101 protein-coding genes, 2 tRNA genes and 1 pseudogene (2 of these 104 cut by a window edge) are annotated in these 115,343 nt (G+C 65.2%); 45 read left to right on the top strand and 59 right to left on the bottom strand.

Features of this window, described 5'->3' with window-relative positions; translation table 11 throughout:
- Positions 1–131, bottom strand: the 5' end (the start) of a protein-coding gene (gene mrcB / locus G015_RS0110515; RefSeq protein WP_155987371.1) for a penicillin-binding protein 1B. Its footprint begins 2,212 nt before the window's first position; only the first 131 of its 2,343 coding nucleotides appear in the window; its start codon is at positions 129–131; its stop codon lies off the left edge, out of view.
- 152 nt (positions 132–283) lie between these two features.
- Between mrcB and G015_RS0110510 the strand changes: the two genes are divergently transcribed.
- From G015_RS0110510 to G015_RS0110495, 4 genes are read left to right on the top strand one after another with little or no spacing between them, the layout of a single operon-like run.
- Positions 284–1,846, top strand: coding sequence for a bifunctional aminoglycoside phosphotransferase/ATP-binding protein (locus tag G015_RS0110510; RefSeq protein WP_020146675.1), 1,563 nt, complete (start codon positions 284–286; stop codon positions 1,844–1,846).
- Positions 1,847–1,897: 51 nt separating this feature from the next.
- Positions 1,898–2,671: a hypothetical protein gene (locus G015_RS0110505; RefSeq protein WP_018174378.1), complete on the top strand. Its 774-nt coding sequence runs from the start codon at positions 1,898–1,900 to the stop codon at positions 2,669–2,671.
- Between the two features lie 46 nt (positions 2,672–2,717).
- Positions 2,718–3,248, top strand: coding sequence for a C40 family peptidase (locus G015_RS0110500; RefSeq protein ID WP_231362281.1), 531 nt, complete (start codon positions 2,718–2,720; stop codon positions 3,246–3,248).
- A 40-nt stretch (positions 3,249–3,288) separates the two neighbouring features.
- Positions 3,289–3,807, top strand: a complete 519-nt coding sequence (locus G015_RS0110495) for a DUF302 domain-containing protein (RefSeq protein WP_018993886.1) — start codon at positions 3,289–3,291, stop codon at positions 3,805–3,807.
- 81 nt (positions 3,808–3,888) lie between these two features.
- Here the strand turns inward: G015_RS0110495 and secF are convergent, their stop codons facing one another.
- From secF to queA, 5 genes are all read right to left on the bottom strand, one after another.
- Positions 3,889–4,836, bottom strand: a complete 948-nt coding sequence (gene secF, locus G015_RS0110490) for a protein translocase subunit SecF (protein ID WP_018139381.1) — start codon at positions 4,834–4,836, stop codon at positions 3,889–3,891.
- Positions 4,837–4,849: 13 nt separating this feature from the next.
- The gene (secD, locus tag G015_RS0110485; protein WP_018139380.1) at positions 4,850–6,718 is read right to left on the bottom strand and encodes a protein translocase subunit SecD; all 1,869 of its coding nucleotides are present in this window, start codon (positions 6,716–6,718) and stop codon (positions 4,850–4,852) included.
- A gap of 11 nt (positions 6,719–6,729) precedes the next feature.
- A complete protein-coding gene (gene yajC, locus G015_RS0110480; RefSeq protein ID WP_018139379.1) occupies positions 6,730–7,059 on the bottom strand; it encodes a preprotein translocase subunit YajC in 330 nt (109 codons plus the stop codon).
- Between the two features lie 98 nt (positions 7,060–7,157).
- The gene (tgt, locus tag G015_RS0110475; protein ID WP_018993884.1) at positions 7,158–8,273 is read right to left on the bottom strand and encodes a tRNA guanosine(34) transglycosylase Tgt; all 1,116 of its coding nucleotides are present in this window, start codon (positions 8,271–8,273) and stop codon (positions 7,158–7,160) included.
- Complete coding sequence (gene queA, locus G015_RS0110470) at positions 8,263–9,330, bottom strand: tRNA preQ1(34) S-adenosylmethionine ribosyltransferase-isomerase QueA (RefSeq protein ID WP_020146674.1); 1,068 nt, start codon at positions 9,328–9,330, stop codon at positions 8,263–8,265. The genes tgt and queA overlap by 11 nt, the downstream gene beginning before the upstream one ends.
- 102 nt (positions 9,331–9,432) lie before the next feature.
- Between queA and G015_RS0110465 the strand changes: the two genes are divergently transcribed.
- Positions 9,433–9,519, top strand: a tRNA-Leu gene (locus G015_RS0110465).
- Between the two features lie 45 nt (positions 9,520–9,564).
- Positions 9,565–9,640, top strand: a tRNA-Thr gene (locus G015_RS0110460).
- Positions 9,641–9,710: 70 nt separating this feature from the next.
- Here G015_RS0110460 and G015_RS0110455 read toward each other — a convergent pair.
- Complete coding sequence (locus G015_RS0110455; protein ID WP_026333021.1) at positions 9,711–11,099, bottom strand: TolC family outer membrane protein; 1,389 nt, start codon at positions 11,097–11,099, stop codon at positions 9,711–9,713.
- A 409-nt stretch (positions 11,100–11,508) separates the two neighbouring features.
- Between G015_RS0110455 and G015_RS0110450 the strand changes: the two genes are divergently transcribed.
- Entirely contained in the window at positions 11,509–12,186 is a 678-nt protein-coding gene (locus tag G015_RS0110450) for a transglutaminase-like cysteine peptidase (protein WP_020146673.1), read from the top strand.
- Between the two features lie 10 nt (positions 12,187–12,196).
- Positions 12,197–14,104 (top strand): LapD/MoxY N-terminal periplasmic domain-containing protein, encoded by a 1,908-nt coding sequence (locus G015_RS0110445; protein WP_020146672.1) that lies wholly within the window; start codon positions 12,197–12,199, stop codon positions 14,102–14,104.
- Positions 14,105–14,166: 62 nt separating this feature from the next.
- Here G015_RS0110445 and G015_RS13780 read toward each other — a convergent pair whose 3' ends face one another.
- The 13 genes from G015_RS13780 to G015_RS0110375 all read right to left on the bottom strand — a co-directional run bounded on the left by G015_RS13780 (position 14,167) and on the right by G015_RS0110375 (position 32,990).
- Complete coding sequence (locus G015_RS13780) at positions 14,167–15,825, bottom strand: retention module-containing protein (RefSeq protein WP_051089000.1); 1,659 nt, start codon at positions 15,823–15,825, stop codon at positions 14,167–14,169.
- Positions 15,826–16,034: 209 nt separating this feature from the next.
- Positions 16,035–17,897, bottom strand: coding sequence for a retention module-containing protein (locus tag G015_RS0110430; RefSeq protein WP_020146669.1), 1,863 nt, complete (start codon positions 17,895–17,897; stop codon positions 16,035–16,037).
- Between the two features lie 145 nt (positions 17,898–18,042).
- Positions 18,043–18,372 (bottom strand): hypothetical protein, encoded by a 330-nt coding sequence (locus G015_RS0110425; protein WP_012982708.1) that lies wholly within the window; start codon positions 18,370–18,372, stop codon positions 18,043–18,045.
- A 104-nt stretch (positions 18,373–18,476) separates the two neighbouring features.
- A complete protein-coding gene (locus G015_RS0110420) occupies positions 18,477–23,642 on the bottom strand; it encodes a retention module-containing protein (RefSeq protein ID WP_020146668.1) in 5,166 nt (1,721 codons plus the stop codon).
- Positions 23,643–23,951: 309 nt separating this feature from the next.
- A complete protein-coding gene (locus G015_RS0110415; RefSeq protein WP_012982710.1) occupies positions 23,952–24,566 on the bottom strand; it encodes a response regulator transcription factor in 615 nt (204 codons plus the stop codon).
- Positions 24,567–24,571: 5 nt separating this feature from the next.
- Complete coding sequence (locus G015_RS0110410; protein ID WP_012982711.1) at positions 24,572–25,996, bottom strand: HlyD family type I secretion periplasmic adaptor subunit; 1,425 nt, start codon at positions 25,994–25,996, stop codon at positions 24,572–24,574.
- A complete protein-coding gene (locus tag G015_RS0110405) occupies positions 25,993–28,164 on the bottom strand; it encodes a type I secretion system permease/ATPase (protein ID WP_012982712.1) in 2,172 nt (723 codons plus the stop codon). The genes G015_RS0110410 and G015_RS0110405 overlap by 4 nt, the downstream gene beginning before the upstream one ends.
- A gap of 215 nt (positions 28,165–28,379) precedes the next feature.
- A complete protein-coding gene (gene tadA, locus G015_RS0110400; protein WP_018994934.1) occupies positions 28,380–28,907 on the bottom strand; it encodes a tRNA adenosine(34) deaminase TadA in 528 nt (175 codons plus the stop codon).
- Positions 28,897–29,400, bottom strand: a complete 504-nt coding sequence (locus G015_RS0110395; RefSeq protein ID WP_020146667.1) for a glutathione peroxidase — start codon at positions 29,398–29,400, stop codon at positions 28,897–28,899. The genes tadA and G015_RS0110395 overlap by 11 nt, the downstream gene beginning before the upstream one ends.
- Positions 29,393–30,046: an ABC-type transport auxiliary lipoprotein family protein gene (locus G015_RS0110390; RefSeq protein WP_018139364.1), complete on the bottom strand. Its 654-nt coding sequence runs from the start codon at positions 30,044–30,046 to the stop codon at positions 29,393–29,395. Before G015_RS0110390 ends, G015_RS0110395 begins: the two co-directional genes overlap by 8 nt.
- Before the next feature lie 2 nt (positions 30,047–30,048).
- The gene (locus tag G015_RS0110385) at positions 30,049–31,062 is read right to left on the bottom strand and encodes an MlaD family protein (protein ID WP_020146666.1); all 1,014 of its coding nucleotides are present in this window, start codon (positions 31,060–31,062) and stop codon (positions 30,049–30,051) included.
- Positions 31,059–31,838: an ABC transporter ATP-binding protein gene (locus tag G015_RS0110380; RefSeq protein WP_020146665.1), complete on the bottom strand. Its 780-nt coding sequence runs from the start codon at positions 31,836–31,838 to the stop codon at positions 31,059–31,061. Before G015_RS0110380 ends, G015_RS0110385 begins: the two co-directional genes overlap by 4 nt.
- 3 nt (positions 31,839–31,841) lie before the next feature.
- Positions 31,842–32,990, bottom strand: coding sequence for an ABC transporter permease (locus tag G015_RS0110375; RefSeq protein ID WP_020146664.1), 1,149 nt, complete (start codon positions 32,988–32,990; stop codon positions 31,842–31,844).
- Between the two features lie 139 nt (positions 32,991–33,129).
- On the opposite strand from G015_RS0110375, the gene G015_RS0110370 reads away from it, so the two are divergent.
- Genes G015_RS0110370 through G015_RS0110360 form a run of 3 tightly spaced genes read left to right on the top strand, consistent with a single transcriptional unit; the run spans position 33,130 to position 37,111 of the window.
- Positions 33,130–34,056, top strand: a complete 927-nt coding sequence (locus G015_RS0110370) for a MoxR family ATPase (RefSeq protein WP_018139360.1) — start codon at positions 33,130–33,132, stop codon at positions 34,054–34,056.
- On the top strand, positions 34,038–35,072 hold the full coding sequence (locus G015_RS0110365) for a DUF58 domain-containing protein (protein WP_020146663.1): 1,035 nt from the start codon (positions 34,038–34,040) through the stop codon (positions 35,070–35,072). Before G015_RS0110370 ends, G015_RS0110365 begins: the two co-directional genes overlap by 19 nt.
- Entirely contained in the window at positions 35,069–37,111 is a 2,043-nt protein-coding gene (locus tag G015_RS0110360; RefSeq protein ID WP_020146662.1) for a DUF3488 and transglutaminase-like domain-containing protein, read from the top strand. The genes G015_RS0110365 and G015_RS0110360 overlap by 4 nt, the downstream gene beginning before the upstream one ends.
- Before the next feature lie 106 nt (positions 37,112–37,217).
- On the opposite strand, the gene iscR is transcribed toward G015_RS0110360, so the two are convergent.
- The 17 genes and pseudogenes from iscR to leuC form a co-directional block, all read right to left on the bottom strand.
- Positions 37,218–37,697, bottom strand: a complete 480-nt coding sequence (gene iscR / locus G015_RS0110355) for a Fe-S cluster assembly transcriptional regulator IscR (protein ID WP_018139357.1) — start codon at positions 37,695–37,697, stop codon at positions 37,218–37,220.
- Positions 37,698–37,995: 298 nt separating this feature from the next.
- Positions 37,996–38,589 carry a L,D-transpeptidase gene (locus G015_RS0110350; protein WP_018139356.1) on the bottom strand — a complete coding sequence of 198 codons (594 nt, stop codon included), beginning with the start codon at positions 38,587–38,589 and terminating at the stop codon, positions 37,996–37,998.
- Between the two features lie 10 nt (positions 38,590–38,599).
- Positions 38,600–40,108: an amidophosphoribosyltransferase gene (gene purF / locus G015_RS0110345; RefSeq protein WP_020146661.1), complete on the bottom strand. Its 1,509-nt coding sequence runs from the start codon at positions 40,106–40,108 to the stop codon at positions 38,600–38,602.
- 29 nt (positions 40,109–40,137) lie between these two features.
- Positions 40,138–40,716, bottom strand: a complete 579-nt coding sequence (locus G015_RS0110340) for a CvpA family protein (protein ID WP_018139354.1) — start codon at positions 40,714–40,716, stop codon at positions 40,138–40,140.
- Between the two features lie 94 nt (positions 40,717–40,810).
- Positions 40,811–41,392 carry an SPOR domain-containing protein gene (locus tag G015_RS0110335; RefSeq protein ID WP_018139353.1) on the bottom strand — a complete coding sequence of 194 codons (582 nt, stop codon included), beginning with the start codon at positions 41,390–41,392 and terminating at the stop codon, positions 40,811–40,813.
- Between the two features lie 102 nt (positions 41,393–41,494).
- Positions 41,495–42,817 carry a folylpolyglutamate synthase/dihydrofolate synthase family protein gene (locus G015_RS0110330; protein WP_018139352.1) on the bottom strand — a complete coding sequence of 441 codons (1,323 nt, stop codon included), beginning with the start codon at positions 42,815–42,817 and terminating at the stop codon, positions 41,495–41,497.
- A gap of 8 nt (positions 42,818–42,825) precedes the next feature.
- Complete coding sequence (gene accD, locus G015_RS0110325) at positions 42,826–43,782, bottom strand: acetyl-CoA carboxylase, carboxyltransferase subunit beta (RefSeq protein ID WP_018139351.1); 957 nt, start codon at positions 43,780–43,782, stop codon at positions 42,826–42,828.
- A 35-nt stretch (positions 43,783–43,817) separates the two neighbouring features.
- On the bottom strand, positions 43,818–44,651 hold the full coding sequence (gene trpA, locus G015_RS0110320) for a tryptophan synthase subunit alpha (protein ID WP_018139350.1): 834 nt from the start codon (positions 44,649–44,651) through the stop codon (positions 43,818–43,820).
- Positions 44,648–45,856, bottom strand: coding sequence for a tryptophan synthase subunit beta (gene trpB, locus G015_RS0110315; RefSeq protein WP_018139349.1), 1,209 nt, complete (start codon positions 45,854–45,856; stop codon positions 44,648–44,650). Before trpB (G015_RS0110315) ends, trpA begins: the two co-directional genes overlap by 4 nt.
- The gene (locus tag G015_RS0110310; RefSeq protein WP_018139348.1) at positions 45,853–46,482 is read right to left on the bottom strand and encodes a phosphoribosylanthranilate isomerase; all 630 of its coding nucleotides are present in this window, start codon (positions 46,480–46,482) and stop codon (positions 45,853–45,855) included. The genes trpB (G015_RS0110315) and G015_RS0110310 overlap by 4 nt, the downstream gene beginning before the upstream one ends.
- A 69-nt stretch (positions 46,483–46,551) precedes the next feature.
- Complete coding sequence (gene truA, locus G015_RS0110305; RefSeq protein WP_018139347.1) at positions 46,552–47,340, bottom strand: tRNA pseudouridine(38-40) synthase TruA; 789 nt, start codon at positions 47,338–47,340, stop codon at positions 46,552–46,554.
- A gap of 76 nt (positions 47,341–47,416) precedes the next feature.
- Complete coding sequence (locus G015_RS0110300) at positions 47,417–48,130, bottom strand: hypothetical protein (RefSeq protein WP_020146659.1); 714 nt, start codon at positions 48,128–48,130, stop codon at positions 47,417–47,419.
- Positions 48,131–48,166: 36 nt separating this feature from the next.
- Positions 48,167–50,564: pseudogene (locus G015_RS13705) on the bottom strand (FimV/HubP family polar landmark protein).
- Positions 50,565–50,745: 181 nt separating this feature from the next.
- Entirely contained in the window at positions 50,746–51,771 is a 1,026-nt protein-coding gene (locus G015_RS0110290) for an aspartate-semialdehyde dehydrogenase (protein ID WP_018174230.1), read from the bottom strand.
- 99 nt (positions 51,772–51,870) lie between these two features.
- On the bottom strand, positions 51,871–52,944 hold the full coding sequence (leuB, locus tag G015_RS0110285) for a 3-isopropylmalate dehydrogenase (protein WP_018875312.1): 1,074 nt from the start codon (positions 52,942–52,944) through the stop codon (positions 51,871–51,873).
- A gap of 462 nt (positions 52,945–53,406) precedes the next feature.
- Positions 53,407–54,051, bottom strand: coding sequence for a 3-isopropylmalate dehydratase small subunit (gene leuD / locus G015_RS0110280; RefSeq protein ID WP_020146658.1), 645 nt, complete (start codon positions 54,049–54,051; stop codon positions 53,407–53,409).
- Positions 54,052–54,054: 3 nt separating this feature from the next.
- Positions 54,055–55,467, bottom strand: coding sequence for a 3-isopropylmalate dehydratase large subunit (gene leuC, locus G015_RS0110275; protein WP_018174228.1), 1,413 nt, complete (start codon positions 55,465–55,467; stop codon positions 54,055–54,057).
- 285 nt (positions 55,468–55,752) lie between these two features.
- Here leuC and G015_RS0110270 point away from each other — a divergent pair, with 285 nt between their 5' ends.
- Positions 55,753–56,625 (top strand): LysR family transcriptional regulator, encoded by an 873-nt coding sequence (locus tag G015_RS0110270; RefSeq protein ID WP_019592555.1) that lies wholly within the window; start codon positions 55,753–55,755, stop codon positions 56,623–56,625.
- Between the two features lie 27 nt (positions 56,626–56,652).
- Here G015_RS0110270 and arsJ read toward each other — a convergent pair whose 3' ends face one another.
- The 3 genes from arsJ to G015_RS0110255 all read right to left on the bottom strand — a co-directional run bounded on the left by arsJ (position 56,653) and on the right by G015_RS0110255 (position 59,452).
- On the bottom strand, positions 56,653–57,882 hold the full coding sequence (gene arsJ / locus G015_RS0110265) for an organoarsenical effux MFS transporter ArsJ (RefSeq protein ID WP_019592556.1): 1,230 nt from the start codon (positions 57,880–57,882) through the stop codon (positions 56,653–56,655).
- Positions 57,883–57,887: 5 nt separating this feature from the next.
- The gene (locus G015_RS0110260) at positions 57,888–58,901 is read right to left on the bottom strand and encodes an ArsJ-associated glyceraldehyde-3-phosphate dehydrogenase (protein WP_018139338.1); all 1,014 of its coding nucleotides are present in this window, start codon (positions 58,899–58,901) and stop codon (positions 57,888–57,890) included.
- Positions 58,902–58,975: 74 nt separating this feature from the next.
- Positions 58,976–59,452, bottom strand: a complete 477-nt coding sequence (locus G015_RS0110255; protein ID WP_019592558.1) for a TspO/MBR family protein — start codon at positions 59,450–59,452, stop codon at positions 58,976–58,978.
- A gap of 161 nt (positions 59,453–59,613) precedes the next feature.
- Here G015_RS0110255 and G015_RS0110250 point away from each other — a divergent pair, with 161 nt between their 5' ends.
- From G015_RS0110250 to G015_RS0110240, 3 genes are read left to right on the top strand one after another with little or no spacing between them, the layout of a single operon-like run.
- Positions 59,614–60,843: an efflux RND transporter periplasmic adaptor subunit gene (locus G015_RS0110250; RefSeq protein ID WP_020146657.1), complete on the top strand. Its 1,230-nt coding sequence runs from the start codon at positions 59,614–59,616 to the stop codon at positions 60,841–60,843.
- Positions 60,840–63,914, top strand: a complete 3,075-nt coding sequence (locus G015_RS0110245; RefSeq protein ID WP_020146656.1) for an efflux RND transporter permease subunit — start codon at positions 60,840–60,842, stop codon at positions 63,912–63,914. The genes G015_RS0110250 and G015_RS0110245 overlap by 4 nt, the downstream gene beginning before the upstream one ends.
- Entirely contained in the window at positions 63,907–65,493 is a 1,587-nt protein-coding gene (locus tag G015_RS0110240) for a TolC family protein (protein ID WP_020146655.1), read from the top strand. The genes G015_RS0110245 and G015_RS0110240 overlap by 8 nt, the downstream gene beginning before the upstream one ends.
- A 27-nt stretch (positions 65,494–65,520) precedes the next feature.
- Here G015_RS0110240 and G015_RS0110235 read toward each other — a convergent pair whose 3' ends face one another.
- The 3 genes from G015_RS0110235 to G015_RS0110225 are packed head-to-tail and all read right to left on the bottom strand — an operon-like array spanning position 65,521 to position 67,760.
- A complete protein-coding gene (locus G015_RS0110235; protein ID WP_018139333.1) occupies positions 65,521–66,285 on the bottom strand; it encodes an ABC transporter permease in 765 nt (254 codons plus the stop codon).
- A complete protein-coding gene (locus G015_RS0110230) occupies positions 66,282–67,244 on the bottom strand; it encodes a daunorubicin resistance protein DrrA family ABC transporter ATP-binding protein (RefSeq protein WP_020146654.1) in 963 nt (320 codons plus the stop codon). The genes G015_RS0110235 and G015_RS0110230 overlap by 4 nt, the downstream gene beginning before the upstream one ends.
- A 45-nt stretch (positions 67,245–67,289) precedes the next feature.
- On the bottom strand, positions 67,290–67,760 hold the full coding sequence (locus tag G015_RS0110225) for an aminoacyl-tRNA deacylase (RefSeq protein WP_018139331.1): 471 nt from the start codon (positions 67,758–67,760) through the stop codon (positions 67,290–67,292).
- A 123-nt stretch (positions 67,761–67,883) separates the two neighbouring features.
- Here G015_RS0110225 and G015_RS0110220 point away from each other — a divergent pair, with 123 nt between their 5' ends.
- The 7 genes from G015_RS0110220 (at position 67,884) to G015_RS0110190 (ending at position 73,787) form a co-directional block, all read left to right on the top strand.
- On the top strand, positions 67,884–68,882 hold the full coding sequence (locus tag G015_RS0110220) for an LLM class flavin-dependent oxidoreductase (protein ID WP_020146653.1): 999 nt from the start codon (positions 67,884–67,886) through the stop codon (positions 68,880–68,882).
- A gap of 83 nt (positions 68,883–68,965) precedes the next feature.
- Positions 68,966–70,165 carry a tryptophan synthase subunit beta gene (gene trpB, locus G015_RS0110215; RefSeq protein ID WP_018139329.1) on the top strand — a complete coding sequence of 400 codons (1,200 nt, stop codon included), beginning with the start codon at positions 68,966–68,968 and terminating at the stop codon, positions 70,163–70,165.
- Between the two features lie 66 nt (positions 70,166–70,231).
- Positions 70,232–70,498, top strand: coding sequence for a DksA/TraR family C4-type zinc finger protein (locus G015_RS0110210; RefSeq protein ID WP_018139328.1), 267 nt, complete (start codon positions 70,232–70,234; stop codon positions 70,496–70,498).
- Between the two features lie 36 nt (positions 70,499–70,534).
- The gene (locus G015_RS0110205) at positions 70,535–71,464 is read left to right on the top strand and encodes a histone deacetylase family protein (RefSeq protein WP_018139327.1); all 930 of its coding nucleotides are present in this window, start codon (positions 70,535–70,537) and stop codon (positions 71,462–71,464) included.
- A 29-nt stretch (positions 71,465–71,493) separates the two neighbouring features.
- Positions 71,494–72,051 (top strand): CPBP family intramembrane glutamic endopeptidase, encoded by a 558-nt coding sequence (locus G015_RS0110200; RefSeq protein WP_026278829.1) that lies wholly within the window; start codon positions 71,494–71,496, stop codon positions 72,049–72,051.
- 67 nt (positions 72,052–72,118) lie between these two features.
- Positions 72,119–73,411 carry a ferric reductase-like transmembrane domain-containing protein gene (locus tag G015_RS0110195; protein WP_018174216.1) on the top strand — a complete coding sequence of 431 codons (1,293 nt, stop codon included), beginning with the start codon at positions 72,119–72,121 and terminating at the stop codon, positions 73,409–73,411.
- A gap of 7 nt (positions 73,412–73,418) precedes the next feature.
- Positions 73,419–73,787 carry a cytochrome b5-like heme/steroid binding domain-containing protein gene (locus G015_RS0110190; protein WP_018139324.1) on the top strand — a complete coding sequence of 123 codons (369 nt, stop codon included), beginning with the start codon at positions 73,419–73,421 and terminating at the stop codon, positions 73,785–73,787.
- Positions 73,788–73,793: 6 nt separating this feature from the next.
- Here G015_RS0110190 and G015_RS0110185 read toward each other — a convergent pair whose 3' ends face one another.
- The 3 genes from G015_RS0110185 to G015_RS0110175 form a co-directional block, all read right to left on the bottom strand.
- Complete coding sequence (locus G015_RS0110185; RefSeq protein ID WP_020146652.1) at positions 73,794–76,166, bottom strand: HDOD domain-containing protein; 2,373 nt, start codon at positions 76,164–76,166, stop codon at positions 73,794–73,796.
- A 126-nt stretch (positions 76,167–76,292) separates the two neighbouring features.
- Positions 76,293–77,318, bottom strand: a complete 1,026-nt coding sequence (locus G015_RS0110180; RefSeq protein ID WP_028490921.1) for a DUF2235 domain-containing protein — start codon at positions 77,316–77,318, stop codon at positions 76,293–76,295.
- A gap of 86 nt (positions 77,319–77,404) precedes the next feature.
- Complete coding sequence (locus tag G015_RS0110175) at positions 77,405–77,935, bottom strand: Hsp20/alpha crystallin family protein (RefSeq protein ID WP_018139321.1); 531 nt, start codon at positions 77,933–77,935, stop codon at positions 77,405–77,407.
- A 141-nt stretch (positions 77,936–78,076) separates the two neighbouring features.
- Between G015_RS0110175 and G015_RS0110170 the strand changes: the two genes are divergently transcribed.
- The 4 genes from G015_RS0110170 to G015_RS0110155 all read left to right on the top strand — a co-directional run bounded on the left by G015_RS0110170 (position 78,077) and on the right by G015_RS0110155 (position 82,149).
- Positions 78,077–78,694: a rhomboid family intramembrane serine protease gene (locus G015_RS0110170; protein ID WP_018139320.1), complete on the top strand. Its 618-nt coding sequence runs from the start codon at positions 78,077–78,079 to the stop codon at positions 78,692–78,694.
- 81 nt (positions 78,695–78,775) lie between these two features.
- Entirely contained in the window at positions 78,776–80,143 is a 1,368-nt protein-coding gene (locus G015_RS0110165) for a sialidase family protein (protein ID WP_018139319.1), read from the top strand.
- Positions 80,143–81,066, top strand: a complete 924-nt coding sequence (locus G015_RS0110160; RefSeq protein WP_018994914.1) for an isoaspartyl peptidase/L-asparaginase family protein — start codon at positions 80,143–80,145, stop codon at positions 81,064–81,066. Before G015_RS0110165 ends, G015_RS0110160 begins: the two co-directional genes overlap by 1 nt.
- Before the next feature lie 75 nt (positions 81,067–81,141).
- On the top strand, positions 81,142–82,149 hold the full coding sequence (locus G015_RS0110155; RefSeq protein WP_020146650.1) for an adenosine deaminase: 1,008 nt from the start codon (positions 81,142–81,144) through the stop codon (positions 82,147–82,149).
- 26 nt (positions 82,150–82,175) lie between these two features.
- On the opposite strand, the gene G015_RS0110150 is transcribed toward G015_RS0110155, so the two are convergent.
- Entirely contained in the window at positions 82,176–83,705 is a 1,530-nt protein-coding gene (locus tag G015_RS0110150; RefSeq protein ID WP_051088999.1) for an amidase family protein, read from the bottom strand.
- Between the two features lie 216 nt (positions 83,706–83,921).
- On the opposite strand from G015_RS0110150, the gene G015_RS0110145 reads away from it, so the two are divergent.
- From G015_RS0110145 to G015_RS0110125, 5 genes are all read left to right on the top strand, one after another.
- Positions 83,922–85,232 (top strand): diguanylate cyclase, encoded by a 1,311-nt coding sequence (locus tag G015_RS0110145; protein ID WP_020146648.1) that lies wholly within the window; start codon positions 83,922–83,924, stop codon positions 85,230–85,232.
- 143 nt (positions 85,233–85,375) lie between these two features.
- Positions 85,376–86,125: a bifunctional 2-polyprenyl-6-hydroxyphenol methylase/3-demethylubiquinol 3-O-methyltransferase UbiG gene (locus tag G015_RS0110140; protein WP_018649471.1), complete on the top strand. Its 750-nt coding sequence runs from the start codon at positions 85,376–85,378 to the stop codon at positions 86,123–86,125.
- Positions 86,126–86,217: 92 nt separating this feature from the next.
- Positions 86,218–86,535 carry a hypothetical protein gene (locus tag G015_RS0110135; protein ID WP_012982770.1) on the top strand — a complete coding sequence of 106 codons (318 nt, stop codon included), beginning with the start codon at positions 86,218–86,220 and terminating at the stop codon, positions 86,533–86,535.
- A 56-nt stretch (positions 86,536–86,591) separates the two neighbouring features.
- Complete coding sequence (locus G015_RS0110130; RefSeq protein ID WP_020146647.1) at positions 86,592–87,851, top strand: GspE/PulE family protein; 1,260 nt, start codon at positions 86,592–86,594, stop codon at positions 87,849–87,851.
- 41 nt (positions 87,852–87,892) lie between these two features.
- Positions 87,893–88,900, top strand: a complete 1,008-nt coding sequence (locus G015_RS0110125; protein WP_018993839.1) for an MDR family oxidoreductase — start codon at positions 87,893–87,895, stop codon at positions 88,898–88,900.
- A 9-nt stretch (positions 88,901–88,909) separates the two neighbouring features.
- Here G015_RS0110125 and thiI read toward each other — a convergent pair whose 3' ends face one another.
- Together thiI and G015_RS0110115 are read right to left on the bottom strand one after the other, a co-directional pair.
- On the bottom strand, positions 88,910–90,391 hold the full coding sequence (thiI, locus tag G015_RS0110120; protein WP_020146646.1) for a tRNA uracil 4-sulfurtransferase ThiI: 1,482 nt from the start codon (positions 90,389–90,391) through the stop codon (positions 88,910–88,912).
- Positions 90,384–91,322: a DUF523 and DUF1722 domain-containing protein gene (locus G015_RS0110115; RefSeq protein WP_018862897.1), complete on the bottom strand. Its 939-nt coding sequence runs from the start codon at positions 91,320–91,322 to the stop codon at positions 90,384–90,386. The genes thiI and G015_RS0110115 overlap by 8 nt, the downstream gene beginning before the upstream one ends.
- A 97-nt stretch (positions 91,323–91,419) precedes the next feature.
- Between G015_RS0110115 and G015_RS0110110 the strand changes: the two genes are divergently transcribed.
- From G015_RS0110110 to G015_RS0110090, 5 genes are all read left to right on the top strand, one after another.
- On the top strand, positions 91,420–92,415 hold the full coding sequence (locus G015_RS0110110; protein ID WP_018174205.1) for a patatin-like phospholipase family protein: 996 nt from the start codon (positions 91,420–91,422) through the stop codon (positions 92,413–92,415).
- Positions 92,412–93,395, top strand: a complete 984-nt coding sequence (locus tag G015_RS0110105) for a pentapeptide repeat-containing protein (protein ID WP_020146645.1) — start codon at positions 92,412–92,414, stop codon at positions 93,393–93,395. The genes G015_RS0110110 and G015_RS0110105 overlap by 4 nt, the downstream gene beginning before the upstream one ends.
- 203 nt (positions 93,396–93,598) lie before the next feature.
- Positions 93,599–94,012: a hypothetical protein gene (locus tag G015_RS0110100; RefSeq protein ID WP_018139307.1), complete on the top strand. Its 414-nt coding sequence runs from the start codon at positions 93,599–93,601 to the stop codon at positions 94,010–94,012.
- Between the two features lie 312 nt (positions 94,013–94,324).
- Positions 94,325–95,893: an EAL domain-containing protein gene (locus G015_RS0110095; RefSeq protein WP_018174203.1), complete on the top strand. Its 1,569-nt coding sequence runs from the start codon at positions 94,325–94,327 to the stop codon at positions 95,891–95,893.
- Positions 95,890–96,591, top strand: a complete 702-nt coding sequence (locus G015_RS0110090; RefSeq protein ID WP_018993835.1) for an OmpA family protein — start codon at positions 95,890–95,892, stop codon at positions 96,589–96,591. Before G015_RS0110095 ends, G015_RS0110090 begins: the two co-directional genes overlap by 4 nt.
- 1 nt (position 96,592) lies before the next feature.
- Here G015_RS0110090 and G015_RS0110085 read toward each other — a convergent pair whose 3' ends face one another.
- Positions 96,593–97,390, bottom strand: a complete 798-nt coding sequence (locus G015_RS0110085) for a GGDEF domain-containing protein (protein ID WP_018993834.1) — start codon at positions 97,388–97,390, stop codon at positions 96,593–96,595.
- Positions 97,391–97,908: 518 nt separating this feature from the next.
- Between G015_RS0110085 and G015_RS0110080 the strand changes: the two genes are divergently transcribed.
- Both G015_RS0110080 and G015_RS0110075 read left to right on the top strand, forming a co-directional pair.
- A complete protein-coding gene (locus G015_RS0110080; protein ID WP_018994909.1) occupies positions 97,909–98,355 on the top strand; it encodes a PRC-barrel domain-containing protein in 447 nt (148 codons plus the stop codon).
- A 247-nt stretch (positions 98,356–98,602) separates the two neighbouring features.
- Positions 98,603–99,340 carry a Crp/Fnr family transcriptional regulator gene (locus G015_RS0110075; protein WP_018139302.1) on the top strand — a complete coding sequence of 246 codons (738 nt, stop codon included), beginning with the start codon at positions 98,603–98,605 and terminating at the stop codon, positions 99,338–99,340.
- A 46-nt stretch (positions 99,341–99,386) separates the two neighbouring features.
- Here the strand turns inward: G015_RS0110075 and G015_RS0110070 are convergent, their stop codons facing one another.
- The 3 genes from G015_RS0110070 to G015_RS0110055 form a co-directional block, all read right to left on the bottom strand.
- Positions 99,387–99,599 (bottom strand): CsbD family protein, encoded by a 213-nt coding sequence (locus G015_RS0110070; RefSeq protein WP_018139301.1) that lies wholly within the window; start codon positions 99,597–99,599, stop codon positions 99,387–99,389.
- Between the two features lie 244 nt (positions 99,600–99,843).
- Positions 99,844–101,379, bottom strand: a complete 1,536-nt coding sequence (locus G015_RS0110060) for an L-lactate permease (protein WP_018174199.1) — start codon at positions 101,377–101,379, stop codon at positions 99,844–99,846.
- 72 nt (positions 101,380–101,451) lie between these two features.
- Positions 101,452–102,075 (bottom strand): hypothetical protein, encoded by a 624-nt coding sequence (locus G015_RS0110055; RefSeq protein ID WP_018994908.1) that lies wholly within the window; start codon positions 102,073–102,075, stop codon positions 101,452–101,454.
- 130 nt (positions 102,076–102,205) lie between these two features.
- Here G015_RS0110055 and G015_RS0110050 point away from each other — a divergent pair, with 130 nt between their 5' ends.
- A complete protein-coding gene (locus tag G015_RS0110050) occupies positions 102,206–102,583 on the top strand; it encodes an MliC family protein (RefSeq protein WP_020146643.1) in 378 nt (125 codons plus the stop codon).
- Here the strand turns inward: G015_RS0110050 and G015_RS0110045 are convergent.
- Positions 102,525–103,202 carry a hypothetical protein gene (locus G015_RS0110045; protein ID WP_020146642.1) on the bottom strand — a complete coding sequence of 226 codons (678 nt, stop codon included), beginning with the start codon at positions 103,200–103,202 and terminating at the stop codon, positions 102,525–102,527. The two genes, G015_RS0110050 and G015_RS0110045, sit on opposite strands and share 59 nt — an antisense overlap.
- A 194-nt stretch (positions 103,203–103,396) precedes the next feature.
- On the opposite strand from G015_RS0110045, the gene G015_RS0110040 reads away from it, so the two are divergent.
- A complete protein-coding gene (locus G015_RS0110040) occupies positions 103,397–104,524 on the top strand; it encodes a flagellin (RefSeq protein ID WP_020146641.1) in 1,128 nt (375 codons plus the stop codon).
- A gap of 17 nt (positions 104,525–104,541) precedes the next feature.
- On the opposite strand, the gene G015_RS0110035 is transcribed toward G015_RS0110040, so the two are convergent.
- The gene (locus G015_RS0110035) at positions 104,542–105,300 is read right to left on the bottom strand and encodes a hypothetical protein (protein WP_018139295.1); all 759 of its coding nucleotides are present in this window, start codon (positions 105,298–105,300) and stop codon (positions 104,542–104,544) included.
- Between the two features lie 241 nt (positions 105,301–105,541).
- Here G015_RS0110035 and G015_RS0110030 point away from each other — a divergent pair, with 241 nt between their 5' ends.
- The 4 genes from G015_RS0110030 (at position 105,542) to G015_RS0110015 (ending at position 110,678) form a co-directional block, all read left to right on the top strand.
- Positions 105,542–106,849 carry a PAS domain-containing methyl-accepting chemotaxis protein gene (locus tag G015_RS0110030; protein WP_018993829.1) on the top strand — a complete coding sequence of 436 codons (1,308 nt, stop codon included), beginning with the start codon at positions 105,542–105,544 and terminating at the stop codon, positions 106,847–106,849.
- Positions 106,850–107,071: 222 nt separating this feature from the next.
- Entirely contained in the window at positions 107,072–108,214 is a 1,143-nt protein-coding gene (locus G015_RS0110025; RefSeq protein WP_018139293.1) for a hypothetical protein, read from the top strand.
- Between the two features lie 19 nt (positions 108,215–108,233).
- Positions 108,234–109,181 (top strand): hypothetical protein, encoded by a 948-nt coding sequence (locus tag G015_RS0110020; RefSeq protein ID WP_018139292.1) that lies wholly within the window; start codon positions 108,234–108,236, stop codon positions 109,179–109,181.
- A gap of 258 nt (positions 109,182–109,439) precedes the next feature.
- Complete coding sequence (locus G015_RS0110015; RefSeq protein ID WP_020146640.1) at positions 109,440–110,678, top strand: bifunctional diguanylate cyclase/phosphodiesterase; 1,239 nt, start codon at positions 109,440–109,442, stop codon at positions 110,676–110,678.
- A 65-nt stretch (positions 110,679–110,743) separates the two neighbouring features.
- On the opposite strand, the gene G015_RS0110010 is transcribed toward G015_RS0110015, so the two are convergent.
- Both G015_RS0110010 and G015_RS0110005 read right to left on the bottom strand, forming a co-directional pair.
- Positions 110,744–111,139, bottom strand: a complete 396-nt coding sequence (locus G015_RS0110010) for a DUF4168 domain-containing protein (RefSeq protein ID WP_018174192.1) — start codon at positions 111,137–111,139, stop codon at positions 110,744–110,746.
- Between the two features lie 332 nt (positions 111,140–111,471).
- On the bottom strand, positions 111,472–112,176 hold the full coding sequence (locus G015_RS0110005; protein WP_018139289.1) for a DUF4197 domain-containing protein: 705 nt from the start codon (positions 112,174–112,176) through the stop codon (positions 111,472–111,474).
- A 428-nt stretch (positions 112,177–112,604) separates the two neighbouring features.
- Between G015_RS0110005 and G015_RS0110000 the strand changes: the two genes are divergently transcribed.
- Positions 112,605–113,693, top strand: coding sequence for a lecithin--cholesterol acyltransferase (locus tag G015_RS0110000; RefSeq protein WP_018137593.1), 1,089 nt, complete (start codon positions 112,605–112,607; stop codon positions 113,691–113,693).
- A 19-nt stretch (positions 113,694–113,712) separates the two neighbouring features.
- Here the strand turns inward: G015_RS0110000 and G015_RS0109995 are convergent, their stop codons facing one another.
- Both G015_RS0109995 and G015_RS0109990 read right to left on the bottom strand, forming a co-directional pair.
- Positions 113,713–114,411, bottom strand: coding sequence for a transporter substrate-binding domain-containing protein (locus G015_RS0109995; protein WP_019592585.1), 699 nt, complete (start codon positions 114,409–114,411; stop codon positions 113,713–113,715).
- Positions 114,412–114,514: 103 nt separating this feature from the next.
- A protein-coding gene (locus G015_RS0109990; RefSeq protein ID WP_018649457.1) for an NAD(P)H-dependent oxidoreductase crosses the window boundary here: on the bottom strand, positions 114,515–115,343 show its 3' portion. It continues 695 nt past the right edge of the window; the window shows 829 of its 1,524 coding nt (coding positions 696–1,524); the start codon falls outside the window, past its right edge; it ends in the stop codon at positions 114,515–114,517.

Genomic DNA, 115,343 nt, shown 5'->3' with positions numbered 1-115,343 from the left:
ACATAGATCGCCCCAACCCCGACGCCGGCCAGCACCAGACCGGCGAACAGCCACACCCCGGCACCAAAGAAACGGCGCAGGCCTCCGGATCGGCCACCTCGGCGGGAACGGGTCGTACGTTTTCGGGGCATGAGGGCTTCTGGAAGCGGCACAAGGAAAGGGATCAGTCCCAATGTTAACCTGACCGGGAACAGCAGACATGCCGCAAATGCCGCGTTTCCGGGAACGAATCGGCACAAAACCCGTCCACCCGATCGCGATCTGCCAATCCCATGGAGGCGTGATGAGCGCGCTGGAACAACACCAACAACAACTGCAGACCCTGATTGCGACGCTGGGATTCCCGGAGCCCACACCAACGAAAGATCAGGTGCAGCGCATCGAGACCCACATCTCGACCGTCATTCTCGCCGGTGACTATGCCTACAAATTCAAGAAGCCACTCGCACTGGGATTCCTGGACTTCACCACGCTCGACGCGCGCCAGCACTTCTGTGAAACCGAGTTGAAGGTGAATCGCCGCCTCGCCCCGCAAATCTATCTCGATGTGGTGACCCTGAACGGAGATGCCTCGGCTCCCCGCATCAATGGCGAAGGCCCGATCCTCGACTACGCCGTATGCATGCGCCGATTCGATCGCCGCAAGCAACTGGATAACCTGCTGGAACAGGGCCAGTTGCCCACCGAGGCCATGGAGGCACTGGGCCACTACATCGCTGCCTTTCACGAGCGCACCGAGCGAGCCGGCGCCGACTCGCCCCATGGCACCCCGGAAGCGGCAACCCAGCCCATGCTCGACAACTTCCCGGCCCTGGGCGAAGCGATCCATGGCGAGGTCGACAGGGCCCGGCTCACGGCGCTGGAGCGCTGGACCCGGAACGAAATCGAGCGCCTGGGCCCGCTTCTCGAATCACGCCACCGCGAGGGCTTCATCCGCCACGGGCATGGCGACCTGCACCTGGGCAACATCGTGTATGTCGACGATCCGGAAAACGGCGAGACGCTGGCGGCGTTTGATGCGATCGAGTTCGATCCCGAGTTGCGCTGGATCGACGTGATCTCCGAGATCGCGTTCACCACCATGGACCTGCTGGCACGCAAGGCCCGGGCGCATGCCTGGCGCTTGCTGAATGCCTACCTGGACGGTCGTGACGACATCGCCGGGCTCCGCCTGCTGCCCCTTTATCAGGTCTATCGCGCTCTGATCCGCGCCAAGGTGCAGGGCATCCACGCGCAGGAGTCGCATCTCCCCTCGGACGAACAGGCGGCCCACCGCGCCGAAATGGGGCGCTATCTCGCACTCGCCGAACGCCTGACCGAGCCGTCTGCGCCGCGCCTGGTGCTGATGCATGGCGTATCCGGCAGCGGCAAGACCGTGATCAGCACACAGATCGTTGAGGCCCTCGGGGCGCTGCGGCTGCGCTCCGATATCGAGCGCAAGCGCATGGGCGACGCGGTCTCCTACAGCGAAGAGGCTCGCGGGCAGATCTACGACCACCTGCGCGCCCGCGCGGACACCCTGCTGGCGCTGGGGCACACCGTGATCGTCGACGCGACCTTCCTGACCCGTGCCCAGCGGGCACCCTTCCAGCAGCTCGCTACCCGGCACCAGGCGGGGTTTGCAGTCGTCGCCTGCCACGCCAGCGATCGCGTCCTGCAGGAACGCCTCGAGCAACGCTCTGCGGCCGGTAAGGATGCGTCCGATGCCGACTACCAGGTGATGCAGCAGCAACGCCCGCAGCAGGAATGGCCGACCGGAGCGGAGGGCGTCGTGGAGGTTGCCCCGGAACAGCCGCTGGATACCGATGCCCTGGCACGCCAGCTTCTGCAACCGGTTTCCGCCTAATTGTCCGCGTACGTGCCAAAATACAGCCTGACACAACATCTGCGAATGCCTATGTCCCGTACCCTCGCCCTACTCCCGGCTGCCTGTCTGATTGTCCTGGCGACCGCCCTGCCGGCCCAGGCTGACGCCCTTTTGCACTACATCGACGACGAAGGGCTCGAGAGCCAGATCCTCGTGCGCGATCACATGATCCGCATGGAGCTGAACGAGGCGATCAGCGGAACTTCCGGGTACATGCTGTTCGACGCGCGCAACGACCAGCTCACCGTCGTGGATGACGACGAGCAGACCTATCTGCCGTTGACGCGCGAGGTGATGGATCAACAGATCCAGGCGATGACCGACATGGTCAGCGACCTGCGCCGCCAGATGGAGCAGCTCCCCCCGGACGTTCGCGATCAGCTCAAACAGCAGCTTGGGATCGGCCCCGAGGGGTTCGAGGCCGAAATCAGTACCCGCGAGACCAATGAGCAACGCGAGATCGGGGACTTTGTCTGCAGCGAAATCGAAGTGCTGATCGATGACCGGCCCCAGAGCACCGTTTGCGTCGCCGACGCGCAATCCTTGGGCCTGGAGGCGTCCGATTTTCAGACCCTCGGGGCCTTGATGGATCGCCTCTATGAGCTGTCCTTGCGCGCCCTTGAGGCCGGAGGCCCCATGGCCTCCCAGATGGGGGCGTCGCTCCTTCCCCGTGTGGAGGGCATCCCTCTCGAGGTCCGCGAACACGATGGCGTCACGACCCGACTGGCAGGGCTGTCGACGGACGCCCTTAGCGAGGCCTTGTTCCAGGTACCGGAAAGCTATGAAGAAACCGAGATGTTCTAGTGCTCCGGGGCCAACGCCCTCCCCGGCCTACGGGTCCCAATCCGGCATACCATCCTCCCACAGCGTTCTCCCCTTGCTAGGGGCAGCGCTCGTACTGGCCGGGTGCGCAAGCAGCCCTGAACCACGCGGGCCGGCACCGGAGCCCCTCAAGGTCGATCCGGAACCCCGGGTAGCCGAAGGCCCGATGAGTTATGTTCCCGAGGCCGAGCTGAAGCGCTCCGAGGTCGTACTGGCGGCGCTCGGACACCTCGACACGCCCTACCGCTACGGCGGCACCGACGCCAACGGGCTCGACTGTTCCGCCCTGGTACAGCGCGCCTACCGCGAGGCGGGTCAAGATGTCCCTCGGACCACGGGCGAACAGGCCTCGGCAGCCGTAAAGCGCGATGGCGACCCGAGCCCCGGAGACGTCGTGTTCTTCGCGATCAACGGGAATCAAATTGACCACGTCGGGGTCTATGTCGGTGAAGGCCGATTTGTCCACGCGCCAAGCTCGCGCGGGCAGGTCCGAATTGAGGAACTCGACAATCCCTACTGGGCTCCACGCACCCGATTCGCGGGCCATTTCTTCGACTAATGGGCCTTGGGCCCCTGGAACCTACTACGAGGAAGGAACCATGAAGGCATTCCCTAATTTGTCCCAACTGCTGCGCCGTTCGGCGCTCGCCCTGACGCTGGGCGCCGGCCTGGCACTGGGTGCCACTGCCACCGCGTACGAAACCGTGATGGAAACCGACGAACGCGTGATCTTCAAGATCGAAGGCGAGTTCGATCACTACTTTGAAATGGTCGAGGAAGCCATCGCATCCGAGGGCCTGGTGATCAACAACGTCGGCTACATCGCCAACATGCTGGACCGCACCGCTGGCCAGGAGAGTGGCGAGGGCATTTATCTCAATGGCAAGTCCCTGGACTTCTGTAGCGCCAGCTATTCGCGCGCCACGATGGAGGCCGACCCGCACAACATGGTGTTCTGCCCCTACATCATCACGGTGTACGAGCTGACCGATGAGCCCGGCGTGGTGTACATGGGCTACACCCCTGTCCCCGAGATCGGTGAAGAAGACTCCAAGAAGAGCCTGCGCGACGTAAACGAACTGGTGGAGCGCATCATCAAGGAAGCGCTGTCGTTCTGACCACCGCCTGAACGCGAAAAGCCCGGCTAGCCTCGCAGGCTGCCGGGCTTTTTTGTGCCCACTGATTCCAGCGGATGTCCGCTAAGGCGTCTGATCTTCCTCGGCGCCTTCCTTCTTCACCGGGAGTAGCACCTGGCGGTCCACGCCTAGCAGCAATGCCGCGGTGGCCGCGATAAAGATCGACGAATAGGTACCCACAATCACCCCGATGATCAGCGCGATCGAGAAGTTCTGCAGCGCAGCGCCACCCAGGAACGCCAGCGCGAACAACACCAGCAGGGTCGTCGTACTGGTGACAATGGTACGCGCCAGGGTCTTGTTCACCGCGATGTTCATCACCTCTTCGGTGCCCTTCTTGCGCAATATTCGGAAATTCTCGCGTATTCGGTCATACACCACGATCGTGTCATTCAATGAATACCCGATCACCGCAAGCACCGCCGCCAGGACCCCCAAGTCAAACTCGAGCTGCAGCAGCGAGAAAATCCCGAGCGTGATCACCACATCGTGGATCAACGCAAGCACCGAACCGATCGAGAATCGCCACTCGAAGCGGACCGCGACGTAAATCAGGATCCCGGCCAGGGCGTAGATCATCGCCAGCCCCCCCTGCTCGCGCAGCTCCTCGCCCACGGCAGGCCCCACGAACTCCACACGCCGCAGATCCGGGTCATCCGGACCTCCATCCTGCAAGACATTGAGTACGCGGTTGGACAGCGTGGCCGGATCATCGTCGTCCTCGCTCGGGGGCAGACGAATCAGGACATCGCGTGAAGTACCAAAGGTCTGCACCTGGGCCCCGGCGAAGCCGCCATCGGCCAGCGTCTCGCGGATCGGATCGAGCTCGACCGCCTCGGGATATCCGACCTCGACCAGCGTGCCACCGGTAAAGTCGATCCCGAAATTCAGCCCGCGCGTGGCCAGAAGCGCCACAGAAATCAGGATCAGGATCAGGGAAACCGTGATCGTGATCTTGCGCTTGCCGAGAAAATCGAGATTCGATTCGGCGAAATTCAAATGCGGAAGCATGTCGTTCTCCGCCTCAGATAGCCAGACGGTTCAGCCGACGCTGCCGCCCGTAGGTGAGGTTGACGATGGCGCGGGTCACGATGATCGCCGTGAACATCGAGGCGATGATCCCGATCGACAGCGTGATCGCGAACCCCTTGATCGGGCCGGTGCCGAACAGGAACAGCACGAGCGCCGCGATCAGCGTGGTCACATTGGCATCCGCAATCGTGGTGAACGCGCGATCATAGCCCGAGGCGATCGCGGCCTGTGGTGACAACCCGTTTCGCAACTCTTCGCGTATTCGCTCGAAAATCAGCACGTTGGCATCGACGGCCATACCCACCGTCAGCACGATCCCCGCAATGCCCGGCAAGGTGAGTGTCGCCTGCAGCATCGACAACACCGAGACAATGAAGATCAGGTTCAACGCAAGCGCGACGTTCGCGATCACCCCGAACACCCGGTAGTACAGCACCATGAAGATCATCACGGCGATGAAGCCGATCACCACCGACTGCATACCGCGATCGATGTTCTCCTGACCGAGGCTCGGGCCCACCGTACGTTCTTCGACGATCGACATCGGCGCGGCGAGCGCCCCGGCGCGCAGCAAAAGCGCCAGGTTGCGGGCCTCGCGGCTGCTGTCGAGTCCGGAGATCTGGAAGCGACGCCCCAGCGGCTCGTTGATGCGTGCGACGTTGATTACCTCTTCGCTACGCGAGGTGCGCATCACCTGCTCACCGTCTTCCTCAACGGTCTCGGTCGAGGTCTCGATGAACACGGTGGCCATCAGCCGACCGACGTTGTCCGAGGTCACGCGGGAGAAAATCCGCGCACCCTGACCGTCCAGATTAATGAACACCGCCGGACCGCCCGTATCCTGGGCAATGCCCGAGGAGGCATCCGTGATGTAGTCACCGGTCAGCATGACCTGACGCTGCAGCAGCACCGGTGTCCCGTCGCGTTCGTGGTAAAGACGCGTGCCCGACGGCGCACGCCCGGTCTCGTCAGCCTCCCGCGCATCACCGCTCTCCGACACGAGGCGGAATTCCAGCGTCGCAGTCGCGCCCAGGACCTCCTTTGCCCGTGCCGTGTCCTGCACGCCCGGGAGCTGCACCACAATCCGGTTCTCGCCCTGCTGAGCGATGATCGGTTCCGCCACGCCCAGCTCGTCGACCCGCGAACGCAGCGTGGAGATGTTTTGCTGCAGGGCCTGACGACGCAGTTCCGTCAGGTGGTCGTCATCCAGCGTGGCTACCAGTCGGCTGGTGTCCCCGGACCCACGCGACTCCCAGACCAGTTCCTCGCGATACTGGCGCTGTAGCCAGCTCTCGGCCGCTTCGCGGTCCGCCTCGCTCTCGAACATCACGGTCAGATCGCGGGAGCCGCGTTCCACGGTGTCGAACGAAATACGCTCTTCCCGCAGGCGTCCGCGCAGCTCGTTCGAGTAACGCTCCATCGCGGTACCGATCACCGCGTCCAGGTCCACTTCCATCAGGAAGTGGACCCCGCCACGCAGGTCGAGGCCGAGAGCCATGGGCTGGCCATTGATGGCTCGCAACCAGCGCGGGGTGGCCGGGGCCATGTTCAGGGCGACGGTGTGATTGTCATCCAGCGCGTTGCGCAATATCTCGGCAGCGGTGGACTGCTCGTCTGTGGTCTCGAAGCGCAACAGGATCTGGCCGTCGTCCTGCTCCTCGACCGTGTGCGGCGTGACGCCCTGGGCGCCCAGGATGGTGCCCATCAGTTCACGGATGTTCTGATCGATCTCGCCGGTGGTCGGGTTCCCGATCTGGACCGACGGGTCCTCCGGGAACAGGTTGGGCGCGGCATAAAGCCCCGCGCCCAGGATGATGACGACGATCAGGGCGTACAGCCACGCCGGATAGGAATTGCGCATATTCGAAGACCCTAGAGGTCCTTGAGGGTGCCCTTGGGCATAACCTGTTGAACCGACTGCTTCTGCACGGCGATGTTCACGCCATTGGCGATGTCGACCTTGATGAAGTTCTCGCCTACCTCGGTAATCGTGCCGGCCACACCGCCATTGGTCACGATCTCGTCACCCTTGGACAGCGACTCCACCATCGACCGGTGTTCCTTCGCGCGCTTGCTCTGCGGGCGAATGATCAGGAAGTACATGATCGCGAAAAAGATCAGGATCATGATCAGGAATTCGATCATGCCACCACCGGCGCCACCACCGTCTTGGGCATGCGCTGCAGAAATCAGAAAATCCATTGGAACACTCCCGTCTAGCGAATCGGTTCAGGGCCGCCGGGCCTGGCGCCCGGCGCCCGCGAGACCCGTGACCGGGCTCGCGAAAATTGCCGCGCGGATTATGGCACAGGCGGCACTTCCATGCCGCGCCGACCATAGAAATCGGCGACGAACGCCTGAAGCGTGCCCGCCGCAATCGACTCGCGCAGGCCGCGCATCAGGTCCTGGTAGTAATGCAGGTTGTGGGTCGTCGCCAGGCGCGACCCGAGAATCTCGTTACATTTGTCGAGATGTTTCAGGTAAGCCCTTGAATAATTGCGGCAGGTGTAACAACCACACTCCGGATCGATCGGGCCCGTGTCGTCACGGAAGCGCGCATTACGGATACGCAGGACCCCTTCCCGGGTGTACAGAAATCCATTGCGTGCGTTGCGGGTAGGCATCACGCAGTCGAACATGTCCACGCCGCGGCGCACGGCTTCCACTATGTCCTCGGGCCGCCCCACGCCCATCAGGTAGCGCGGGCGGTCCTCCGGCAGTAGCGGCAGGGTCACATCCAGCGTGGCGAGCCGCTCATCTTCCGGCTCGCCCACCGACAGCCCGCCGATCGCATAGCCGTCAAAGCCAATCTCGCGCAGACCGGCGGCTGATTCCCGACGCAGCGCCGGGTACATGCCACCCTGCACAATACCGAACAGTGCCGCCGGATTGTCACCATGCGCCTCGCGCGATCGCGCGGCCCAGCGCAGCGACAGCTCCATCGACTTGCGCGCCTCGTCCTCGGTGGCCGGATAGGGCGTGCACTCGTCGAAGATCATCACGATGTCCGACCCCAGCTCGCGCTGGACCCGCATGGACGACTCCGGCGTCATCAGCACTTTCGAACCGTCCACGGGCGACTGGAAACGCACGCCCTCCTCGCTGATCTTGCGCATCTCGGCCAGCGAGAAAACCTGGAATCCACCGGAGTCGGTCAGGATCGGTCCTTCCCAGTGCATGAAGTCATGCAAGTCACCATGTGCCCGGATCACTTCGGTACCCGGCCGCAGCATCAGGTGGAAGGTGTTGCCCAGGATGATCTGTGCCCCCAGCTCGCGCAGCTCCTCCGGGGTCATAGCCTTCACGGTCCCGTAGGTCCCCACCGGCATAAAGGCGGGCGTCTCGACTTCACCACGCGGAAACCGCAGTCGGCCTCGGCGTGCCGCGCCATCCTGCCCCAGGTGTTCAAACTCCATCGTGTTCCTCCCGGACGCTCGGCGGCAGATCCGCGGGATCGCCCGGCGCCAACCACATGGCATCCCCGTAACTGAAAAAGCGATAGCGATTCGCGACCGCATGGGCATAGGCGTCCAGGATCCGCCGATATCCTGCAAAGGCGGCTACCAGCATCAGCAGCGTGCTCTGCGGCAGGTGGAAGTTCGTCACCATCCGGTCCACGACGCGAAAACGATATCCGGGCTGGATGAACAGTCGTGTTTCACCCTGAAAGGGCTTAAGCCCGCCCTCCGCCGCGGCCGTCTCGAGCGACCGTACACAGGTCGTGCCCACAGCCACCACGCGCCCGCCACGCGCTTTGCAGGCCGCCACGGCGGCACAGGCCTCCGGCCCCACCTCCAGCCACTCGGCGTGCATCTCGTGGCGCGAGGTGTCGTCCACCTTCACCGGCTGAAAAGTCCCCGCCCCGACATGCAGCGTCACCGTGGCCGTCTCGACCCCCTGCGCGCGCAGCCGGTCCAGCAGTGCATCGTCAAAATGGAGCCCAGCCGTCGGCGCCGCCACCGCGCCCTCCTTGCGGGCGAACACGGTCTGGTAGCGTTCGACATCGCTGCCCTCGTCCGCCCGCTCGATGTACGGCGGCAGCGGGATATGACCATGCTGCTTCAGCAGTGCGAGCATGTCGGCGCCGTCCACCAGACGCAGCCGGAAAAACGGCCCCTGACGATCCGTCACCTCCACCGTAAAGGCATCCGCCAGGTGGAGGCACGTGCCGGGCTTCGGTGCCCGACTGGCCCGCACCATCGCCAGCACCTGGGTCGGTGACTCGATCCGTTCCACGAGGACCTCGACCTGCCCACCGCTCGCCTTCTGCCCGAAGACCCGCGCCGGGATCACGCGCGTATCATTCAGCACCAACAGATCGCCCGGCCGCAGCAGTGACTCAATCGCGCCAAACGCGGCATCTTCCGCCCGTTGGTCTTCCAGCACGAGCAGGCGCGAGCTGGCTCGCTCGGGCAGCGGATACTGGGCGATCAGCTCCTGCGGGAGCTCGTAGTCGAAATCGGAAACACGCATGGCGCGCGATGCTACCACGCACCGGCGCCCTGAATGCGGATCAAGCGAAGGCGCAATCTCCCTTGCCACACCCTGCTCGTGCGCTACACTAGCGCCTCGAAAGCCGGGATGGCGGAACTGGTAGACGCGCCGGATTCAAAATCCGGTTCTGGCAACAGAGTGCGAGTTCGATTCTCGCTCCCGGCACCACCTCTTTATCTCGGGCCCTCCGCCAGGCTCGAAACCGCGCACCTGGCCGGTGTAGCTCAGTTGGTAGAGCATCTGATTTGTAATCAGAGGGTCGCAGGTTCGACTCCTGTCGCCGGCTCCATATCGCACACAGCAAAAGGGCCAGCCGAAATGGCTGGCCCTTTGCTTGTCTGCACTCCCGCGGGTCGGTCCTAGCGGAAGATGCTTTCGTGGCGGGCTTCGCTCATCTGCGGCGCATCCGCCGGGCAGACCGACTCCGGATCAATCCGGGCGGCATCATCCACGAGCCCCAGCTCGGCAGCAGTCGGCATGTCGCCACGCGAGATATCGAGATACTCGAGCAGTCGGCCCATGCCATTCAGCGCCCGCGCCTTGGCAATTTCCATGTCGTGCTGGGCGTTGATGTAGGCGCGGCTCGCCTCGAAGTGCTCGTTCTCGGTGTCGAGCAGATCCAGCAGGCTGCGCTGGCCAATGCCGAACTGCTGACGATAGGCGGTACGCACGCGGTCGGACGAGTCCCGATGCTGGCGCAGGAAGCGCAGCTGACTGTCCAGCGAACGCATGTCGTTGTAGGCCACCGACACCGTTTGGCGCACATTGCGGCAAACCGACTCTTGCTGATCGCGCGCCTGGTTGAACTCTTCGGTGAACTGGCGCACCCGCGCCTGGTCAGTGCCGCCGCGGAACAGGTTCCACGTCATCACCACCAGCGCCGAGGTGTCATGGATACGGATGTCCTCGCGTTCGAGCACATCATTCTCGTAGGCATGACGCAGCTGCAGGTCCAAACGCGGATGGAAGGCCGAACGGGCCACGTTGCGCTGTTCCTGCGCCGCTTCCATGTTGCGCAGCGAGGCGAACATGGCCGGATTCTTGGTGATGGCCTCGGTCAGAGCCTCCTGAACCGTGCCGGGAATCGGCTCGTCAGAGAAGGTGCCAACCAGGTCCACCCGGTCGTCCGCGGGCATCTGCCCCACGATCCGGTAGTACCGTGCATTCACGTCGTGCAGGTTCTGGCGCTCGGTCAGTAGATTCGACTCGGCCAGGGCCAGACGTCCCGAGGCCTGCTCGAGGTCAACGCCCCGGCCGACGCCACGATCGGTCTGGTCCACGATCTGGTCGTAAACCTCCTTGTGCGCGTCGTAGTTCTCCTGCGCCAGGTCGACCAGGGCGCGCTGACGCTGGACATCGGCGAAGGCACGCACGGCTTCCAGTGCAATCTCCTCGGTCGTCTCGCGCAGCTCGAAGTAACGCACCCGCTGAATCTCGCCCAGACGGCTCACTTCGCTTGCGGTCTCGAAGCCGTCGTAGAGCATCTGCGTCAACGTAATGTCCACGCCCCGCGGATTGCGCGAGAAAGAATCAAAATTGTCGTCGCTGGAGCGCTGGCGCTGATACCCGGCACGGGCGTTCAGGTCGATCTCCGGCAAAAAGCGCCCGCGCGCGCCGGTCTGCTCTTCCCCGGAGGCACGAAAGGCATGCCAGCGCGACTGCACATCGGGGTTGGAAAGTACCGCTTCCATCGCGGCGTCACGCAACGGCTCCGGTGCCTCGGCCTGCGCCGAACCACCCACTACCATCGCCACGGCCGCCGTCAGGGCCAGCAAACCACCTTTGCCAGCCACAGGCCTAATCCCGTTCATCATTTTTGTCCTCCCATAAAACCTGTTCGCCCACTCTTTTTGTCACCGAGCCAGCGCATACCGCTAACCGGAAGAAACGCTTATGTACGCCTCACACATTTGAACGATAGGCCTAAGCCCTTACCCGCGCAATCATTTTTGAAATGGTTCACATAACGGCAAACAAACGCCTGATAAGGCGAGAAACACCGCACAGCACTACGCTTGGGATTTATGTTTGTGGCTTTCCACAAAGGCGTAGCCCATCATTCGGGAAGTAGTGCTTTTTTCAGCCACCGGAGAGCGCGCCGACGTGCCTGGCATCTGGCCCCGCAACCCGTCCCGACTGATACGGCGCGCAAGCCTCGTGCTCGTGCTGGTCGCCGGGGCGTGGCTGCTGGGCTCCAGCCATGCAGGCCTCGACAGCTTCGCCCAGCTCGAGCAGGTTGCGGCCGACCGCTACGGGCCGGAAACCGCCGAGCGCGTACGGCGCTGGCGCGAGCTGCTGGAGGATCTCGCCGATGAAGACGAGCAAACTCAGATCATACGGGTAAACGAGTTTTTCAATCGTCAGCTGCGCTACCAGGACGACCAGGTCACCTGGGGCCAGGAAGACTTCTGGGCCACCCCCCTGGAGGCCCTGGACAAGGGTGCAGGCGACTGCGAGGACTATTCCATCGCCAAGTACGTCAGCCTGCGCAAACTGGGTATCCCCGATGAGCGCCTGCGCCTTTTCTACGTGCGAGCCCGGCTTGGCGGACCCGGAAGCAATCTCAGCCAGGCGCACATGGTTCTCGGCTATTTCACCGACCCGCGAGACGAGCCCAAGGTACTGGACAACCTGGTGACCCGAATTGAACGCGCATCCCAGCGCGACGACCTGACGCCGATCTTCTCGTTCAATAGCGAGGGACTCTGGCCCGACGGGCAGGCACAGTCCGCGGCCGACCCCACGGCCCGCCTGTCACGTTGGCGCCGCGTCCTGGAGCAGCTGGACGAATACGGCCTTGATCTCGACCGACCCATCAACTCGACCCCGGAATGAGGGCGCAGTCATGACGCTGAGAAAACAACTCTGGATCGCGGTAGCCATCATTATGCTGCTGGCGTTACTGGTCAGCATCGTGGTGAGCACCCTGTCCGCCCGCGACTACCTGGCGCAGCAGCTGCTGACCAAGAACATCGACAACGCCGCATCCCTGGCCTTGTCGCTTTCCCAGCTGCCCAAGGACGAGACCACCGTGGAGCTGCAAATCGCCTCGCAGTTCGACACCGGCCACTACCAGCACATCCGGCTGATCGATCCGACCGGCGACCTCATGATCGAACGCCGCAACCCCGAGCCACCCCAGGGCGTGCCCGAATGGTTTGTCGAGCGCCTGGCCTTCAACGTGCGCCCCGGGATCGCGCATGTGTCCGATGGCTGGTCTTCCTTCGGCACGCTGATCGTCGAGAGCCAGACGAATTACGCCTACGAGGCCCTGTGGGACGGCACCCTCCGCCTCACCGCGATCTTTGCCGGCGGTTTGTTGATCATCGGCCTGATTGGGTCGTTCCTGCTCGGCCGGCTGATTCGGCCTCTGAAGCAAGTGGTGGAACAGGCCGAGGCCGTCGGCGAAAGGCGGTTCGTGACCACCCCGGAACCCCGCACCTGGGAGTTCCAGGCACTGGTCCGCGCCATGAACCGGCTGACCGAGCACGTCCGGATGATGCTGCAGGAAGAATCCACGCGTTTAGAACGCCTGAAAACTCGCCTTCAACACGATGATGTAACGGGCCTTTTGAACCGCGAATCCTTCCTGGCCCGATTCCAGTCGACCCTCGAAAATCGGCACGCCGGATCTGCCGGGAGCTTTGTCGTCCTGCGCGTCGCCAGCCTGCCCGAGCTCAACCAGGCGATCGGACACGACAAGCTGGATGAGCTTCTGGCACGCATTGCCGAAGTCGCGGAACAACAAACCAGCGTGACCGATTACGGCGCCGCAGGGCGCCTCAAGGGTTCCGATATTGCCGTCTTTGGCGACGGCATAGGGGACAGCCGCCGTTTTGCCGAGTCCCTGCTGACGGCGATCCGCGCGGAGCTGGGCCCCAAAGCTCCCGAAGCCATGGCCTTGCATTTGGCCGGGACGCCCTACCACCCCGACGACACCACCGGAGAGGTGCTCAGCCGCGTCGACCAGGCGCTGGTCCGCGCGGAACTGGAGCCGGGCGATTCCATCGCCGAAGAACCGCATGCCGTGCTGCCACATGCCAATCAGAACGAATGGCGCACCGCGATCACCGTGGCCATGGCCACGCATGGCGTGAAGCTGGCGCGATTCCCGGTGATGGACGCCGACCACGAGCTGATGCACCACGAAGCGCCGATGCGCCTGCTGCTGGATGGCGAATCGCGCCCCGCGGGCTATTTCATGCCCTGGGCGGTGCGCCTGGACCTGATCCGGCAACTGGACGACGCCGTACTCGATGCCGCACTCGATCAGCTACGAGCAGGCAACGAGCGCCTCGCAATCAATTTGTCCGTCGACAGCCTGCAGGACACCGACTTTCGCCAGCGTCTGGAATCCCGCCTGGCCTCCGACCCCGAAGTGGCCGGTCGGCTGTGGCTGGAGTTCCCGGCCCGGGGCGCCCTGGCGCATCCGGCCGAACTGCGCGACCTGTGCCGTATCGCGCGTGTCACGGGCTTCGTGGTCGGTCTGGAGCACGCGGGGCCGGAGGCCTTCCGCTCACACGACCTTACCGCGTATGGGCTGCATTACGTGAAGCTGCAGTCCTCGCTGATCCAGGGTGTCCATCGATCCACGGAGACCCAGGCGCTGATTCGCGGGCTTTGCACCCTGGCGCACTCGATCGGCATTCTGGTAATCGCCGAAGGCTGCGACAGCGCCGACGATATCGAGCCCCTGATGGAGCTTGGAATCGACGGCGTGACCGGCCGAGCCGTTCAGTCCCTCAAGGCTTGATCAATACAAAAAAGCCCCGCCAACAATGGCGGGGCCTCGCGGATACCAACGAACCGCGCGTTCTACTGGTCGATCTTTAGCTGATCGTTAGTCAGCAACGCCTGGATGATGGCATCGGAACTGTCACCCAGATCAACGCCCTGCAGCGTGATGATCTGATCCGCATTGTCCTTGTCACCGTTGAGACCGCCGTTCGAGTGGACGTACAGCACAGTGTTTCCGTTTTCTGTTTGCGCGTACAGGTAATTGTCGAGGTTGTCCTCGCTTTCACCTTGCAACAGGTCCGAAAGATCCAGCACATCACCCGACGTCCCGTCCCCGGGCTTGAAGTCCGTGACGGTATCTTCGGCCGGCTGCCCCGCAACATTCGCCTGGTCTCCCGCATTCCAGACGAAGGTATTGTTGCCGCCTCCGCCCGTTAGCGTGTCGTTTCCGGCCCCACCGATCAACGTATCGTCGCCGCTGCCTCCGAACAGGACATCGTCCCCATCGCCGCCAATCAGCACATCATTGCCGATCGAGCCGATCAGAGTGTCGCTGTCTTCCGTCCCGACCAGAGTCACCCCCAGCGGTTTGACCGAATAAGCGCTCTGATTGGGCCCTTCCCGACCGCCAAAGAAGGCAATGTAGGCGAAGCTTTCGTCGTGCTCGATCGTCGCCACGCCGTCGACCACCACCAGATCTCCTGTCGCAATCCGGTCGCCCTGTTCGTCATACAGGGCGTAGGTCGCACCGGTAATCGGGCCTTCCACGGCGAACTGAACCCCATCGACCGGCTGCACTAGTTCGAACAAAAGCCCTTCGTTGTGCTCAATCGCGTTGGGATCATCCGCATTGCTTTGATGATCCACTGCATAGAAGCCATTTTCGCTGACGGAGACGGAGGCACTCTGGTGCCCAGTCTGTTTCAAGCCAGAAGCCGTTGCAGCGGTGCCTTGCGTCGAGCTACCGACCGTATGCGCCGTCACGTCACTATAGATTTCGCGCGGATCGGGATCGCCTGGATCCTCATCACCCGGGTCATCATCACCCGGGTCCTCATCACCCGGATCCTCATCACCCGGATCCTCATCACCCGGGTCCTCATCACCCGGATCCTCGTCGCCTGGATCCTCGTCGCCTGGATCCTCATCACCCGGGCCCTCATCACCCGGGCCCTCATCACCCGGATCCTGGTCGCCAGGCACGTCCTGCGGCGGTTGTTCATCGACAACGATCTCGTCCGCCGAGGCAACAGACCCGCCCGAGTCGGTACCCTCTCCGGGTTCCGGCTGGCCCAGTGCATTCACGGGAAAAACGTACTGCACCGGCGGCACTTCATCATTCACGCGGACGACCCGGACAAAGCTACCGCCTTCACCGGGTGCTCCACCTTCTACACCCGCAGCCGGCGCGTCCAGCAGATCATCCAGGCTCTCGCCCCGATCCAACGCCGCGATAACCTCCTCGACCGTGGCATCGCCTATTTGTGACGCCATCGGATCCGCGTCTGCGGACTGCACCAGGTACTCTGTGAGTGTCGCCGCTTCGCCCTCCGCCAGGGTGACGCTCGAACCATCCGCCAACGCGAGCTCCACCAAGCCGCCAGACTGGGTTGTAACCTCCTCTCCAGCATAAACCGGGTCACCCTGCTGAAGTACCCGCGAGTTGCCCTCGGCGTCACGAACAGTCACGGTCCCGATCACCGCCTGAACCGTTGCAACAATCATTTCCGGGCCCATGGCCTTATCCCTCATCATGCTCCCCCGCACTGGGGTGCTCATGATTGAATTGTTACGCCTAGCGTCAAAATTCCGTTAGCTGTACTGAAGTACAGGTCGTGGATTCGCCTCACGCAACCGTCAACACACTGGCGGTCTCGGTTGCGTATGAACAAAAAAGCCCGGGTCCGCGATGCGGCCCGGGCTTCTTCCATCAGGCAGACAGCCCCTTACTGATCGATTGTCAGGTGGCCGTTCTCGATCAGCGTCTGAATAAAATCATAGGACGAGTCGAAACCGTCCATGCTGACCCCTTCCAGCGTAATCGCGTAATCGGCCCCGCCCGTATCCGTCCCGAGCATGCCCCCGGAACTGATGTGCAGCACCGTATCTTCTCCCTGCGACTCGGCCATCAGGTACTGGTCGATGGTCTCCTGGCTCGCGCTCGACAGGAGCTCGCCGAGCGTAATCTGGGCGGCGCCGTTGTCGCTTTCCAGACTAAACCCCTGTATCACGAACCGAGCGGGGTCGTCCGTCGTGCCCTGCCCGCCTTCCGCAACCACGAAAATGTCCTGATCCGAGTCCACCGTCAGGAAGTTCGCGCCAAAGTCATCGGCCTCTTCGAGCGTCTCCACCGAATCGGCAACCAGGGCTTCATCGCCTCCGGCAGGATAGAAATCGGCATCATCGCCCTCGCCAACCTGGACCGACAAATCCACCGGTCGAACCGAGAACTCGCTTCGATCGCCGCTCCCTCCCGAGCCTGTGCTGCCGCCCTGGAACGCGATGTAGGAAAACGTCTCGCCGCTCAGCTCCAGGAAACCGTCTTCGTTCACATCCGCGGCAAGATCACGAGCCTCGCCGATGCGCACTCCATCGGCATCGTAAAGGTGATACGAGCCGCCATTGATCGCACCTTCAATCTGGAACACTGCTGTATCCGTGGGGCTGACCAACGTAAACAGCAGGGCCTCACCAAATTCGATCGCGTTCGGATCATCCGATGCCGACTGATGGTCGATCGCAAAGAACCCGTCCTGATGCGATACCGCGGCACTCTGCGCGCCCGTCGACTTCAGGTTGTTCGCGTTCGCCATCGTGCCCTGCACATCACTGGCGCCGACCACATGAGCCGAGGCAAACAGATCCGGCCCGGGTTCGGGGGGTTCTTCCCCGCCTGGTTCGGGAACCCGCGCAAAAGCGCTGTCGGTATCCACCAGACTGGGGAGATCCACCAGTTCGATCGTGCCCTCCACGATCACGTTCAACTGGTTACCGTCCACCACACCTGCCCGGATTGCGGCCGCCCCGGCCTCGGTCAGTACCACCACCCAGTTGCCCGCCCCATCCTGAGCGAGCGCAAGATACGCCGTATCGCCGCCGACAATGCTGTAGACGATTGCGCTGGCTAGAGCGGGGTCCAGCCCATCCAGATTCAGGGTATGGGAAACCTCGAAGACCACATCGCCCGCAGCCGCATCGTTCGCGTCGTCATAGCCGTATCCGGCCGCCACGGATACCGACACCGTTAGCGTCGGGTTGGCGGTCACCGGAGGGGGCGGCTCAACCGGTGGTTCTACTGGTGGCTGCCCGGGAGGCACAACCGTGTCCGCCGTTTCTCCTCCCGGCACCGCGACGGTCTCGCCCAGAGCATCGGGACGACCGAAGACGTTTTCCGGAAAAGTGTAGTTAATCGGCTCTACTGGCTCGTTAATGCGTGCGACACGCACGAAACCGCCTCCATCGCTATCACCACCTTCGAGACCGGCCGCCGGTGGCGCAATCAGCGCATCCAGTGACTCACCACGCTCCAGGGCCGCAATCACTTCTTCCGCCGTCGGAATCTCTGGATTGTCCGCACGGCCGCTATCCGCCAGAGCTTCGCCCACCAGGACCTGCTGACCCTCACCGAGCGACAAGACACCACCTTCCATCGCCTGCAGATCAACCGACGCCCCCTGCAGTGGGATCACCTCTTCCCCCGCATACACGGGATCGCCGACGGCGAGCACCCTGGAATTGCCGTCGACATCTCTCGCAATCACAGTCCCGGTCAATGCCTGGACGGTGGCCACTACCGTATTCACTGCCATCGAATCCCCCTCATGCGCCAGCCCTCAAGACCGGCTCAAACAGACGCCTTCGCGTCCATAATCGATCCAACCTCAGTGCCTGGTCTGGGTCCATCGCCACCGGCACACCGCTGTGCATGACACGTGATGTTCTAGCCAGCCTTTTCTAGAGAAGGCCTTCGTCGTCTTCCATCAAATTCAGTCGCCGAGCCGAAGCCCGAAGATCCTTGCGGCCCAGCAGCTTCTGCTGCGCCGCATCCGGAAGGTCCGTAAACCGGATCACACCCTTGTACGTGAGCACCTCCACCAGGTCCTCCAGCACACGAATCAGCTCCAGATCCGAGGCCTGCAACGCGGCGGGCGCAGGCTCAGCATTATTTCCAGCCAAGAAGCCCAGAAGTTCCGGCGACTCGGCCGCCATAAACTCCGCACACTCGGCATTCGCGTCCCGACTCACTAAGTCAATCCTGCCTTCTGCATCCCGTCTCACATACATAGGCCGCCTCCCGGCCGCTCGGTATTCCAGTACCCAGCCTACACCCTCAGACACGGGAAAGCCCCGCCGATTCGGACCGGCGGGGCTTCTTCCCGTTCGACCAGTTACTGGTCGATCTTCAGCTGGTCGTTATCCAACAATTGCTTGACGAATTCAGCCGAATCCCTGCCGTCCATGCTAACGCCCTCCAACACGATGGACTGATTGTGCGCCCATTCACCATTGCCGTTATTCGCGTTACCACTATTGCCCGGCGACGTGTCGCCCTCCGTTCGTACATACAGAACCGTGTTGCCTTCGCCATCCTCTGCCGCGAGGATGAACTCATCGACATTGTCGGAGTCCGCTCCGACCAGCAGGTCCGAAAGGTCCAGCCGGTCAGCATCCCCTTCGCCAGTAAAACCTTGTTCCCAATCGACCGTGAAATCTCGCACCCCATCCTGCGGCATTTCGTCGGGATCAAAGTCGTCTCCGGAGTTCCCTGGGCCGGTCGACGGGACGTCCCCGGCCACATCACCGGGCCAGATAAACGTATCGGCACCGTCACCACCGATCAGGATGTCATTGCCGGCACCAGCCGCGATCTGATCCGCACCCGAGGTGCCCACCAGGATCTCGTCTACCTCCGTACCCGCAATGGTTGCGCCCGGCTCGAGATCGTCACCCCAGATCACCTCCACATCCGGGCTGTCGATACGGATCGAAAGGGTCGCAACCGCTTCGTCACCGTTCGGATGCGTCAGCTTGTAATCGAAGGTCTCGATGTTCCCGGCGTTGGCAACATCATTGGATGCCGTATAGGTATACGTCCCGTCCTCCGCGAGGGTCAGTGAACCAAACTCCCCGGCCACCGTATGTTCGCCTTCGACTTCGACGAATCCATCGCCATCGAAGACGCTCAGGGTCGTCGAATCGCTTCCTGGCTCATCGGAATTGCCTTCGGCATCCTCATCCGTAATCACATTCCCAGTAACCGTGTTAGACGCCTGCTGGTCTACCACAATCTCCGAGAATCCGACCTCCCCGCCCCAAGAGATGGGACCAAAGCTCCCGCCGTTGGTTTGCTCCCCAACCAGTTCCAGTCGGTAAGACCCCGAACTCAGGTCCTCGGGTAGGTCCAGCGGCACGTTCAAGTCGGAACCATCTGAAGCCTTTCGCGTGATAACATCACTCGCAAGAAGTTGTTCACCTTCAACAATGTCGTCTTGGTAGAGCGCCCACGTGAATTCGGCTTCGCCCTGAGAAATGATCCCTGCCCAAAGGCTGAACTCCGCAGCCATAGAGACCGAACCCGTATAGCCCTCACTTATCGTGAACTCGCGAGTCTCTGTCCAATCCGTCGCTTTCTCACGACCGCTCAGGTGTTCTTCCAACGACTCGCCGACATAGGCCGTATTCAGATTATCGACCGCGCTCACTGCACTGGCGTAAACGACCTCCGTGCTGTCGACATCCACGTCGCTCCATACGCCATCCGTGGAAACTGCTTGCGCCGACACCTCGATCTCATCGGATCCAGCATCGGGACGTACCGTCAATCCATCGATATCGGCCGGGTTCACCGTATAAAGGCCATCGACCGCTGACTGTACGTTGCCGTTGACCAGGAGTTCGCCGCCCTGTACCTCCAGCTGGTAGTAGTCGATCTCGCCCGGGTCATCGATGCTGCCGTCGAGCGAAACCGTGTAGATAGTGGACGTGACATCCAGCTGCCCCTGGATGTTGCTGACATCGACGACTTCGTCCGGATGCGTAGAACGCACCTCGAACACAACCTCCGCTCGACCGTTCTCATCCAGCGTCACCGTCAGCGACTCGTCCTCGGCAGGGAACACGGTGCTATCCGAATTGGCCGGGTCGTACCACGAGGTCTCGTAGAGCTCCTCGCCGTTCACAAAGACCTTAAAGGTGTCCCGCGTACCGCCACGATTCTCCCAAGACGGAAGCCCATCCGGGTTTCCATCTTCCCAGCCACCTTTCGCTTGCTGCGTCCAGCTGAGGTTGAAGGTTTGCCCGGCATTGGCCTGGCCAAAGTCGAACATCAGTGTCTCGGTATCCGCCGGCGGATTGGGATCGTTAATATTCCCATCACCGGAACCGCCGACACCCAGGTCCGCGAAACCATCCTTGAGGACAGTCTCTTGGCCCTCCTCGGAATCGACCGAAACCGAAACCGTCGGAATCAACAGGGTCTCGACCTCAGGCAAATCGACCAGCGCAGGATCAAAGATAATCGGAATCTCATAGCTGGCGGCATCACCATCACCATCTTCCGCATGGAAGGTCACCGGAAGTTCAAAGCTCTCCGATGCATCCATGTAAGTCCCGGACATACCCTTGATGTTGTATTGGTTCCCGCCCGAGGCTCCCAGGAAACGGATCTCGTCAAACCCACCTGGCTCACTAATCGACAAGCTGTTACCGGACCCCACGAGGTCGCCATCGCGGTAGATCTCCCAGCTCGGCGTACCCTGGTTCCCCATCGTGAAGTCAAGATCCGTGACGTACTGATTAAAGCTTGCGGACAGGGTTTGACCGCCACTGATTAGGTTGTTCGCGACACCAATACCGCTTCCAGACCAATTGACGGCGCCATTATCCGACGCAAACTGGACTTCCAAACCGTTGTCGAAGACAAACAGGTCATCGTCGATTCCACCACCAGCGGTCAGGCTTTCTTCGTCGAAACTGCTCCGTGCCATCGGGTCGATCGGCGCCAGCACATTGATGTAATAGCCACCATCAATACCCGCCTGAATCGTGAAGACCGGGTCTCCATTTGAATTGAGAGCGGTCAGTGTCGCCGTATCGGCGTCAAAACTGGACGTTAGCTTGTCGCCTCGCGAGGTCAGAAGGACTTCATCCCCATCGAGCAGCGCCACGAGATACCCGTCGTTATCAACGGATAGTTCTATGTCCTGAATGAATGCCCCATCGACGTCCGCACCGATGTTGAGCCCGTTGTTGCCTTCTACCGGGCTGTCGGTTATCTCACCGGTAAGGGTGATTCCTTCACCGTCCTTGAATACGGGTGCATCGTCGCGGATCAACACGTCGATGGTGTCATCGGCAACCTGGCCGTTATCGTCGGTCAGCGTGACCGCGATCGAGTCCTTCCAGTCCAAGTTACGGCCCTGACCATCGGGATGCTCGATCGGCTCGCGGAACTCCAGATCGAAACTCACTTCCCCGGTATCGCTATCGAAACCATTGAGGGTCAGCAGGTTGCCATTGTCGGTTTCGATATCCACCGTATTGGATTCGCCAAGCGCTTCGAGTTGTTCGAGCGTCAAAAGCACAGAGCCATTTTCATCGGTGGCCCCGGTGGTGTTGCTCCCGCTCAAGGTTCCTGCGATTGCCAAGCTTGCGATCCCTGCGGGCGCATTGAGCGCGAAGCTGCCCGACTTCACCAACTGAGCGGGATCTGGATTCGTGCCGTTCTCGAGATGCTTCTCGTCGAAGAAGAAATCCTTCTCGCCCAATCCTGTGATTTCCGGCCCCGGGACCGGAACCACTGTGACTGCGGACGCCTGACCAGTCAGCTCGAACGGATTCACCCCGTCCTCTGCGATGGTCACCGAGCCTTCGACAGTAGCGTCGAGCTCGTTCCCCGAGACCTGGCCGTTACGGACGGCAGCAGCTCCGTCCTCGGTCAGGACCACATTGTTACCATCCAGCGCGAGGTAACCGTTGCTGTTCTCAATCAGTGACAGCACGATCTCGCCCGCCAGGCCGCCATCGATGCCGTCCAGATCCAGATCCGTGGTGACTTCGAACACCGCATCACCCGCGCCCGCCGACTGCGGCCAACCCTCGGTGGCACCATCCGCCAGGGCAAGATCAACCGTCAGCTCCGGATTCGGCACCGGCACCATGACACCACCTTCGGCACTGGCTTCAAGCGTGAAGGTGTTGACCAGGTTTTCCCCTATGATCAGCGTCCCCTCGATGGTGACATTGAGATCGTTACCGGAAACCCGCCCGTTCTGAATCGCTTCCGCGCCTGCCTCGGTGAGCACAACCGACCAGTCGCCCCAGTCACTCTGCGAAAGTTCGAGGTATTCGCTGTCACCGCCGACGATCTCGTAGGAGAACTCGCCAAGCGAAGGGTCGATCCCGTCAAAATCCGCCTGAGGTATAAGCGAAAACACCTGCATTCCCGCCTGAACTTCCGCCGATGGGAATCCATAGTCGCCAGGCAACGGGTTGTTTACGCCCTCATTCAAAGCTTGCGCCCCAGGCGTGGCGTCTCCAGGCAGCTGTTCCACCGGGGGCATCGGGAAGACTTCTCCCGGCCATAGCTGAAATTCAAATGTCGGTTCAGGCACCTCAACCGCGACCATTGAGCTCTCAGTGGCTGACACTGGACCGATCCCTTCGATCTCGACCGTTCCCTGAACGTCTACGGAGAATTCGTTGTTAGGAACCTGACCATTCTGAAGCGCCCATGCGCCTTGTTCGGTCAGGACGATGGCCGGATTCCCATCGGCATCCGCGCCAATTGCCAAATAGTCCGAGTCCCCACCAACGATTTCGTATTCGATCGGGCCAGCGGCGGAATCCGGCAGTCCATCGAGGTCCAGCGTGCTGTCGAGACTAAACACCACCATGCCCGTGCCAGGCTGTTCAGACGGCAGCATGTCGACCTGTTGGGGCAGGACGACCCCCGAGTCCTGCATCTGGGGACGAAGATCCGAGCCCATCCGTTCAATCAGCTCACTGAGCGGTGTAACGGAGATGACGAGACTGGGTTCCGGAACCACGTCTTCGGTGGTTTCGCCGCTGTCCGCGAACGTACCCCCACCATTGCCGGCGTCGCCGGGGCCGCCCAAGGTGTTGGGGTCATAGGCGTACTCGATCTGGCCGACCTCTTCGGAGCCACGAGCGATCCGGACGAAGCCGCCGCCTTCGCCGGCTGCGCCGCCGTCGGCACCGGCGGCCGGGGCTTCGATGATGTCGGTGATGTCTTCACCGCGATCCAGGGCGGCGATGATCTCTTCGACGGTGGCATCGGCGATCTCGCCTTCTTCCGGCGCGGGCTCGGCGGATTCCGCCAGGTCGTCGGTGATGGTGGCGGACTCGTTACCCGCCAGGGACATGGTGGAGCCATCCTCGAAGGCCATTTCGATGAAGGCGCCGTCTTCGGCGATGACTTCTTCGCCGTAGAAGATCTCGTCTCCGGGTTGCAGGACGCGGGTGTTGCCGTCCTCGTCTCGAGCAACAACGGTACCCACCACGGATTCGACGGTAGCTACGACGACTTCAGACATGACCTTCTCCTCGGACTCGGAAGTACTTCACAGTTTTCGATGGGTACGAGCCTAGGGGAGTCGGCGTGGGCACGACAGGTGTACCGAAGTACAGGGTTTGTGGGGTTATGGGAGAACCGATATGAGGATCGGTTGGATGAAAACGGATGGAAGCTGCGGGGCGCGGGGGGCTGGATTGATGCGATTCGCTGTGCTCATCGCATCCTACGACCCTCATCAAACGAGGGGGATGGCGTCACGTAGGATGCCGATAAGCGCAGCGAATCGCATCACCGCCGCTGGAGGCGAGCTACGCGTATCGCACCTGAATCAGACGGTCGGGTGCGATTCGCGCAGGCGGGTCAGGTGGAGCACAAGCTGAACGCGGTCATCCACGTTGAGCTTCTTGAAGACGGAGCCGAGGTGCATCTTGACGGTGCGTTCGGTCATGCCGAGCTGGCGCGCAATCTCCTTGTTGTGCGCCCCCGTGGTCACGGCCAGCGCAACTTCCCGCTCGCGGGGCGTAAGGTTCTCGAACCCCTCCGGCGGTGTTTCCGGATCGCGGGGCTGGGCGCTGCGGACTGTGCGAATCATCCGGGTCATCAGGTCGGGACCCACCCATAAGCCACCCCCGGTGACGGTGGCCGCGATCGTTCGCAGCTGGGCGACGTTGGCCAGTGTATGGCAGTAGCCGTGGGCCCCCGCGTCGAATGCACGGATGCCTTCTTCGTCATTCGGGTGTCGCGACTGCACAATCACCCGATGCACCAGAGTCCTTTGTTTGACGTACTCCTCCCAGTCGGCCAGATCCGTACCAATCCAGCAGGCTTCGGTGCCCTCCGGCAGGGTCGACGGAAATGGCGGGCGCAGCACCTGGGCATCCGGAAAGGCCTCTACCCAGCGCGACGACGGCCGCGACGCTCGGTCCATCATAAAGATCTGCATGTTGCTCAGCGCTCCGTAAAAGCCAGCTCGCCCGCGCGGAGGATCGGCTTCAGCAGGTACTGCAGGATGGTGCGACGCCCGGTGATGATATCCACCTGCGTGACCATCCCGGTCATGATCGGATGCTCCTCGTCGAACCCGGTTTCCTCAGTTCGTACGCGGACCTTGTAATAGGTGTTGCCGTCGTCGTCGGTAATCGTGTCCGGACTGATGTGCTCCACGGTGGCATCCAGGCCGCCGTAGATGGCGAAGTCATAGGCGGTAAACTTCACCTTGGCGTTAAGCCCCGGGCGCAGATAGGCAATATCACGGGGCGATACCCGCGCCTCGATCAGCAATTCGTCCTCCAGCGGCACCACCTCGGCCACCTCGCGCCCAGGCGAGATCACGCCACCGCGCGTGGTGATGAACATCCGCTGCACAATCCCCGCCATGGGTGATCGCACCTCGGACAGCCGCACGCGATCCTCCAGGCCCTCGGTGCCCTCGGCCAGCTCCTGCAGCCGCCCAAGGGTGTCGGCGAGCTCCGAACGCCACTGATTGCGGAAATTCAGCCGCACCTCGCGGATCTTCTCTTCCGCTTCCTCGATCGCGGCGTCCAGACGGGCAATCTGCGCCGTTGCCTGATCACGATCGCCGCGGGCGTTGGAGACCTCGCGGCGCAAGCGCAGGATCTCCACTTCGGATACCGCCCCGCTTTGCACCAGCGGTTCGGTCACCTCCAGCTCTCGACTGGCCAGCTCCAGGGCACGGATGGCCTGGCTGCGGCGCGCCCTTACCTCGTTCAGCTCCTCGCGCCTTTGCCGCATCTGCTCTTCGGCAATGCGAATTCGCGAGCGCAGCTCATCCAGGCTTTCTTCGTAAAGCTGCTGTTCCTGCTCGACGATGGCCTGCGGCCCTTCCTGCAGGTCTGGTGTGATCAGGAACGGGGTTTCCGTCAGCAGCGCCATAAGGCGCGCCCGGCGCGCCTTCAACGCGAACTCGCTCGCCCTCGCCTCGCCCAGGTCGGACAAAAACCGCGTCGGGTCCACACGCACGAGCACGTCGCCCTGTTCCACGACATCCCCCTCGCGCACCAGGACCTCGGAGACCACGCCCCCGTCCATCGACTGCAGCACCTGAAGGTTCTGCGACGGGATCACCCGCCCATCCGCGCGGGCCACCTCGTCAATCTCAGCAACGGAGGCCCAATAAACCAGCAGGCCCAGCGTAATCAGGATCCCGTAGAGGAGCGCGCGGGCGCGGATCGGACGCTCCTGTATCTGCGTCCAGTCGGCGTCCGATGCCCAGTTGCGGTGGTCGCCACCACCCTTGGTCAGCCACGGGCGAAAGATGCGGTCCACCATCGGTGCACCAACCTTTCCGGTCTGATCCATACCGCGGCCAAGCGCCTCGAATCCCTGGCCGTCCCTGCGCGTGCGCTTGCTCATGCCTGCGCCTTGCCCACGCGGCCTTCCCGCAGCGCCTGGATCACCTGCTCCTTCGGCCCGTCGGCCACCACACGGCCCTGATCCAGCACGATGATCCGGTCCACCAGCTCTAGCAGCGAGGTGCGGTGCGTGACGATCACGGTCGTCCGCCCCTGGATGAATTCCGCCAGACGGCGCTTCATGCCCTGCTCGGTGGAGTTATCCATGGAGCTTGTCGGCTCGTCCATCAACAGCATGCTGGGCTCGTGCAACACGGCCCGCGCCACACCAACACTCTGCTTCTGCCCTCCCGAAAGCCGGCCCCCGCGCTCCCCGACCTGCAGATCGACACCTTCTGGGTGGGTGTTAATCAGGTCCTCGATCCCGGAGATCGCGATCGCCTTGCGGATCGCCTCGTCGCTGGCCAGAGGATCGGCCGCCACCAGATTCTCGCGCAGGCTCCCGTAGAACAGCGTGACTTCCTGGCCCACATAGCCCAGCGACCGCCTCAGCTCAGCCGGGTCCAGCTGGCGTACGTCAATCCCGTCCACCAGTACCGCCCCGGAGGTCGGCTGATAAAGGCCCATGATCAGCTTGGCCAGCGTGCTCTTGCCCGAGCCCACGCGACCCAGCACGGCGACGTGTTCGCCCGCCTCGATCTTCAGCGAAACCCCCTGCAACGCCGGTGTGGCGGACTCGGGATAGGCGAAGCCGACATTGCGAAACTCGATCGCGCCCTCGAAGCGATCACGACTCAGGAAGTGCGAGTCCGCCGGGCGCTCGACCGGCAGCGCCATGATCTCGTTCAGCGAACCGAGCGCGGTCGAGGCCTGGTGATACTGCATCAGCAACCCGGCGGTCTGGCTGATGGGCGCCATCGCGCGCGAGGAGATCAGGTAGGCGGCAATCAGCCCACCCATGGAGAGATCTCCCTCCATCAGCAGGAACACACCGAGCACGATGATGGCAACGCCGACCGTGTGCTGCGCCCACATTGCCGTGTGCGTCACGCTTGCGGTCAGCAGTCGGTTCTGCGCATTGGTCCGGGCCAGGTGCGTCGTGGCGCGTTCCCAGGTCGCCTGCACCCGTCCCTCCGCCCCAAGGGCCTTGAGCGTCTCGGCACCGGTGAGGCTCTCGACCAGCGTCGAGTTGCGCTGCGCCGCCACGCGATAGCTCTCTTCGGCGAGTCCGTGCAGCTTGCGATGGATCGCGGTGGCATAAAACAGCAGCAGCAGCGCGCCAATGGCCACGGGGATCGCCAGCGGCCAGGCGATCAACGCGATGATGGCGATGAACATGAACGCAAACGGCAGATCCACGAAGGCGATGATCGTCGCCGACGATATGAAGCTGCGGACCGACTCGAACGCGCCAATGTTCGACGCAAACGAACCCACCGAGGCCGGCCGGTTCTCCATGCGCAGTCCCAGCACACGCTCCATGATGTGCGATGAGAGCTTTACGTCCGCGCGCATCGCCGCCTTGTCGACGAAGTGGCTGCGCATGGTGCGCAGGATCAGGTCCGCGATCAGCACGATCACAACACCCGCCGCGAACATGAACAGCGTCTCGGTCGCGTGGTTCGGGACCACGCGGTCGTACACGTTCAGCACGAACAGCGGCATCGCCAGCGCGAACAGGTTGATCATCACCGCTGCGATCAGCACATCGCGATACAGCGGCCGGTTCTCGCGAATCACCCGCCAGAACCAGTGCCCCTTGCTCTCCTTCGAGACCCGCGGTGCGCGGGCATCCATGCGAAACTCGGGCCGCACGTAGATGGCCCGCCCTACGTAGCGCTCTTTCAGCCGTTTCAGCGGCACATCGATGACCGCATCACCCAGCTCGGGATCGATTACTCGGGCCACGCTCTTGTCTTCGTTCCAGCCGACCAACACCCAGGCTTCGTTCTGGTCCAGCAGCAGCAGCGCGGGCAGCAGGTCGTCCTTCAGTCCGCGGGCGTCGCGGGTGACGGTGCGTGTGGTCAGTCCGGCACGCTGTGCCGCACGCGGGACCAGGGAGGGGCACAGCCGCCCGTCGTCCAGAGGAAGACCCGCAAGCGCGGAATCCGGCGTCAGACGCAGCCCGTGCATGCGGGCGATCAGGATCAATCCACCGAGAAGGCTGTCCGAACGGCCCTCCCCATCCACGATCGGGAACTCCGGCTCGCGGTCATCCACATCGCCCATGGACCCCGACTCGGGTGTGCCCGTGGCCGGGTCCAGTACGGGATCCCCGCGATCGTCATTGGAAGGAGGCTGGCTAATCGGTACACCCCTGTGGCCGGACACAGAATCTCGGCATCCGCGCGCACTGTTGATGTGCAGAACGTGAACGCCTTCTCATATTTGCTTGATTCTGCGCCCCAACGTACCGCCGGGCAACGCCTTTACATCACGGGGATCTAACGCTTTCGGCGTAGACGAAAGAAATTGCGCAACAGCTCGGCAGAACGCTTCGCCGCCACGCCTTCGATGCATTCCAGACGGTGGTTATGAGCGGGGTGATGAAGCAGGTCGATGGCGCCTCCGGCGGCCCCTGTGCGGGGGTCCGAAGCTGCAAACACCAGCCGCTCCACCCGGGCGTGGATCATCGCCCCCGCACACATCGAACACGGCTCGAGGGTTACGTAGAGCGTGGTACCGGTCAGCCGATAGTTGGAACACCGCTTTCCGGCTCTACGGAGGACTCTAATCTCGGCGTGCGCAGTGGCGTCATGCTCGCCGATCGGTGCGTTGTGGGCGACGGCCAGACAATAACCCTCCGCATCCACCAGAACAGCGCCCACCGGCACCTCGCCGACCTCCGCGGCCCGCTCGGCCTGCGCAAGGGCGACATCCATCCAGTAGGCATGCGCACCGGGTTCCGTGGGCGCCGGACCGCGCTCGCCGGGTTCCATGCTCCGCGCGTCGGACGCGACCTCAGCCGCCATCGCCCGGGCGCGGTGCGGCGAGTGCGCGCTCGATCACGTCGGCCAGGTCCTGCGGCTTGCGCTGGGGCGCAAAGCGGTCGAGTACGGAGCCATCACGACCGACCAGAAACTTGGTGAAGTTCCACTTGATCCCCTGCGTGCCCAATGCGCCGGGGGCCTGCTGCTTGAGGTGCTGGTACAACGGGTGCGCACCCTCGCCGTTCACCTCGATCTTGGCAAACACCGGAAACCCGACCCCGAAACGCGCACCACAGGCCTGTATGGCCTCCGCATCACCCGGCTCCTGCCCGCCAAACTGGTTGCAGGGAAAGCCGAGTACGCGAAAGCCGCGTCCGGCGAACTGTTCCTGCAGCGCCTGCAGCCCCTCGTACTGCGGGGTGAATCCGCACTCGCTGGCCACATTGACGATCAGCAGGACATCCCCGCGATACGCCCCTAGGGGCTGTTCGGTGCCATCCGCCGCCGGCACCGAGAAGTCGAAGACATCAGTCATCGCGCGTGGCCTCGACATCTTCCAGGATCGCATCCTCCAGATCCGCCAGGACCTCGGCCGTCGCGCGCGACAGAGCCCCCACCAGCTGCGAGGCCGAGCGCCGCTCCAGCGCCTGCTCGGATTCCAGATGCACCAGACGACTGCGATCGCCCTGGCTCAACTGGGCGCGCAGACCCATGTGCCCGGTCCCCGTCACGGCCAGCCCATTGGATTCGACGGCTTCAGCCCCTTCTAGATCACCGTACAGCGCGGTGATCAGGACATGGACCCGCACGGCAGGACGCCCCTGTTCGCGCACCGCCGATGCGTTGTCGACCAGCTCCAGCGCGGCACCATTGCGCGTCCAGCGTTCCCGCAGCAGCTGCTCAAGCTGCTCCGACGGCTTCAGGAACCATTCGTTGTAGTAATCCGACTCGTACTGGTGATTCCCCAGCCGGTATACCAGTCCATTGCCGGCATAGGCCGGCGCGACCCTGACCGACCCCAGTTCGACGGCCACCGGCTCCTCCGCCGTACGTGCGGGTGGCTCGTCCGGCAACTCCAGCAGATACCAGGAGCGATCGAGCGGCTCGCGGTCCGGCAACAGCGTGCACCCGCCCAGGACCAGCGCGGCGAGCATCAGGGTCGGTACTTTCCACCAGTTCATGCTTACTCCTCGTCCATGCGGCTGCGCGGTGGCGGGGCACCGAACAGCGCGCCACCGGGGTTGCGGCGTACATCATCCGACAGGCCGCGCAGGCCCGAGATCGCGCCTTGCAGCTCGTCCAGGGTCTCCAGCAGTTTCGACTCACTGACATCCATCCCACGATCAAGGCGTTCGACCATCGAATCCATGCGCTCGACCAGGCCCGCGACATCGGCGGCCTCGGCCGTACGGCGCAGCTCCTGGATCGCCTTGCGGGTCTCGGTCGGAAGTGCCTGTGTGTCCGGATGCTCGACCAGGCTCTCGACCGACTGCATCACCCGATCGGCCGTGCGCATGGTCTGCTCGAGTTCCGAGATCAGATCATCCGCGCGCTGGTTCAGCCCTCCGGTGTCCAGACTGGACACGGTGTCGTCAACGGTCACCAGCAAAGAGTTCAGGTTCTCGATCACGCCCTCGATGTCCAGTCCGTCGATGCGCATGAGCAGATTCTCGGCGTATTCCATGAACTGCACGGCGATACTCGGGGACGACGGGATGTAGATCGACCGTGGTTCCCAGTCGTGCTCCAGCGGTGGGTGTTCTTCCGGATCGGAGAAATCCGCCTCCAGATAGTTCATGCCCGTGATGCCCTGTGCCGCGATGCGCACACGCAATCCTGCATCCACCAGGTTTTTCAGGACTTCCGACTCAAAATCCTGCTCGCGGGCACTGGCCGCGAAGCGGTCTGGCCAGAGTCGGGCCTCGACCATCACATAGCGTTTGCGCTCGCGCGGATCCACGTCTTGCTGGTATTCCACCGAGGTAAAGCCCAGATTGGTGATCTCGCCAATCGTCACTCCGCGGAACTTCACCGGCGCACCGATCTCCAGCCCCTGCACGGAGGAATCGACGTAGGTCTCGATCGGGATCGATGCGCGAAAGATATTGCCCGCGGTCATGATGATCAGCGCGGTCACCAGCGCCACCAGGCCACCGACGATGAACAACCCCAGGCTAAAATGTTGTCGGGCACTCATGTAGATCTCTCTTTGGAGTCGGCCGAATCGGCCCGCTGCAGGAACCGCTGTACCCACGGGTGATCGGATGTGTCACGTAGAGTCACCGGATTCCCTTCGGCAACGATGCCCTTGCTTTCCTTGTCGAGCATAATGACCCGGTCGGCAATCGCAAAAATACTGGCCAGCTCGTGGCTGACGATCACGATGGTCATGTCCAGGCTGCGGGCCAGCCGCAGAATCAACTGGTCGAGCTCCGCCGAGGTGATCGGGTCCAGCCCGGCTGAAGGTTCGTCCAGGAACAGCACTTCCGGGTCCAGCACCATCGCACGCGCGATCGCCGCACGCTTCTGCATGCCACCACTGATCTCCGAGGGCATGAAGTCCGCGAACTCGCCCAGCCCGACTAGCTGCAGTCGCGCCTTGGCGATTGCGTCCATCGCCTCGCGTGGCAGGTCGGTATGGACCTCCAGCGGCAGCCGGACGTTCTCCAATAGTGTCATGGAGCCAAACAGCGCCCCCATTTGGTACATCACGCCCACCCGGCGCAGGATCGCCTCGCGCTCTTGGCCATCGGCCGTGGTGATGTCGGCACCGGCCACCCAGATGTTTCCCTTCTGTGGCGTGTACAGTCCGATCATGTGCTTGAGCAGCGTACTCTTGCCGCTCCCGGAGCCGCCGAGGATCACGAAGATCTCGCCGCGCTGGACGTCGAAGTCGAGGTCCCTCATCAGCACAAAATCACCGAACCCCATGGTGAGGTCGCGCACCCTGATGACCGGCTCTGCGTTCGCCACCCGTCAGACCCCCATGTGATAGAACAGGACGGCGAACAGGCCGTCGAACACCACAATCAGGATGATCGACGTCACCACCGCGCTGGTGGTGGAGATCCCTACGGCAGCCGCCCCGCTCGCCGTTTGCAGCCCGCGCAGGCAGCCCACACCCGCGATCAGCAGGCCGAAGATCACGGCCTTGAACAGCCCCGAGAACAGATCCGACAGGCTGAGTGCGACGGTCACCTGATTGAAGAACGCCGTCCAGGGGATCCCGAAGCCCTGCATCACCACTGCAGCGCCCAGCAGGCCAATCATGTTCGCGTACAGCGCCAGCAAAGGCGCGACCAGAATGCCGGCGAGCACCTTGGGCAACACCAGAAAACGAACCGGGTCGAGCCCCATCGTCTTCAGGGCGTTGACCTCCTCGTTCACCTTCATCGTGCCGATCTCGGCGGCGAACGCCGCCCCGGAGCGCCCGGCCAGCAGGATCGCCATCATCAACGGCCCCAGCTCGCGGAACAGCGAAACCGCCACCAGATTAGCGACAAAGATCTCGCCACCAAACTGCCGCATCGCGATCGCGGACTGGAATGCCAGGATCACGCCCAGCAGGAAGGCAATCAGGGAGACGATGGGCAGCGCCTGGAATCCGGCCGCCTCGGCGACCCGGAAGGTATCGCCCCAGCGAACCTGTCGGGGATGCACCAGCGCCGAACCCAGGGCCCGTGTCAGTTCGCCAATGAACCCGAACTGCGAATAGGCCGCCTGCCCGACCCGGGACACCGCCTCCAGCGACTGGGCCCACAGTCCCCCACGTGTTTCGTGACGTGCCGGTTCAACGGTTTCCAGCTCTCGGTACGGGGTTAGCTGCTCCTCCACCAGGCCCTGGACACCCACCAGCTCCACCTTGCGCCCCACCCGCTCGATATCGCGCTCCAGGGCATGGAGTAACGCCGCCCCGGCACCATCGCAATACTCGAGGTCCCCGACATCCAGCGTCACCGCAGCCTGCGTACCCTGGGCCAGCTCGCGGGCGCGGCGGCGCAGAGGCGACCAGGCCCGCTCCACTGCATGCACGTCCAGCCGACCGGCCAGGTGCAGGCGGGCATCCGGCGAGGCTGTGGCATCATAGTGAAACGTCTGGCCCGAATCGGCGGCCTGCTTGTCCATACTGTCGCTCGTGGGGCAATTGCGGCCATGGTAGCCGCAAACTCACCCGGCACGCGAAGCGGGGCTTAAATCTTTCCCACGCATCACGCTGATCGGTCTGCCCCTTTTCCGCCCGACACCATCCACCACGAGGAGCCCAATGCCCGCGGCCAACGAAGCTCTCCACCAGGTCGAAAGCGCGCTGAACGACATCCTGCTGGGCAAACCCGATCGGGTCCGGCTGGCGTTGACCTGCCTGCTCGCCAATGGCCACCTGCTGATTGAAGACCAGCCGGGCGTTGGCAAGACAACCCTCGCGCACGCACTGGCCGCAGCGATGAACCTCGATTACCGCCGCGTGCAATTCACCAGCGATCTCCTGCCCGGCGATGTCCTCGGGGTGTCGGTGTTCGAACAGAGCTCCGGCGAGTTCCGCTTTCACCCCGGCCCGATCTTTACCCAGGTTCTGCTGGCCGACGAGATCAATCGCGCACCCCCCAAGACCCAGAGCGCCCTGCTCGAGGCGATGGAAGAACGTCAGGCCAGTGTGGAGGGCGCAACCCGCCCCCTGCCCCAACCGTTCTTCGTAATCGCCACGCAGAACCCGGAAGAACAGGTCGGCACACATCCCCTGCCGGAATCCCAGATGGATCGCTTCCTGATGCGCATCGAACTGGGCTATCCCGATGCCCGTGCCGAGCGCGCGTTGCTCGAACGCGGCGGTGGCGCGGCGGCACCCGTTGCGCATCCTGCCCCGAGCGCGATCGTCACACCCGAGGACCTGCAGGGCTGGCAGTCCCGAATTAACCAGGTGCATGCCGAGCCAGTGGTGCTGGACTATCTGCAGGACCTGATACAGGCGAGCCGCGACCGCGCACGCTTTGCCCACGGGCTCTCGCCCCGCGCCGGGCTCGGCCTGCTGCGCGCCGCACGGGCCCATGCCTTTCTCGATGGGCGCGACTACGTCACTCCGGATGACCTGGCGGACGTCCTGCCGGCCGTGTCCGGCCATCGGATCCGAGCCCGCGAACCGGACACCCCCGCACGCACGGTGGAACGGCTGTTGGAATGCGTGCCGGTTCGTTAGCCCTGCACAAGCGCTTCCGATCGCAGGGGCAACGCCTGCGTGAAGGCGTGATACGCTGGATCACGCGGCGCCACCGCGACGATGGCTCGGAGGCGACGCTTGGCCGCGACCGCATCTACATCCTGCCGACCCGGGCCGGTTACACCCTCCTGGCGATCCTCGGGGTGATGCTGCTGGGGGCGATCAACTACTCCAACAACATGGCGTTCCTGCTGACTTTTCTCCTGGTCGGGATCGGCCATAACGCCATCTGGTATACCCATCGCAACCTGCTCGGGCTCAAGGTGTCGGCGCTGCCCACCACACCGGTTTTCGCCGGACAGCCGTTGTCCGTCTCCCTGCGCCTGGAGGATACGCGCGGCCGCGACCGGGAAGCCCTGCACCTGAGCATTGGCGAATACACAAGCGTGCCCGTTGCAGTACCGGCCCGCGGGCAGCAAGTGGTCAGCCTGCCCCTCCCGCCGCTCGGCCGCGGAGTCTACCGGCTACCCCGTCAACACCTGGGCACCCAGTATCCGCTCGGCATCCTGAATGCCTGGAGCTGGCTTGGGTTGGCCGCCGAAATCCTTGTGTACCCGCAACCCGTGGACCCGGGCGCCGCCCATACCGGTCTCGGAGACGAAGCCGGCCCCCAGCGGCGTCAGGAAGCCTCCACACCCGATCACATCCGCCCGTACCGCCCCGGAGACCCGCCCGGCCGGATCCTGTGGAAGGCCCTGGCCCGCACCGGCAAGCTGCACATCCGCGAAACGGTCGCAGGAGGCCGTGACACGCTCTGGATCGACTGGTCCTCCATGCCAGCCAGCGACACCGAGACGCGCCTCTCCATGCTCTGCCACCAGATCCTGGCCGCCGAGGCCGTAGGCCGCGCCTGGGGGCTGCGCCTGCCCGACCAGATCCTCCCGCCCGGACAAGGCCCGGCGCAGCGGGAGCGGGGTCTTCGCGCCCTCGCCGAATTCCGCTTCGAGCCGATCCCCTTGCCGATCCCAGAAACGCCCAGGAGAACGAAGGAGTGAACCGCGCAGGCCAGCACCGATCACCGGAACTACGAGGCCTGGAACTCGCCCTCCTGGCCCTGCCGGTGGCCGCGCTCCCGCATGCCTGGCACCAGCCACCGTGGGTGACGTTGCTCGTGGCGGCCGCCATCCTGCTGCGGACCTGGCTCCATCTGCGCGACCGCAGGCCGCCCGCCCTTGGTTTGATGGCTCTTCTGGCCGCGTTCGCGGGGGCAATGACCTTTCTGCAGTACGGGACCCTGTTCGGGCAGGAGGCGGGTACCGCGCTACTGCTGGTCATGATGGCCCTCAAACTGCTCGAGACCCGTAACCGGCGGGATATCGTGATCGGCCTGTTCCTTGGCTACTTCGTGGTCGTCACGACCTATTTCTTCGATCAGTCGCTGCTGATCGCTGCGTGGTCCCTGCTGTCCGCCTGGCTGCTGACCGCCGCCCTGGTCCAGGTACACGCCGGACGCGCCCTCGAACGGTGGCGCCTGGCGAAGCAGTCCGGCTGGATGATCGTCCATGCCCTCCCGTTCATGCTGATCCTGTTCCTCGCCTTCCCGCGCGTTCAGGGACCACTCTGGGGCGATCCGCAGCGTGACGAGGTGGCCACCACGGCCCTCTCGGGCGAGCTGAATCCCGGCGACATCGCGGAACTCCTGCAGGACCAAACCACCGCGATGCGCGTCCAGTTCCACGACACCGTGCCACCGCCCCCAGCCCAGTACTGGCGTGCACTGGTCATGACGGACTTTGACGGGCGGCGCTGGCAGGCCGAAGGCGGCCAGTCCAGCATCGAGGTCCCGGAAGCCGACGACCCGGACAACGTGGTGGCCTATACCGCCACGCTGGAACCCACCCGTGTGCGTTACCTGCCGGTGCTCGACTATCCCGTTTCGCTGCCGGATAACGCCGAGTACCGCGACAACCATCAGGTCATACGCGATCGACGCATCGTGAACCGCATCCAGTACGACGCCGAGGCCGACCTGTCGCGCCCACCGGGTGGCGAGGAAGCCCTAAGCAGCTCCGCCCGTGAACGCGCCCTTGAACTCCCACCCAGCGCAGCCCCTCGCTCCCGTGCCGAGGTCGCCCTCTGGCGCGCCACGCATGGCGATGATGACCGCGCGATCATCCAGGCCGCCCTGGATCGCTTCGCCGCCGCCCCCTATCGCTATACCCTGCAGCCCCCCACCCTCGCGGGGGATGTCACCGACCAGTTCCTGTTCGAAACCCAGGCCGGTTACTGCGAACACTATGCCTCCGCGTTCGCCGTGCTGATGCGCTCGGCGGGGATCCCGACCCGCGTGGTCACGGGCTACCAGGGCGGGGAATGGATGCAGCGGGGCGAATATCTGCGCCTGCGAAACGCCGACGCGCATGCCTGGAACGAGGTATGGCTGGATGGCGAGGGCTGGATTCGCGTCGACCCCACCGCGGCGATCGCTCCGGAGCGGATCGAGGCCGGTATTGGCGGCCTGACCGGTGGCGAGGGCGAATCCGTGCCCGATTTCCTGCGCCGTGACGGGCTGGGCTGGGTGCAACAGCTTCGGTTTGGGTTCGAAGACTGGCGCGATTTCGCCCGGTTCCGCTGGGAGAGCTGGGTGCTGGCATTCGATCCCGAGCGCCAGCGCGAGCTCTTCGCGCATTTCGGGCTCGACGCAACGGACTGGCGCGACGTCGTCACGGCACTGGGCGCGGGGTTTGGGCTGCTGGCGGTCGCGGCTTTGGCCTGGGCCGGCTGGCGCCGACCTCGTCGTCCCCTCGACGCAGCGGATCGACTCCTGCAACGCCTGTCCCGTCGCATCGAACGCCAACAGACGGGACTCGGCCGCCACGCACACGAGCCCGTCGTCACCTGGACCCGACGGATCAAGGCTGCACGGCCCGATCTCGCGCCCATCGTCGACGCCTTCGCCGAGCACTACAACCTGGCCCGCTTCGCGCCCGCGCGGCCCGACGACCGGGCCGGACATCTGATGGCCCTGCGCCGCCTGGCGGCATCCGACCTTCGGAAGCCACCCGTCGGCCAGCCTGCACCGCGGACGACATAGGATGCGCCAATGGAAAAGGCCCGGCCGGATTCAGCACCCGGTCGGGCCTTCAGGTCTTGCGCAGCGGCGCCGGGAGCCCCGGGGCCGCTGGGTCGTCCGGCCGCTATCAGGCCGCGTCGTTACGGAAGATGAAGTGGTGCCGCGCGCCGCGGCGCTCATCCTGACGACGAGCGACCTTCTGCACTTCCGGACGGTTGGCAAACTGCGCCAGCGTAATGCCGTCGAGGAAGTCGTACAGCTGCTGGCTCAGGTCATCCCACAGCTCGTGCGTCAGGCAGCGTTCGCCATGCTGGCAGTCCTTGTGACCCTTGCAACGGGTCACGTCGACTGATTCATCGACTGCCGTGATGATGTTGGCAATGCTGATCTGGTCCGCACGCTTGGCCAGGCGGTAACCGCCGCCGGGCCCCCGCACGCCTTCCACCAGGTCAGCCTTGCGCAGCTTTGCAAACAGTTGTTCCAGATAGGACAACGAGATGCCCTGGCACTGCGAGATGTCGGCCAGGGTCACCGGTCCGACCCGATCATGGATCGCGAGATCCATCATGGCGGTCACCGCGTAGCGGCCCTTGGTTGAGAGTTTCATGTCTTAAAGCCTCCGAGAAACCGTGATCGTGCGTGTCGAGGTCGACATCCATTCACAGATTCGAATCCGTTCACCTTTCCTGACAATCATAGTCAGGAATAATTCCCTTTTTACCTGACAGTTGTTGTCAGGAATAATTCCCTGATTGTATCAGGCGATTGCCGCGAATTCACGTACGCCAAACGCAGGTTATTGTGAGAGCCGTCTGATGCTGACGGAGTTCCCTCGGAAATTGTTAGAAAATTAGGGATTTCTGGATCACGCCGAACGCGAGCCGCGCTGGGCCGCCGGACGTGTGCTAAACCGGAAGGATACGACCGGTTTCGTAATCCGGGCCGTTCAGGATCACGACGAGGGTCCCCACCGGGAGGCGAGGAAACAGTTCGATGACCTCGTCGTTGCGCATACGTACGCACCCTACGGAGGCCGGCTGGCCAATCCGCCCCTCTTCATCCGTACCGTGGATGTAGATGTAGCGGTGGTAGGAATCGATGCTGCCCCCACGATTGAGGCCAGGCTCCAGGCCCTCGAGCCAGAGGATGCGCGAGGTGATGTTGTCGCGCTGGCTGCGCTCGCCTTCGCCGGTCAGGATCTCGGCAATCTCGCCAGTGTTCGCGCGCGCCCGGAACACCGTGCCGCGCTCGGCACCATCGCCGAAGCGCTCGGCAATGCGATGCAGCCCCAGCGGCGTCTTGTACGTGCCATCCTGGTTCCCGATGCCTCGCTCGGAGGTCGAGACATCGAAGATTTCCGTGACCTTGCCGTCTTCCCAGACGTACAGGCGCTGCTGGTCCACGCGTACCACCACCGCCGGCAAACCTTCGCCGCTTCCCGCCTGCGCCCGCGCCGCTTCCACGACCGGTTCGATCCACTGCAAACTCGGCAAGGTCACTACTCTCTCGTCACTTCTTGTTGGCCAGATCCAGCACCTCGCCCGCCACGGGCGTATTCACCAGTCCTTCGCCCCGCAGCGAGGCCAGATACTCGAGGTAATCAGGGGGCAATCCAGTCACGTACTCGCCGGTAAACACGGAGCAGTCGAAGGTCTCGATGTTTCGGTTCCCCCGCCGCACGGCCTTTTGCAGATCTTCCAGGTCCTGGTAGATCAGGCGGTCGGCGGCGATCGCCTCGCATACTTCCTGTTCGTCTCTGCCATGGGCAATGAGTTCATGCGCCGCGGGCATATCAATCCCGTAGACATTCGGATAACGCACCGGGGGCGCGGCGGAGGCGAAGTAGACCTTCCTGGCCCCGGCCTCGCGGGCCATCATGACGATCTCGCGCGAGGTGGTTCCGCGCACGATCGAGTCGTCCACCAGCATCACGTTCTTGCCCCGAAACTCCAGCGAAATCGCGTTGAGCTTCTGGCGTACCGATTTCCGCCGCTTCGTCTGGCCCGGCATGATGAACGTGCGGCCGATGTAGCGGTTCTTGATGAACCCCTCGCGATACTTGATGTTCAGTTCGTGCGCCATCTCCAGCGCCACGGTGCGGCCGGTATCGGGGATCGGCACGATCACGTCAATGTCATGATCCGGCCAGATGCGGCGGATCTTCTCGCCCAGCGCGGTGCCCATGCGCATGCGCGCGCGGTGCACAAACACGTTGTCGATCACCGAATCGGGCCGGGCAAAGTACACATGCTCGAAAATGCAGGGGTTGAGCTGGGTGTCCTCGGCGCAGACGCGCGTCGAGACCTCGCCCTCGGGGGTAATGAACACGGCCTCGCCGGGCGCCAGGTCGCGTTCCAGCTCGAAGCCCTGGGACTCCAGCGCGGCGCTCTCGGAGGCAACCATCCATTCTCGCCCGCCCTCCTCGGCTTCACGCGAGCCATAGACGATCGGACGGATACCGTTCGGGTCGCGAAAGGCCAACAGGCCGCGCCCGGCGATCATCGCGACCACGCCGTAAGCGCCCTTGGCGCGCTCGTGCACGCGTTCGACTGCGTTAAAAACGGAGTCGGAGGTCAGGCCGTTATCCAGATAGCGCAGGAGCTCCTGCGCGAAGACGTTCAGCAGAATCTCGGAGTCGGAATCCGTGTTGATATGCCGACGATCGGTCGCAAACAGGGCCTGTTTCAGTTCGCGGGCATTGGTCAGGTTGCCGTTATGTCCCAGCGTAATACCGAACGGGGAGTTCACGTAGAACGGCTGGGCCTCGGCAGAACTGGAGCTCCCGGCGGTCGGATAGCGCACATGACCAATGCCCATGTTGCCGATCAGCCCCTGCATGTGCTGGTCGTTGAATACATCCCGCACCAGGCCGTTGTCCTTGCGCAGGTGCAACCGACCCTCGTCGTCGCAGGTCACGATCCCGGCGGCATCCTGCCCGCGGTGCTGCAACACCAGCAAGGCATCATAAAGCGGCTGATTCACCGGGCCACGCCCGACGATTCCGACTACTCCACACATACGGCTCAGGGCTCCATCAAGGCGATCGACTAGAGATCTTCGGCGGGGGGTTCGGGTTGTGGTGCCGGCGCATCATCGGCAGGGGCATCCGGAGGCGGTTCTACAGGATCGGAGGCCAGCAGCTCACCAATCTGTTCCTGCCAGCCCTCCGGCAATTGCGCGATCATCCAGTCGACCAGACGCTCGAACTCGGGGATCAGGCGGCTGTTTTCCCACCAGCCCTCCTCGGGCATCAAGGTCAGGGACGCAGCGAAAACCAGCACGGCGACCAGTACCACCCCGCGCAGCAGACCAAAGATTACGCCGAGCGAGCGGTCGGTACCCGTCAGGCCACTCCCGCGTACGAGACGATTGGCCAGCACTCCGAGAATGCCGCCCACAATGAGGACCCCGATGAAGATCAGCGCGAACCCCACGCCCAAGCGCAAAGTGGCATCCGACAGCGCCTGCGGCAGGACTTCGGCAACCTCGGCGGCATGTCGAATACCCAGCCAGATGCCCACAATCCAGGTCGCGAGCGAGAACGACTCGCGCACGAAGCCACGAAACAGACTGATAAGCCCCGAGACAACGATCAGGGCAACAATGACCAGGTCGATCCAGTTCACGCGCGGCGGACTTCGGGTGCGAAAAGGCTGCGTAGTGTACCGCAGCGAATCGCAATTCGCAGGCGCTCGCCCGCGCTTGTGGAAGGCCCGGGCCTCACGGGAAGGTCACCACGATGCCGGTAATATCGAGCTCGTCCTTCAGCTGCTCGCCCAGCTTCTGGGCCTCGTCGCGCTGCGCCACCGGTCCAACCTTGACTCGATAGATGCTGCGCCCCTCAGCCTCCGACTCGTCGATGAACGCCGGCAAGCCGGCCTCGCGCAAGCGCGCCTCCTCCTCGCGCGCATTGTCTCCGTCCCGATAGCTGCCCACCTGGACAGCCCAGCCGGCCTCGATCGCCCTGGACTCCGGAGCGGCTTCCACTGGTTCGGGGATCGGCCCATTGTCCTTGTCAGCTGCGGTCTCGCGACCCTCCTCGCCGTTCTCCAGCGCATGCAGGTCAGCAATTCGGCTCTCCCCTTCCCCCTCACGCTCGGGTCGCGGAGGCGTTGCCTCGCGTTCGGAAGGAAGCGCGATATCGGGTGCGGCGAAGGTCGGGGCATCGGGGACCGGGTCATCGATACCACTCATGTGTTCATAGCCCGCGCCATCAAACAGCCACGGGAGAAAGATCACGGCGATCACGATCAGGATCACCGCGCCTGTGAGGCGAAAGCGAATGGGATTATCGGTGGTCATGCCATGTTCGCATTGGGGTCCCGTGCGTCGGGTCTTCCCAGCGACCTTACGCCGCACGCGCCCGCCCGGGCAAGGCGAATGATCCGCTTCAGCCTCGCCATGTCACACTCCCTCCGCTACCGCTGAGTCCGGGAGTGACTCTCTCAAGGCCGCAGCAGCCAGCTTCGGTGCCTGTTCAAGGACCGCAGCCACCGTGTGAAACGAGCCGAATACGACGCAACGACCCTGTGAACCTGCCGATTCGGCGGCCTGTTTCAAGGCCTGCTGGATATCGCCAGCCGGACGGACCCCGGACTGACCCACCTGTTCCAGCTCCCCGGCCAGATCGGAGGCAGGAAGGGCCCGAGGGAGATCGAGCGGTACCGGAATCCAGATATCGATTAGCCCATCCAGGTCGCGCCACATGGCACTGCGATCCTTGTCGGCCATCACCGCCACCAGCGCAACGGTCGGGCCTGCCGACGGGTTCTCGCGCAGCCAGCGGGCGAGCTCGGCGACGGCCTGGGCGTTGTGCGCCACATCCAGCAGCCAATCGGGCGGGCCATTCAGGCGCTGCAGACGGCCCGGCGGGCGCACCTTCAGAGCCCGCTCCATTGTGGCCGCACTCAGCCCGGCGTCCATGCCAAGCGACTCGACCACCGCCAGCGCGGTGGCGGTATTTGCCAGCGCCGCACCACTCAGCCCCCGCGCCAGCGGGACATTCCACTCGACCTGGGCCCCATTCCAGCGCCAGACGAGCCGCTCCTGTTCAACCAGCAGGTCGAAATCGCGGCCCAGGCGGACGGTACGACACGCAAGCGCCTGGGCATGGTCCAGCACACTCTGGGGAGGCGACAACTCGCCGAGCACCACGGGGCGCCCCGCACGCATGATGCCGGCCTTCTCGTGCCCGATCACCTCGCGCGAATCACCGAGCCAGGCCTGGTGGTCGAGATCGACGGCGGTAACCGCCGCCACATCCGCATCCCAGATGTTCACAGCATCCAGCCGTCCACCAAGCCCGACCTCCAGCACCTGCACGTCGACCCGAGCCTCACGGAAGAGCCAGGCCGCAGCCAGGGCTGCAAACTCGAAATAGGTCAGCGAATCGTGACCACGAGCCTGGTCAATCGCCTCGAATGCCCGGCACAGGTCTGAGTCCGAAGCCGGGCGGCCGTTCAAGCGGATGCGTTCGTTGTACTGGAGCAAATGAGGAGAGGTGAAAAGCCCGACATTCAGGCCCTGGGCCTGCAACAGCGCTGCCGTGCGCGTGGTGACCGTGCCCTTGCCGTTGGTCCCCGCGACAATGACCGTACGGGGCGTCCCCGGACCACGCAGCCCCAGCCGATCGGCGACCAGGGCGATGCGCTCCAGGGTGAGGTCCATCCCCACCGGGTGCAATCGCTCCTGGAAGGCCAGCCATTCAGCCAGTGTGGCGTAGCGCACGGATGGAATCAGGTAGAGCGCGGGGCATCCGTCGATTCGCCGGTGTCCTCCGCACGAATCACTTCCACCTCCGGCTCTTCTTCCTCGACCGGAGGCGCCTCGGGGGCCGGGGCCGGCCCGTGCGTCAGCATGCCGAGCACAGAGGCCAGACGACGGCGCATCTCGCCGCGTTCAATGATCATGTCGACCGCACCGTGCTCGAGCAGGAACTCGGACCGCTGAAAGCCCTCCGGCAACGTCTCGCGGACGGTCTGCTGGATCACGCGCGGACCGGCAAAACCGATCAGGGCGTTGGGTTCGGCGACGTTGATATCGCCGAGCATCGCAAGGCTCGCGGAGACGCCGCCCATGGTGGGGTCGGTCATCACCGAGACGAACGGGATACGTTCCTCGCGCATCCGCGCCAGCACCGCGCTGGTCTTGGACATCTGCAGCAGCGAGAACAAGGCCTCCTGCATCCGCGCCCCGCCAGACGCACTGAAGCAGACCAGCGGAATGCGCTGCTCCAGAGAACGGTTGGCACCGCGGACAAAGCGCTCGCCCACCGCAGAACCCATGGACCCGCCCATGAAGCGGAAATCAAAAGCGGAGGCCACCAGCGGGCGCCCCATCAGCTGGCCCTGCATGACGACCAGCGCGTCGCGTTCGCCGGTCGACTTCTGCGCGGCGACCAGACGGTCCTTGTATTTCTTGGAATCGCGGAACTTCAGGACGTCGGAAGATTCGATCTGAGCGGCGATTTCCTCGCGCCCCTCCTGATCGAGGAAGGTCTCCAGACGACGCCGCGCGCTCATGCGCCGGTGATGCCCGCATTTCGGGCAGACATCGAGATTGCGTTCCACCTCGGGGCGGTACAGCGTGGCGTCGCAGCCCTCGCAGCGCACCCACAGCCCCTCGGGCACGCCCCGCTTGCTGCTGTTGTCGGTACGGATGCGCGAAGGCATCAGTTTTTCAAACCAGCTCATCCTGAATCCCTTAGTCCTGCGAGCGCCGCATTCTACTACACCGACGCCTCGACGCCGGACGCGCGCACGCGGTCCATCTCCACGCGCATCCCCGCGACGACCTCGGACGCGGCATGAGCGAAACCGACCGGGTCACCGTCAAATTCCTCGGCGAGACGCACGATCGCGCTGCCCACGACCACGGCATCGGCCACGCGCGCGACCTGCCCGGCCGTCTCGGCGTCGCGAATTCCAAAACCCACACCCAGCGGGAGATTCGTATGCTGGCGAATGGCCTCAAGGCGCTCGGCCAGCGCGGAGGTATCCAGCGTCTGCGAACCAGTCACGCCCTTGAGCGACACGTAGTAGATGAACCCCCGCCCCGCGCGCGATACATGGGCAATGCGTTCGTCCGAGGTCGTGGGCGCCACCAGGAAAATCGGCGCGATCTGCGCGTTTTCCAGCAGCCCCGCGACGTCGTCGCATTCCTCGGGCGGCAGGTCCACCGTCAGCAGGCCGTCCAGCCCCGCCTCACGGGCCTTTTCGGCAAAAGTCTCGTAACCCATCCGCTCGACCGGGTTCAGATAGCCCATCAGCACCACCGGCGTCTCGGGATCGGTCTTGCGAAACTCGGCGACCATGCCCAGCACATCCCGCAGGCTCGTGCCGTAGCGCAGCGCCCGCTCGCAGGCCTTCTGGATCACCGGCCCATCCGCCATCGGATCGGAGAACGGAACCCCCAACTCGATCAGGTCCGCACCGGCCTTCACCAGCGCATGCATCAGCGGCACGGTGGCGGCCGGCTCCGGGTCTCCCGCGGTCACATAGGGCACCAGCGCAGCGCGGTTCTCCGACCGCAGCTTGGCAAAACGTTGCTCGATGCGAGTCATAGCGTGATTCCTTCGCGTTCCGCCACGGTGTTGAGGTCCTTGTCACCCCGGCCCGACAGGTTGACGATGATGCTCTGGTCCGGGCGCATGGTCGGGGCGAGCTCCAGGACATGCGCGATGGCGTGGGAGGTCTCGAGTGCCGGGATGATGCCCTCGGTACGGGTGAGCCGATGAAAGCCCTCCAGCGCCTGGTCGTCGGTCACGGCGACATAGCGCGCACGGCCCGTATCCTTCAGCCAGGCGTGCTCAGGTCCGACGCCCGGATAATCGAGCCCGGCGGAGACCGAGTGCGTCCCGACGATCTGCCCATGCTCGTCCTCCATCAGGTAGGTGCGGTTGCCATGCAGCACGCCCGGCTGCCCCGCACAGAGCGGAGCCGAATGCCGGCCGGACTCGATGCCCGCGCCCGCGGCCTCGACGCCGATCATTTCCACGGACTCGTCATCCAGAAACGGATGGAACAGGCCGATGGCGTTGGAGCCCCCACCTACGCAGGCCACCAGGGCATCCGGCAGCTTGCCGGTCATCTCCAGGTGCTGCTCCCGCGCCTCACGGCCAATCACGGCCTGAAAGTCCCGCACCATGGCCGGATACGGATGCGGACCCGCGACGGTACCGATGATGTAGAAGGTGTCGTCGACATTGGTGACCCAGTCGCGCATCGCCTCGTTCAAGGCGTCCTTCAGCGTGCGCGTGCCCGATTTCACCGCGACTACCTCGGCCCCTAACAGACGCATACGGAAAACGTTCGGAGTCTGGCGGCGCGTGTCCTCCTCGCCCATATAGATCACGCATTCCAGCCCCAGGCGCGCGGCCACGGTCGCGGTGGCCACGCCATGCTGGCCGGCACCGGTCTCCGCGATGATGCGGGTTTTGCCCAGGCGCTTGGCCAGCAGGGCCTGACCGATGGTGTTGTTCACCTTGTGCGCGCCGGTGTGGTTCAGGTCTTCGCGCTTGAAGTACACCTGCGCCCCGCCCAGCTCCTTCGACAGGCGCTCGGCGTGGTAAAGCGGATTGGGCCGCCCGACGAACTGCTTCAGATCATGGTCCAGCTCTGCCATGAAATCGGCATCGCCCATGTACTGCTCGTACGCCTTTTGCAGCTCGTCCAGCGCACCCATCAGCGTCTCGGACACAAAGCGCCCGCCATAGGGCCCGAAATGCCCGCGGGCATCCGGGAACGCCGCCCAGTCGATCTTGCTCATTCGTTCACCTCGCATTGGCGCACGGCCTTCACAAAGGCCTCCATGCGCCGTGCATCCTTGATTCCCGGGCCACTCTCGACCCCGGAGCTTACGTCGACCCCGTACGGGCGCAGGTGTTCCAGCGCCTCGCGTACCGAATCCTCGTCCAGCCCCCCGGCCAGCAGCCAGGGCCGGTCCAGCCCATCGGGCACCGTGTCCCAGTCGAACCGGTGGCCGGAACCGCCACTACGTCCGGCTCCATGGCTGTCCAGCAGAAAGCCCTGCGCCTGGGGGTGGGCGTCCATCACCGGCCGCGGATCACCCGTCTCGTTCATCGACACCGCTTTGAGATAGGGGTACCCGAAACGCGCACATTCCGTTGCCGATTCATGACCGTGGAACTGCAGGCAGTCCAGGCGCACCCCGGAAAGGATCTCCTCGACGCGCGCCGGCTCCGGATCCACGAACAGCCCCACCGTCGTCACGAAGGGCGGCAGCGCCGCAGCGATCTCCGCCGCCTGGTCGGGCTCGACATAACGGCGGCTGGGCGGATGGAACACCAGGCCAATCGCGTCGGCCCCGGCACGCGCCGCGGCCACCGCCTGCTCCGGCGTCGTGATCCCGCAAATCTTTACCCGATAGCGCATCCCGCTCCGGCCTCATTCATCAAGCGCCAAAGCCTACCAGAACCGCGGCCCGCGACCCCTTTCCCGCAATCAGATCGCCCCATTGCCGGGGATCCCTTCCAGCATCGGCCCCTCGGCACTGGGGAGAGCGAACTCGGGCGGATAGTCGACGTGCACGAAATAAAGCCCCCCGGCCGGCGCCGTGATCCCCGAGACGCGCCGGTCGCGGGCCGCAAGAATCCGTGCAGCCCAGCCCGGCTCTTCGCGCCCGTCGCCGATCGCCAGAAGAACCCCGGCGATGTTGCGTACCATGTGATGCAGGAAGGCATTGGCATGGATATCCAGAATCACATACGAACCCCGCCGCTGGACCGCAATCAAGTGCACCTCCCGGATCGGCGACTTGGCCTGGCACCCGGCGGCGCGCAAGCTGGAAAAGTCGTGTTCGCCCACGAAGACCTGCGCCGCGTCGTGCATCCGCGCGGCATCCAGCGGACGGCGCCACCAGGCCACCCGCCCCGCTTCCAGTGCAGGCCGCACCGCTCGATTCGCGATCACATAGCGATAGCGGCGACCGAATGCCTTGAAACGCGCATGAAAGTCTTCAGCGACCGGCTCGGCCCAGCGCAGGGCAATCCCGTCCGGTAGGCGACTGTTTACACCCAGCACCCAGGAATGCCGCTCCCGCACCGCCGAAGTGTCAAAGTGCGCCACTTGAGCGGTCGCATGCACACCCGCGTCCGTGCGCCCCGCGCAGCTGAGCTCGATCCCGTGATTGGCCACGAAACTCAGCGCCGCTTCCAGATGCCCCTGCACGCTGGGGCCGTCTTTCTGGCGTTGCCAGCCCAGCAGCCCACGCCCGTCGTACTCGACCCCCAACGCCCAGCGCTGACAAACCGTTCCAGGCACCCGGTCTGCATCACGCATTGTCGAAGTCGTATTTGTCATCACCCGATCACCACCACCAGGCGATCCAGCCACCTGCAACCGCCACTATCCACAACCACACCACGGCCCCCGCGCCCTCTTTCCGAACCTCGTCCATGTCCTGGTGGGACTCGCGAGCCACTGGCGCTGGCACCTCCCCACTCAAGGCCCGATCCAGCCGAGCAATCAGCCAGTCGCGCGCCGCCTGCAGTCGTTCCCGCCATCCACCCCGGAGTTGCTCACGTTCGCGCTCGGTATTAACCCGATCCGACTCGAACAGCGCCAGAGCCAGAAAAAGCCGCTGCGCGAAGCGCGCGCCCCACGCGCCAAAGCAACCACGAGGACCCGCCAACAAGGTCGACAGCGCCCAGACCAGCTCGCCTCGCGAGAAACGCTCCGTCAGCCAGACCACCAGCACCACCACCAGCGCCAGCGCCCCGATCCGCCAGGCGGCCTCGCTCAGGCCGGCCAGCACCGAATCCCCGCCTGCTTCGACTGGCCATACGCCGAAGAACACCAGCAACGAGAGATAAAACCATTTCAGTCGCCAGAGCAGGCGCCCGCATCGCCGCCAGGCGAACGGCCCGACCCATACCAACCCGACCGCGCCAACCAGCACTGCCAGCACCACGGCCGGCTTCGCGGTCGCCAGCACCACCGACACCAGCAAAACGGCCGGGAGCGCCCACAGGGACGCCGACCCGGCCGTTTCTTGTTGCCTATCGAAACCCTGCCGCATCATCGCGACAGGATACTCTTCACAAGACAGATGGACGGCTCAGGAGCCGTCCAATTGCTGACGAATCGCCTCCGCCTGGGCCTTCTGGTCGTCCGACCCGGTGGCCACAATCTCGTCGATCAGTTCACGCGCGCCCTCGTCATCGCCCATGTCCGCATAGGCCTGCGCCAGGCTCAACCGTGTCTCATTGTCTTCGTCCGCCCCGATGGACGCAGAGGCATCGCCCTCCAGCGGCAAGTCCTTTTCCTGGCCGGCAGCCGGCAAATCGTCGCCTCCCATATCCAGTGCCGGGATGTCACTCCCAGCCGCGTCGCCCCGGGGCTCTTCATCCAGGTTCGGCAGATCGCTGTCGTCGATATCGAATGACAAGTCGTTCAGGTCATCGCTGCGCGCTTCGTCCGTTTCCGAAGACGTCTTCTCCGCAGGCGTCGAAGCCCCCTCATCGAAGGTCTCGTCGAAATCAAAGGCCAGCCCGGAATCGGTCTCTTCTTGTGGCTCGGCGGTGTCCCCGAGATCTTCGGTTTCGGATTCCACATCCGGGAGATCGAGGCCGGAGAAGTCGATTTCGTTCGGCGCTTCGCCGTCACCCGCCGCCTGCGGCTCCACCGCAGCACCCAGACCTCCGACACCCGCCGGTCCAGCGCTGTCATCACTGGCGCCACCGATACGCGATTCCAGCTCCGCCAGATGATTGCGGGTTTCAACATCGTCCGCCGGCAGGCGTTCGCGCAGGGCGGATGCCGCCTCGCGGGTGCCCTCTTCGTCGCCCAGCGCCACGCGCGCCTCGACCAGCTTCAGACGATACTGGGAATTATCCGGATCGCGCTCGATGGCCTGGGTCAGCGTCTCTTCGGCCTGATCATTCATCCCGTAGGCCAGGCAGACATCCACTTCCGCCAGCACGTCGTCCACCGAAGCATCGCCACTGGAGCTCACCACGACAGGCTCACTCACCGACTCCTCCGGCTCGTCCGACTGCTCGCGATCATCGTCCTTGCCCGCGACCGCTCCGGCCGCCAGGCCCGCTGCGGCCCCTCCGGCTACGGCTGCTGCACCGGCGCCGCTCGATCCCACGCCCGCACCATCGATCTCACGCGCTTCGTAGCCGACGGGATCCGCGGCCGCGGCCCGCACACCGCTGTTGTCCGCCCGCGCCGGCATGCCGGCGGTACGCTCTTCAACCACCACCTCGCGCCGACCACCGCGCGCAAAGGCCAACAGCACCAGCAGCAGCAGGATCACCAGTGCAATCGCCATCATCAGCAGCAGCGGATCGTTCATGATCCGCTCGTGCAGCGGCGCATTGCGTTCGGCATCGGCCCGATCGAGCCGTGCCATCAGTTCATTGCGTTCCGCCCGCAGCTGGCTCAGCTGCTCCTCCAGCTCGGCCATATTCTCGCTCGAAAGCTCCGCAAGACGGCCTCGCTCACCCAGTTCCTCGCGCAGTTCGGTGATCTGATCGCGCATCCCCTCCATCTCGGCGCGCTGGGACAGCATGGCTTCCTGGAGCAGATCGGGGGGACTCGGCCGCGGCAGCCGCGCCTTCATCCGTCTCCGGCAGGAGTTCTGTCACAATCTCCAGGCGGTCGTCAGCCGCGGCCGCTTCATCGTCCTCGTCCGTAGCGGCCACGGCGTCATCCGCGGCGGCCTCGTCGTCCTCGGACACCGCCTCATCGTCCTCCGCTACCGTCTCATCCTCTTCCGGGACCGCTTCGACTTCCGTCTCGACTTCCGCTGCTTCTTCAGGCTCGGGTTCTTCGCGGGCTGCCGTCACCGTTCCGTCGCGCCAGGCCTGAACCTGCCGCTGCACTTCCTGCCGCGCCTCGGCCGCACTGCGCGACTCGAGCTCCGAACGCGACGGGACGGTCAGTTCGGCACCCGCGCGCAGGCTGTTGATGTTCTGGTCAGAAAACGCGTCGGGGTTGGCCTCCAGGAACGCCACCATCGCCTGATCCGCCATACCGGCCAGACCCGCGCGCTCCACGATGCGATAGAGGGTATCGCCGCTACGCACGGTATAGGCCTCGCCTTCGCGCGGCATCGGCGTGTCTTGTCGACGCGGTGCCCCCCGAGCGGTGTCACGCGGGACCGGAGCGGCCGCTCCGGAAGGCATGGTGTCCGGCGGATCGAGCAACAGGGAGACTTCGCGCATCGAGCGCCCACCATCCCAGCGGGCCTCGAGGAGGATGCCCACATAGGGCTCGCGCACCGGCTGACGCGTGGTCAGTACCACCCGACGATCGGACCCCTCACCCTGAACCTGGATGTTCAGGTCACCCGGCACACTGCCGCGGCTCATGCCTGCGCGCCGGTATTCGTTTTCCGAAGCCTGGCGCACCTGCAGCGAATCACTGGCTGCGGCACCCCCTCGCAGCGGAATCTCCGCCCGCAAGGTCTGGTTCAGATGGGATTGCAGGTTGACCTCACCGAAACTCACCGAATTCGATGATGCCGGTGCAACCAGCAGCAAGAGCAGTAGCCCGAGTAGTAACTTGCGCACGAATCCCCCCTGAATGTGCCGCGCGGCCTGTCATCGCCTGGGGCCATCTTCCTGGCCCCAGCGCCCCCTGGCCGCGTGTTGCCGGGTATGAATTTTCCCGGACTTTTACCGGATTAAATCACAGGTAATCCCGGATCAAAACCTCGGCAATCTGGATTGTGTTCAACGCGGCCCCCTTGCGCACGTTGTCGGACACCACCCAGAGGTCCAGCCCGCGGGGATGCGAGATGTCCTCGCGGATGCGTCCGACGAACACCGCATCCTTGCCGGAACCCTCGGTCACGGCGGTCGGATAGCCCCCGTCCTCGTGCTTGTCCAGCACCGTCACGCCGGGTGCGGCGGACAGGATCTCGCGCGCTTTCTCGGCACTGATCTTCTCGCGGGTCTCGATGTGCAGGGCCTCGGAATGGCCGTAGAACACCGGGATGCGCACGGCGGTCGGGTTCACCAGGATGGACTCGTCACCCATGATCTTCCGGGTCTCCCAGACCATCTTCATCTCTTCCTTGGTGTAGCCATTGTCCTGGAAGACGTCGATGTGCGGGAGCGCGTTGAACGCGATCTGCTTGGGATAGACATTGCACTCCACCGGGCGGCCGTTCAGCAGCGCCGCCGTCTGGTGGGCCAGTTCCTCGATCGCATCCTTGCCGGTGCCGGAGACGGCCTGGTAGGTGGCGACGTTGATGCGCTCGACGCCGACCGCGTCATGCAGCGGCTTCAGCGCCACCAGCATCTGGATGGTGGAGCAGTTCGGGTTCGCGATGATCCCGTGCTTCTTGTAGCCGGCGACGGCCTCGGGATTGACCTCCGGCACCACCAGCGGGATCTCCGGGTCGTAGCGAAACTGCGAAGTGTTGTCGATCACCACGCAGCCGGCCGCGGCCGCCTTCGGGGCGTACTCCGCGGACACCGAGGCCCCCGGCGAGAACAGCCCGATCTGCACGGTGGAGAAATCGAAGGTGGCCAGATCCTCCACCTCCAGCTCGCGGCGGCCGAAGGCGACCGTCTTGCCGACCGAGCGCGAACTGGCCAGCGCATGCACACGGCCCAGCGGCAGGTCGCGCTCTGCCAGGATGGAGAGCAGGGTCTCGCCGACGGCGCCGGTTGCGCCCACCACGGCCACGTCAAACTTGCGGTCACTCATCGTTCATTCCCGGTTTAAGTTCTAACTGCAAAATATTGATCCGTTGAAACATTCGTAGGATGCGTTGAACGCAGCGAAACGCATCATTGGCTACAACGCCTAGCCCTCCAGCGCAGCCACCAGGGCATCACCCATCCCCTGGGTGCCCACCAGCGTCATGCCCTCACCAAAGATGTCCGGCGTGCGCAGCCCCTGATCCAGCACCCGCCCCACAGCCTGCTCGATGCGCTCGGCCAGGTCATTACGATTCAGGCTGTGGCGCAAGAGCATCGCGACCGACAGCACGGTCGCCATCGGATTGGCCTTGCCCTGCCCCGCGATATCCGGCGCGGAGCCGTGGATCGGCTCGTACAGACCGACCCCCTCGCTGTTCAGCGAAGCCGAGGGCAGCATCCCGATGGACCCGGTCAGCATGGCCGCGGCATCGGACAGGATGTCGCCGAACATGTTGCCAGTCACCATCACGTCGAACTGCTTGGGGTCACGCACCAGCTGCATGGCCGCGTTGTCCACATACATGTGAGACAGCTCGACCTCGGGGAATTCCTTCCCGACGCGCTCGACCACCTCGCGCCACAGCTCCGAGACCTCGAGCACATTGGCCTTGTCCACCGAGCACAGGCGCTTGCCGCGCTTCATCGCGGACTCGAAACCAACCCGCGCGATGCGTTCGATCTCCGATTCGCTGTAGGCGGCGGTATTGAAGCCATAGCGCTCGCCATTGCGCTCCTCGATCCCGCGCGGCTGGCCGAAGTAAATCCCGCCGGTCAGTTCGCGCACGATCAGGATATCCAGCCCGCTGACGACCTCCGGCTTCAGCGTGGAGGCCGAGGCCAGCTGCGGATACAGGATCGCCGGCCGCAGGTTCGCGAACAGGCCCAGATCCGAACGAATACCCAGGAGTCCGCGCTCGGGGCGCAGGTCGCGTTCCAGCGACTCGTACTGCGGGCCGCCGACCGCGCCGAGCAGGATCGCGTCGGCGCGGCGCGCCGCCTCGCGGGTGGCCTCCGGATACGGGTGACCTGCCGCATCGTGCGCCGCGCCCCCGATCAGCCCCTGCTCGATCTCCAGATCCAGGCCACCGATCTCGCCCACACGCTCCAGCACCTTCAGCGCCTCGGCCACGATCTCGGGCCCGATCCCGTCCCCGGGCAATACCAGAATTCGGCTCACAAACCTCTCCTAACCAACTGTTAGCTTTTACTTGTACGATTCCAATAGCACCGTCATTGCGAGGCCCCGCAAGGGGCCGTGGCAACCTCCGGACGGAACCACGACGTTCGTCCCGGCCGACGCCGGGGCCACCCACAGAGATCGCCACGTCGCTGCGCTCCTCGCGATGACGGTGCGCCCCGGCCCCGTCGTTGCGAGGCCCCGCCAGGGGCCGTGGCAACCTCCGGAAGCTGGCAGAGCGCCGGCACATGGATCCGGTGGTTGCGGACGGAGGTTGCTTCGTCGCAATGACGGCACCTCTACCTCGTCATTGCGAGGCCCGTAGGGGCCGTGGCAATCTCCGGGCGAAACCACCGGATCCCGCTACCTGCGCTCGGCCATTGTTTGGGAGATTGCTTCGTCGCAGCGCTCCTCGCAATGACGAGGCTCGGGTTCAAGCCACCCGCGCCATCTCTATCGTTTCTATCGTTGCTCCGCCATCCAGGGCCACTCGCGGCGCTGGCGCTCCTCATAGGCGCGGATGTCATCGGCGTACTGCAGCGTCAGCGCAATGTCATCCAGGCCGTTCAGCAGGCGGTGGCGGCGATCCTCATCGAGCGTGAAACGGAACACGGTACCGTCCGGTGCCGCTACGGTCATCTCTTCCAGGCTCACCTCGACCTGCGCGCCCGGGTTCGCCTCGACCTGATCGAACAGCGCCTGTACCTCGTCCTCGGCCAGCACCACCGGCAGCAGCCCGTTCTTGCAGCTGTTGGAGAAGAAGATATCCGCGAACGACGGCGCGATCACCGTACGAAAACCGAAGTCGGTCAGCGCCCACACCGCGTGCTCGCGCGAGGAGCCACAGCCGAAGTTCTTGCGCGCCAGCAGGATGCTTGCCTGGTCGAACGGCGCCTGGTTGAGCACAAAGTCCGGGTTGATGCGGCGCTGCGAGCTGTCCATACCGGGCTCGCCCGGGTCCAGGTAGCGCCAGTCGTCAAAGGCGTTGGGCCCGAAGCCCGTACGCTTGACCGACTTCAGGTACTGCTTCGGGATGATCGCGTCGGTGTCCACATTGGAGCGATCCAGCGGCGCGACAATCCCACGGTGTACGGTAAAGGCCTGCATCGCTTACGCCTCCTTCAGTGCCGACGGTTCGACAAAGTGTCCGGCCACGGCGGCCGCGGCGGCCAGCGCCGGGCTGACCAGATGGGTACGCCCGCCCTGCCCCTGACGGCCCTCGAAGTTGCGGTTCGAGGTCGAGGCGCAGCGCTCGCCCGGCTCCAGCCGGTCCGCGTTCATCGCCAGGCACATGGAACAACCCGGCTCGCGCCACTCGAAGCCGGCGTCCAGAAAGATCCGGTCCAGCCCTTCCTGCTCCGCCTGCTGCTTCACCAGCCCGGAGCCCGGCACCACCATCGCCAGCTTGATGTTGTCGGCTTTCTTGCGGCCCTTGACCACCTCGGCAGCCGCGCGCAGGTCCTCGATCCGCGAGTTCGTGCAGGAGCCGATGAAGACCTTGTCCGGACGAATCTCGGTCATCGGCGTGTTCGGCTGCAGGTCCATGTACTCCAGCGCGCGCTTCATACCCTCGGCGCGCACCGGATCGGACTCGGCCGCCGGGTCCGGCACGCGGCCGTCGATCGGCGCGACCATCTCCGGCGAGGTGCCCCAGCTCACCTGCGGGGCGATCTCGGCGGCATCCATCTCCACCACCGCGTCAAACTCGGCGTCGGGGTCGGAGACCAGCGTGCGCCAGTATTCTGCGGCCTGTTCGAACAACTCGCCGCTCGGCGCCTGCGGCTTGCCGCGCACGTACTCGATGGTCTTCTCGTCCACCGCGACCATGCCCGCGCGGGCCCCGGCCTCGATGGACATGTTGCAGATGCTCATGCGGCCCTCGACCGACAGGCTGCGGATCGCCGAGCCGGCGAACTCGATCGCATAGCCGGTGCCGCCGGCGGTGCCGATACGACCGATGATCGCCAGCACCACATCCTTGGCGGTCACGCCCGGGCGCAGCTCGCCCTCCACGCGGATCTGCATGGCCTTGGTCTTCTTCTGCCACAGGCACTGCGTGGCCAGCACGTGCTCGACCTCGGAGGTGCCGATGCCGAAGGCCAGCGCGCCCAGCGCGCCGTGGGTGGAGGTATGCGAGTCGCCGCAGACGACCGTCATCCCCGGCAGGGTCGCCCCCTGTTCGGGACCGATCACATGCACGATGCCCTGGCGCACATCGGCCATCGGGAAGAACTTCAGCCCCAGGCTCGTGACGTTGGTCTCCAGCGTCTCCACCTGGGTGCGCGAGACCGGATCCTCGATCCCACGGTCGCGATTGGCGGTGGGCACGTTGTGGTCCGGCACCGCCAGCACGGAATCCCCGCGCCAGGGCTTGCGCCCCGCCAGACGCAGGCCCTCGAAGGCCTGCGGGCTGGTCACCTCGTGCACCAGGTGGCGGTCGATGTAGAGCAGCGTCGAGCCATCCGGCTCCTCGCGCACCACATGCGCCTCCCACAGCTTGTCGTACAGTGTCTTGCCTGCCATTACCTGCTCCCGCGGCCACTCCGCGATATTCCAGCCATGTTTTCGATACGCCACCGCGGGCGCTAAAGCCCCTGTAGGAGGCCAGCCCTCTGGCCGATTGGCCCCGACGTCGAATCGGCCAGAGGGCTGGCCTCCTACAGACGAGCGGTACCACCGCATTGCCAGTCTGCGGCCGCCCTTATATTCTTTCAAATCCGATTTATTATCTTTACCATTCCCTCTGGTTATGGGTTGACGATTCGGCACCGCATCAGTCAGCCGGTCATTATCCCACGGAGGCGGCGGATGCGCCCGGAACAGCTAAGCATCGAGTCCCTGCAGGCCTTCGTGGCGGTGGTCGACACCGGTGCCTTCTCCGCCGCAGCCGAGCGGCTGCACCTGACCCAGCCGGCGATCAGCAAGCGCATACAGTCGCTGGAGGCGACGTTGCAACGCCCCCTGTTCGAGCGCCAGGGACGCCGCGTGAGGCCCACCGAGGTCGCCGCGCGCCTGCTGCCCGAGGCCCGCGAGATCCTGGCCCGCCTGCACGCGATCGAGCAGCAGGTGGCCGACCTCGACCAGGTCGTTCGTGGCCGCATCCGCCTGGCCACCTCGCACCACATCGCCCTGCACCGGCTGCCCACGCCGCTGGCCGCTCTGCGCACCCGCTACCCCGAGCTGGAGCTGGAACTCGCGTTCATGGATTCCGAGGCCGGCATCGAGGCGGTGATACACGGTGACGCCGATCTGGCCCTGGCCACCCTGCCCGACGACCTGCCGAAGGGCTCGGAGGCTAAACCCGTCTGGACCGACGACCTGGTCCCGATGATCGCCCGCGGCCGTGCCCAGGATGCCCCGCAGGACACTCTACAGCGCCTTCATGACTGGCCGGCGATCCTGCCGCCGGTGGGCTCCACCACCCGCCGCCAGATCGACCACGCGCTGGCCGCACAGGGCCAGCACCCCGCCGCGGCTCAGGAGAGCCCGTACCTGGAGGTCATCCGCATGATGATCGCCGCCGGCCTCGGGATCGGCTTCCTCCCCCGCACCATGGCCACCGATGACTTGGCCATCCTCGAATGGCCCGCCCCACCCATCACCCGCCAGCTCGGCTGGGTGCGCCACGCGGACCGCTACCGCTCGCGAACCCTAGCGGCGGTGATCGAGGAATTACAGTAATTTGATGACTGCCGTCGAACCACCGTCTCAGGCGCGTGCGGCCTCGCGGGGGAGCAGGGAGGAGATCATCCAGGTGGCGAAGATGAACAGGGTGGAGGCGATCAGCGCGCCCTCCAGGCCCCAGACCATGAAGATGGCGCCGGAGGCGACGGTGCCAACCAGACGCCCACCGGCGTTGGCCATGTAGTAGAAGCCGACCTTCATCGCGACCCGGTCGGCCTCCGCATAGTCGAGGATCAGGAACGAGTGCACGGCGGAGTTGATCGCAAACACCACGCCGAACACGCCCAGCCCGACCATCAGTACCCAGGCCGGGTCCAGCCCCGTCTCCAGGCCGATTACGATGCCGATGGGCAGCAGCATCAGGATGAAGGCCCACAACCGCGCGGTCAGCCCGGTTGGATGCAGCCCGCCCCGACCCAGCAGACGCGGCACCGACGCCTGCACGATCCCGTAACCGATCACCCACAGCGCCAGAAACGCCCCCACCTGCATGTGGTTCCAATCCAGCGTCGCGCTGAGGAATACCGGCAAGGCGACCACGAACCAGACATCGCGCGCGCCAAACAGGAAGAATCGCGCGGCCGAGAGCACATTGATCGCGGCAGAATTGGAGAACATCTGGGTGAATTTCGGCTTGCCCCCGACCTTCCCCAGCCCGCGCGGCAGGCCGACGATGGAGAACAGCATCACCACCGCCAGCATCCCGGCCAGGATCACCAGCGCCATCTGGAACCCGACCGAGTACAGCAGCGCGCCGCCAACGAAGAAGCCCACCCCCTTCAGCGCGTTCTTCGAGCCGGTGAGCACCGCGACCCAGCGAAACAGCCGCCCCTCTCCGTCGCCTGCGACCAGCTTCACCCCGGACTTCGCACTCATCTTGTTCAGGTCCTTGGCGATGCCCGACAGCGCCTGCGCGAACATCACGTAGGCCACGCCCAGCCAGGCCTCGGGCACCGTGAGCATCAGCAGTGCGGCGACCTGCAGCAGGGTCCCGGTGATCATCGTCGTGTTCACCCCCAGCCGCGCGGCCAGCCAGCCGCCGGTCAGGTTAGTGATCACCCCGAACAGCTCGTAGAACAGGAACAGGAACGCGATCTCCAGCGGGCTGTAGCCCAGCTGGTGGAAGAACAGCACGACCAGCATGCGGATCGCGCCGTCGGTGACGGTAAACGCCCAGTAGTTCGCGGTGATGCGCGCGTAGGCGCCCAGCCCCAGGGTGGGCGGTGCGTTCGGCGTTTCGGCCGGGCTGCCCATTCGTCCTACACGCCCTGCTCGGCCACGCGCGCGACCAGTTCGACCAGCCGGTTGGCATAGCCCCATTCGTTGTCGTACCAGGCCAGCACCTTCACCTGCGTCCCATCCACCACCATCGTCGACTGTGCATCGACAATGGACGAGCGCGGGTCGGTGCGGAAGTCGCTGGAGACCAGCGGGCGTTCCTCAAAGCCCAGGATGCCGGCGAGTTCGCCCTCGGCCGCCGAGCGCAGCAGTTCGTTCACCTCCTCCGCGGAGGTCTCGCGCGCCGCCTCGAAGGTGAAGTCCGTCAGCGAGGCATTCATCAGCGGCACGCGCACGGCATGGCCATTCAGCCGTCCGTTCAGTTCCGGGAAGATGTCACCAATCGCCTTCGCCGAGCCGGTGGTGGTCGGGATCAGGTTCAACCCGGCCGCACGGGCCCGGCGCAGATTGTCGCGCGGCAGATCCACGGCCGACTGCGTGGCGGTCATGTCATGCACCGTCAGGATCGACCCGTGGCGGATCTCCAGGGCCGGGTGCAGCACCTTGACCAGGGGCGCCAGACAGTTGGTGGTGCAGGAGGCAGCGGTGACGACGCGGTGCCGGGCCGGATCGTAGGCCGAATCGTTGACGCCCATCACTACGTTCAGCGCAAGCTCGTCCTTCACCGGCGCCGCGACGACCACACGCCGGGCCCCGCGATCGAAGTGCGGCTGCAGGGTCTGCATGGTGCGAAAGGCGCCGCTGGCATCGATCACGATATCTACACCGGACTCGGCCCAGGGCACCTGCCCCGGTTCGCCCAGCTGCGTGTGGCGCAGGCTGCGGCCGTCGATCTGCAGCGCATCCGGCTCGGCCCGGATGCCGCGATCCCAGCGCCCGTGCACCGAATCGAACTCCAGCAGGTGCCCGGTGACCGTGCCGTCCGCCGCGACCTCGTTCAGGTGCACGATCTCGAGGTCATCGCGATCCCAAGCCGCACGCAGCGCCAGGCGGCCGATCCGCCCCATCCCGTTGATGCCGACCCGTACGGCCATGACGCCCTCCCGCGAAAAATCGCGTCAGGATACCTCCCGATCATGACAACCGCATTACAGGCTGAGCAGTGCCCCTAGTTGAGAGCGACGATAGCCGCGTTCAGGTAGATCGCAAAACCTACCCACAGCAGGTACGGCACCAGCAGCGCGCTCGCGATTCGGTCGTGGCGCCAGAAGACGATCAGGGTCGCGAGGATCAGGGGCCAGAGGATCAGGATCTCGACCAGTGCCAGATCGGGCCGTTGCATGCCGAAGAACAGCACGGACCAGCCCAGGTTCAACACCAGCTGGGCGAGGAACAGCCCCATCGCGAGCGGTGCACCCGCGAAGCCGGTGCGACGCCATACCCGCCAGGCGGCCACGGCCATCAGCGCAAACAGGACGGTCCAGACCGGGCCGAATAGGGCATCGGGTGGATTCAGCTCGGGTCGCTCCAGCGTCTGGTACCAGTCCTGCACCGACAGGCTGGTGGCATACCCGCCCGCGGAGGCCACCAGGAACACCAGGGCCACCCAGCCCACCAGTCCGACCCCATCCCTTGTATTGGTCATCGACCCTCCTCTCTCGCGCGTCCCGTACCCTTGCTTGTAGACGCCGGCCCAGCGTATTTGAACCGAAATCAGCAAAATGAACGAGGTTCATGCGCGATTCAGCGGCTTGCGGCACACTCGCAGCATAACGTGATCCCGTTCACCCATTTCGAGCCGCGTGCATGCCCAAGCTGTCCACCGTGATCACCCTGGTCCTGTTCCTCCTGGCGGGCGGTGTGCTCGCCTGGCTCTTTTGGGGCCCGGATGACGAACAGGCCTCTTCCTCGCGCGCGGGTGGCGGCGAGACACGGCCCGTGGCCGTCGCGGTGGCCACCGTGCAACAACAGGATCTGGTGGAGCGCCGCCGATTCACCGGCAGCATCGAGGGCGCCGACCGTATCGTGATTACGCCGCGCGTCGGGGGCCGTGTGGCCGAAGTCTTCGTCAACCTGGGCGACCGAGTCGAACCGGGCGACCCCCTGCTGCAACTGGATACCGAGGAATTCGAGCAGGACGTCACGCAGGCCGAGGCCGAGCTGGAAGTGGCCGAAGCCAGCCTGGCGGAGGCCGTCGCCAGCCGTAACGCCGCCCAGCGCGACCTGCAGCGCACCCGCGAATTGCGCGACCAGGGGATCGCCTCGCGCTCGGAGCTGGAGGCCGCCGAAACCGAACTCGCCCTGGCACAGACCCGCGTGGCCCTTGCCGAGTCCCAGATTCGACAACGCCGCTCTGCCCTGCGCACCCGCGAAATCCAGCTAGGCTACACGCGTATCGACGCCGACCCGGGCAGCACCACCCGCTGGGTGGCCGAACGCCTGGTTGACCCCGGCTCGGTGATCAGCGCCAACGAACCCGCGCTGGCACTCGTCACACTGCAGCCGGTCCGCGCGATTCTGGCAGTCACCGAAGCGGACTATTCGCGGATCTCGCGCGGCCAGGAAGCGACCGTGCGCACCTCCTCGTACCCCGACGCGCTATTCGAAGGCACCATCACACGGATCTCCCCCGAGTTTCGCCCGGGTTCGCGCCAGGCACGAATCGAGGTCGAAGTACCGAACGACGATGAACGCCTGCGGCCCGGGATGTTTGTCGAAACCGCGATCACTCTCGGCCAGCGCTCGGACACGCTGGCGATACCGCGGGACGCCATCATCCAGCGCGAGGCGGGTCCCACCCTGTTCAGCGTAGACCGTAGCGGCGAACGGCCAGAGGCGCGCCGCCACATGGCCGTTACCGGCGTGCGTGACGGCAACTGGATCGAGCTGTTGGAACCCGAGTTGCCCGAGGGCACCGAGGTGGTGGTGCTGGGGCAACACCTGCTCGCCGATGGCACCCCGCTGCGCCTGACCGACCCGCGCAGTGTGCCCGGCGCGGACTTCGCCCCGGACCTGTCGGAGACCGAAGAGCCGTGAATCCGGCTCGACTTACCGTCCACCGCCCCGTGCTGACCAGCATGGTGGCCCTGATCGTGGTGATCCTGGGCCTGACCGCGCTGACCCGCCTCCCGGTCGACCTACTGCCCGACATCACCTATCCGGTGGTCACGGTGATGACCTCCTACCCCAACGCCGGGGCCGAGGAGGTCGAGCAACTGGTGACCCGCCCGGTGGAACAGGCAGCGGCCGCAATCACCGGGGCCCAGGAGATCCGGTCCACTTCGGCCGAAGGCAACAGCAATGTGCGCGTCAACTTTGCCTGGGGCACGGATATCCGCCAAGCCGTTGATGACCTGCGCGATCGTCTGGCGCGTATTGAAGGTCAGCTGCCGGATGGGGCGGATCGCCCCCTGGTGCGCCAGTTCGACACCCAGGACTCGCCCATCATGCGCCTGGGCGTCGGCTCGCAGCTCGATGCCATCCACCTGCGCACCCTGATTGACAACCGCATTGCGCCACGCCTGGAGCGCATCCCCGGCGTGGCTGCGGTGGATACGTTTGGCGGGCTCGAACGCGAGGTCCGCGTGGAGGTCGATCCAGACCGGATACAGGCGATCGACCTGGGGCTGGACGACCTGCGCAACCGCATCCGCGATGCCAACGTGATCACTCCGGGTGGCCCGATCATGGACGGTCGCCGCGAATACCGGCTGCGTACACCGGCCGAGTTCCGCTCGGTGGGCGAGATACGCGATACCGTGGTCCAGCGCAGCGAGGATGGGGTCACCTATCTGCATCAGGTCGCCGAGGTCCGCGATACCCACCAGCGCGTCACCCGCCGTTTCAGGGTCAACCAGGAAGAAGGCGTCCAGCTGGCCGTGCGCAAACTGGCGGACGCCAATACGGTCGAGGTCTCCGAGGCGGTCCACGCCGAACTGGTCCGTCTCAACCGCGACTTCCCGCAGATCGACATCCGCGCCGTCACGGACGAGGCGGGATTCATCCGCAGCTCCATTACCAATGTCGGGCAGTCCATCCTCTACGGGAGCGCGCTGGCCGTCCTGGTGCTGCTCGTCTTCCTGCGCAATATCCGTTACACGCTGGTGGCGGCCACCGCGATTCCTCTGGCGGTCATCTCAACCTTCGGGCTGGTCTACTTTGGTGGACACTCGCTCAACCTGATGACCATGGGCGGGATCGCATTGGGTGTGGGCCTGATGGTCGACAACGCGATCGTGGTGATCGAGAGCATCGCCCGAAGGCGAGAGGAACACGCGGAGCAAAGCGCGGTCGAGGCGGCTGTCAGTGGTACCGGGCGCGTGGCGCCCGCGATCATCGCCAGTACGCTGACCACCGTCGCCATCTTTCTGCCGTTGTTCTTCGCCCAGGAACTGGCCGGGCAGCTGTTCAAACCACTTGCCGCCGTAGTCGCCTTCGCGCTGGCCGCCTCGCTGATCGTGGCCCTCACCGTGGTGCCGATGCTGATGGCGCGTGCCCCGATGCCGAAGCGCGACACCAGCGCCCTCGCCCGCATGGAACAGCGCTATCAGGGGCTGCTGCGCGGCACCCTGGCGCATCCCTGGATGGTGATCGGGATCAGTGCCTTGATGATGGTCATCGCACTGGCCGGGCTGCGCGGCGTCGGCACCGAGTTTCTGCCAGCCACCGACGAAGGCGAACTGCGCGTGCATGTCTCCATGGAACCGGGGACACCACTCGACGAGCTGTATTCCACCATGGCCAGCCTGGAAGAGGTGATTCGCGACGAGGTGCCGGAGCTGCAGAACCTGGTGTCCAGCTCTGGCGCCTCTGCCTTCCGAGCGTCGTCGCCCGCGTCCGGCAACATGCGCGTAATGGTCGGTTCGCGCGACAGTCGCAGCCGTTCTTCCGAGGAGATTGCCGCTGCCCTGCGCGAGGCCCTGGGCACCCCGCCGGAAACGGAGATCCGTGTCCGCGCATCCAGTGGCATCTTCTTCCGCGGATTCGGGCGTGGCGATGACGAGGAACGCCTGTCGGTCGAGGTACGCGGCTTCGAGCTGTCGACCATGAATGCGGTGCTCGAACGGTTCGAGGAGGCGCTGGCCGATGTCCCCGGTATTACGGATACGCGGGTGGGGACCGATGGCGGCCAGCCCGAATTCGCCACCCGTATCCATCGTGACCGCGCCGCCGACCTCGGCGTGGATGTGCGTACTATTGCCCAGACGCTGGAGACCGCGCTGGGCGGCTCCAGCGCCGGGCAGTTGCGCGCGGGAGGCGACGAGACTCGCATCTGGGTGCAGCTGCGCGACGCGGACCAGAGCTCGCTGGACGACCTGCTCAACCTGACCGTGCGCAGCGAGGACGGCGAACGCGTCGCCTTGCGCAGCCTGATTTCCTTCGACACCGAGATCGGGCCCGACAGCATCGAACGACGTGAACAGGCCCGCGTACGGACGCTGTTCATCAATCTGGGCGACCGCTCGCTGGGTGAAGTCGCGGCCTCGGTCCGCGAGGCCCTGGCCGACATCCCGCTGCCCGAGGAGATCGACTACTCCGTCACGGGCGACATCGAAGAACAGGAAGCCGCCTTCTCGGAGCTGCTGCTGGGTACGATGCTGGCTACCTTGCTGGTGTACATGGTCATGGCCAGCCTGTACGAATCCCTGCGCGATCCCCTGATCGTGATGTTCTCGATCCCGCTCGCGATCATCGGGGTCACCGGGGCGCTGATCGTCACCGACACCACGCTCAACGTGCAGTCGTTGATCGGGGTCCTGCTGCTGGTCGGGATTGTGGTGAACAATGCGATTCTGCTGGTGGACCGCATGGCCCGGCGACACCGCGACGACGGCATGGACCTGCACGAGGCCGTCGTGGCCGCCGCCGGCGAGCGTCTGCGGCCCATCCTGATGACCACGCTGACCACGATACTGGCCCTCTCGCCTCTGGCCATCGGCATGGGCGACGGTGGCGAGGCCCAGGCGCCAATGGCGCGGGTAGTGATCGGCGGGCTGCTGTCGTCTACCCTGATCACCCTGGTGCTGATCCCGACGCTGTATCTGCTGTTCCACCGTCGCGGCGAGCACCCGCAGCCCGTCTACCGAGCCGGAACCGAAGATGCCTAGCCTGTACCGAGTCGCCCTGCCACTGCTCGCTTCGCTCGCCCTGGCCATTCCCGCCACGGCAGAGGATGACGAGCCGACCGGCAACGGGTTGCGCCTTTCACTGCCGGCCGAGCAGCTGATGGCAATCGATCCGTTCGCCCGCGAACCGGTCGGTGAGGAGACGCTCTCGCTGGAAGAAGCCGTCGCGCGGGCGCTGGAAGGCAACCGCGGCCTGCGCGCCGAACGCCTGCAGACCGCGATCGCGGGCACCTTCGAGGCACAGGAGCGCGCCGTATTCGACCCCGAGCTGTTCGCCGAGGTCGAGCTCAGTCGTGACCAGAGCGTGCGCCTCCTGGAGGAGGCCGAAGAAGATACCGACGAGGTCACATCGACCCAACGCTTCGGCGAGGCGGGCATTCGTCAGTCGCTCCCGACGGGTACCGACCTGAGCCTGTCCGTGCGCAGCCAGCGCGCCAGCAGTTCGCGCGTCGACCTGACCCAGTTCTCCTCGCGCGCCGGCCTGACGCTGACCCAGGCCCTTCTGCGCGGGGGCCGGATCGAGTCCAATCTCGTGCGCCTGCAGCAGGCCGGGCTGGACGTCGAGGCCACGGAGTACGAGGTGCGCGCCTTCGTCGAGCAGCTGATCACCGACGTCGAGACGGCCTACTGGGACCTGGTCCTCGCCGGCGAGCAGATCGAGATCTTCGAGGAGGCCCTGGCGGTCGCCAGCCAGCAGCTGGACGAGACGCAACGCCGCATCGATGCCGGTGATCGGCCGGAGACCGAGGCCGTATCCGCACGCGCCGAGGTCGCCCTGCGTCGCCAGGGGCTGATCGATGCCCGCAGCGAACGTGCCCGCGCCCAGGACACCCTGGCCCGCCTGCTCCAGGGCGACGGGGGCCTGTGGGATACGCGGCTCCTGACCAGCTCCGAACCGGCGCTGGATCGCTACGAAATCGAGCCGCTCGATACCTACGTCGCACTGGCACGCGATCACCGCGCGGATTTGAACGAAACCCGCCTGCGGGTCCAGCGCGACGAGCTGGAGGTCATCCGCACCCGCAACGGACTGCTCCCCCGGCTGGACTTCTTCGTCACACTGGGGCAATCGGGCTATGCGGACAGCTTCGGGCGTACCTTCCGCGACACCCAGGGCGACGGCTACGACCTCGCCGCAGGGCTGCGCTTCGAGATGCCGATCGGCAACCGTGCGGCGGAAGCCGAACACACCCGCGCCCGCCTTACCCGGCAGCAGATCGCCGAGACCCTGGCCAATCTGGAACAGCTGGCGATCGAAGACGTGCGCTCGGTCTGGTTCGACGCCGCCCGCGTGCGCGAGCAGATCCGCGCGCAGGAAGAGACCATCGAGTTGCAGGAGGAACTCCTGCGAGTCGAACAGACCCGATTCCGGGTCGGAGCCGGCACAGCACTGGCCGTGGCGCAGGCCCAGCGCGACCTGCTCGAGAGCCGCCTGCGCCTGACCGAGACCGTGGTGAGCTTTCGCCAGTTAACCACCGAACTCCTGAACGCGAGCGGCACGCTGCTGCTGCACCGCGGCATCGACGCGCCAGGCTCCGAACGCGTGGACCTGCGCATGTGATTCCGGGTTAGCGCTTTACCCGAGCCCCTATCCCCGGGCCAGACGCCGATTCAGGGCCCAGACCGACAGTGGTGCAAAGATCACCGCGATCGCTGCAGCCCAGACAAGGGTCCACAAAGCGGGCTCCAGCGCGTCGCCTCCGCTCAACAGGGCGCGCGAGGCGTCCGCGAGCAACGAGACGGGGTTGGCCTGCACGAAGGGCTGCAGCACGGTGGGCATGGTATCCAGCGGTACAAAGGCGGTGGAGACGAACGTCACCGGGAACAACGCCGTGAAACCGAACAGCTGTACATGTTCCGGGTCGCGGGACAGAACACCCACCAGGACCATGATCCACGATGCGGCCGAGGCGAAGACCAGCACCAGCGCGACCATCGCCAGCACCTCCCAGACCGAGGTCTCGACCCGGAACCCCAGCAACACCCCCACGATTAGTAACAGCGCGATACAAAGCGCCTGCTTCAAAAGATCGGCCAGGATGCGCCCGGCCAGCGGCGCCCAGCGCGGAATGGGCAGGGCCCGAAAACGGTCGAACACCCCGCGTGTGAGATCCGTATTCAGGCCGTGCCCGACATACACGGTGACAAACAGCATGTTCATCGCGATCACGCCCGGCAGCACGAACGGCAGATAGGCTTCGGTCGAGCCGGCCACTGCCCCGCCAAACACGTACAGGAACAGCACCAGAAACAGGATCGGCTGGATGGAATAATCCCCCAGCTCCCAGGGATTGCGACGTACCTGCACGAGACTGCGCCAGGCCAGCGCCAGCGTCTGGTCCAGTGCCTTCATGCGCCCTCCTCTGTCGTCTCGGACGTGACCTCGGCCGCATGCCCGGTCAGCGCCAGAAAGACATCGTCCAGGCTCGCAGTGCGCAGACCGAGTTCGACCACCTCGATCCCCGCCTGATCCAGGGCCCGCAGCACCTTCGGCACAACGCTACTGCTCGTCACGGCGACACTCAGGGTGTTGTCCCGCGCCTGCGGGCCCTCCCCGACGATACGTGTGATCTGCTCGGCCGCATCATCGAGCCGGGCCGAGTCGGCCACCACCACGAACAGCGAGCGGCCACCCACACGTTCCTTCAATTCCGCCGAGGTCCCCTCGGCAATGATCCGCCCACGGTCCAGCACCACGATCCGATCCGCCAGGGCGTCCGCTTCGTCCAGATACTGGGTCGTCAGCAGCACGGTGGTGCCTTGCTCCCGCAGTTCCGCCACCAGGCGCCACAGGTCGCGGCGTGCCCGCGGGTCCAGCCCCGTGGTCGGCTCGTCGAGAAAGAGGATGGCGGGGTTCCCGACCAGGCTGGCCGCCAGATCCAGTCGGCGCCGCATGCCGCCGGAATAGGTCTGTGCCGGACGGTTTGCCGCACCGCAAAGGTCAAACTGCCCCAGCAACTCGTCCGCGCGCCGGCGCGCATCGCGACGACCCAGACCCAGCAGCCGCGCGATGAGCAAAAGGTTCTCGCGTCCAGTCAACTTCTCGTCGACCGAGGCGTACTGCCCGGTCAGCCCGATGATCTCGCGCACGTGCGCCGCATCGCGGACGACATCGAAGCCGCCCACCTCGGCTGTTCCCGCATCCGGGGTGATCAGGGTGGACAGCATGCGCACGATGGTGGTCTTGCCGGCACCATTCGGCCCCAGAAGACCGAGGATGCTCCCGCTCGGGACTTCCAGATCAACACCATCGACCGCGCGGGTGCCGTTATAACCGCGCACCAGCCCCTGCAAACGAATCGCGATATCCATCGGCGCAGCATTCACCGCACACGCCGATGGTGCAACCGACAGCGGCTACAAATGCCGACTGAATAACCCGTGCCGGGCGGCACCCAGGAGGTCCCGCCAGGCAAGGGCCGGCAGCTTCACCAGGGTCTCGTGATCGCCACCCTCGAGATATACATCCCCCTCGGTGGGGGCATGTTCGTCCAGCATCGCCTCCAGGCCGTAGGGCTCGGCCAGCGCCGGGATCGCGCCCAGTGCACAATCCGGGAAGAGTTCCGCCACCTCCCTTTCGGTGGCCAGCCCGACGTGTTCGCCAATCAGGTGGTGGAGCTGCCCGAAGTGCAGGCGCCGCGACGACGGGAGGATCGCCAGCATGTAATGGCCGGCATCCTCCACCAGCACGGCCTTCGCCAGCCGATCACCGGGCACGTGCGCGGCCTCTGCCGTTCGGGTAGCACTGCTGGAATACGGGTGCCGAACCAGTTCATAAGCGACACCCTGTGCCGCCAGATAGTCACTCAGGGTTCTCGCGATGCCCATGCTGCGGCCCTCTTGCCGTCCCTACCCCGGACTATAGACCCACTCTGCCCGCACGGTGCCTCGATTCCCCGCTACCCCGTCAACCGACAATCGGCACAACACTCCCTGTCCTACAATGCCCCGATGACGGACTTCTCCATACTCGATCTCGCACCGATCACCGCGGGGTCGGACGCAGGGCAGGCCCTGCACAACACCCTCGACCTGGCCCGGCGGGCGGACGAACTGGGATTCACGCGATACTGGCTCGCCGAGCACCACAACATGCCGGGGATCGCCAGTGCGGCGACTGCTGTGGTGATCGGCCAGGTCGCGGCCGCCACTGCGCGCATCCGCGTGGGTGCAGGCGGCATCATGCTGCCCAACCACGCGCCGCTGATCGTCGCCGAGCAGTTCGGGACACTGGATGCCCTGTTTCCCGGTCGGATCGACCTCGGGCTTGGCCGTGCACCGGGGACAGACCCGGCCACGGCCCGCGCCCTGCGCCGCAGCGCGGAGAGCGACCCCAACCAGTTCCCACGCGATGTGGTGGAGCTGCAGGGCTACCTGGCGGACCCCGCTCCGGACCAGGCCATTCGGGCGATACCCGGCGCCCGTTCGCATGTTCCGGTCTGGATCCTCGGATCGAGCCTGTTCGGGGCCCAGCTTGCGGCGCACCTGGGGCTGCCCTACGCCTTTGCCTCGCATTTCGCCCCGGGTCAGCTGCATGACGCGATCGCGATCTACCGCCGCGAATTCCGACCCTCCCCGGACCTGGATGCGCCCTACGTGATGGCCGGCTACAACGTCTATGTGGCCGACACCGATACCGATGCGCAGACGCTGGCCAGTTCCATGGAGCAGGCCTTCATCAGCCTGCGCCGCGGCCGACCCGAACCGATCCAGCCCCCGATCCCGCACTACCGCGAACAGCTCGACCGGGCTGAACGGGCGATTGTCGAACAGACCATGGCCTGCTCCGCGATCGGGGCACCCGACACCGTCGAGCGGGAGATGCGCCGCTTCCTTGAAGCCACGCAGGTTGATGAGCTGATCCTGACCACCACGACCTTTGATCACGACGCCCGTCGTCGCTCCCTGGAGCTCACCGCCCAGGTCTGCGACCGCCTGTCACCCCCCTGAGGGCAGCGTTTGCGCGAACGGGCTTGGCAAGGGGCGCCTGGCACAGGATCATTCGCCCTTTCGAACATGCACGAGGGCGGGAGATGTCATACCTGAAGGATTTTCCGAACCAGGAAGGTTATTTCGGCGAGTTCGGGGGTGCGTTCCTGCCTCCCGAACTGGAACCGCATTTTGCCGAGATCAACCGCGCCTACCTGACGCTCGCCCGCTCGGCCGACTTCCTGAACGAGCTGCGCTACATCCGCAAGCACTACCAGGGCCGACCCACCCCGGTGTACTACGCGCACAATCTGAGCCGCGAGGCCGGCGCGCATATCTATCTCAAGCGCGAGGACCTGAACCATTCCGGTGCGCACAAGCTGAACCACTGCATGGGCGAGGCCCTGCTCGCCAAGCACATGGGCAAGCGCAAGCTGATCGCGGAGACCGGCGCCGGCCAGCACGGCGTCGCGCTGGCCACGGCAGCTGCGTACTTCGGCATGGACTGCGAGATCCACATGGGCGAGATCGACATCGCCAAGGAAGCGCCCAACGTCACCCGCATGAAGCTGATGGGCGCACAGGTCGTGCCGGTCTCCTTCGGCGGCCGTTCGCTCAAGGAGGCCGTGGACTCGGCCTTCCAGTCCTACCTGTCGCAGGCCGATGAGGCCCTGTTCGCGATCGGCTCCGTGGTAGGCCCGCACCCATTTCCGCTGATGGTGCGCAACTTCCAGTCCGTGGTTGGCATCGAGGCGCGCGAGCAGTTCATGGAGATGACCGGCGGCGAGCTGCCCGATCATGTGGTCGCCTGTGTTGGCGGCGGCTCCAATGCGATGGGCATGTTTGCCGGCTTCATCGAGGACGCCGGCGTCCAGCTGAACGGCGTCGAGCCACTCGGACGCGGCACGAAGCTGGGCGAGCACTCCGCTACGATGACCTACGGCAAGCCCGGCATGATCCACGGCTTCAAGTGCATGCTGCTGGCCGACGAGGAAGGCAATCCGGCCCCGGTCCACTCCATCGCCTCGGGGCTGGACTACCCCGGCGTGGGCCCGGAGCACTCCTACCTGAAGACCATCGAACGCGTGGCCTACCATGCGATCAGCGACGACGAGACGCTGGAGGCCTTCTACCGCCTGTCGCGTGCCGAGGGCATCATCCCGGCGCTGGAGAGCGCCCATGCCGTGGCCTGGGCGATGAAGTACGGCCGCGAGAACCCCGGCGTTACGATCCTCGCCAACCTGTCCGGCCGGGGCGACAAGGACATCGACTACGTCGCCCGCGAATTCGGCCACGGCGACTAACACCTCGGGAACTCCCTGCCAGGGCCTGGGTATCTAACACCCAACAGGCTTTGACGGAATGGTGTGATGGCGGGTGGCTGGTCCAAAGACGGCGCGGAACAGGAACAGATCGACGACACCGTCGAGGACGCACTGGCGCGCGTGCGCAGCCAACTCCCCGAGGGCGAGAGCCTGGAGGCGTGCGAGGAATGCGGGGCCACAATCCCCGAGGCCCGCCGCCTTGCCCTGCCCGGCGTACGCCTGTGCGTCCCCTGCCAGGAGGCGCATGACGAGACGGACGCGGCCTTCAGCCCCTACAACCGGCGCGCCTCCAAGGACAGCCAGTTGCGCTGAACCCTGCCGTACCCCGCGGCCACTACGCAGAGGTCGATGGCGATGGCCCGTACCCTGTACATCACCCACCCCGCCTGCCGGCTCCACGATGCCGGACCCGGACACCCGGAATGCCCGCAGCGACTGGCCGCGATCGATGCCGCGCTGCAAAACCTCAATGGACTGGAGCGCATCGAGGACCCGCCGGCGGCCACGGACGAGGACCTATTGCGCGCCCACTCCCGTACCCATGTAGACGCGATCCACGCGGCCCAACCCGACCCGGGCGTTCGCGTTGCCGTGGACCCCGACACGCACATCAACGAGCATTCCATTCGCGCCGCGCACCATGCGGCGGGAGCCACAATCGAGGGTACCCGCCGCGTCCTCGAGGGCGAGGCCCGTAATGTCTTCTGTGCAGTTCGGCCCCCGGGACACCACGCTGAGCGGGACCGGGCAATGGGCTTTTGCCTGTTCAACAACGTGGCAATCGCGGCACGCTGGGCCCTGGACGTACACGGCCTGAGCCGTGTCGCAATCGCGGACTTCGACGTCCATCACGGCAACGGGACCGAAGACATCGTTCGCGATGATCCCCGGGCGCTGTTCTGTTCCAGCTTCCAGCATCCGTTCTATCCGGACCGGCCGCTGTCCCGGCGCGAACACCTGGTCCATACCCCACTCGCGGCGGGTACAGACGGCCCCGCCTTTCGCGCGGCGATCGAGCGCGACTGGCTGCCCGCCCTGGAACGATTCCGGCCGGAGTTGATCCTGATATCAGCCGGGTTCGATGGCCACCGGGACGACCCGCTCGCCGGGCTCAATCTGCTCGAGAGCGACTTCGAGTGGGTCACGCGCCAGCTGATGGCGATTGCCGAGCGGCACGCGACCGGCCGTCTGGTCTCGGTGCTGGAGGGTGGCTACGATCTCGCGGCGCTGGCGCGCAGCGTACGCAGCCATGTGCATGCGCTGACGGAAAACACGTAACCACCCCATGGGTGCGCTACCCTGCGCCCATGAACCTGCGCAGCCACCCCCTCCTGGTCGGCCTGATGTTCCAGGCCGCCCTGATCCCCCTGGCATTCTTCCTGGCCGCAATCGCCGGGGTTCCGCTGGGCGAGCACCTGCACTGGGATCCGAATCATGCGCTGATCGGCGTGATCGCGGTGCTGCCGATGCTGGCGATGCTGGGGCTCATCGCGCATTTCGGCGGGTCCGCCTACGACACCCTTTCCGGACAGGTGCGCGATTTCATCGCGCGACTGTTCGGAAGCGCCTGGCCAGGGGCCATCCTGCTGATTTCGTTGCTGGCCGGACTCGGCGAAGAGCTCCTGGTTCGCGGTGTCCTGCAGACCTGGCTCGACACCCACCTGCCGGCGTTCCTGGCGATCCTGATCGCCGCGGTGGTCTTCGGCCTCGCCCATGCGATCACGCGGCTCTATTTCGTCTTTGCCACGGCCATCGGGCTTTATCTGGGGCTCGTCTATTACCTGACGGGCAACCTGCTGGTGGTCATCATCACCCACGCGCTGTACGACTGGATCGTGATCCACTGGTACCGGCGCAAGCTCTGACGCCCACTTGCGAAGCGCACGAGGCATTTCCATACTCGACGGATGGTCACCCTTCAGGGGCGCCGCCGTGAACCGACTCCACCGGGGCGATTTTCTGTTACTGCTGGCGCTGCTCGTCCCGCTCTGGGCCGGTGGCCACCTGGCGCCCATCATCTGGGAGCGCGACGAGGTCATCCGCTGGCTGACGCAGGTCTCCGGGGTACTCGCCCTCACCTGCATGCTGCTGGCCGGCATCCTAAGCATCCGGCTACCGCACAGCGACCGCCCGTTCGGCGGGCTGATCGACCTCTGGAGACGCCACCACGCCCTGGGCGCCGCCGCCCTGCTCCTCGCGATCGTGCACGTCTGGCTCGTCGCCGCCGGGGGGATGGGACACTCGGTGGCATCCGCCGTTCACCGCCTGTTCCCGGGCCCCGATCACTGGGCCATCCTGGCCGGATGGGGCGCACTGGTCGTGCTAGTCATCGTGCTGGCCCCGACCTTCAAGTTCTTTGGCGAGCCCGGGTACGCCCGCTGGAAACGCCTGCATGTGCTGTCCGGCCTCGCGCTTCTGCTGGGGGTTGTCCATGCCTGGCCGCTGGCGCAGGCGACCTGGCCCTGGTGGCTGCTCGGGATCCTGGCACTGGCCGCCTACCTGTGGCGCAAGCTGCTCTCGCCCCGCATCGGACGGCATGACTACCGGGTCGACGGAGTCGAGCGGCTGACCCCGACCATGGTCGAGCTGCGTCTGCGTCCCGAAGGAGAGCCGCTGGCGCATCAACCGGCCCAGTTTGTTTATCTGACGCCGCTCGACCCGGGACTGGCCAACGGCCAGGGCGAAGAACACCCCTTTACCATCGCCTCCGCACCCGGGGAGGAATACCTGAGGATTGGAATCAAGGGCCTGGGCGATGGATCGCGCGCGTTGCAGACGGTCGCCAAGGGTAGCCCGGTCCAGGTCGAGGGCCCGTACGGCACCTTCCTGCAGGGGCATGACCGCAAGCGGCCGGCCGTCTGGCTGGGCGCGGGAGTCGGCATTACCCCCTTTGTGTCTGCGGTACGCGCGCTGGCGCACGAAGGACGTTCGGCCAACCCTCCCGTGCACCTGTTCCAACTGGCCGATCGCCGGGAAGCAGCGGCCTACCATGACGAACTCGAGCGTCTCGCCAACACGATCGAGGATCTGGACCTGACATTGCACCTGCGCGAACGGGACGGCCTGCTCAGCGCCGATTTCCTGCGGCAGCACTGTGCGGATTTCGCATCCGCCGAGTTCTGGATCTGTGGTCCGGGGGTTGTCGATCGTTACGTCCGCGGACTCCTGCATGCCGAAGGCGTGCCGAACGCGCGCATCCACTCCGAGGCCTTCCATCTGCTGTGAGAACGCCATGACACGAACTGGCCAGACTCTCTACACGCTCCTAGTCGCGTTCATCGCGAGCCTGCTGACCCTCCTGGCCGTGCACCTGCTGGGCCCGGACACCACCCCACCGGTTGTGGAGGGTGACGAGGGCATCACGCACGAGGAACTGGCCCGCCACGCCAGCGAAGACGACTGCTGGATGGCGATCCATGGCGTGGTCTATGACTTCACTGAGTACCTGCCGCGCCATCCGACGCCGATCGAGGACGACTGCGGAACGGATGCCTCGCACGGATGGGATACGAAGGGTACCGGCCGCCCCCACAGCCGCCGTGCCCACGACATGCTCCCCGACTACCGCATCGGCGTACTCGCCGGGGAGGGGTCGCCTTGAATCACGTCAGGAACGCGCCTCGCAGATCGCCAGGGCCAGCTGATTCCGAACCGATTTCAGAGCGCGCAGCACCAGCGGGTCCAGTTCCGTACTGCCCGGCGCCAACTCCAGGCACAGCAGCCCCACGCAGCGCTCACGCACACCCAGAGGCAGCAAGAGAAAACTACGCGCATCCAGCACATCACGGAAATCCCCCGGAAGGTAGCGGCTGATCGCCGGGTCCGAACTGTCGCTGATCACCATATCCTTGCGCTGTGTCATGGCCAGCGAGAGGACATTGCCGGAGCCGGACAGAGACAAGCGCAAGCGCCCGGACAGGGATTCCGCCTCATGCCCGAACGCGGTATGGGCCACCAGCGTGCGGCGTTCCCGATCCGCCAGCATCAGCATCGCGCGGCGCAACCCCAGCACCTGGTAGATGTTTTCCAGCGCGGCCTGCACCAGCGGGTTCAGCTCGAATCCCTCGACCATCGCATCGAGCATGTCCGTCAGCGACTCCATCAGCGCCGCCGCCTGCTCGGCCGGTGACGCCGCCCCTGAGCCCGGGCCGTCGGCCGCCAGGCCACCATTGGCATCCAGCAGGGCCTGCTCGTCCGGAACATCGCCACCCTGCGCGGTCTCGCCAACCCCCAGATTCCGTCGCAGTTGCCGCAGATGTTCCTGCCCCTCGCGCGGCAGCTTGACCACGCTCAGAAACTGCTCGAGATGCACGCGCCCGTCCTGAATGGCCCGGCGCATACCCGTAGCTTCGACGTCCAGCGACGCCTTGTAGCGGCGCCGCAGTTCGGCCAGGGCGAGATCCTGCTCCGCCGGGTCCTGGTGGATAATCCGGCCCGCCATCTCGCTGGCCAGGGTCACGATCCGGTGCAGACGCTGGTCCAGGTCGCGTACCGCCGGCAACGTGCCCTCGGGCGCCCGTTCGACCGCCTGCACGATCTCGCGCGGGAAGTTCCAGTCCTCCAGCACGGCACGCGCCAGGGCCTCGTACGAGAGCCCGAGCACCTGGCGCGCCGCACTGCCCTCGGAAACGCCCTGTGTCTGCCGGATCTGAATCTCGTCGGCCTCCTCGGGGAGGTAGTAGAGCGCCAGCATGCGACCGATGTCGTGGAACAACGCGCAGACAAACGCCTGTTCGCTTTCGACTCCGCCGAGCTGCCGGGCCAGCGTGCGCGCCAGCATCGCGCTGAACAGCGTCTGCACCATCGCCTGCATCAGGCGAGCGGACTGGCTCCCGCCCTTGAGGTTTTCCAGCAGAACGAGGCCTAGCGCCGCCGTGCGCACCTGCTCGAATCCCAGCAGGACGACCGCACGGGACACCGTGCGGATGTTGCCGCCGAAGTTGCTGTAGAAAGGGGAATTGGCCAGCCGCAGAAGCTTCTGTGTCGTCGCGTAGTCCTTCAGCACCGCATTCGACAGTTCGGCGACCGAACGCTGCTGGCTGTCGCCCGAGCACTGGGTAATCTCGCGGATGTGGGCCGAGACCCCCGGGAAGTCCGGCTTGCGCCGGATCCTTCGAAGGATGAAGTCGCCCGGATCTCCCGCGTCGGACTCGCGGCCCTCGGTCACGGCGAGAAACGCCTCGCGCAGCGCCTGGGCCGTTGCGTAACGCTCGTGCGGATCGGGCCGCAGTGCCCTCAGGGCGATGGCATCCAGGCGTTCGTCGCCCTCGCCCGTGTGCTTCGACGGCGGTTCGAAGACGCCGGTTTCCATCGTATCCAGAACACCCTGGTCGGTGTCCCCGGGAAAGGCCCGACGCCCCGCCATGAGTTCGCAGAACAGCGCCCCCAGCGAGAACACGTCCCCTGCCAGTGCAGGCGTGCCGCCGCGCAGCTGCTCCGGGGCCAGGTAATGGCGCGTCTGTGTCTGATGCCCCGCGGCCTGTTCGCTACCCTGGGGCAACGCGAGCCCCAGACCGGTGACTCGCGCATGACCATCCGCGCCCACCGTGATGTTCGCGGGCTGCAGCGACCCATGAACAATCCCCTGCTCGTGCGCAGCGGCCAGGGCATCGACAATCTCGCGCATCAGCGCCAGGGCGCGGTCCAGCGGCAGCCGTCCCCTGGCGAGCAGGGCATCCAGCGTTTCGCCCTCGATGTACTCGCATACAAGGTAAAGACCCTCGTCCCAGGGCCCCGCTTCGAAGATCGCCGCGCTGTGGGGGTGCCGGAAACGGCTCACCGCGCGGGCCGCGCGCATCAGGTCATCACGCGCCTCGGCATCGCCCAGGGCCTGGTGCGTCAGCGTACGTACCATCACGCGCCGGTCCAGTACGCCGTCATGCGCGACATACAGGCCGTCGCGCGCACTCTCCCCCAGTGTCGCCAGCACACGAAACCGATCGATCCAGCGTTCCTGGCTCGCGTCACGCGACCTCGCCATGCCCCCTCCCCAAAGCCGTTGCCACTCTCTCGCCCCGAGCCCGGTACCCCCGCCAAAGCGGCGGTTATACCTCCAAACGCCCCCGTGCCGGTGCATTCATGATGACACGAGCCGGGGCCAGTGAGGTCACAGGTCGCGGGATCGCCTGTCGAGATAGGCCTTGAGGTTTGGAGGCCGGTAGTCGCGCGACTGCCGGTAGCGTTCTTCGACCGACGAGTGCAGCCGCGTCGGGGAATCCCCCTGGTCGAGATCCCGGACCAGTGTACGGCGCAAGCGATAGATGTGACGCCGCGACTGGTGGATCGCGGCGCGAGCGTCGGGGCGCAGGCTGGCCGGGAGGTGCGGCTCGAACTCCAGTCCTGCGGCGGATGCCTGCTCCAGCATCCAGTCCAGGGCAATATCGGCGACCCGCAGCCCCCGGGCATCGGGTGGATAGCCGCCCCCGATATCCGCGTGCACCCCGGCGAACCACTGCTGGTCCAGATCCAGCCCTTCGCGCGGCTCCCACAGGGTGGGTTCGAAGTCCGCGCGGCGCTCGTCGATGGCCAGTGCATGCCGGGCGATCCGGACATTCGGGCCGAGCTTGGTGTCGTAGAACTCGTCGGTGCGGTCGAACAGCCCGAGCACCGAAAACGGGATGCCCAGTGCCCCGACGGTATCCCAGACACCCACGAAACGGATCGTCCGAGAGGGATGGCTGTGGGTCTCGCGAAAGGCGCGCGAGTGCTTGCCCTCGGGCTTGTAAGCCGCCCCTGTGCGCTTGTACAGGCGAAAGGCCTCTTCGATCAGGCGTGCATCCGGGCGCCGGAGAACCCCGCAGTTGTTGATCAGGCCGCACAGGCTGCGCACGGTGTACGCGCCCCGGCTGAACCCGAACAGGAAGAGCTCCGTGCCGGAGGCGTAGTTCTGCACGATGTAGCGATAGGCATCGGTGATGTTTTTGTGGATGCCCCGCCCGGTTATTCCGCCACTGACCCGGGCGTGGTACGACCCCACACCCCAGTCATAGAACACCTGCTGGGTGTCGCCAGCGGCGTCGACCGGCGCCACCGCCCGAGCCAGGCGCAATACGTTCGTCGGGACGTCGGACTCGACGTCCTCTTCCGGACGGTTCCAGGTCCCGTCCGCGCAGATCACGATACGGCGCGTCATCATCGGCCTCCCTGCCGCTTACCTGTCCTTCAGCCTAGACTGCGCAGGGGCACTGTGCATGTCCGGAGCGATTCGCCCATGCAACGCTAGCGGCCAATCTCGATGCGCCGCACCCCGGGGCGCTCGCCATCCTTGCGACGGGGGACATGGACATCCAGAACCCCGTTCTTGAAGCGGGCGGATATGCCGTCCGTGTCGGCGTCGCCGGGCAGGCTCAGGACCCGGCGAAACCGCCCGTAACTGCGCTCGATTCGATGGTAGCCTTCCTCGTCCTCTTCGTGTTCCTGGCGCTTTTCGCCCGAGACGATCAGGTCGTCGCCATCGATCGAGAGGTCGATCTCCTCCTCCGCGATCCCGGGCACCTCCACCGAGATCCGGTAGGCCTTGCGTCCCTCGGCGATGTCCACGCTGGGCTTCAGCCACAGTGGGCCGGTACGCCCCGCGAGGGCACCGCCCCGGGCACGACCGAAGAACTGCTCGAACATCCGGTCCATCTCCTGGTGCATCCGCAGCAGCGGGTCGCCCGTGGCTTCGTCGCGCCGCGCGGGCAGGACCTCGGGCTGTTCCTGTTCCTCGCGCTTGAACCAGTTCCACGGCTTGAGCTTTTGCAGGTCCATGCGGTCACCTCCTCGTATCGTGTGTCGTACGCACTTGCATTCAGGGCTCCTACCCCGATACGTAGGAAGTCGAGCGAACTTTTCAATATCCAGGGCCGAACCCATCAGAAAAATCGGCCCCCCGACCGTGGCCGATCATCAATGGAACAGGACTTTTACATCACGCTGTTCATCATCGCGGGTACCGTGGCGACCTCCGTCTGGGCCTGGCAGCGACCGCGCGTGATGGAACGGATGATCTACTGGCCACCGGCGGTGGCCCGCGGGGAATACTGGCGGCTGATCACCCACGGGTTCATTCACGCGGACGGCACCCATCTCGCGTTCAACATGATCACGCTGTTCTTCTTCGGGATGGCCATGGAGCGCGTGCTGGTCCCGGAGATCGGCGTACTGGGCTTTGTGGCGTTCTATCTGGCCGGCATCGTGCTGGCGATCCTGCCCACCCACCTGCGCCATCGGGACAACCGCTTCTACCGCAGCCTGGGCGCCTCGGGAGCGGTCTCGGCCGTTCTGTTCGCCTATATCCTGCTGCAGCCCTGGTCGATGCTGTTCGTGTTCTTCATCCCGATGCCGGCGATCGTTTTTGCGGCGGCTTATGTGGCCTATTCCTTCTGGGCGCAGCGCCAGGCTCGCGACAATGTGAACCACAGCGCCCACCTGTGGGGCGGTGCCTGGGGCGTAAGCTTCATGCTCCTGCTGGAACCAGCGCTGTTCGGCCGTTTCGTCCAGGAACTGTTGTCTCCCCTTGGGGGATAGACGTGAATCCTTCCCGGCACCCGGTGGTCCCATAAAGCGCAGCCGCACGTAACCGGCCCGGATTTCATCCCAGGAGGTCGCATGGCTCGTACCGCACACGCACACGCCCGGCCGGCCATTGGCCTCGTGGCCGGCCTAGCTTTCGCTATTGCGCCCACACCGCCACTGGCGGACCACGAAGCCCAGAACCGGATTGTCTGGCAGGATCCCGGCGAAGTCGCCCGCGGCGAGGCCTACCGAGGCCCCTGGCGCATGAATGCCTCCGAGTTTCGCTATGTGGACGATGCCTCGGTGGCGATCAACGATCATGGCGAGGTGGTGGTCGTCTGGGTTGACCAGGTAGAACAGGCGATCTTGCTGCAACGCTACGACCGCGACGGCCAGGCCGTCCTGGATGAGCCCACCCGTATCGGCGGGGAACCGGACACCTTCTCCTGGCTGCCGCGCGTCGCGATCGAGCCGACACCGGATGACGAGGACGCATTCACCGTTCACCTGCTCTGGCAGGAGATCCTGTTTACCGGGGGCGACCACGGCGGGGAGATCCTCTATGCCCGCTCCCGGGACGGGGGACGCTCCTTCGAGGATCATCAGAATCTGTCCAACTCGCGGGACGGTGCCGGCAAGGGACGCATCACCGCCCATCGCTGGGACAATGGCAGCCTGGACCTGCTGCTGGCCGCCGAGGGTCAGGTCGTCGCGGCCTGGACCGAGTACCAGGGTCCGCTGCGCGTCACCTACTCGTCCGACAATGGCGAGAGCTTCGCGGAACCCGAGACGATCAACGAAGGGGCCTACAAACCGGCCCGCGCACCGAGTCTGGCTCAGGCCCCCTCGGGACGGATCCTGCTCGCCTGGTCGGAGGGTGACAGCCCGTATGCCGACATCCGCATCGCGACCTCGGATGAACTGGGCGAAGGCTTTGCCGCACCTGCGACGGCGGTTGAAACGCCAGGTCATGCCGACGCCCCTTCGCTAGTAGTGGATGACGGAGGTACCGTGCATCTGGCGTTCGGGGCCATCCCTGCGAACGACCTGGAGGACTACCGCCAGCCCTACCACCGCAGACTGCACATCACCCAGGCCGATGCCGACACCCTGGAGTTCGGCCCGGCGAATGAGCTCGACGCGGGTGACTGGCCGGGCGGCTTCCCCACGCTGGCGCGCTCCGCCGACCGGCTCTATCTCGTCTGGCAGCGCTATCAACACCCGACCGATCGCCCGTACGGTCTGGCGTTTACCCACGCCACGCTGGACACCCTGGCGTTCGCGCCCGTCGAGCCCGTCCCGGGCACCGTCGACCGGCCCTACAGCGGCGGGCTTCAGGGGCAGCTGAAACGGCGGATGGCGGTCAACGCGGCGGGCGAGATCGCGATCGCCCAGAGCCGCTTTGTCCCGGGCAGCCACAGCGACATCCTGTTCATCCGTGGCCAGGTGCAGGACCGCTGATGGCCTCGAAATCCTTCTCGCTGATGATCCACGGCGGTGCCGGGCGCATCCGCGAGGCGCAGGACCCGCTGGTTGCCGAGCAGTACCACGCCGCGATGCTGCGGGTACTGGAGGCCGGCCGCGAGAGCCTGGCCCGCGGCGAGCGGGCACTCGATACTGTTGAATACTGCGCGGCACTGCTTGAGGACGACCCGCTATTCAACGCCGGCATCGGAGCCGCGCTGACCCGCGAGGGCACGGTCGAGCTGGACGCCGCGATCATGGAAGGTGAAACCCTCGGTGTGGGGGCTGCGGGCGCCGTTCGCGGGATCGCCAATCCCATCCGCCTGGCCCGCGCAATCCTGGAGGACGGCGCGCATGTGCTGCTGGTTGCGGAGGGTGCCGCAAGCTTTGCTCGGCAGGCCGGGCTGCCCCTGATCGACGAAAGCCGACTGATCACGGCGCAACGGCGGGAGCAACTGGAACGAACACTGCGACGCGGCACAGTCACGCTGGACCATGACGAGCCCGCCCCGGGGACCATCGGCGCGGTCGCCCGCGATCAGCACGGCCACCTGGCCGCGGCAACCTCCACAGGCGGCATGAATGGCCAACGCCCCGGCCGCGTCGGGGACTCGCCCATCGCGGGTGCGGGCGTCTACGCCGACGATCACACCGCCGCCATCTCGGCGACCGGCCTCGGCGAGCATTTTCTACGCAGTGTCTTCGCCAAGGACCTGGCCGACCATATCGAGCTGCTGGGCCTCGGTGCCGCCGAGGCCCTCACCGCGAGCCTGCGACGGCTGCGCGAGCGACTGGACGGCTACGGCGGGGCGATCGTGATCGACCGCGAGGGGCGCTGTGCGGCCGGCACGACCACCCCACGCATGATCCGTGGCTGGATCGAGCACGGCGGCGCCAGCGAGACGCGTATCGACCCGTAATCGCGGCCCATCAAGCGCGATCCAGAACAAGCCGTTACCATTCCTCGCCCACGCACGAAACCACAGGCCGCCACCATGCAAGACGCCATCGCCCGCCTCCCCAAGGTAGAGCTGCACCTGCACATCGAGGGCGCCCTGGAACCGGAACTCCTGTTCCGGCTGGCCGAGCGCAACAACGTGGAACTGCCCTATGCCTCGATCGACGAGGTGCGCGCGGCCTACCAGTTCCAGGATCTGCAGTCGTTTCTGGACATCTATTACGCGGGGGCCTGCGTCCTGCTGACCGAGCAGGACTTCTACGACCTGACCTGGGCCTATCTGCAGCGCTGCCAGCAGGATCACGTACGCCACACCGAGATCTTCTTCGACCCCCAGACGCATACCGAACGCGGCGTGGCGTTCGCGACGGTGATCAATGGCATCACCCGCGCCCTGGACGACGGCAAACGCGAGCTGGAAATCTCCAGCCGGCTGATCCTGTGCTTTCTGCGCCACCTGAGCGCCGAGGCCGCGATGGAGACCTTCGAGGCGGCCCAGCCCTACCGTGACCGCATTGCGGCATTCGGTCTGGACTCGGCCGAACAGGGCAACCCGCCGGAGAAATTCCGGGCCGTCTTCGATCGCGTGCGCGACGCCGGCTTCCGCGTCGTCGCCCACGCCGGCGAGGAGGGCCCACCCGAATACATCCACCAGGCCCTGGACCTGCTGCAAGTCGATCGCATCGACCATGGCGTGCAGGCCGAACAGGACCCCGCCCTACTGCAACGGCTTGCGAAGGAACAGATCCCGCTGACCGTCTGCCCGCTGTCGAACATCAAGCTCTGCGTGTTCGACCAGCTCGAGGACCACAACCTCAAGCGCCTGCTCGCTGCCGGGCTGCGGGTCACCATCAACTCCGACGACCCCGCCTACTTCGGCGGCTACATCGGCGAAAACTTCCGCGCAACGACCGAAGCGCTAAGCCTGTCGCTCGACGACCTGGAGCAGCTCGCCCGCAACGCGGTCGAAGCCGCCTTCCTGGACGACCCGGCCCGCCAGCACCTGCACGCCGAAATCACGGGCTGGCGCCGCAGCGTCGCCTGACCCGAATCGGACGCAGGGACGATGCTTCAGCCCTGCCCTGTGCCCGGCAGGGGTGGCGGCACCCGGTGGAACCAGGGCTGCGCGGCCTCCAGCTGGGTCGCCAGTGAGAGCAGCCGTCCCTCTTCGCCCCAGGGCGCCATGAACTGCACACCCACGGGGAGTCCACCCCGATCCCAGTGCAGCGGCACCGACATCGCGGGGATTCCGGCCAGGTTGGCGGCCAGGGTAAACGGGGTGCGCTCCAGGTTCTCGAACGTCATCCGCTCCAGAAAGCGGCTGTTCAGCATCCAGCGGCCCACAGGCAGGTACAGGGCAAGCCGTTGCAGGGCGCGGACCAGGGGGGCTGGCTCCAGCTCGCCGATCCGCGGGGGCGGCATCGCCACGGTCGGCAGCAGCAGGACGTCATAGCGCTCGAACAGCGTCGCCAGCGCCAGACTCACGCGATTCCAGCCCTGCCGGGCGCGGGCGTATTCCCCCGCGGTCAACGCCCGCCCCAGCCGCGCCAGCGTACGCGTATCCAGCTCGAAGTCGTCCCAGCGCGCACCCCGTTCGCACGCCCGCGCCACAAACGCCGCCACCTGTCCGTACAACAACGCCAGTACCGACCGCGCCACATGCCGGCCATCCACTGGCCAGTCCGTTACCCGCTCGACGACGTGGCCCTGCGCTTCCAGCAAAGCGCCGGCCCGCTCCACCGCCTCCACACAATCGCGATCGACTCTTCCGCCAACGGGCGAATCGACGTTCCAGCCGATCCGCAGGCGTCCCGGCTCGCGTCGGGCGAGTTCCTCGAAGCTTGCCGAAGGTGGCTCCACCCGAAAGGGCGCGGAAGCACTCTGCCCCGAGGACAGGACATCGAGCATCCGGGCACTGTCACGCACACTGCGCGAAAGCACCCCCTCGCTCACGGCGCCCTCCCAGGCCTCGCCCGCCAGCGGCGTCACCGGCACCCGACCGCGCGAAGGCTTCAGTCCGAATAACCCGCAGTACGAGGCCGGTATGCGAATCGACCCGGCCCCGTCGTTGGCACCGGCCATGGGCACGATCCCGGCCGCCACGGCCGCCGCCGCCCCACCACTGGAACCACCGGGCGAGCGATCGATATCCCACGGGTTTCGCGTCGGCCCCCAGAGCGCGGACTCCGTAACCCCCTTGAGCCCGAATTCCGGCGTCGCGGTCTTGCCCAGAATCACCAACCCTGCATCTTCGGCTCGGTGGACGGTGTCAGCACTGGCCGGCGCAATCACCTGACGGCAGGACCGACTGCCCAGGGTCGAGGGAAGCCCCTGGACGTCCTGCAGGAGGTCCTTGACCAGGTACGGGACCCCGGCGAATGGTCCCTTAACGCCCTCGTCGATTCGCGCCTGGGCACGCGATCGGGCATCGATGCAAACCGCATTGAGCACGGGGTTCACCGCATCCAGGCGCTCCAGCGCGCACCGCAGCAGAGACCCGGGCGCGACCTCCCCGTCACGCACGGCTGCCGCACAGGCGCAGGCATCCCATTGGCGATAATCGCGCGCTCCCGGTGCCTTGCCAGCGTCGTCTCCTGTCATGACGGAACTGTACCGTGGGTTGGCTTATGCAGTCAGGCGACCCACGCTCCATTCATGCCCCGGCAACACAGCCGAGGTACCGCAGTTGTTGCAAACGCTGGCAGCGCGCACTATACGGAGCGGCAGCACGGACGCTGCGGTTTCCGGACGGAATGGGAGCAAGGACATGCACGGGCACAGGGGGCCACGGCAGGATCGCCCACAGGGGCCGGGATCATGAGGATCCTGGTCGTCGATCGCTCGCGCGTGTTCCGGGCCCTTTGGAGCCGCATGGTGGGCACCGCCGGACACGAAGCCAGCATGGCCGGCACCGGCGCCGAGGGGCTCGCACGCCTGGACATCTTCCGCGCAGAGCTGGCCTGCGTTTCGCTAAGCCTGCCCGACATGGATGGCCTGGAATTCTGCCGCGCGGCGCGCAAGAAGCGTTACGGCCGCGGGCTGCCACTGATCCTCCTTACGTCCAACCCCGATATGCGCATTCGCGAACGCGCCTTCGCCGCGGGCGCGACCGATGTCCACGACCGAACCAACATTGGGGAACTGTTCCAGCAGGCCGAACGGTACGCGCAGCCGCTGGAGAACCTCCACAGCGGACGGATTCTGTTTGTGGAGGACAGCCCCACCGCCGCACGCTACCTGCGCCGCGCCCTGGAGCCGATGGGCATCGATATCGTGCACTACGCCAGTGCCTCCGACGCCCTCGCGGCCTTCGACCCCTCGCAGTTCGACCTGGTCCTGAGCGACATCCTGGTTGAGGGCGAGCTGAGCGGGATGGGGCTTGTGGGGTGCATCCGTCAGCAATGCCCGGACATGACCGAGATGCCGATCGTCGCCATGTCTGGCCTGGATGATCAGCACCAACGCGCGGAGCTATTTCGCCTTGGCGTCAATGACTTCATCACCAAACCTTTCCAAGGGGATGAACTTCGGACGCGCCTGTGCAACCTGCTGAACAACAAACGCCTGATGGAAGAGGTCCGCCTTCAGCGTCAGAAGCACTACGAAATGGCAATGGTTGATCCACTGACCGGTCTGAGCAATCGCAATGCACTAACCGAGTTCGCCAGCCGTTTCTTCGATGAGCCCTGCAGCCGGGAACAACCGCTGGCCCTGATCCTGATGGATCTCGACCACTTCAAGGACATCAATGACCGTCACGGTCACTTGGTCGGCGACAAAGTCCTCGCGGCCATTGGCGAACTCCTGCGCGCCGTGGCCGCGCCCGGCGAAGTCCCTGTCCGCTTCGGCGGCGAGGAACTGCTGATCCTGATGCCAGGCAACGACCTGTTCGATGCCCATACCCGTGCCGAGGACCTGCGCCAGCGGATCCAGGACCTGCGCCCGGCGGGCCTGCCGCTCACCGCGTCCTTCGGAGTAACCAGCCGGGAACCCGGAAGCGATGTAGAAATCAACGACCTGTTCCGCGCGGCCGACGAGGCCGTCTATAACGCCAAGGCCCAAGGGCGGAACTGCGTGGTGTCGGTCCCCACGCGGTCACAGGAATCCACGGAACAACATTTCGGCTGATCGACATCGCCCCAGGTAAGCGCTCCCTTGCGTGGGCGGAACCCGGACGCCGTTCACAGCTTCCCACATGCGCCCCCCGGTCTCCGCCATGGAGCGTCACAGAATCCCTATACTCTTCACATATTCGCACCCCGGAAATCTGCTTGTCTGATCCTGCCTCCCCGCATACCGCCGATCACGATCGGCTGCTCGACACCAATCGCCGTTTCTACAATGACTTGTGGAAAGACTCGCAACTGGTGTCGCCCGACCAGTTCAATACCTGGCCGCTGGTCTGCCGACTCAATCGCGACGGCTGCGAGCGCCTTGAGGTCGGGCCCGGCATGCGGCCGCGGCTGCCCATCGCCGGTACCCACTTCGCCGACATCAGCGAGCCCGCCCTGCGCACGCTGCGCGCCGAAGGCGGTCACACGGAATCTGCGGTCATCAGCGACCTGCCCTACGAAGACGGCCGCTTCGACCTGATCTCTGCGCTCGACATCATCGAGCACGTCGAGGATGACGAGCAGGCCATGCGCGAACTGACGCGTGTCGCCGCCCCGGGGGCGCGCATCCTGCTCTCGACGCCCCTCCATCCGGAGTACTGGACCCGCTTCGACGAAATCGTGGGTCACTACCGCCGCTACACGCCCAACAGCCTGTTCGCGTTGCTGGAACGCCATGGTCTTACCATCGATCAGAGCGGCGTCTTCGGTATGAAGCCCCGCTCGTCACTCCTCACCCGTCTGGGCATGTGGTTCCTGCAGCATCACCGCGATACGGCCATGCATTACTACAACCGCTACTTCATGCCGCTGGCCCTGAAGCGTCAGAAGACGCTCCAGCTCTATCCGGGCATGATCCCCACAGAAGACGTCGGCGAGGTCTTTCTGGTCTGCCGCCGAGTGGCCTGAGACGCGCACTCGCGGCCGGAACATGGTTGCTTGAAGGAACCCGCTCCCGCGGGTATTGTCCATGGATCAAGACCCTTACCCAGGCTGCATCGATGTTCGATACCCGTCCGCTGCATACGGCCCAACAACAGCACCCGTTTATCCTGTCGCTGCTCGTGCTCGCGACCGGCTTCGTGCTGACGATGCAGAATCCGCAGGCCCAGGACGCCACTGCCGAGCTGGTCTCGAAGGTTGAGCTGCCCACCCTCGCGCAGGTCATGGAAATGCGGCCTCAAAGCCCGCCGCCCGGGGTCGAGGGTGACCAGATGGTCAGCGAGGAGACTGAGGAGACGCAGGCCCTGATCATGCTGGACCGCGAAGCACAGGTCACCCGTTCCGCGAGCGACCTGCGCGAACGCCCGCAGCGGTAGCTTTTGCCGGTTTCGACCGGTATCGCGACATCCCCAATCCTTTCACCGGGGGCTGAATGCCGGAATCGCTCCGACCAACGCCCGGTGACGGGCGCGCACTGAACCCCCATCTGGTCCCCGGCCTGCGCGAGTACCTCAACGAGGACGAGCACGCAGAAGGCCGGCTCGAGGCCCATGCCCTGATCGAGGACGCCGTCGCCGTACGCGCCTCCGACATCCATCTCGACCCCGAACCTCAGGGCTACCGCATTCGGCTGCGCATCGATGGCCTGATGGTCGACGCCACGACACTCGAGTCCGGCCTCGGCGAACTGCTGTCCAATCAGCTCAAGACGCTGGCCAGTCTCGACCCGATGCCCACCCTGAACTCCGCGGAAGGCAGCTTCGCCTGGCGCGGCGAGGACACAGGGCACCTGGATCTGCGCGTTACGACCGTACCCTGCGTCAATGGCGACAAGCTGTCCGTGCGCATCCTGGCCGAGCCCGATGCCTTCCAGGACCTGAGCGACCTGGGTCTTCCGGAACAGGAGGTCGAGGCCATTCGCCAATGGACGCAGACAGCCGGTGGCGTACTGCTGGTGACCGGTCCCACCGGCAGCGGCAAGACCACGACCCTGTACGCCCTGCTGCACGAAATCGGCCAAACATCGCAGCAGATCATCACGCTCGAGGACCCGGTCGAGTACGCCATCCCGGGCGTGAACCAGATCCAGATCAATACCGACCAGGGACTCGACTTCGAGCAAGGCACCCAGACCCTGCTTCGACTCGACCCGGATTACGTACTGGTCGGCGAGGTCCGCGACGAGCCATCCGCCCGCGGCGCGATCAACATCGCCACCAGCGGGCGTTCCCTGATGGCCACCCTGCACAGTCGTGATGCAGTCGGTACCGTCGCTTCCCTGCGCAACATGGGCCTTGAAGACTTCGAGATCGCACCGACACTCGAGCTTGTGATCGCACAGCGGCTCGTGCGACGTCTTTGCCCGCATTGCCACGAGCGCCGGGCACCGAACGACCGAGAGCAAAAGTGGCTCGGCATCGGCGGTCGCGAGCCCCCCGAGACGGTCTGGGCCGCGCGCGGCTGTTCCGTCTGCAACAATCTGGGCTACTACGGCCGCATCGGCATCTTCGAGGTCTGGCACCTGGACGAGTCCGACAGCGCGGCCATCCTCGACCACCACGACGACAGGGGCCTGCGCCAGCGCCTGGCCGACAAGGGCCAGCGCATGCTCCTTGATGACGGCATGGACAAGGCCGAACGCGGACTGACGACCTACGACGAGTTGTTCCGCGCCGGCCTGCTTTCCCCGTAGCGCAACCACACATCGTCAAACCTCGATTACGTTCCCCCCCCATGGCCCCAAACGACACATTCAACGCATTGCTGCTGCAAGAGGGCGATCCTCGACCGATCGCCGAGGTATCCACCCTGAACCCGGCCGACCTCCCGGCAGGGGAAGTACTGGTCGCCGTTGAACACTCGGGGCTGAACTACAAGGACGCAATGATCCTCAACGGACTGGGTCGCCTGGTGCGGGAGTATCCCCATGTGCCGGGCATCGACCTGGCGGGCACCGTGACGGAATCCAGCGATGCCCGCTACCGACCCGGGGATCACGTCCTGCTGACCGGCTGGCACGTCGGCGAACGCTACTGGGGCGGCTTCGCGGAATACGCCCGGGTCCACGGGGACTGGCTGACCCCGATGCCGGACACGCTGGATGCGCGTGGCGCGATGATCGTGGGCACGGCCGGGTTTACCGCCATGCTGGCGATCGAGGCCCTGGAACACGGCGAGATCACCCCCGGGACCGGAGAGATCCTGGTCACGGGCGCGTCCGGCGGCGTGGGCAATCTGGCGATCGCACTCCTTGCCGCGCTGGGCTATCGCGTTGTGGCCGCCACCGGCCGGCCGGAAAACGCCAGGCACCTGGAGGCCCTGGGCGCCCGGTCGATCGTGCCCCGAGGCGAGCTTGCCGAGCGGCCCGACCGCCCGCTGCTTTCCGAACGCTGGGCGGGCGTGATCGACAGCGTGGGTGGCGATACCCTGGCCCATGCACTCGCCGAGACCCAGGCCCGCGGCATCGTCGCCGCCTGCGGACTCGCGGGCGGGGCGGGGCTGACGACCACAGTCATCCCGTTCCTGCTGCGCGGCATTCGGCTGCAGGGCATCGATTCTGTGCAATATCCCGCGACCGACCGCGAACGGGTCTGGCAACGGATCGGCCGCCTCCTCTCGCCGGAGACGCTCAAGCGGTGCCTGGCGGAAGAGATCGGCCTGTCACAGCTCCCGGAGCGCGCGGAGGCGCTGCTGGCCGGTCAGATCCGCGGGCGTGTCCTCGTCACTCCAACAGACCACTGACGAGAGCGCTCAGGCATCCACCTCAGTCACGGGCTGCCTGTCCCACTGCCGGCGAAGCCTGCTCACATCGCCCGCGAAAGCCCGCGCATCATAGCCCGCAGCACGCATGCGCTCGGCCAGTACCGCGGACTGCGTACCACGAAAACAGTAGAGCACGTACGCGCGGTCGCGCGGGAACTGCTCGAAGCACGCCGCGAGTTCATCGGCCGGGTGATTCACCGCGCCCGGCAGGTGCCAGTGCCGATACAGATCGGGCGGCTGACAATCGATGATCTCCGCCGCCGCGGGGATATGCTCGACCAGTAGCGGGCTCGTGCGATCCGCGGATGGGGCCGGCGCCCCCAGGTCATGCATCCGGGCCTCGGCAACGGCGCGGTCCAGGCAGCCGTCACTGAGCGCGGCTTCCAGCCTTTCGATGTGTGCGCGCTTGCTGGTCACCATCGGCCGCTGATTCGCGATTGCGCAAAACTCGGGGACCTTCTCGCACACCTCGAACGTGCCGATCGCGCGCGCACGATTCATGATCTCGGTCTTGTCGAAGCCGATCAGTGGCCGCAATACAGGCAGATCGGTTACCGCATCGATGGTTTCCAGGTTGGACAGGGTCTGAGACGAGACCTGACTGAGCGCCTCGCCGGTCACCAGCGCCTCCGCGCCACGCTCACGCGCGATCGGCTCGGCGGCCCGATACATCAGCCGTTTCAGCACGATCTGCCAGGCATCGCCGGGCACCTTCGCGCGCAGGTCGTCGACCACGCCGGAAAAGTCGACACTGAACATCCTGGGGCGAATGCCCGCGCCCCAGTCGCTGACCAGACGGCGACAGACCGCGAGCACCATCTCCTCGTGCACGGACCCACCAACGTTGCAGAATACGAAATCCACGGCGGTCCCGCGGCGCATGATGTACCAGGCCGCCACTGCCGAATCGAACCCGCCCGAGATCAGGACCATGGCGCGCCCCTGCACGCCCAGGGGCAATCCCCCACCCCCCTGCTCGCGCCTGGAGTAAATCCAGGCCTGTTCGCGGTCGAGATCGATCCGGACGACGACCTCGGGGTTGTCCAGGTCGACGCGACCGGGCCCATCCAGGACTGCACCCACCCGGCGCTCGACCTCGGTCGCCGAGATATCCTTGCGGCCATGGCGCTTGCAGCGAACGGCATACCGGCGCCCGCGCACCGCCTCCGTGAAACGGGCGCCCACGACCTCGCAAAGGCGTTCCACCGAGACCTCTTTGAGCACCGCCTCGACCGGCGAAAAGGTGCTGACCCCGAAGGCCTTGCGCAGGATCGACTGGCCCGCCTCGGGCTTCGGTGTATAGAGCACCAGCCGGCCCTGCTGGGTACGCAGATCATGCGGGATGCCGATCAGAGCCCGCTTGAGGTTCCGCCGCAGGACCCGCGTGAAATGGCGCCGGGTGCTGGGCGACTTCAGATGAATCTCCGGGGCCAGGCGAACGATGATCGGGGTTGCAGCGACGTCAGTCATGAATGTCTTCGGTCAGGAGTTCCTGGGGAAACGGGTTGAGGATGCTTTGCTCGCGCACCCACTGGACATCCAGCTCTTCTGCCAGGGCACGGATTCGCGCGTAGACATGCCGTGGCGGACACTCGCCGCGGCGGCAGGCGTCGATCGCTTCATGCAGGGCCGTCGAGCGGGATGGGTCCAGGCGATCGCGAAAGTGCCCGGCCATATGCTGCAGCACATTCACATGTTGGCCGACCGACACGGGTCTTGCCAGCACCCCCATAAACCGCCGCGTGTATCCCGGCGCGACCTCGTCCCGCGGCTGCCCAGCGGCTTGTGCAACAAAACGCCCCAACTGATCGTAGCCGACCCGGTCATGGGCGAGCAGCAGCATCTTCTCGCGCGTATGGAAACGCATGAGGTCTCCCAGGGTCCACCGCGCGGCAAACAGCTCGCGAACCCGCGCATGCGCAAAGATGCGCTCGAGAAAGGCCTCGCGAGCATCCGGACCGGCCAGCCCGGCCTCCTCGACGACGGGCAGGTCGGGTAGCGCATCGGTCAGTGCGGTGGCGAACAGGCCCGCAGCGGGCTCGGCCTCGTTCGCCACCCGAACCTGCAGCCCGCAACTGGGTGATCGTGCCTTGAATATGTAGCCATCCAGTCCGGCCGCCGCGAGGACTGGCACACGGTCTTGAACAAAGTCCTGGACGGGGCCTGTGCAGTCCCCACCCGTTTCGTTCCCGCGCAGCGCCAGGCGTCCGCCTTCACGAACCAGGTGCATCGGCTCGCGCGGCGTGCCCAGCACCGCCTCCGGACAGACGGGTACCCAGGTGACATGGCGTGCCAGCCGTTCGACCACAAAGGCCTCCCGCCGATGTCCACCGTCGTAGCGAACGGGTTCGCCGAGCAAACACTGCGACACACCGAGATTGGGGGTTGGTTGCGGATTCATCTGCCATGCGGGTGGATGTGCAGGACATTCAGGGTAGCAAGCCGCGCCATGCGACACCGACCGCTATACTGCGAACAGTATCTGCCGGAGCATCCGCGTGTTCGCGATCAAGCCCCTCCAGCGTCGCATCTCGAAGACGCGTCCTGGCCCGCTCCTGCTGCTGGCCCTGACGCTGCTGCTGACGTGGGTGGCCATGCCGGCGAACGCCGGCGACGCGGAACCAACGAGCGATACGCGTCCCACCATTGGTCTGGCCCTGGGCTCCGGCGGTGCGGGTGGCCTGGCCCACATCGCGATACTGCAGGCCTTCGATGAGCTCGGCCTGCAGCCGGACTATATCGCGGGGACCAGTATTGGCGCGATCATCGGCGGCCTGTATGCCGCCGGCCTCAGCGCGGAGGAGATCCTCGACATCTTTGACGACTTCGCCGGTTCAGAGATGGACGCCCTCTCGCGCCTGGCCCGATCCGATCTCGAGCTGTTCGAACTGATCCCCCTGCGCCTGGGCCGCAACGCCCTGCTGGACGCCGATACCTTCCTGCGCTTTCTCGCAACGCACACCCCGACCCGCAGCTTCGACGAACTGCGCATCCCGCTGACGGTGGTAGCGACCGACTACTGGACCAGCCAGACGGTCACGCTCCAGGAAGGTGAGCTCTTTCCGGCGATTGCGGCCAGCATGGCGGTGCCCGGCCTGTTCGCACCCGTACCGTCGGACGACGGCCGGTTACTGATCGACGGCGGGGCCTCCAATCCATTGCCATACGACCTCCTCCGGGACAAGGTCGATATCGTGATCGCGGTCGACGTATCCGGCGCATGGAACGTCGCCAACCAGCCACTCCCCGGGCTGACCGACCTCCTGTTCAAGACCTTCAGCATCATGCAGAAATCGCTGATCCGCGAAATGATCCGGCGCGAACAACCGGACCTTTATCTGGCACCCGATACCGGTGGCGCGCAACTGCTCCATTTCAACCGCATTCACCTGATCCTGGAGGCTGCCCAGCCAAGCGCCGCCGAGCTGCGCCAGCACCTGAAGGACTGGCGACCCGGCGACGCCGTCACGCGTGATCAGGGGACCCGCCAGTGACCACGCAGCCTTCCGATCCATCGGAAACAACCCGCGAGGCGACGGACCCGCCCCCCTCCTCGTCCGAGGCCGTGCGCCACGAGCGCTGGTTTCTGCGCCGCCCGGATGGCGTCTGCGGGCCCTACCCGGCTCGCCAGATCGGCCGGTTCCTCATCCTTGGGCGCCTGAACGAACAGGACGAGATCAGCCAGGACCGGGAATTCTGGGTGCCGATCGCCGAACGTCCCCACCTGATTCCCGAGGAAGTGCGTCTGGCCAACACCCCGGGTGGCAAGGAACGCCTGGAGCGCGCCCGGCTGCGCGAGGACGAACGCCTGCGGGAACGTCGTTCGCATGCCTCGGATTCGTTCTACCGCGACCAGCGCAAGGGCGACCGCCGCTGTCCCGAGAACCTGGAGACGTTGAACCATCGCCAGCTATGGGCCGCCCTGCTCGACCGTACGCCATTTCCCTGGCGCCAATGGGTACAGGGTCCGCGCCCCTGGATCCTGTCTGGCGTTGCGCTTTTCCTTGCCACGGCCCTGCTGGTCTGGTTCGCACAGCAACAGGAAATCACGCCGGCACCGGATTGCGATGCGCCACCCGGACCCTCGGTGAACTGGAACTACTGCAACAAGTCCGGGGCTGCGCTGCGCGGAGCTGACCTGGCCGGTGCCAGCCTGTATGACACCCGCCTGAGCGCCGCACGGCTGGAGCGCGCGCAACTCGCGGATGCCGATTTGCGCTACGCAAACCTCGACCGAGCCCGCCTGGACGGGGCCGATCTCTCACGCGCCCAATTAACTGGTGCCGACCTGCGGAGCGCTCGACTCCGGAGCACCCGCCTGGAAGATGCGGATCTGCGCCACGCCGACCTTGCCGGCGCGGATCTGACCGACGCCCGGCTTGAAGGGGCTCGACTGGACCGCGCCATCTGGATTGATGGGCGCATTTGCGCGGCAGGCTCCGTTGGCCATTGCGAATCCAGCGCGACCGACTGACCATACCGGGAAATAGTTTGACCGAGGTTCGATTCCTCCCCTCGGCGCAGTGAAGGCGTTCGCACCTTCCCGTCCATTCCCTTTCGTCCCCCTGCCCGGGGGAGCTAGACCTGTACACGCAGACCGACACGAGCCGATGGCCGATCGGTCGGTCGCGAGGCACGGAATGACCGTTCCTCAATCCGAAACAGGAGGTTGTACTGATGTATAGCTATCGCAAGACTGCAATTGCCTTTGCCCTGGCCTCGATGTTCGCCCTGGGTGGTCTCGCCACCGCACAGGCGCAAAACCTGGGTGCGGCAGCCGAAGGTGCTGCCGAGACCGGTGCCGAAGCCAGCGGTGGAGCCGCCGGCGGCTCCGAAATGGGCGGCGAAGCCAGTGGCGGGACCGCCGGCGGTGCGGCGGCCGAAGGCCAGGCCCCGGGTGCCGAGGGTGGTGCTGGCGCGAGCGGCGATGCCGGCGCCAGCGGTGACGTCCGTCAGGACGACGATGCCCGTGGCGGCATGGGCGCCGATGCAGGTGCCGGGGCCGGTGCTGGCGGTGAAGCCGAAGGCGACGACGGCGGTGCCGAAGCCGGCGCCGAAGGTGGGGCCGAAGGCTCCGTCGAGGTCGAGTAATCACCTCCCGGCCGGGCGGCACTTGCCGCCCGGTCCGGCTTGTCCGACTGCGGATCGATCCCCATTTCCGCGGCAACCTCCCACCAATAGGGCTCCGCCTCGCAGGAGCAACAGTCGCAGGCCACCGACACCCCTTCGTGCTGGCTCAGTGATGACCCTGATTTTTCCCTCACAGTGACCTTTTCGTTCATCGTGATTCCTCACGGTGTGGCCATCCTTCTCACCATCCTCCCGGATGCGGCAGGATCCCAATAACCCCATGCTACACTCTTGAAATCCCGTCTATTCGGGAGTTACGGAGGATGGAACGCCATGGCTACACGGCGCGACAAGCTGCTGTTTGCCGTCTTTGGCGTAACCGTCCTGGGGCTCCTGCTGCCGCTGTTTCTCCTGGGCTGGTATCTCTGGCAAGGGTCCGTGGTCGCGGAGGAACAGCGTCTGGACGAACTCGCACAAAAGCTCGGCCAGCAAACCGAGCAGGCGATCCTCGACGCGCGCGACCTGCTCGACGAGCTCAATGCCCTCGATGTGACCCCCTGCTCGCCGCAGCACCTGAACCAGTTGCAGGAAGCCGCGATTTCGCGGCCGCATATTCGCGCCGTCGGTTACTGGCGGGCAGTGGAACGCGAATGCGGCGCCGGTTTTGTCCAGGGCGATGCCCTCACTCCCCCCCAGGCCAGCCGCATCTACGACAGCGGACTGGTGGCCTGGTGGCCCGGCCCCACGACGGCGATCGGCGGCGTAGAGCTCTTCCTGATGCGCTATGGCCAGCACGACGTGGCCATCGACCCGCGCCTGCTGGTAAACCCAGGCCTGCTGGAGGACCAGGAAGTCGGGCTCTGGGTCGAATCCATGCCCATGATCACCCATCCCCCGGGGGCCGATGTCCCGGATCCCGAGTTATTCGAACCCGGGCTCACGGTGGATCACGCCGAACAACGGCTGGTCAGCCGCTCGTCGCTCGATACCATCCTGCCGATCGACATCATCGCCGTGCAGCCGATGGCGCAATTCTGGCAGCGCTACCTCCCCACGCTGGCCGGGGCCGGGGCCTTTGGCCTGTTACTCGTTGGTTTGTGGCTGTTTCTGATCCTGCGGTACTTCCGCCACCAGCTCAGCCTGGCTCAGGAGCTGCGCGAGGCGATTGCGCATGACCAGCTGCAGGTGGTGTTCCAGCCCATCGTCGATCTGGAAACAGGCACCTGTCAGGGTGCCGAGGCCCTGGCGCGTTGGCGGCGCGATAACCGGGAAACTATTGGCCCGGATGTCTTCGTGCCTCTGGCCGAAGATACCGAACAGGGGACCGACTTGACCCTCGCGATCCTGCGCTGTGTCCTCCACGAGCTGGGGCCACAGCTCCGCGACCGGCCGGATTGCCCGATCAACCTGAACATCACCGGACAGGATCTGGCCTCCACCCGCTTTAGCGAAGCCCTCCAGCGCGAGCTTGAACAGGCCAAGGTTCCGGCCCACGCAATCAAGCTCGAGATCACCGAGCGCTCGCTGCTCAACACGGATGACGTTCGCAGGAGAATCCAGGATTTGCGCGCGCGCGGCCATCGCATCGCGATTGACGATTTTGGCACCGGTTACTCCAGCCTGGCTTATCTCGAGAGCTTCGAACTGGACACCCTCAAGATTGACAAAACATTTGCCGATGCCATTGGCCACGAAGCAGTGACCAGCAACATCATTAGCCATATCATCGTGATGGCACGCTCGCTGAAGCTGAACATCGTCGCCGAAGGCATCGAGTCCGGGCATCAGGTCGAGTGGCTGCGCCAGCAAGGGGTCGGATTCGGGCAAGGCTATCGCTTCAGCCGCCCCCTCTCGGCGCGCGCATTCCGTGATTGGTGCCAACAAGCCGGGGACTCGAAGTGAACGCCATTATTCGCCACAACACACTTGCCGCCATCGTCGCGGCACTGTTGTTGACCGGGTGTAACGCCATGCCCACTCAGGGAGAACGTTCACCAGATGCAGCCGCCAACGGCGAACAAGCCCGGGATACCCCCCATCAGGACGATGCTTACGGGACGAGCCGGAACGCGGTTTATCTGGCGCGCGATGACGACGCCGTCAACGCACGTCGTCAGCACCTGCTGGACGAGGGGCACGAATCCGTCGCCCTGGATCGGGTGGGCTTCTATATGGACGTGCTGACCGCACGGTTGCGCCAGGAGCTTTCGGGATACGATGTGCAAATGGAACGCGAGGGGCGAATCATCACCCTGATATTTCCGGGCGCCAAGGCCTTCGAGACCAACAGCGCGGAGATTCACCCGGACATGATACCCACCCTCGATGCCCTGGGGCAGGTGCTCGAGGAGTACGACGCCAGCCTGGTGACGATCGCCGGACATACCGACTCTGCGGGCGCACGCGGTTACAACCAGCACCTGTCGGAACAACGGGCCCTGTCGGTCGGTCGTCACCTGCACGACAATGGCGTCGGAGAGGCGCGCATCATTGCGATCGGCTACGGACCGGACCGCCCCATCGCCGAGAATGAAACGTCACATGGGCGCGCCCTGAACCGCCGCGTGGAGCTACGCGTGGAGCCACTAACGGCCACCTGACTCACAAAGCGTCTGGGGGGCCCTCCGCGCGGTGGACCTCGACACGATTTCGGCCACGCGCCTTGGCGCGATAGAGCGCCGCATCGGCCTTGCGCACGAGATCTTCCAGGGAATCTCCGGGTTCGCGAGACACCACCCCCAGGCTGATCGACATCGGCTGGCCATGGGCCGCCGGTGGGTCCGCAATGGCCTGGCGGAGTTTTTCCGCCAGCAACGCTGCACGGTCCGAGTCGGCGTGCGGCACGAGGATCAGGAACTCCTCGCCGCCCCACCGGCCGAGACGGTCCGAGTCGCGCAGGCACGCCTGCAACCGCTGGCACATCTCCCGCAGGATGGCATCCCCCATCGCGTGACCGTAGCGATCGTTGACCTCCTTGAAGTAGTCGAGATCGAGAAAAATCAACGAAAGCGGCAGGTTGTAACGCTCCGCACGAGCCACCTCGTGTTCCGCCTCGGTCTTGAACTTCTGGCGGTTCCAAACCCCGGTCAAGGCGTCCGTATTGGCCAGACGCACCAATTCCTCCTGCTGCTGGCGCAGTGTTGCCTCGACCTCCTTGCGCAGAGCGGCCTCCTGACGCAAACGGCGACTGACCCGCACGTAATGCAGCAGGAGCAGGCTAACCAGGAGCAAGGTAGCGCCTGCGATCAGCGCAATCCGGTACCACCATGCGTGGTCGACTGCGACGCGTACCGCCTGCCGGCGCGGCAGGTTTGGTCTGTCCCGGTTGACCCCACCGCGGCTGGCGCTCTGATCATCCGCCCGGTCCGACGAATTCCGGGCCGCCTGGGCCGGAAACAATTCCCTGCCCCACCGTTCCTCCGGTCCACCGGACCCCGATAACCGCCAGGGGGCCTGGCGAGCCTGGATATCACTGTCCTGCAGCAAGACCCCGGCGTGAGACGAAGGCGGCGGGCTGGCGCAGACGGGGACGGAGAGGAACAGCCACAACAGCCCCCCGAAGCCAAGCCGCAAGCCTTGGCTGCGAAAGCCACGGTTCTGGACGAGCGTCATCGGCATCCCTCGGATCGACTGGCGCTTGCGTGCCGGCCCTTCTGCTGAGCCTAGCACCCCGTCGGCGAAACAACCTGCGGGTCACACCGCGTCTGGTCGGGCCAGTCACGAATCATCCTGGCGAAAAACCAGCGTTCATCGCACTCCTGGCCGTTATTGCCTCGATTTGTGGGCCGCCGTACAGACCGACATTGCAGCCAGCCACATGATCGGGGACGCGTATACATCGTGCGGGTCGAGTGCCCGAACGATGAGCTTGACACTGACCGCCGGCGTTAACGCCGACCCCTTCAAGGAGCGGAATCATGAAGAAACTCACCTCACTCAAATTCGCCGCCGCGATGATCCCCGTTCTCGCCTTTGGCATGAGCACCGCCATGGCGGGCGAACACGAACTGAACGGCAATGACCGCAACGCAATGGAAGAGCGTGATGCCGACGAGCGCCATGATGCCCCCCATATCGACCGTATGCCGGCGCAGGGACTGCATGCCTCCGATCTGATGGACAAGAAGGTCCACAGCCGGACTGACGACGAGGAAGTCGGCGAGATCAATGACCTCGTCATCGATCAGGACGGTCGGATCATCGCCGTCGTAGTCGGCACCGGCGGTGTCCTGGGTATGGGCGAAAAGGAGATCGCAATCGCCTGGGACCGGATCGACCGCACGACCGAAGGCGACGAGGTCAAGCTGTACATCGATATGGATGAAGACACCCTGAAGGAAGCGCCCGAGTACGAACGCGACTAGGGCTCGCACTACCCGGCCCGAGGGATTGCTCTTCCCTCGGGCTCGGTCTTCCGCTACGCCGGCCTGGCCAGTGCAGAACGTTGGGCGTCGCTACGCCAACTGCCTTAACGCGAAAATGGTCCGCCAGTCTGGAAGATTTCAGTCGGGGATACGGGGTTTAGCCCACCGCGAAGGACTATCCTTAAACTATTAATTATCCGAATCTTTCCGACCGTCGAACGCTCCCGACCAACAAACGGACGCACCGGTGCCCTTAACCCGACCGACCGGGCGAACGCCCCTCGACAATGGACTGCTCGCGGCCCTGCCGGACAGTGAATACAAGCATCTCCAGCCACACCTGAATCCGGTGCTATTGCCACTCGGCACCAGCCTTTACGAGGGCCCGTCGGAGACCCACTACGTCTACTTCCCCACCGAAGCCATCATCGCCTTGATGTGTGTAATGGAAGACGGCAAGTGTGGCGAGATCGCGGTGGCCGGACGGGAGGGACTGGTCGGGATCTCGCTGTTGATGGGCGGCTACACGACCCCCACCCGGGCCTCGGTACGCATGGCCGGGCACGCCTATCGAATCCGCAGCGCCATCATCAGCGAGGCCTTCTCGCGCACAGGCGAACTGCAACGCCTGATGCTTCGCTACACGCAGGCCTTGTTCACGCAAATCGCACAGACCTCCGCCTGCAATCGACACCACTCGGTGGAGCAGCAGCTCTGCCGCTGGCTGTTGCTGAGCGACGATCGCTCACCACATCGCGAACTCAAAATGACCCATGAACTCATCGCGAGCATGCTGGGGGTTCGCCGAGAAGGCGTCACCGAGGCCGCCGGGCGGTTACAAAAGTCGGGCTTGATCACCTACCACCGAGGTCGCCTGGTCATTCTCGACCGTCCGGGGCTCGAGCAGCACAGCTGCGAGTGCTACGGGGTCGTATCTCGAGAATACGCCCGCCTCCTCGATGAACCGACGACGCCACAGTACTAGTCCCGGAACGCATCAGTCCCGGGGCGTCGCCAGCGGGCCGCTTCGCTCAGTGTTCGTCCCGGTCGATCTTCTTCTCGAACTCTGCCAGCTGCTGCTCCGCTTCGTCCTTCGTCACGCCATAGCGTTCCTGAATGCGGCCTGCCAACTCTTCCCGCTTGCCAGCCACGGCGTCGAGTTCGTCGTCCGTCAGCTTCCCCCAGCGCGCCTTGACCTTCCCCTTGAACTGCTTCCAGTTTCCTTTAACGATGTCCCAGTTCATTCCCCGTCCTCCTCCAGTCGCTGATCGGCGACATTGCCAATCAACACCCGAGCGTAAGCAGACCACCTGGCTGGCGTCTGTTCGGCGACGCACAGACGTTCCACCCCCGCGTGTGACTCACTGGTGTGCCCACCCAGCCAGTCAGGCCATCTACTCATGATGACCCACATCATCTGGCTCGTCGGCTTTGTCGTAATCGTGCTGGTGACCCTGAGCTTTCTCGGTTTCCCAGGGGGCCGGAGCTTCACCAGACGAGCGCCAGCAAGCCGGCCCCGAGACAGACCACCACCACGGGAACAATCGTCTCCCGTACCACCTGCCCTTCGCGCGCCTGGAGGCCGCAGGCCGCGGCCGCCATTGCGATGTTGTGCAACGAGATCATGTTGCCCACGCCTGAGCCGATCAGCTGCAAGGCGAGAATCGACGGCAGCGACAATGCCACTGCTTCCGCGGTGTCGGCCTGCAGGCGGGCAAAGAGCAGATTGGAGACCGTGGCACTTCCGGTCATGAACGACCCCAGCGCCCCCAGAAATCCGCTGAACAGCACGAACGTGCCCCCCAACCACCCGGCCAGGCCCTGCCCCAGTACCTGCGGCATCGAGGGGAGCCCCGCCGCGTTGAGCTCGGACATCAGCAGGATCTGGGTGAGCGCGATGATGAAGATCAGCACGATCGCGGCTACCCGCAGCTTGCGTCCAGTAGCCACCACGGCCTCGCCCAGCGTGGCGCGCCCGACGCGAAAAAGGATCAGTGCAGTCAGCAGCGCCAGGGCAAAGTAGAAATACGGCGTGTACAGCGGGGCCAGGCTCTGCCCCAGTTCCACCCCCTGAAACTCGCCCAGGGACCAGCGCACCGATTGCAGGGCCTCGCGCAGCGGCATCACCGTGCGCGAGGCAATCAAGGCCACCGACATCACGGCGAACGGCACAAACGCCACGAGTACCCGCTTGATCGGGGCGGGTTCGGTCTCGGTGTGTTGCGGGCTCGATGGCAGCAGAAAACCTTTGTGCGCGGCCAGTGAGATGACCACCATCGCGACGACGCCACCGACAATCGAGGGCAACTCCGGCCCGATCAGCCAGGCGACCAGGGCGTACGGAATACCGAACGCGAGCGCGGAGAGCACCGCGAATGGCACAAACTCGCGAAAACGCCCCTTCTCCTCCCCCAGCGTGGCAACCCAGGTCATGAAAATGGTGATGAACACGGCCAGCAGCGCGAGGATGAACGCCGTGCGCACCACCGCCTCCTGCACCACCGCATCGTCCAGTCCCAGCCCCGCGAAGCCGATCACCACCGGCGTACCCGCCGCGCCAAACGGCACCGCGGTACTGTTGCCGATCAGCGCGATCGCCACGGCCTTCAGCGGCTTCATGCCGAAATAGACGAGCAGGGGTGCCGCCAGCACGGCTGGAGTCCCGAACCCGGCGATACCCTCCACGAACCCGACCAGACCCCAGCCCAGCAACATCGCCAGCACGCGCGGATCGCGCGACACGCTGGCGATCACCGACTGGATCGCATCCATGTGGCCGGTTGCGATCATCACGTTCAGCACCAGCAGCGCGACGGCCACAATCAGCATGACCTCGACAAACACCACGCCCGCATCCAGCAGGCTCGCGCCCAGCACGGCCCCCGGCATCTGCCAGACCCACAGGGCAATAACCAGTGTCGCCAGATAGGCCAGTGGCGCGGCCTCGTAGGCCGGCCTGCGCAACGGGACCAGCCAGACAAACAGCACCACAAACGGCACCAGGGCCACCCAGAAAAGCGTCATGCGTGCGACATCCTCGAGAAAACGTTATCGGGAGAGTATCGCCTGTCCCGCGCAGAGGCCCACTGCGTCAGATCAATCGCGCGTATCCTCCTGATCCGGATGAACACGCCCAAAGCGACCCATGCCCCACCAAAGCATGCGATGGCTCAACCACCAGACCAGGGCGCAGCCGGCCATCAAGACCGCCAGCCACACATAGGGATGGACCAGGTCCTGCGGACGGGCCCAGGGCCCTAGAACCCAGTTCACGTTCGCCTCGGGCGTCGACAGCAGGTACGACACCAGCAAGACGGCCCAGCCCACCAGGATCCACAAACGCCCCGCCACCGGGTCGTATCCCAGGCGCCAGACCATCCACAACAGCACCAACGGAAGCGGCAGGTGGTACAGGGAGAACAGCCGCAGGTAGAGCGGAACCTCCGGATCGAACATGTAGGCGACAAAGCCGAAGGGCGGGTTCCCCAGCAGCACCAGCCCCAGCAGAAAGTCGATCACCCACCCCATCTCGAGCAGGACCACGCCCACCGCCAGCATGCTCGCCAGGCGCCGGCTCGCCAGCCACGCCGCCGCGCACCCGGCGATCAGCGCGAGATTGGACAGCCAGAGGAAATTGAGCCAGCCATACTGGACCGCATAGACCGGTACCAGGACGCAGACAAACAGCAGGTAGGCAACCAGAAACCAGCGAGGAAACAAAGCGTAATCGCCTGACGGGACCGGGCTCTCACTATAACGGTTCGAACCCGGAGTCACAGTGTTCCTTCACGTGCGACAGCCCGTTACGCGTATGATGAAAAGTCCATTCGACCCGCGGGAGAACCGGCGCGTGAGAACCTGGATTGCCATCAACGCCACGCTGGTACTCGCCGCCTGCGGCACCCTGCCCCCGACCGCCGAACAGGCACGCGATGTGCCCTACAGCTGCGATCGTGGCCCGAACCTGATGGCGAGCTTCAGCGACAATGAGGCCGAGCTGCGCTTTGGCCGTTCCAAGGCCGTATTACAGGCGACCGAGGTCGCCTCCGGGGCACGCTACGCCAACCCCGGCGAGCAGATCGTCTTCTGGACCAAGGGCGAAGCCGCCATGCTCGAATTCCACGGCATCTACTGGACCTGCCGCATTCGCCAGCCCAATGCCGATGCAGCTACTCCGGCTCCACCGGCGCCACGGCACTGGAGTGCCGCGGCGGGTGTTCCTGAATAAACGCCTCCAGCCGGCCAAGCGCCTCGCCAGCACTGGAAAAGCCTTCCAGACCGCATTCGACCGAACCTTCCAGATACGGTCGCATGCCCTCGCCAATGCTCGGCGTGTAACCCACGCCCGTGGTCGCCAGAAGCTCCGGATCCAGGCGCCCATCGGCATGGATGCGCTGGATCTGCAGTACCGCGATCCCCTCCGAGGTCACCCGGTCCTCGCGCACCAGTAACGTCTCGCCGTTATCGCACTCGGCGATCTGCAGTGCACCTTCCCTGGCCGTTTGTGCCATCTGGTGCTCGTAGCTGCGCGCCTCGGGGTCCTGCAGGATCACGCGAGCACCCTCGAAGGCCAGGGCCGCCAGCAACAGCACCCCCGCCAGCCCGAACAGCGTAGCCGCCACCCGCCGCCAGCCCAGCACATAACCGACAGCACCACCGACCAGCAAAAGCGGCGTACCCCACTCGAAGGTCCGGGCCAGCGGTACGGGCATAAAGTCGATCCCGCCGCCGAGCCCCAGCAGGGCGGTGACATAAAGCCAGACGATCCCCAGCCCGACCCCGAGCAGGATCGCGATCAGCGCGCGCCAGAACAGCGACTGCCTGCGCTCGGGTTGCGTATCGGCCATGCCCCTCTCCAATCCAGTCCAATCGGCGCAGCCTAAGCAAACACGCGCCGATGTGCACGCCGTACATCGTTTCGTGGCCTTGCAAGCCTAAAGTTTCCTCAAACCCCGCCGTTAAGCGAATGTAGACGGGAAATTCCGGCTGCGGAGTCCGGCCCTTCGCCGGATCGCCCTTGTGGCGTGCGAGACCCGACAACATGGCCCAGGTGTTGAGTGTTGCCACCAACCTCCTGTCGCTCAATGCCCAGCGCCACCTGCGCCAGTCGCAGGCCGCCCTGCAGACGGCCTTCCAGCGCCTGTCTTCAGGCCAGCGCATCAACTCGGCGCGCGACGACGCCGCCGGGCTGGCCATCTCCGAACGCTTCACAACCCAGATCCGCGGCCTGAACCAGGCCATGCGCAACGCGCAGGACGGCATCTCGCTGGCCCAGACCGCCGAGGGCGCCCTGGGCTCCATGACCGGCAACCTGCAACGTATCCGCGAGCTGGCGATACAGGCGGCCAATGCCACCCTGTCGGCCTCGGACCGCGGCGCCATCGACCGCGAGGTTCGCCAGCTCCTGGCCGAGAACGACCGCATCGCGACCCAGACAACCTTTAACGGCCGTTCGCTGCTGGACGGGTCCATGGGCACCGCGTTCTTCCAGATCGGCGCCAACGCCGGGCAGACCCTCGCCATCGACCTCGGCAACAGCATGCGCAACCGCTTCGTGGGCGACATTGCCAGTGCCTGGTCCGGCGAACTGGAGGCCGCCTTCGCCGGCAATCCGCTGGAGGTGGATCAGGATTTCTCCATCCGTGTGGGCGAGCGCGACCCGGTGGAGATCCCTGCGGGACCCTATCGCTCCCCCCAGGAACTGGCGACCGCGATCGACCGCGCCCTCGGATCAACCGGCCGCGCGATCCTGACCGACGACGGCCGGCTCAACCTGATCGCCCGCGAGACCCTGACGATCTCGGGGGAGACCGCCCTCGCCACGCTCGGGCTGCCGGCCACCACCGAGCCCGGGGGGAGCCTGAACGATATCGACCTGACCTCGCGCCAGGGGGCCAGCGACGCCCTGTCACGTGTGGATGCCGCGCTGGATGCGGTCAACGCGCGGCGCAGCCAGTTCGGGGCCATCCAGAACCGCTTCGAGTCGACCATCACCAACCTGGGCATCACCATCGACAACCTGGCGGCGGCCCGCAGCCGCATTCTGGACGCCGATTACGCGGCCGAGGTCAGCCGCCTGGTGCGCGCCCAGATCCTGCAACAGGCCGGGCTCGCCGTGCTCGTTCAGGCCAACGCGCTACCCCAGACCTTCCTGCGGCTGCTCCAGTAATCAGGGGGCCGGCGCGCCTACTCCCCTGCGGGTCGGGCCGCCGCGCCAGAGAACTCCGGCCCCCGGACATCGTCATCGGTCCAGCCACGGTCCTGGTCACGACTGGTCACCCACCATTCGTGAACGAACAGCCGAATCGGCCCAAGCACGCGTTCTTCGAAACGCGATGGCAGCGTATACGGGCCGACCTCCTCGTACTCCAGGAAGGTCGTATCGACATGGGCATTCCGGGTCGGCTCGAAGCCGGTCAGGGTGATATGCACCCGATAGAGCCGATCGGTTTCGGGGTGGATCCACATCACCACCTGATCCTCGTCCGCCTTGCCAAAGCCCGGCTGGATGGTCGCCAGCACGCGACGGTAGTCCACGCCGCCCTCGCGGCGATCCGCCAGCCGCGTCATTGAGGTCGCGCGGTGTTTCACGAAGGTCGGTCCGTAGTGGAACAGCTTGCCGGCATCGGTCGTCATCGCGGTGGCACGAATCCGGTCCTCGTCCTCGCTCCGCTCGCCGTCGTAGTACACGCGAATCTCGTCACGCTGGCGGATCACCGTCTTGGTGCCCTCCGGCCCCGTGTAATGGACTGCGTACAACTCGTCCGCCGGGCGGTAGCGCTCCTCGCCCTGGCCACGGTAGCCACCATCCGCCACCAGCGGCTGCACACGCTGAACCATTCGCCCCCACTCGCCGTCCGTAGCCTGGTTCAGGTCCCCGTCGTACTCGCGAAGATCCCCTCCGTGCGCGGCCATGGTCCGGTCGAACAGTTCCTGGGCCGTCATTCCGTCGGCGAAAGCCCGGCCCTCATCGGGCTCCGGGAAAGTAGCGGCACAACCCGCCAACAGCAGTACAGACACCACCAGAAGCGGCACTACCCATGCGCTCGCTCGCAACACCGGCAATGTCGTCTTGTTCTTCTTTTCCATTTCTGCACCCTCGAAAACCCTTTGTGTATAGTTCTTGTACAATGCGTGTACATGAAGTTCAATAGGGCATCATCAATCAACCGCTCAGGACGTACCCATGTGTGCAAATGCCACCCGGTTCCCCACCCAGGGGGCGCCCCTTGCGGTTTCCAGCGACGACGCTACGGCCATACTCGCGGCCGTCCGCGATGCCGTCGCCTATATCGAATTTGCGCCGAACGGTACGGTGCTCGACGCCAACTCGCACTTCCTCGAGACTGTCGGTCATCCCCGCGAGGATGTGATCGGCCAGCACCACCGGATGTTCTGCGACCCGGACTACGTTCGCTCCATGGAATACCGCCAATTCTGGCGGCAGCTGGCTACGGGCGAGTCCCACGCCGGCACCTTCCCCAGGGTCACGCGGGCTGGCGAGACCATCTGGCTGGAAGCCACCTACTTTCCGGTACGCGATGCCCAGGGCGACGTGTACAAGGTCGTCAAGATCGCATCGAATGTGACCGGCAAGATGGAGACGCTCCACGACCAGGCAGCCGTATTCGAGGCGCTGGATCGTTCCCAGGCGGTCATCGAGTTCACGCCGGACGGCACCATCCTCAAGGCCAACGACAACTTCCTGCAGGCCGTCGGTTACCCGCTCGAACACATTCAGGGCCAGCACCACCGGATGTTCTGCGACGACGCCTTCTACCGCGAGAACCCGAATTTCTGGCAAGACCTCGCCCGCGGGCGCTTCATGAGCGGCAAATTCCGCCGTTTCAAGTCCTCCGGCGAGGAGATCTGGCTGGAGGCCACCTACAACCCGATTCTCGATGACCAGGGTCATACCGTGAAGGTCATCAAGTTCGCCACGGACATCACCGCCAGCGTGCACATGGCCGAGCGCACCCGGGAGGCCTCCGCCATCGCCTGCGAAATGGCCCAGAAAACCGCGGATGGCGCGCAACGCGGAGAGGCCTCGCTGGAGGCCAATGCGACCAACTCCGAACAGATCCGCCAGCATGTGGCCGAAACCAAATCGGCGATCGATCGACTCAATGCCGAGGCGCGCAGTATCGAGTCGATCATCGAGACCATCCGCAGCGTGGCGGAAACCACCAAGATGCTGTCCCTCAATGCCGCTATCGAAGCCGCGCGTGCCGGAGAGCAAGGGCGCGGCTTTGCCGTGGTGGCACAGGAGGTCCGCAAGCTCGCGTCCGATACCCGCGACGCCACCAGTCAGATCGCCGAGGTCATTCATGGCAACCTGCAAAGCACCCAGGCGATCGCAGAGCGCATCGACACCGTGAACCAGGTGGCCGAGCAAGGGCGCCAACAGGTCCTGTCGGTACAGCAGATCATGGCCGAGATTCGCGAAGGCGCCAGCCACGTCGTCGAATCCGTCTCCTCGATCCCGCGCACATGACCCGGCCTGCGAGAGGCCTCGCACACCCGGAAGGCAAATCCATCCGGGCAACGGGCCGCTCCTGACCATCGAAGCCCCGCCATCCCCCCTTCATTCCCTCATTGACCGCGAGGGTTCTCTCGCCTAGTCTTTCCTTTGGGTGGCGATCCCGAGCGATCGGCGGCAAACATTCCGGAACGGATCCGAATGGCTGCGACCACCCGACAGGGAGGGAAACGCCCCATGCCAGCGCGCATGTTCGGCTTGTTCGCGAGACTCGGGCCCCTGGCCGGCCTCAGCCTGTTCGGGCTGACTGCGCTGCTGCCCGCACAAGCCCTGTCTGCGGTCACCCCCGCCCCCCTGCCGCACAACACCGGCTTCTACCTCTCGCCTTATACCGCCTCCGGAGAGCTGGCCGGGTGGGTCGACGAGGCACTGGGCGAGTCCTCGCGCGACATCTCCGGGCTGGCCGGACGCCTGCTGCAAACGGCGGCGATGGCCTATGGTGCGCAGCAGTCGAATCGTCTGGGCGGCATGCTCGACCAGGCCAGCCGGTCGTCCGGCATACCCGCGATGGACTTCGGCCATGCCCTTGCCGCGGCCACCGAACCCGGCCGCACCTCGGCCGGGGGACTTGAGCAGGCCACCGCCATCCTGGGCGAGCTGGGGAGCCGTGGACTGGTGGGCGAACACGCCGGCCATCAGGTCCGGCGGCTTGCGCAGGTGCTGGAGGACCCGGAGGCCGCCGTGCGCGGCGAGCTGGAACGCCTGCAGATCGGCTCGCGGGACATCGCCGGGGTACTCCGCGAACTGGAGCGCCTCCCGCAAGGCCAACGCCGAAGCGTACTCGGAGCCCTGGACCACGACACCGCCCCGGCGCTGGAACTCCTGCTGGACGCCGGCCACCAGCGGCTTGACCAGCAGATGCACGAACTGGCCCAGCCCCGCAGCGCATCGTCCGGCTCTGCCGCCAGCGTCTTTGGCTTGCTGGCCCGTGACCACGATGCCGGGCTGTTCGGCGCCGGGGAGCTGCTGCAACGTCAGCTGGGCGATCACGCCCTGCGCCAGGGCGCCGAGCTGGGCATGGGGTTCTTCGCCCTGTTCGACGGGCTCTCGCAAACCCACCGTCAACTCGAACTGACCCCGGAGCGCATGTTGCGCTACCGCCAGTCCGCCGACCGTTCGTTCAACGACCTCGACAGCCTGCTGGTACACACCATGGTGCACTACCGCACCCGGCGCGACTTCGCCCGCGCCAGCGAGGCCGTGATGCTCCTCTACCCCGAGGCACGCCCGCGCATGGACGCCGCCCATCGCGTGGCGGGCGACATCATCACCGCCGAATGGCACCGCATGCAGCAACGCATGGACCTGCAATGGCAATAAACCCACGGAGAACCCACTGATGCGAATCCACCTGACGCCTGCCCGCATGCTCGCCATGGGCGCGATCCTGAGCCTGGGCCTGACGACCTCGCTCGCCCACGCCACGCCGGGCGCCGACCGCCAATTCGACCGTAATATCCAGGCGGTCGACACGGGCCTGCTGGAACCCGGCACCCGGGCGCTGCTGGACGCCTATCGCAGCGAACGTGGATCGCGCGAGGCGCGGCAGATCAGCCGTCAGGCCTTGCCGGGTCGCAGTGCCACGCAGTGCGCCTGGGACGATCGCTACCGCATCATGGCCAACCTCGAAGCGCCGTCCGAGGTTATCTTTACCCGCGCCCTGGTCACCAACAAGGGACGCGGCTCGGTGGACCTGGGCTTTGACCGCTTCGAACTGCACGCCGACGGCGCCTGCCCGGATACGGTCGACAACGGGCCCGTCAGTTTCTGGATGACCTGGTACCAGAACCACCAGGCCATGGAGCCGGCGGCCGTCTCCAGCATCGAGGAGGCGCGGCGGCTGTACGCCGCCTCCGCCATGGACAGCAGCATGAAGATGGTTATGCGCTTCGACGGCGAGATGCGGGACGGCCAGCCCCACGGTCGCTTCCGACTGATCCAGACCAATCACGCACCCGAGATGCAGGGCATGCGCGGCGGCAGTGTCAGCAGCCATGCGCTGGGTTATGTCGAATTCGAGGCCGGCGAGCGGATCCGGCGGCTGATCGTGACCGAGATGGCCCACGGCGCCACCCTGGTCTACCTGGAACAGCCCCATGGCGAGGCGAACATGCTCAACTACTGGGTCCTGCACGGGGCCGGCATGCACATGGGCGACCATTACCCGACCAACGCCGCTGGAGAAATCGATGGCCTCTTCGTACGTATGCGCAGCAACGAGAGCCCACCCGAGATCAGCGCCTGCGTGCGCGGCAACCTGCCCGCCGAGCGTTCCGCCTGCGACTAGGCCACGCTGACGGCCGCGGGGCAGGACCTCCCGCCCTGCGCCGTTTCCCTCAAGCCCCGAAAAAAAGCACCCGGCTCAATCACTGATGGGCCCGGACGTCTCGTTCCGGCGCATATGAACTACACTCCCGGAACAACCACTTATAGCTGCGTGTAAAGGCCCGGGCGCGAACCGGTAAAGGACCGTGACCGCGCCGCCATACCCGCCCTGCCGCAACAGGGTGCAAAGCCGGCCAGGAAGGCCAAAGGATGCCACGCAATGTCCAGGTTCGAGTCGGCTCAACCCCTGGCAGGCAATACCCGGTATTCCGACTACCTGGCTCGAACGACGCTCCGCGCCTGGGTCGGGATGTCCTTTGTCTCCGCGACACTGATCATCCTCGCAGGCCTGCTGCTCTCCTGGTTGATCCCGTACCTGGCGGGTGGCGCCGACAGCATCGTGCCGCACTTCTACTACGTGCCCATCCTGTTTGCCGCCGCGCGCTTTGGGCCCGGCGCCGCCCTCGTCGTGGCACTGGTGGCCGGCGTACTGGCCGGGCCCCTGACCTATGTGGACGTCGCCGCCGCCACCGCACAGGAGACCGAACGCTGGCTGACGCGCACCGCCTTCTTCGTCGGGATCGGGCAATTGATGGCCTGGCTGGTCATTCCCGCGCTGCATCCGGTCACCGAGGAACTGCGGCGCATGCGTCAGGAATTCGATATCCGCCGGGGCCTGAAACACAACGAGTTCTTTCTGCGCTACCAGCCGATCTACTCGATCCGCCAGCATCGATTCGTCGGGGTCGAGGCGCTGATCCGCTGGCAGCACCCGGCGCACGGCGAGCTGACGCCGGCGGACTTTCTCGACGTGGCGGAGGACTCCTCGCTGATACACGACATCGGCGCGCAGGTGATCGCCGAGGCCTGCCGACAGACCGAGGAGTGGAAGACCCTTGCGCAGGTCCATGGCCGCGAACCCTGGTACACCGCGATCAATCTCTCCGCCCGCGACTTCATTCGCCCCGAACTCGCGTACGACGTCGCATCCGCGCTCAAGCGCCACCACCTGCCACCCGAACTCCTGACCATCGAACTCACCGAGACCGTGCTCGCGCTCGAGGACGCCGAACCCGCCCTCGAGGCGCTGAAGCACCTGGGGGTACAGCTCGCCATCGACGACTTCGGCACCGGGTATTCGTCCCTCGCCTATCTCAATCGGTTTCCGATCGATACGCTGAAGCTCGACCGCCAGCTTGTATCCAGCCTCGGCCACGACCCCTCGGCCGAAGACCTCGCACGAGGCATCGCACTGCTGGCCGGATCGCTCGGGCTGAAGACCGTTGCCGAGGGCATCGAGACCCGGGACCAGATCGGCCTGAGCGAGGAACTCGGGTTCGACCGCATCCAGGGGTTTTACTTCGCCCGGCCCCTGACCGCGGACGAAATCCCGTCCCTTCTGCTGATCGAGGAGGTTGACCCGGACCACCCGCCGACGCCGAGCGGCGCCCGGGCGTAGAAAACCCCGGTGGGCGGTTCGCCCACCGGGGTCCTGGGAGATAGCAGGCGTAGTGCTTGTGGAGGCTACGAGTCCCCCGCCACCTCGGCGAATTGCTCACCAAGATCGCTGTCGTTGTCGATCAGGTAAGCAATCTCCTGGTATTCCTTGACGGTCAGCCCTTCATCCTCGATTGCGGCGACCATCTCGTCGTTGGCCTCGTCGCGCAGCTCCTGGGCCCCCTCGCCTTCTGCTTCCGCGATGTCATCTGCGTATTCCGCGCGGATGTCCTGGGCCGCATCCGCGGCCGCCAGAAAGCTTTCCAGATCGCTTTCACTGACGTCCTCGGCGGACATTTCGGGATCATCGGTCCATTCCTGCTCGAACACATGCGGATCATCCGCTGCCACCGTGCCCGCACCACCCAATGCGAGCCCGAGAGCCAGGGCGATCGAATAAGTTGTACCGGTCTTGTGTCCCATTCTGCGCCTCCTGCTTCTTCAGATTGGTTGGATTGCGTTAGCCCGTCGCAATGAACGCGCGGTCTGACCCGTAGCGATGCAGCCTCCGTGCCAACATGGCCTGAATGCCGCATGCCGCGCCGCCAGGCGGTTTCCGCACCTGAATGCAGTGATCGGACGGGTCCCAATCACATCCAGAGGTGGGTCATTCAGACACATGCATCGCCCCGACCCGTGTCGCTTCGACTCACTCCCTGGGGCCGCCTCGTTCAACGCCGGCAAGGCCCTTCACCCACAAAAAAGCCCCGAGGCGCAATGCCACGGGGCCCGGCCGTTTGTGCTCGGCGCCTGGGTTAGCTTGACCCGAAGTACTCCCGCAGGAGCTGCGTCGTGCGCGCGGCCGGATCCTCGCGAATGCGACGTTCCTCGTCCGCCAGAATGGTAAACAGACCATCCAGTGCGTGGTCGGTCACATAGCGATCCAGGTCCACATCCAGATCGGCCAGGCCGGGGATACGGCTGGCTGCATCGCGCAGCGGCTGGTACACCCGGTACACCCCGGCACCCTCCATATGCTCGCGCACCACGGGCGCATAGCGCTCGCGCAGATCCGACTCGGACGCACCGCGCAGGTACTGGGTCGCGGCATCGTCATCACCGCGCAGTACCGCGTGCACGTCGGACGGCTGCATGCCCCGAATCGCACTCACAAACACCGGGGCCGCCTCCCGTGCGGCCGCCTCGGCGGCCCGGTTCATGCGCCGCTCGAGATCATCCACCTGGCTGCCCATGCCAGCGCTGCGCAGCACATCCCCGGCCTGCCGCAACTCCTGCGGCAGACCGATCCGTATGGCCTGGTTGCCCCAGTAGCCGTCTTCCTGCCCCGTCCGTTCCACGGTTCGTTCGGTGCCGACTCGAAGGGCCTCGCGGACCGCCTCTTCCGCCCGGTCACCACCACTCCCCTCGCCGTTCAAACCGAAGTCGCGGACATCCAGTCCGGCACAGGCCGAGAGAAAGAACGGCAGAAACAGCAACAACAAGAGCGGCGAATTACGCATGCGGACACTCCGACAGAATCATACGGGGCATGATACACATCACGCCTCGCATACCCCGTGCCCCGCTTGTCACATCCAGCACCGCGCCAGGCTTGCGATCCACCCGCGCATGCTCAATTGTTAAGGAAACACTGACTAATGGACACACTCGCGTTGGTACCCCAGGTTTGCCGAGGCAAGGCGCATCGTGCAGCGGGTAGAGGTACTACCCGCAAGCGGCGCAACGCAGGATCGGGGAACCTGGGGTACCAACCCCACAACTCAATAAACGAAGGGGCTCGGCCGCTCGTTGTTATCAAAAACGGGCGCGCGCACGGCGTTGCGGCTCCCTTGTGCAGAATGACTGCACGGCGGTCACCGCGCCTTGTTCGCACGCAAAAGCGACTCGAGCGCGAGCGTGTACATTAATCAGTGTTTCCTTGAGTGATATGACCCACAGACCGCGCCGCCAAAGACCCGCCCGCAAGCGCCTGTACGCTGCCGCCGTCCTGTTCGGCTTGCCGCTACTCGCGTTCATCGCCTGGGTCACATGGACGGAGCAGCACCCGGAGCAGGAGCGCGAGTTGCGTGTGGAGGTCCAGGACCGCCTGCACGAGTGGTTTCCGGAGGTCATGGAGCTACCCGACGAGCTTCGCGGCTTTGTCCCGCGATCCACGGTATTCGACGACAGCACCCGCCCTGAAGTCGTGATGCTGCACGGGCTCGACGAGCCCGGCGATATCTGGGACACGCTGGCGTCCGCCCTCGACACGGCCGGCATCAATGGCTGGGAGTTTCGCTACCCGAACGATCAGGCGATTGATCACAGCGCCGACCTCCTGGCCGAGTACTGGGAGACGCTGGAGGCCGAACAGCCCGTGATCCTGGTGGGCCACAGCATGGGCGGCCTGGTGATCCGCGACTTTGTCACCCGCTGGCGACACCCCATCGACGAGGCTCCGCGGGTCGAAGGGCCACCCATTGCCGGCGTAATCCTGGTCGCCACCCCGAACCAGGGCTCCGACTGGGCACGCCTGCGCGTCTGGCTCGAGGTGCGCGAATGGCTGGCCGACATACGTGAGCAACGCTTTTCGCTTTTCGCCGGTCTTCGCGACGGCACGGGCGCGGCCAAGATCGATCTGCGGCCCGACAGCGAGTTTCTGGCGGACCTGAATCAGCGCCCCTGGCCAGAGGACATTCCCGTGCGAATCATCGGCGGCGTGGTACCCGAGCCGACCCCGGCGATGGAGGCCAGCCTGCGATCCCTGAGCGAGCAGTTCGGCATCGAGGACTTGCCCGCGCGCATCGAAGAGTGGTGGGAGGACACCAGCGAAGGACTGGGAGACGGGGTCGTGCCGATCGATTCCCTGTCACTGGAGGGACACCCCGAACCCGAGATCCTGGAGGCCTCGCACCGCGGTCTCCTGGTTCCCGGCCCCCTGACGGAATACCCCCCCGCGGTCGAACCGATCCTGCATATCCTGTTCGACTGGCGGGACGAGGACCGGCCTGTCCCCGCGATTGACCCGCAGGACTAACGTCTCTCCAGCGCAGGGGTCAGATCCCCAGCTCCCGCAGGACCTTGTCGATGCGTGGCACCAGGTGCGCATGCGGCGAGTCCTTGCGTACCAGCAGATGCATCGAGGTCACGTCCAGCACGTTCGAGGAGGCCACCAGCCGACCCAGTGCATCCGCCTCGTCGGGATAGGCCCGCTTCAACTCCCGGATCGTGTGTTCCGTCACCTCACTCATGTTGATCAGCACGTCCCCCTCGCCGGCCGCCAGACGTCGCAGATTCTCCGACAGCGTGCCCTCGCGCTGCACGTCCAGACCCTCCAGGTTGGCCTTGCCCCAGCCGTTCCCGGCGTAGTCCAGTACGCGGTATCCAGTAAAGTCCTCCAGCCGTTCCTTGGCCAGCAATTCGTCGCGCTCGGGGTGGTCCTCGCGCACGAAGGCCACCCATTCCGGTTCCGCCAGGGCGACCTCGCTCGCGATCAGATACTCCTCGCGCTCCGGCGTCATGGTGGTAATGATCGCGTCGGCCTTGCCCTCCTTCACCAGCCGCTGCGCCTCCTCCCATTCGTAGGGCTCGTGGCGCAGTGGCACCCACAAGTGGGCAAAGGCCTCCTGCATCAACTGGACATAGTGGCCCGCGAAGCGCCCATCGCGATTGATGTACCCGTACGGCGCCTCGTCCCGGTCGCCCGCGATATGGAAGGCCTCGCGGTGATCGGCCACCGCCGGCACCGACAGCATGCCCAAGACCGCAATACCCGCTAAAAGCCGTCCAAACATCGCTCAGTCCCTCCATACCGTGCCGTCCGGGCCCCGAATCCGCCGGAGGTCGGCATCCCGTCACTCAAGCCGCGGCAAGATTTACCAGCGGCACCAGACCAAACCAAAGCACATAGGCTAGCGATACCGCCATCAAGCCGTCGATACGCCCGCCCGGTGCCCCGCGCTGACGCTCGCGCCACAACATCCATATCAGCCAGGCCGCATGCGGCACCACGAAATAGGCAATGCCTGCATAGGCCCCCTGAGCCCAACCGGTCAGGTGGAATGCCGTTCCCGCAACCGCCGCCAGACCGGTGAACACCAGCGCCACACCGAGCGCACCACCATTTCCCAGCCGCACCGCCAGGGTCCGTTTGGCCACAGCCGCGTCCGCCTCGCGATCGGGGATACCAGACAGCGTAATCGACGGGATGATCGCCAGAAACAACGGCAGGCTCAGCCACCAGGGCAAGGGGTCCGTCCAGTCCCCCGCGAGGAACACGTACCCGCACAGCAACACGCCCAGGCTGTGGGTCAGCGCGACATCCACCTCCCCGAGCCCGCGATAGCTGAGCTTCAGGGGCGGCGCCGTATACCCGATCGCGAGCACCGCCAGCACGCCCGTTACCCACAGCATGGGACCGGCATCGCCGGGCGCGACCGCGAGCAGCGCGGCAAACGCCGCCGCGAAGCCCCCCAGTGCCACCGACGTACCGGCGTTGATCTCGCGCAGGGACAGCCGCCCCTCCACCAGCACCCGCGAGCCGCCGGTAAAGGCGCTGTAGAAACGGTTCTGGCGATCGGAGCCGAAATCTACCCGTTCATTGACCAGGACCGTCGCCACCTCGAGCAGGAACAGGCACAGATAACCCAGCCAGAAAACCGGATTGCGCGACACACCGCCGTCCGGG

The organism is Thioalkalivibrio sp. ALJ15, from assembly GCF_000383695.1.
In the GTDB taxonomy this organism is placed as follows: Bacteria; Pseudomonadota; Gammaproteobacteria; order Ectothiorhodospirales; family Ectothiorhodospiraceae; genus Thioalkalivibrio.
This window is presented reverse-complemented; position numbering and strand designations above follow the sequence as displayed.

Coding starts and splice junctions, on each gene's coding strand:
- G015_RS0110015 (WP_020146640.1), top strand. CDS start 109,440: ATGTCCAGGTTCGAGTCGGCTCAACCCCTGGCAGGCAATACCCGGTAT.
- G015_RS0110230 (WP_020146654.1), bottom strand. CDS start 67,244: ATGGATATCGCGATTCGTTTGCAGGGGCTGGTGCGCGGTTATAACGGC.
- tadA (WP_018994934.1), bottom strand. CDS start 28,907: ATGGCGGCTGAGGTCGCGTCCGACGCGCGGAGCATGGAACCCGGCGAG.
- G015_RS0110095 (WP_018174203.1), top strand. CDS start 94,325: ATGGCTACACGGCGCGACAAGCTGCTGTTTGCCGTCTTTGGCGTAACC.
- G015_RS0110510 (WP_020146675.1), top strand. CDS start 284: ATGAGCGCGCTGGAACAACACCAACAACAACTGCAGACCCTGATTGCG.
- G015_RS0110170 (WP_018139320.1), top strand. CDS start 78,077: ATGGAACAGGACTTTTACATCACGCTGTTCATCATCGCGGGTACCGTG.
- secF (WP_018139381.1), bottom strand. CDS start 4,836: ATGCTTCCGCATTTGAATTTCGCCGAATCGAATCTCGATTTTCTCGGC.
- leuD (WP_020146658.1), bottom strand. CDS start 54,051: ATGCAGGCCTTTACCGTACACCGTGGGATTGTCGCGCCGCTGGATCGC.
- G015_RS0110125 (WP_018993839.1), top strand. CDS start 87,893: ATGGCCCCAAACGACACATTCAACGCATTGCTGCTGCAAGAGGGCGAT.
- G015_RS0110250 (WP_020146657.1), top strand. CDS start 59,614: ATGCCCAAGCTGTCCACCGTGATCACCCTGGTCCTGTTCCTCCTGGCG.
- G015_RS0110505 (WP_018174378.1), top strand. CDS start 1,898: ATGTCCCGTACCCTCGCCCTACTCCCGGCTGCCTGTCTGATTGTCCTG.
- G015_RS0110405 (WP_012982712.1), bottom strand. CDS start 28,164: ATGGGCGATGTGGATGACCGCGAGCCGGAGTTCCCGATCGTGGATGGG.
- purF (WP_020146661.1), bottom strand. CDS start 40,108: ATGTGTGGAGTAGTCGGAATCGTCGGGCGTGGCCCGGTGAATCAGCCG.
- G015_RS0110365 (WP_020146663.1), top strand. CDS start 34,038: ATGCGTGCCGGTTCGTTAGCCCTGCACAAGCGCTTCCGATCGCAGGGG.
- iscR (WP_018139357.1), bottom strand. CDS start 37,697: ATGAAACTCTCAACCAAGGGCCGCTACGCGGTGACCGCCATGATGGAT.
- G015_RS0110190 (WP_018139324.1), top strand. CDS start 73,419: ATGACACGAACTGGCCAGACTCTCTACACGCTCCTAGTCGCGTTCATC.
- G015_RS0110220 (WP_020146653.1), top strand. CDS start 67,884: ATGACGGACTTCTCCATACTCGATCTCGCACCGATCACCGCGGGGTCG.
- G015_RS0110310 (WP_018139348.1), bottom strand. CDS start 46,482: ATGCGCTATCGGGTAAAGATTTGCGGGATCACGACGCCGGAGCAGGCG.
- G015_RS0110035 (WP_018139295.1), bottom strand. CDS start 105,300: ATGACGGCCCAGGAACTGTTCGACCGGACCATGGCCGCGCACGGAGGG.
- G015_RS0110445 (WP_020146672.1), top strand. CDS start 12,197: ATGACGCTGAGAAAACAACTCTGGATCGCGGTAGCCATCATTATGCTG.
- G015_RS0110410 (WP_012982711.1), bottom strand. CDS start 25,996: ATGAGCAAGCGCACGCGCAGGGACGGCCAGGGATTCGAGGCGCTTGGC.
- G015_RS0110165 (WP_018139319.1), top strand. CDS start 78,776: ATGGCTCGTACCGCACACGCACACGCCCGGCCGGCCATTGGCCTCGTG.
- trpB (WP_018139349.1), bottom strand. CDS start 45,856: ATGAGCAAGATCGACTGGGCGGCGTTCCCGGATGCCCGCGGGCATTTC.
- G015_RS0110390 (WP_018139364.1), bottom strand. CDS start 30,046: ATGAACTGGTGGAAAGTACCGACCCTGATGCTCGCCGCGCTGGTCCTG.
- G015_RS0110180 (WP_028490921.1), bottom strand. CDS start 77,318: ATGACGCGCCGTATCGTGATCTGCGCGGACGGGACCTGGAACCGTCCG.
- G015_RS0110150 (WP_051088999.1), bottom strand. CDS start 83,705: ATGACAGGAGACGACGCTGGCAAGGCACCGGGAGCGCGCGATTATCGC.
- G015_RS0110155 (WP_020146650.1), top strand. CDS start 81,142: ATGCAAGACGCCATCGCCCGCCTCCCCAAGGTAGAGCTGCACCTGCAC.
- leuC (WP_018174228.1), bottom strand. CDS start 55,467: ATGGCAGGCAAGACACTGTACGACAAGCTGTGGGAGGCGCATGTGGTG.
- G015_RS0110335 (WP_018139353.1), bottom strand. CDS start 41,392: ATGACCACCGATAATCCCATTCGCTTTCGCCTCACAGGCGCGGTGATC.
- G015_RS0110030 (WP_018993829.1), top strand. CDS start 105,542: ATGTGTGCAAATGCCACCCGGTTCCCCACCCAGGGGGCGCCCCTTGCG.
- G015_RS0110045 (WP_020146642.1), bottom strand. CDS start 103,202: ATGGCCGATACGCAACCCGAGCGCAGGCAGTCGCTGTTCTGGCGCGCG.
- trpA (WP_018139350.1), bottom strand. CDS start 44,651: ATGACTCGCATCGAGCAACGTTTTGCCAAGCTGCGGTCGGAGAACCGC.
- G015_RS0110260 (WP_018139338.1), bottom strand. CDS start 58,901: ATGGCCGTACGGGTCGGCATCAACGGGATGGGGCGGATCGGCCGCCTG.
- G015_RS0110395 (WP_020146667.1), bottom strand. CDS start 29,400: ATGACTGATGTCTTCGACTTCTCGGTGCCGGCGGCGGATGGCACCGAA.
- G015_RS0110300 (WP_020146659.1), bottom strand. CDS start 48,130: ATGATGCGGCAGGGTTTCGATAGGCAACAAGAAACGGCCGGGTCGGCG.
- G015_RS0110160 (WP_018994914.1), top strand. CDS start 80,143: ATGGCCTCGAAATCCTTCTCGCTGATGATCCACGGCGGTGCCGGGCGC.
- G015_RS0110115 (WP_018862897.1), bottom strand. CDS start 91,322: ATGAATCCGCAACCAACCCCCAATCTCGGTGTGTCGCAGTGTTTGCTC.
- G015_RS0110135 (WP_012982770.1), top strand. CDS start 86,218: ATGTTCGATACCCGTCCGCTGCATACGGCCCAACAACAGCACCCGTTT.
- G015_RS0110070 (WP_018139301.1), bottom strand. CDS start 99,599: ATGAACTGGGACATCGTTAAAGGAAACTGGAAGCAGTTCAAGGGGAAG.
- arsJ (WP_019592556.1), bottom strand. CDS start 57,882: ATGGGCAGCCCGGCCGAAACGCCGAACGCACCGCCCACCCTGGGGCTG.
- G015_RS0110495 (WP_018993886.1), top strand. CDS start 3,289: ATGAAGGCATTCCCTAATTTGTCCCAACTGCTGCGCCGTTCGGCGCTC.
- tgt (WP_018993884.1), bottom strand. CDS start 8,273: ATGGAGTTTGAACACCTGGGGCAGGATGGCGCGGCACGCCGAGGCCGA.
- G015_RS0110385 (WP_020146666.1), bottom strand. CDS start 31,062: ATGAGTGCCCGACAACATTTTAGCCTGGGGTTGTTCATCGTCGGTGGC.
- G015_RS0110240 (WP_020146655.1), top strand. CDS start 63,907: ATGCCTAGCCTGTACCGAGTCGCCCTGCCACTGCTCGCTTCGCTCGCC.
- G015_RS0110235 (WP_018139333.1), bottom strand. CDS start 66,285: ATGAAGGCACTGGACCAGACGCTGGCGCTGGCCTGGCGCAGTCTCGTG.
- accD (WP_018139351.1), bottom strand. CDS start 43,782: ATGAGCTGGTTTGAAAAACTGATGCCTTCGCGCATCCGTACCGACAAC.
- G015_RS0110270 (WP_019592555.1), top strand. CDS start 55,753: ATGCGCCCGGAACAGCTAAGCATCGAGTCCCTGCAGGCCTTCGTGGCG.
- G015_RS0110145 (WP_020146648.1), top strand. CDS start 83,922: ATGAGGATCCTGGTCGTCGATCGCTCGCGCGTGTTCCGGGCCCTTTGG.
- G015_RS0110100 (WP_018139307.1), top strand. CDS start 93,599: ATGTATAGCTATCGCAAGACTGCAATTGCCTTTGCCCTGGCCTCGATG.
- G015_RS0110080 (WP_018994909.1), top strand. CDS start 97,909: ATGAAGAAACTCACCTCACTCAAATTCGCCGCCGCGATGATCCCCGTT.
- G015_RS0110225 (WP_018139331.1), bottom strand. CDS start 67,760: ATGGGCATCGCGAGAACCCTGAGTGACTATCTGGCGGCACAGGGTGTC.
- thiI (WP_020146646.1), bottom strand. CDS start 90,391: ATGACTGACGTCGCTGCAACCCCGATCATCGTTCGCCTGGCCCCGGAG.
- G015_RS0110010 (WP_018174192.1), bottom strand. CDS start 111,139: ATGGGACACAAGACCGGTACAACTTATTCGATCGCCCTGGCTCTCGGG.
- yajC (WP_018139379.1), bottom strand. CDS start 7,059: ATGGATTTTCTGATTTCTGCAGCGCATGCCCAAGACGGTGGTGGCGCC.
- G015_RS0109995 (WP_019592585.1), bottom strand. CDS start 114,411: ATGCTGTCGGTGCCGGCGGTGGCCGATCACCGCGAGGCCTTCCATATC.
- G015_RS0110020 (WP_018139292.1), top strand. CDS start 108,234: ATGCGAATCCACCTGACGCCTGCCCGCATGCTCGCCATGGGCGCGATC.
- G015_RS0110290 (WP_018174230.1), bottom strand. CDS start 51,771: ATGAGTGACCGCAAGTTTGACGTGGCCGTGGTGGGCGCAACCGGCGCC.
- secD (WP_018139380.1), bottom strand. CDS start 6,718: ATGCGCAATTCCTATCCGGCGTGGCTGTACGCCCTGATCGTCGTCATC.
- G015_RS0110420 (WP_020146668.1), bottom strand. CDS start 23,642: ATGTCTGAAGTCGTCGTAGCTACCGTCGAATCCGTGGTGGGTACCGTT.
- G015_RS0110210 (WP_018139328.1), top strand. CDS start 70,232: ATGGCGGGTGGCTGGTCCAAAGACGGCGCGGAACAGGAACAGATCGAC.
- G015_RS0110205 (WP_018139327.1), top strand. CDS start 70,535: ATGGCGATGGCCCGTACCCTGTACATCACCCACCCCGCCTGCCGGCTC.
- G015_RS0110185 (WP_020146652.1), bottom strand. CDS start 76,166: ATGGCGAGGTCGCGTGACGCGAGCCAGGAACGCTGGATCGATCGGTTT.
- G015_RS0110005 (WP_018139289.1), bottom strand. CDS start 112,176: ATGCGTAATTCGCCGCTCTTGTTGTTGCTGTTTCTGCCGTTCTTTCTC.
- G015_RS0110025 (WP_018139293.1), top strand. CDS start 107,072: ATGCCAGCGCGCATGTTCGGCTTGTTCGCGAGACTCGGGCCCCTGGCC.
- G015_RS0110060 (WP_018174199.1), bottom strand. CDS start 101,379: ATGACGCTTTTCTGGGTGGCCCTGGTGCCGTTTGTGGTGCTGTTTGTC.
- G015_RS0110375 (WP_020146664.1), bottom strand. CDS start 32,990: ATGGACAAGCAGGCCGCCGATTCGGGCCAGACGTTTCACTATGATGCC.
- G015_RS0110415 (WP_012982710.1), bottom strand. CDS start 24,566: ATGCAGATCTTTATGATGGACCGAGCGTCGCGGCCGTCGTCGCGCTGG.
- G015_RS0110130 (WP_020146647.1), top strand. CDS start 86,592: ATGCCGGAATCGCTCCGACCAACGCCCGGTGACGGGCGCGCACTGAAC.
- queA (WP_020146674.1), bottom strand. CDS start 9,330: ATGCGTGTTTCCGATTTCGACTACGAGCTCCCGCAGGAGCTGATCGCC.
- G015_RS0110455 (WP_026333021.1), bottom strand. CDS start 11,099: ATGGTAGTGGGTGGTTCGGCGCAGGCCGAGGCACCGGAGCCGTTGCGT.
- G015_RS13780 (WP_051089000.1), bottom strand. CDS start 15,825: ATGGGCCCGGAAATGATTGTTGCAACGGTTCAGGCGGTGATCGGGACC.
- G015_RS0110255 (WP_019592558.1), bottom strand. CDS start 59,452: ATGACCAATACAAGGGATGGGGTCGGACTGGTGGGCTGGGTGGCCCTG.
- G015_RS0110175 (WP_018139321.1), bottom strand. CDS start 77,935: ATGGACCTGCAAAAGCTCAAGCCGTGGAACTGGTTCAAGCGCGAGGAA.
- G015_RS0110000 (WP_018137593.1), top strand. CDS start 112,605: ATGACCCACAGACCGCGCCGCCAAAGACCCGCCCGCAAGCGCCTGTAC.
- G015_RS0110430 (WP_020146669.1), bottom strand. CDS start 17,897: ATGGCAGTGAATACGGTAGTGGCCACCGTCCAGGCATTGACCGGGACT.
- G015_RS0110040 (WP_020146641.1), top strand. CDS start 103,397: ATGGCCCAGGTGTTGAGTGTTGCCACCAACCTCCTGTCGCTCAATGCC.
- trpB (WP_018139329.1), top strand. CDS start 68,966: ATGTCATACCTGAAGGATTTTCCGAACCAGGAAGGTTATTTCGGCGAG.
- G015_RS0110370 (WP_018139360.1), top strand. CDS start 33,130: ATGCCCGCGGCCAACGAAGCTCTCCACCAGGTCGAAAGCGCGCTGAAC.
- G015_RS0110200 (WP_026278829.1), top strand. CDS start 71,494: ATGAACCTGCGCAGCCACCCCCTCCTGGTCGGCCTGATGTTCCAGGCC.
- G015_RS0110425 (WP_012982708.1), bottom strand. CDS start 18,372: ATGTATGTGAGACGGGATGCAGAAGGCAGGATTGACTTAGTGAGTCGG.